Annotated in this window: 100 protein-coding genes, 4 tRNA genes and 1 pseudogene (1 of these 105 running past the window's edge); 44 read left to right on the plus strand and 61 right to left on the minus strand. The window is 40.2% G+C overall.

Annotated elements, in window-relative coordinates; translation table 11 throughout:
* Positions 1 to 389: 389 nt before the first annotated feature.
* The 4 genes from BP549_RS07900 (at position 390) to BP549_RS07915 (ending at position 2,589) form a co-directional block, all read left to right on the plus strand.
* Positions 390 to 545 carry a hypothetical protein gene (locus BP549_RS07900; protein ID WP_292371513.1) on the plus strand — a complete coding sequence of 52 codons (156 nt, stop codon included), beginning with the start codon at positions 390 to 392 and terminating at the stop codon, positions 543 to 545.
* Between the two features lie 192 nt (positions 546 to 737).
* Positions 738 to 1,115 (plus strand): YnfA family protein, encoded by a 378-nt coding sequence (locus tag BP549_RS07905; RefSeq protein WP_292379644.1) that lies wholly within the window; start codon positions 738 to 740, stop codon positions 1,113 to 1,115.
* Positions 1,112 to 1,441, plus strand: coding sequence for a YnfA family protein (locus BP549_RS07910; RefSeq protein WP_292371516.1), 330 nt, complete (start codon positions 1,112 to 1,114; stop codon positions 1,439 to 1,441). The genes BP549_RS07905 and BP549_RS07910 overlap by 4 nt, the downstream gene beginning before the upstream one ends.
* A gap of 212 nt (positions 1,442 to 1,653) precedes the next feature.
* Positions 1,654 to 2,589 carry a magnesium transporter CorA family protein gene (locus BP549_RS07915; protein ID WP_292371518.1) on the plus strand — a complete coding sequence of 312 codons (936 nt, stop codon included), beginning with the start codon at positions 1,654 to 1,656 and terminating at the stop codon, positions 2,587 to 2,589.
* Between the two features lie 194 nt (positions 2,590 to 2,783).
* On the opposite strand, the gene BP549_RS07920 is transcribed toward BP549_RS07915, so the two are convergent.
* Positions 2,784 to 3,980 (minus strand): ammonium transporter, encoded by a 1,197-nt coding sequence (locus BP549_RS07920; protein ID WP_292379646.1) that lies wholly within the window; start codon positions 3,978 to 3,980, stop codon positions 2,784 to 2,786.
* A gap of 10 nt (positions 3,981 to 3,990) precedes the next feature.
* Complete coding sequence (locus BP549_RS07925) at positions 3,991 to 4,335, minus strand: P-II family nitrogen regulator (RefSeq protein WP_292371522.1); 345 nt, start codon at positions 4,333 to 4,335, stop codon at positions 3,991 to 3,993.
* Positions 4,336 to 4,606: 271 nt separating this feature from the next.
* Between BP549_RS07925 and BP549_RS07930 the strand changes: the two genes are divergently transcribed.
* Entirely contained in the window at positions 4,607 to 5,488 is an 882-nt protein-coding gene (locus BP549_RS07930; RefSeq protein ID WP_292379649.1) for a class I SAM-dependent methyltransferase, read from the plus strand.
* A gap of 104 nt (positions 5,489 to 5,592) precedes the next feature.
* On the opposite strand, the gene BP549_RS07935 is transcribed toward BP549_RS07930, so the two are convergent.
* Positions 5,593 to 5,715 carry a hypothetical protein gene (locus tag BP549_RS07935; RefSeq protein WP_292379651.1) on the minus strand — a complete coding sequence of 41 codons (123 nt, stop codon included), beginning with the start codon at positions 5,713 to 5,715 and terminating at the stop codon, positions 5,593 to 5,595.
* Between the two features lie 240 nt (positions 5,716 to 5,955).
* Here BP549_RS07935 and BP549_RS07940 point away from each other — a divergent pair, with 240 nt between their 5' ends.
* Both BP549_RS07940 and BP549_RS07945 read left to right on the plus strand, forming a co-directional pair.
* Positions 5,956 to 8,349, plus strand: coding sequence for a cache domain-containing protein (locus BP549_RS07940; protein WP_292379653.1), 2,394 nt, complete (start codon positions 5,956 to 5,958; stop codon positions 8,347 to 8,349).
* 175 nt (positions 8,350 to 8,524) lie between these two features.
* Positions 8,525 to 9,715 carry a geranylgeranyl reductase family protein gene (locus tag BP549_RS07945; protein WP_292379655.1) on the plus strand — a complete coding sequence of 397 codons (1,191 nt, stop codon included), beginning with the start codon at positions 8,525 to 8,527 and terminating at the stop codon, positions 9,713 to 9,715.
* A gap of 117 nt (positions 9,716 to 9,832) precedes the next feature.
* On the opposite strand, the gene BP549_RS07950 is transcribed toward BP549_RS07945, so the two are convergent.
* The 7 genes from BP549_RS07950 to BP549_RS07980 all read right to left on the minus strand — a co-directional run bounded on the left by BP549_RS07950 (position 9,833) and on the right by BP549_RS07980 (position 14,921).
* On the minus strand, positions 9,833 to 10,180 hold the full coding sequence (locus BP549_RS07950) for a tetratricopeptide repeat protein (protein WP_292379658.1): 348 nt from the start codon (positions 10,178 to 10,180) through the stop codon (positions 9,833 to 9,835).
* Positions 10,181 to 10,407: 227 nt separating this feature from the next.
* The gene (locus tag BP549_RS07955; RefSeq protein ID WP_292379660.1) at positions 10,408 to 11,313 is read right to left on the minus strand and encodes a hypothetical protein; all 906 of its coding nucleotides are present in this window, start codon (positions 11,311 to 11,313) and stop codon (positions 10,408 to 10,410) included.
* 267 nt (positions 11,314 to 11,580) lie between these two features.
* Positions 11,581 to 13,014 carry a pyruvate kinase gene (pyk, locus tag BP549_RS07960; protein WP_292380766.1) on the minus strand — a complete coding sequence of 478 codons (1,434 nt, stop codon included), beginning with the start codon at positions 13,012 to 13,014 and terminating at the stop codon, positions 11,581 to 11,583.
* Positions 13,015 to 13,089: 75 nt separating this feature from the next.
* Positions 13,090 to 14,013 (minus strand): aldolase, encoded by a 924-nt coding sequence (locus BP549_RS07965; protein WP_292379662.1) that lies wholly within the window; start codon positions 14,011 to 14,013, stop codon positions 13,090 to 13,092.
* A gap of 504 nt (positions 14,014 to 14,517) precedes the next feature.
* A tRNA-Asn gene (locus BP549_RS07970) sits at positions 14,518 to 14,590 on the minus strand.
* Between the two features lie 73 nt (positions 14,591 to 14,663).
* Positions 14,664 to 14,738 (minus strand) — tRNA-Ile (locus tag BP549_RS07975).
* Between the two features lie 110 nt (positions 14,739 to 14,848).
* A tRNA-Asn gene (locus tag BP549_RS07980) sits at positions 14,849 to 14,921 on the minus strand.
* Positions 14,922 to 15,963: 1,042 nt separating this feature from the next.
* Between BP549_RS07980 and BP549_RS07985 the strand changes: the two genes are divergently transcribed.
* Positions 15,964 to 16,107, plus strand: coding sequence for a hypothetical protein (locus BP549_RS07985; RefSeq protein ID WP_292379666.1), 144 nt, complete (start codon positions 15,964 to 15,966; stop codon positions 16,105 to 16,107).
* 469 nt (positions 16,108 to 16,576) lie between these two features.
* Here BP549_RS07985 and cobT read toward each other — a convergent pair whose 3' ends face one another.
* A complete protein-coding gene (cobT, locus tag BP549_RS07990) occupies positions 16,577 to 17,626 on the minus strand; it encodes a nicotinate mononucleotide-dependent phosphoribosyltransferase CobT (RefSeq protein ID WP_292371537.1) in 1,050 nt (349 codons plus the stop codon).
* A 709-nt stretch (positions 17,627 to 18,335) separates the two neighbouring features.
* Here cobT and BP549_RS07995 point away from each other — a divergent pair.
* The gene (locus BP549_RS07995) at positions 18,336 to 19,460 is read left to right on the plus strand and encodes an acyltransferase family protein (RefSeq protein WP_292379669.1); all 1,125 of its coding nucleotides are present in this window, start codon (positions 18,336 to 18,338) and stop codon (positions 19,458 to 19,460) included.
* 616 nt (positions 19,461 to 20,076) lie between these two features.
* Here the strand turns inward: BP549_RS07995 and proS are convergent.
* The 10 genes from proS to ftsZ form a co-directional block, all read right to left on the minus strand.
* Positions 20,077 to 21,519: a proline--tRNA ligase gene (gene proS / locus BP549_RS08000; RefSeq protein WP_292379672.1), complete on the minus strand. Its 1,443-nt coding sequence runs from the start codon at positions 21,517 to 21,519 to the stop codon at positions 20,077 to 20,079.
* A 492-nt stretch (positions 21,520 to 22,011) separates the two neighbouring features.
* A complete protein-coding gene (locus BP549_RS08005; RefSeq protein ID WP_292371540.1) occupies positions 22,012 to 22,656 on the minus strand; it encodes a ZPR1 zinc finger domain-containing protein in 645 nt (214 codons plus the stop codon).
* Positions 22,653 to 23,033, minus strand: a complete 381-nt coding sequence (locus BP549_RS08010; RefSeq protein WP_292371542.1) for a cell division protein SepF — start codon at positions 23,031 to 23,033, stop codon at positions 22,653 to 22,655. Before BP549_RS08010 ends, BP549_RS08005 begins: the two co-directional genes overlap by 4 nt.
* 172 nt (positions 23,034 to 23,205) lie before the next feature.
* Positions 23,206 to 23,691 carry an RNA-binding protein gene (locus BP549_RS08015; RefSeq protein ID WP_292371544.1) on the minus strand — a complete coding sequence of 162 codons (486 nt, stop codon included), beginning with the start codon at positions 23,689 to 23,691 and terminating at the stop codon, positions 23,206 to 23,208.
* Positions 23,692 to 23,846: 155 nt separating this feature from the next.
* Positions 23,847 to 25,001 carry an MFS transporter gene (locus BP549_RS08020; RefSeq protein WP_292371547.1) on the minus strand — a complete coding sequence of 385 codons (1,155 nt, stop codon included), beginning with the start codon at positions 24,999 to 25,001 and terminating at the stop codon, positions 23,847 to 23,849.
* Positions 25,002 to 25,281: 280 nt separating this feature from the next.
* Positions 25,282 to 26,400 (minus strand): MFS transporter, encoded by a 1,119-nt coding sequence (locus tag BP549_RS08025; protein ID WP_292371549.1) that lies wholly within the window; start codon positions 26,398 to 26,400, stop codon positions 25,282 to 25,284.
* Between the two features lie 1,007 nt (positions 26,401 to 27,407).
* Positions 27,408 to 29,849, minus strand: a complete 2,442-nt coding sequence (locus tag BP549_RS08030) for a sodium-translocating pyrophosphatase (RefSeq protein WP_292379673.1) — start codon at positions 29,847 to 29,849, stop codon at positions 27,408 to 27,410.
* A 1,364-nt stretch (positions 29,850 to 31,213) separates the two neighbouring features.
* Positions 31,214 to 31,672: a hypothetical protein gene (locus BP549_RS08035; protein ID WP_292371553.1), complete on the minus strand. Its 459-nt coding sequence runs from the start codon at positions 31,670 to 31,672 to the stop codon at positions 31,214 to 31,216.
* 36 nt (positions 31,673 to 31,708) lie between these two features.
* Positions 31,709 to 33,190: a dihydropteroate synthase-like protein gene (locus BP549_RS08040; RefSeq protein WP_292379674.1), complete on the minus strand. Its 1,482-nt coding sequence runs from the start codon at positions 33,188 to 33,190 to the stop codon at positions 31,709 to 31,711.
* Positions 33,191 to 33,310: 120 nt separating this feature from the next.
* Positions 33,311 to 34,489 carry a cell division protein FtsZ gene (gene ftsZ / locus BP549_RS08045; protein WP_292379675.1) on the minus strand — a complete coding sequence of 393 codons (1,179 nt, stop codon included), beginning with the start codon at positions 34,487 to 34,489 and terminating at the stop codon, positions 33,311 to 33,313.
* Positions 34,490 to 35,484: 995 nt separating this feature from the next.
* Here ftsZ and BP549_RS08050 point away from each other — a divergent pair.
* On the plus strand, positions 35,485 to 36,147 hold the full coding sequence (locus tag BP549_RS08050) for an HAD family hydrolase (protein ID WP_292371559.1): 663 nt from the start codon (positions 35,485 to 35,487) through the stop codon (positions 36,145 to 36,147).
* Positions 36,148 to 36,194: 47 nt separating this feature from the next.
* Here BP549_RS08050 and BP549_RS08055 read toward each other — a convergent pair whose 3' ends face one another.
* The 12 genes from BP549_RS08055 to cdhA all read right to left on the minus strand — a co-directional run bounded on the left by BP549_RS08055 (position 36,195) and on the right by cdhA (position 51,264).
* The gene (locus tag BP549_RS08055) at positions 36,195 to 38,108 is read right to left on the minus strand and encodes a beta-CASP ribonuclease aCPSF1 (protein ID WP_292371561.1); all 1,914 of its coding nucleotides are present in this window, start codon (positions 38,106 to 38,108) and stop codon (positions 36,195 to 36,197) included.
* A 111-nt stretch (positions 38,109 to 38,219) separates the two neighbouring features.
* Complete coding sequence (gene psmB, locus BP549_RS08060) at positions 38,220 to 38,855, minus strand: archaeal proteasome endopeptidase complex subunit beta (RefSeq protein WP_292371562.1); 636 nt, start codon at positions 38,853 to 38,855, stop codon at positions 38,220 to 38,222.
* A gap of 266 nt (positions 38,856 to 39,121) precedes the next feature.
* The gene (locus BP549_RS08065; protein WP_292371563.1) at positions 39,122 to 39,634 is read right to left on the minus strand and encodes an HDIG domain-containing metalloprotein; all 513 of its coding nucleotides are present in this window, start codon (positions 39,632 to 39,634) and stop codon (positions 39,122 to 39,124) included.
* A gap of 10 nt (positions 39,635 to 39,644) precedes the next feature.
* On the minus strand, positions 39,645 to 40,139 hold the full coding sequence (locus tag BP549_RS08070; RefSeq protein ID WP_292371565.1) for a transcription factor: 495 nt from the start codon (positions 40,137 to 40,139) through the stop codon (positions 39,645 to 39,647).
* 118 nt (positions 40,140 to 40,257) lie between these two features.
* Positions 40,258 to 41,475, minus strand: coding sequence for an ATP-grasp domain-containing protein (locus BP549_RS08075; protein ID WP_292379677.1), 1,218 nt, complete (start codon positions 41,473 to 41,475; stop codon positions 40,258 to 40,260).
* Complete coding sequence (locus BP549_RS08080) at positions 41,472 to 42,536, minus strand: 60S ribosomal export protein NMD3 (RefSeq protein WP_292379679.1); 1,065 nt, start codon at positions 42,534 to 42,536, stop codon at positions 41,472 to 41,474. The genes BP549_RS08075 and BP549_RS08080 overlap by 4 nt, the downstream gene beginning before the upstream one ends.
* A 527-nt stretch (positions 42,537 to 43,063) precedes the next feature.
* Entirely contained in the window at positions 43,064 to 44,476 is a 1,413-nt protein-coding gene (gene acsC / locus BP549_RS08085) for an acetyl-CoA decarbonylase/synthase complex subunit gamma (protein WP_292371570.1), read from the minus strand.
* A gap of 3 nt (positions 44,477 to 44,479) precedes the next feature.
* Positions 44,480 to 45,811 carry a CO dehydrogenase/acetyl-CoA synthase subunit delta gene (gene cdhD / locus BP549_RS08090; RefSeq protein ID WP_292371572.1) on the minus strand — a complete coding sequence of 444 codons (1,332 nt, stop codon included), beginning with the start codon at positions 45,809 to 45,811 and terminating at the stop codon, positions 44,480 to 44,482.
* Positions 45,812 to 46,051: 240 nt separating this feature from the next.
* Complete coding sequence (locus BP549_RS08095) at positions 46,052 to 46,813, minus strand: AAA family ATPase (protein WP_292371574.1); 762 nt, start codon at positions 46,811 to 46,813, stop codon at positions 46,052 to 46,054.
* 63 nt (positions 46,814 to 46,876) lie between these two features.
* On the minus strand, positions 46,877 to 48,298 hold the full coding sequence (cdhC, locus tag BP549_RS08100) for a CO dehydrogenase/CO-methylating acetyl-CoA synthase complex subunit beta (RefSeq protein WP_292371576.1): 1,422 nt from the start codon (positions 48,296 to 48,298) through the stop codon (positions 46,877 to 46,879).
* 24 nt (positions 48,299 to 48,322) lie between these two features.
* Positions 48,323 to 48,835 carry a CO dehydrogenase/acetyl-CoA synthase complex subunit epsilon gene (gene cdhB, locus BP549_RS08105; RefSeq protein WP_292379682.1) on the minus strand — a complete coding sequence of 171 codons (513 nt, stop codon included), beginning with the start codon at positions 48,833 to 48,835 and terminating at the stop codon, positions 48,323 to 48,325.
* A 2-nt stretch (positions 48,836 to 48,837) separates the two neighbouring features.
* Positions 48,838 to 51,264 carry a CO dehydrogenase/acetyl-CoA synthase complex subunit alpha gene (cdhA, locus tag BP549_RS08110; protein WP_292371580.1) on the minus strand — a complete coding sequence of 809 codons (2,427 nt, stop codon included), beginning with the start codon at positions 51,262 to 51,264 and terminating at the stop codon, positions 48,838 to 48,840.
* A 1,453-nt stretch (positions 51,265 to 52,717) separates the two neighbouring features.
* Here cdhA and BP549_RS08115 point away from each other — a divergent pair.
* The 3 genes from BP549_RS08115 (at position 52,718) to BP549_RS08125 (ending at position 54,735) form a co-directional block, all read left to right on the plus strand.
* On the plus strand, positions 52,718 to 53,341 hold the full coding sequence (locus tag BP549_RS08115; protein ID WP_292379684.1) for a rhomboid family intramembrane serine protease: 624 nt from the start codon (positions 52,718 to 52,720) through the stop codon (positions 53,339 to 53,341).
* Complete coding sequence (locus tag BP549_RS08120) at positions 53,335 to 53,757, plus strand: hypothetical protein (RefSeq protein ID WP_292379686.1); 423 nt, start codon at positions 53,335 to 53,337, stop codon at positions 53,755 to 53,757. The genes BP549_RS08115 and BP549_RS08120 overlap by 7 nt, the downstream gene beginning before the upstream one ends.
* A gap of 393 nt (positions 53,758 to 54,150) precedes the next feature.
* Positions 54,151 to 54,735: a TIGR00288 family NYN domain-containing protein gene (locus BP549_RS08125; RefSeq protein ID WP_292379688.1), complete on the plus strand. Its 585-nt coding sequence runs from the start codon at positions 54,151 to 54,153 to the stop codon at positions 54,733 to 54,735.
* Between the two features lie 378 nt (positions 54,736 to 55,113).
* Here the strand turns inward: BP549_RS08125 and BP549_RS08130 are convergent, their stop codons facing one another.
* From BP549_RS08130 to BP549_RS08155, 6 genes are all read right to left on the minus strand, one after another.
* A complete protein-coding gene (locus BP549_RS08130) occupies positions 55,114 to 56,091 on the minus strand; it encodes a methanogenesis marker 12 protein (RefSeq protein WP_292379690.1) in 978 nt (325 codons plus the stop codon).
* A 23-nt stretch (positions 56,092 to 56,114) separates the two neighbouring features.
* Positions 56,115 to 56,468 carry a DUF2103 domain-containing protein gene (locus tag BP549_RS08135; protein ID WP_292380769.1) on the minus strand — a complete coding sequence of 118 codons (354 nt, stop codon included), beginning with the start codon at positions 56,466 to 56,468 and terminating at the stop codon, positions 56,115 to 56,117.
* Positions 56,469 to 56,729: 261 nt separating this feature from the next.
* Entirely contained in the window at positions 56,730 to 57,167 is a 438-nt protein-coding gene (locus BP549_RS08140; RefSeq protein ID WP_292379692.1) for an ACT domain-containing protein, read from the minus strand.
* Between the two features lie 390 nt (positions 57,168 to 57,557).
* Positions 57,558 to 58,862, minus strand: coding sequence for a phenylacetate--CoA ligase family protein (locus BP549_RS08145; RefSeq protein ID WP_292379694.1), 1,305 nt, complete (start codon positions 58,860 to 58,862; stop codon positions 57,558 to 57,560).
* Between the two features lie 523 nt (positions 58,863 to 59,385).
* A complete protein-coding gene (locus BP549_RS08150; RefSeq protein WP_292371590.1) occupies positions 59,386 to 60,393 on the minus strand; it encodes a DHH family phosphoesterase in 1,008 nt (335 codons plus the stop codon).
* Between the two features lie 137 nt (positions 60,394 to 60,530).
* The gene (locus tag BP549_RS08155; protein ID WP_292371720.1) at positions 60,531 to 60,884 is read right to left on the minus strand and encodes a prefoldin subunit beta; all 354 of its coding nucleotides are present in this window, start codon (positions 60,882 to 60,884) and stop codon (positions 60,531 to 60,533) included.
* 377 nt (positions 60,885 to 61,261) lie between these two features.
* Between BP549_RS08155 and BP549_RS08160 the strand changes: the two genes are divergently transcribed.
* The gene (locus tag BP549_RS08160) at positions 61,262 to 62,335 is read left to right on the plus strand and encodes a M42 family metallopeptidase (protein ID WP_292379697.1); all 1,074 of its coding nucleotides are present in this window, start codon (positions 61,262 to 61,264) and stop codon (positions 62,333 to 62,335) included.
* 229 nt (positions 62,336 to 62,564) lie between these two features.
* On the opposite strand, the gene BP549_RS08165 is transcribed toward BP549_RS08160, so the two are convergent.
* The 10 genes and pseudogenes from BP549_RS08165 to gvpA form a co-directional block, all read right to left on the minus strand.
* Positions 62,565 to 63,122, minus strand: coding sequence for a gas vesicle protein (locus BP549_RS08165; protein ID WP_292379700.1), 558 nt, complete (start codon positions 63,120 to 63,122; stop codon positions 62,565 to 62,567).
* Positions 63,112 to 63,912: a GvpL/GvpF family gas vesicle protein gene (locus tag BP549_RS08170; protein ID WP_292379701.1), complete on the minus strand. Its 801-nt coding sequence runs from the start codon at positions 63,910 to 63,912 to the stop codon at positions 63,112 to 63,114. Before BP549_RS08170 ends, BP549_RS08165 begins: the two co-directional genes overlap by 11 nt.
* Positions 63,869 to 64,225 carry a gas vesicle protein K gene (locus BP549_RS08175; protein WP_292379703.1) on the minus strand — a complete coding sequence of 119 codons (357 nt, stop codon included), beginning with the start codon at positions 64,223 to 64,225 and terminating at the stop codon, positions 63,869 to 63,871. Before BP549_RS08175 ends, BP549_RS08170 begins: the two co-directional genes overlap by 44 nt.
* 17 nt (positions 64,226 to 64,242) lie before the next feature.
* A complete protein-coding gene (locus BP549_RS08180; protein WP_292379705.1) occupies positions 64,243 to 64,905 on the minus strand; it encodes a hypothetical protein in 663 nt (220 codons plus the stop codon).
* Between the two features lie 261 nt (positions 64,906 to 65,166).
* Positions 65,167 to 65,343 (minus strand): annotated as a pseudogene (locus tag BP549_RS15790) (gas vesicle protein); the annotation flags it as partial.
* Positions 65,344 to 65,607: 264 nt separating this feature from the next.
* Positions 65,608 to 65,844 (minus strand): hypothetical protein, encoded by a 237-nt coding sequence (locus BP549_RS08190; protein WP_292379711.1) that lies wholly within the window; start codon positions 65,842 to 65,844, stop codon positions 65,608 to 65,610.
* 37 nt (positions 65,845 to 65,881) lie between these two features.
* Positions 65,882 to 66,163, minus strand: a complete 282-nt coding sequence (locus tag BP549_RS08195; protein WP_292371605.1) for a gas vesicle protein GvpG — start codon at positions 66,161 to 66,163, stop codon at positions 65,882 to 65,884.
* A complete protein-coding gene (locus BP549_RS08200; RefSeq protein WP_292379713.1) occupies positions 66,163 to 66,822 on the minus strand; it encodes a GvpL/GvpF family gas vesicle protein in 660 nt (219 codons plus the stop codon). Before BP549_RS08200 ends, BP549_RS08195 begins: the two co-directional genes overlap by 1 nt.
* Before the next feature lie 415 nt (positions 66,823 to 67,237).
* A complete protein-coding gene (gene gvpO / locus BP549_RS08205) occupies positions 67,238 to 67,522 on the minus strand; it encodes a gas vesicle protein GvpO (protein WP_292371609.1) in 285 nt (94 codons plus the stop codon).
* Between the two features lie 185 nt (positions 67,523 to 67,707).
* A complete protein-coding gene (gene gvpA, locus BP549_RS08210; protein WP_292371610.1) occupies positions 67,708 to 67,944 on the minus strand; it encodes a gas vesicle protein GvpA in 237 nt (78 codons plus the stop codon).
* Between the two features lie 663 nt (positions 67,945 to 68,607).
* Here gvpA and BP549_RS08215 point away from each other — a divergent pair.
* The 3 genes from BP549_RS08215 (at position 68,608) to BP549_RS08225 (ending at position 71,099) form a co-directional block, all read left to right on the plus strand.
* The gene (locus BP549_RS08215) at positions 68,608 to 69,000 is read left to right on the plus strand and encodes a PadR family transcriptional regulator (protein WP_292371612.1); all 393 of its coding nucleotides are present in this window, start codon (positions 68,608 to 68,610) and stop codon (positions 68,998 to 69,000) included.
* A gap of 678 nt (positions 69,001 to 69,678) precedes the next feature.
* Positions 69,679 to 70,233, plus strand: coding sequence for a hypothetical protein (locus BP549_RS08220; protein WP_292379715.1), 555 nt, complete (start codon positions 69,679 to 69,681; stop codon positions 70,231 to 70,233).
* 686 nt (positions 70,234 to 70,919) lie between these two features.
* On the plus strand, positions 70,920 to 71,099 hold the full coding sequence (locus BP549_RS08225) for a CsbD family protein (protein WP_292371616.1): 180 nt from the start codon (positions 70,920 to 70,922) through the stop codon (positions 71,097 to 71,099).
* A 397-nt stretch (positions 71,100 to 71,496) separates the two neighbouring features.
* Here the strand turns inward: BP549_RS08225 and BP549_RS08230 are convergent, their stop codons facing one another.
* Entirely contained in the window at positions 71,497 to 71,712 is a 216-nt protein-coding gene (locus BP549_RS08230; protein WP_292379716.1) for a hypothetical protein, read from the minus strand.
* A gap of 303 nt (positions 71,713 to 72,015) precedes the next feature.
* On the opposite strand from BP549_RS08230, the gene BP549_RS08235 reads away from it, so the two are divergent.
* The 6 genes from BP549_RS08235 to BP549_RS08260 all read left to right on the plus strand — a co-directional run bounded on the left by BP549_RS08235 (position 72,016) and on the right by BP549_RS08260 (position 78,237).
* Positions 72,016 to 73,488, plus strand: coding sequence for a (R)-citramalate synthase (locus tag BP549_RS08235; protein ID WP_422655880.1), 1,473 nt, complete (start codon positions 72,016 to 72,018; stop codon positions 73,486 to 73,488).
* Between the two features lie 290 nt (positions 73,489 to 73,778).
* Positions 73,779 to 75,545, plus strand: coding sequence for an acetolactate synthase large subunit (locus BP549_RS08240; RefSeq protein ID WP_292379718.1), 1,767 nt, complete (start codon positions 73,779 to 73,781; stop codon positions 75,543 to 75,545).
* Complete coding sequence (gene ilvN, locus BP549_RS08245; protein ID WP_292371622.1) at positions 75,545 to 76,030, plus strand: acetolactate synthase small subunit; 486 nt, start codon at positions 75,545 to 75,547, stop codon at positions 76,028 to 76,030. The genes BP549_RS08240 and ilvN overlap by 1 nt, the downstream gene beginning before the upstream one ends.
* Before the next feature lie 283 nt (positions 76,031 to 76,313).
* The gene (gene ilvC, locus BP549_RS08250; protein ID WP_292371625.1) at positions 76,314 to 77,321 is read left to right on the plus strand and encodes a ketol-acid reductoisomerase; all 1,008 of its coding nucleotides are present in this window, start codon (positions 76,314 to 76,316) and stop codon (positions 77,319 to 77,321) included.
* A 98-nt stretch (positions 77,322 to 77,419) separates the two neighbouring features.
* Positions 77,420 to 77,962, plus strand: a complete 543-nt coding sequence (locus BP549_RS08255) for a nitroreductase family protein (protein ID WP_292379719.1) — start codon at positions 77,420 to 77,422, stop codon at positions 77,960 to 77,962.
* 203 nt (positions 77,963 to 78,165) lie between these two features.
* A tRNA-Arg gene (locus tag BP549_RS08260) sits at positions 78,166 to 78,237 on the plus strand.
* A 715-nt stretch (positions 78,238 to 78,952) separates the two neighbouring features.
* Here the strand turns inward: BP549_RS08260 and BP549_RS08265 are convergent.
* The 4 genes from BP549_RS08265 to BP549_RS08280 all read right to left on the minus strand — a co-directional run bounded on the left by BP549_RS08265 (position 78,953) and on the right by BP549_RS08280 (position 84,722).
* Entirely contained in the window at positions 78,953 to 80,044 is a 1,092-nt protein-coding gene (locus tag BP549_RS08265; RefSeq protein WP_292379721.1) for a hypothetical protein, read from the minus strand.
* A 566-nt stretch (positions 80,045 to 80,610) separates the two neighbouring features.
* On the minus strand, positions 80,611 to 81,378 hold the full coding sequence (locus BP549_RS08270; protein ID WP_292379724.1) for a hypothetical protein: 768 nt from the start codon (positions 81,376 to 81,378) through the stop codon (positions 80,611 to 80,613).
* Positions 81,379 to 82,449: 1,071 nt separating this feature from the next.
* On the minus strand, positions 82,450 to 83,859 hold the full coding sequence (gene gltA, locus BP549_RS08275) for an NADPH-dependent glutamate synthase (protein ID WP_292379726.1): 1,410 nt from the start codon (positions 83,857 to 83,859) through the stop codon (positions 82,450 to 82,452).
* Positions 83,860 to 83,876: 17 nt separating this feature from the next.
* Positions 83,877 to 84,722: a sulfide/dihydroorotate dehydrogenase-like FAD/NAD-binding protein gene (locus BP549_RS08280; RefSeq protein ID WP_292379729.1), complete on the minus strand. Its 846-nt coding sequence runs from the start codon at positions 84,720 to 84,722 to the stop codon at positions 83,877 to 83,879.
* Between the two features lie 573 nt (positions 84,723 to 85,295).
* Here BP549_RS08280 and BP549_RS08285 point away from each other — a divergent pair.
* The 12 genes from BP549_RS08285 (at position 85,296) to BP549_RS08340 (ending at position 97,818) form a co-directional block, all read left to right on the plus strand.
* Positions 85,296 to 85,436: a hypothetical protein gene (locus BP549_RS08285; protein ID WP_292379730.1), complete on the plus strand. Its 141-nt coding sequence runs from the start codon at positions 85,296 to 85,298 to the stop codon at positions 85,434 to 85,436.
* Positions 85,437 to 85,512: 76 nt separating this feature from the next.
* Complete coding sequence (locus BP549_RS08290; RefSeq protein WP_292379732.1) at positions 85,513 to 85,650, plus strand: hypothetical protein; 138 nt, start codon at positions 85,513 to 85,515, stop codon at positions 85,648 to 85,650.
* Between the two features lie 761 nt (positions 85,651 to 86,411).
* A complete protein-coding gene (locus BP549_RS08295; protein WP_292379733.1) occupies positions 86,412 to 87,788 on the plus strand; it encodes a mannose-1-phosphate guanylyltransferase/mannose-6-phosphate isomerase in 1,377 nt (458 codons plus the stop codon).
* Between the two features lie 5 nt (positions 87,789 to 87,793).
* Positions 87,794 to 88,345, plus strand: a complete 552-nt coding sequence (gene rfbC, locus BP549_RS08300; protein WP_292379736.1) for a dTDP-4-dehydrorhamnose 3,5-epimerase — start codon at positions 87,794 to 87,796, stop codon at positions 88,343 to 88,345.
* A gap of 95 nt (positions 88,346 to 88,440) precedes the next feature.
* A complete protein-coding gene (gene rfbB, locus BP549_RS08305; RefSeq protein ID WP_292379739.1) occupies positions 88,441 to 89,397 on the plus strand; it encodes a dTDP-glucose 4,6-dehydratase in 957 nt (318 codons plus the stop codon).
* A complete protein-coding gene (gene rfbD / locus BP549_RS08310; protein ID WP_292379740.1) occupies positions 89,370 to 90,179 on the plus strand; it encodes a dTDP-4-dehydrorhamnose reductase in 810 nt (269 codons plus the stop codon). The genes rfbB and rfbD overlap by 28 nt, the downstream gene beginning before the upstream one ends.
* Positions 90,176 to 90,883 carry a sugar phosphate nucleotidyltransferase gene (locus BP549_RS08315; protein ID WP_292379743.1) on the plus strand — a complete coding sequence of 236 codons (708 nt, stop codon included), beginning with the start codon at positions 90,176 to 90,178 and terminating at the stop codon, positions 90,881 to 90,883. Before rfbD ends, BP549_RS08315 begins: the two co-directional genes overlap by 4 nt.
* 219 nt (positions 90,884 to 91,102) lie before the next feature.
* Positions 91,103 to 92,587 carry a flippase gene (locus BP549_RS08320; protein ID WP_292379744.1) on the plus strand — a complete coding sequence of 495 codons (1,485 nt, stop codon included), beginning with the start codon at positions 91,103 to 91,105 and terminating at the stop codon, positions 92,585 to 92,587.
* A gap of 72 nt (positions 92,588 to 92,659) precedes the next feature.
* On the plus strand, positions 92,660 to 93,667 hold the full coding sequence (locus BP549_RS08325; protein WP_292379746.1) for a glycosyltransferase family 2 protein: 1,008 nt from the start codon (positions 92,660 to 92,662) through the stop codon (positions 93,665 to 93,667).
* 602 nt (positions 93,668 to 94,269) lie between these two features.
* Positions 94,270 to 95,463 (plus strand): glycosyltransferase family 4 protein, encoded by a 1,194-nt coding sequence (locus tag BP549_RS08330; RefSeq protein WP_292380772.1) that lies wholly within the window; start codon positions 94,270 to 94,272, stop codon positions 95,461 to 95,463.
* Between the two features lie 406 nt (positions 95,464 to 95,869).
* Positions 95,870 to 96,793, plus strand: a complete 924-nt coding sequence (locus BP549_RS08335; RefSeq protein WP_292379749.1) for a glycosyltransferase family 2 protein — start codon at positions 95,870 to 95,872, stop codon at positions 96,791 to 96,793.
* Positions 96,790 to 97,818 carry a glycosyltransferase family 2 protein gene (locus BP549_RS08340; protein ID WP_292379752.1) on the plus strand — a complete coding sequence of 343 codons (1,029 nt, stop codon included), beginning with the start codon at positions 96,790 to 96,792 and terminating at the stop codon, positions 97,816 to 97,818. The genes BP549_RS08335 and BP549_RS08340 overlap by 4 nt, the downstream gene beginning before the upstream one ends.
* Before the next feature lie 2 nt (positions 97,819 to 97,820).
* On the opposite strand, the gene BP549_RS08345 is transcribed toward BP549_RS08340, so the two are convergent.
* On the minus strand, positions 97,821 to 98,876 hold the full coding sequence (locus BP549_RS08345) for a glycosyltransferase family 4 protein (RefSeq protein ID WP_292379754.1): 1,056 nt from the start codon (positions 98,874 to 98,876) through the stop codon (positions 97,821 to 97,823).
* 79 nt (positions 98,877 to 98,955) lie between these two features.
* A complete protein-coding gene (locus tag BP549_RS08350; protein ID WP_292379757.1) occupies positions 98,956 to 100,050 on the minus strand; it encodes a glycosyltransferase family 4 protein in 1,095 nt (364 codons plus the stop codon).
* Between the two features lie 78 nt (positions 100,051 to 100,128).
* On the opposite strand from BP549_RS08350, the gene BP549_RS08355 reads away from it, so the two are divergent.
* The 9 genes from BP549_RS08355 (at position 100,129) to BP549_RS08395 (ending at position 112,230) form a co-directional block, all read left to right on the plus strand.
* On the plus strand, positions 100,129 to 101,283 hold the full coding sequence (locus tag BP549_RS08355) for a glycosyltransferase family 4 protein (protein ID WP_292371669.1): 1,155 nt from the start codon (positions 100,129 to 100,131) through the stop codon (positions 101,281 to 101,283).
* Between the two features lie 57 nt (positions 101,284 to 101,340).
* Positions 101,341 to 103,866 (plus strand): oligosaccharyl transferase, archaeosortase A system-associated, encoded by a 2,526-nt coding sequence (locus tag BP549_RS08360; protein ID WP_292379759.1) that lies wholly within the window; start codon positions 101,341 to 101,343, stop codon positions 103,864 to 103,866.
* A 515-nt stretch (positions 103,867 to 104,381) separates the two neighbouring features.
* Positions 104,382 to 106,904, plus strand: coding sequence for an oligosaccharyl transferase, archaeosortase A system-associated (locus BP549_RS08365; protein ID WP_292371673.1), 2,523 nt, complete (start codon positions 104,382 to 104,384; stop codon positions 106,902 to 106,904).
* A 181-nt stretch (positions 106,905 to 107,085) separates the two neighbouring features.
* A complete protein-coding gene (gene hacB, locus BP549_RS08370) occupies positions 107,086 to 107,583 on the plus strand; it encodes a homoaconitase small subunit (protein WP_292379761.1) in 498 nt (165 codons plus the stop codon).
* Between the two features lie 24 nt (positions 107,584 to 107,607).
* Complete coding sequence (locus tag BP549_RS08375) at positions 107,608 to 108,492, plus strand: DUF7714 family protein (protein WP_292379764.1); 885 nt, start codon at positions 107,608 to 107,610, stop codon at positions 108,490 to 108,492.
* Between the two features lie 574 nt (positions 108,493 to 109,066).
* A complete protein-coding gene (locus tag BP549_RS08380) occupies positions 109,067 to 109,468 on the plus strand; it encodes a hypothetical protein (RefSeq protein WP_292379765.1) in 402 nt (133 codons plus the stop codon).
* 347 nt (positions 109,469 to 109,815) lie between these two features.
* On the plus strand, positions 109,816 to 110,376 hold the full coding sequence (locus BP549_RS08385; RefSeq protein WP_292379767.1) for a manganese efflux pump MntP family protein: 561 nt from the start codon (positions 109,816 to 109,818) through the stop codon (positions 110,374 to 110,376).
* A gap of 65 nt (positions 110,377 to 110,441) precedes the next feature.
* Positions 110,442 to 111,434 carry an isocitrate/isopropylmalate dehydrogenase family protein gene (locus tag BP549_RS08390; RefSeq protein ID WP_292379769.1) on the plus strand — a complete coding sequence of 331 codons (993 nt, stop codon included), beginning with the start codon at positions 110,442 to 110,444 and terminating at the stop codon, positions 111,432 to 111,434.
* 163 nt (positions 111,435 to 111,597) lie between these two features.
* Positions 111,598 to 112,230 carry a cyclase family protein gene (locus tag BP549_RS08395; RefSeq protein ID WP_292379771.1) on the plus strand — a complete coding sequence of 211 codons (633 nt, stop codon included), beginning with the start codon at positions 111,598 to 111,600 and terminating at the stop codon, positions 112,228 to 112,230.
* A 172-nt stretch (positions 112,231 to 112,402) separates the two neighbouring features.
* Here the strand turns inward: BP549_RS08395 and BP549_RS08400 are convergent, their stop codons facing one another.
* The 5 genes from BP549_RS08400 to BP549_RS08420 form a co-directional block, all read right to left on the minus strand.
* Complete coding sequence (locus BP549_RS08400) at positions 112,403 to 112,531, minus strand: hypothetical protein (RefSeq protein ID WP_292379774.1); 129 nt, start codon at positions 112,529 to 112,531, stop codon at positions 112,403 to 112,405.
* Positions 112,532 to 112,923: 392 nt separating this feature from the next.
* Positions 112,924 to 113,061, minus strand: a complete 138-nt coding sequence (locus BP549_RS08405; protein WP_292379776.1) for a hypothetical protein — start codon at positions 113,059 to 113,061, stop codon at positions 112,924 to 112,926.
* Positions 113,062 to 113,657: 596 nt separating this feature from the next.
* A complete protein-coding gene (locus tag BP549_RS08410; RefSeq protein WP_292371693.1) occupies positions 113,658 to 114,164 on the minus strand; it encodes a ferritin-like domain-containing protein in 507 nt (168 codons plus the stop codon).
* 44 nt (positions 114,165 to 114,208) lie between these two features.
* Positions 114,209 to 114,847: an archaeoflavoprotein AfpA gene (gene afpA, locus BP549_RS08415; RefSeq protein WP_292371695.1), complete on the minus strand. Its 639-nt coding sequence runs from the start codon at positions 114,845 to 114,847 to the stop codon at positions 114,209 to 114,211.
* 92 nt (positions 114,848 to 114,939) lie between these two features.
* Positions 114,940 to 115,343 carry the 3' portion of a flavodoxin family protein gene (locus BP549_RS08420; RefSeq protein ID WP_292379778.1) on the minus strand. Its footprint extends 280 nt past the window's final position, so 404 of the gene's 684 nt are visible here — the last part of the coding sequence; its start codon lies off the right edge, out of view — the gene reads right to left on this strand; its stop codon occupies positions 114,940 to 114,942.

Genomic DNA, 115,343 nt, shown 5'->3' on the forward strand with positions numbered 1-115,343 from the left:
CAATAACTCAAGTACACGACCAACAATTTAAGTAACCATATTAATACTTTTATATAAATTTTGTTATATAACCGAGAGAAATAGTCATACTGCATACATAGACAATTGTATTTATATATAGAAAAATAGCAAGACAATCTATTTCATTGATATCAGGTAAATGAGACAGACGTAGTATAATAATACCTGATAATACCTGAGTTAGATGGAATATCTTATTACAATGATGTTCAAAACCTTTTCCTGGTTTAAGAGTTAATGTGTACCTAAACCGATAAGAGATATTAGTGAATATACTAGCTAGTGAATATACTAACATGAAAAATTTCGATTGAAAGTTCAAATATGATAAAAGTTGGACTGTGGGAACATTAAATGAGGGTTTAAGTATGGTTAAGTGTTCGATTTGCGGAAAGGACGAAAATTCACTGCTTAGAGTTAAGCACAGAAAGCTTGGCATAATAAAGCTCTGCTTTGAATGCTGGGAAGTGGAAAACAGCAACAAGAATCTACTTCCTTCATGCGGATGTGACTGTTGTAAATGAGTTCATTCTCAGATGTTTGTAATTACTTTCTTCACTCAATTTCCTTGCTGTTCTGGATACCGAGTTCAGTATTACGATCTGCCGATAAGCTTTAAATCCTGCAATTCAGGAGTCTTACTGGCTTAGTTTACAAGACAAATGTCAATTATTCAAATCAGAACAGTTATATATTCTTTAGCAATTTTTGGAAACATGATAAAAATGGAATCAGGGAGTATATCCAGAAAAAGAAGCTTTGTTTATACTATTCTCCTGTTTATCCTTGCAGGCATTTTTGAGATAGGAGGAGGATACCTTCTGTGGTTGTGGTTGCGTGAAGGCAGAGGCCTTCTTTTCGCATTATCAGGATCAATTATCTTGTTTTTATATGGAGTCGTGCCCACTTTTCAGCCATCTTACTTTCACAGGATATATGCAACTTATGGTGGCATTTTTGTCGTTATGTCTATTTTATGGGGTTGGATCTTCGATAAAATCCCTCCTGATAGTTATGATCTCATAGGCGCCCTGATAATTCTTATTGGAGTGTCAATTATTTACTACTGGCCAAGAGAAGATGATAACATATGATTGATTCCATCGTCTCTCTTGGTCTATTTTTTCTGGCTGCACTTTTTGAAATAGGAGGAGGTTATCTTGTTTGGTTGTGGTTAAGGGAAAATAAAGGAGCATTATTTGGGCTCCTCGGAGGGCTGACATTAGCGATCTACGGAATAATTCCAACTTTTCAGCCTGCACATTTCGGCAGGGTTTATGCTGCCTACGGAGGAATCTTTATCGTTTCATCCCTGATCTGGGGGGCAATTATCGATAAGAAAAATCCCGACAAATATGAAATAATAGGGGCAGTGATTGCACTTGTAGGCGTACTTATAATGTTTTACATCCCTCGCTGACGAATTAGTATAAAGGAAAATTCAGGAAAAAGAAGAGGAAAGGAGAATAAAGAGGAAATTAAGACGAAAGAAAGTTTACTGAAGTAACAACACCTGCCAGAAATGTTTATTATGAAAATATATTTATAGATAAGCGATCTGCTTGAAGGTCTGTAATAATATTCTCATTTTGAGTGAGTGTAATCGCTACACTGCAACAGGGAGAGATATCCATGCTTCAAATATTCAAATCAACAGATTCCGGATTGGTAACCCTTGATCAGGTTGAAGACGGCGCATGGATTAATCTTATAAATCCAAAAGAGCAGGAAATAGTCTCCATCTCAAAAAATTTGAATATTCCAGTTGAACATCTTAAAGCTGCACTCGATGAAGAGGAGCGTTCCAGACTTGAAGTGGATGAAGGCTGTACTGTCGTATTAATAGATATACCCGTACCGAACACGAGCCTGCAGGATGGCGGAATTTATTTTACAATTCCCCTTGGGATTATAATTAACGACAAAAACATTGTTACAGTTTCTCTCCAGGAAAATTACGTAATTAATAGCTTTATCGAAAGGAGGATAAAATCTTTCTATACATTCAAAAAAACACGTTTTCTTTTACAGATCTTGTATAGAAACTCAAAGCTATATCTTCAATATCTCAGACGCATCGATAAAGCAAGTGATAAAATCGAGTCCAAATTGCATAAATCCCTGAAAAATGAAGAATTAATCCAGCTTCTTGAGCTGGAAAAAAGCCTTGTATATTTCTCTACATCTTTAAAAAGCAATGAAATAGTCCTTGAAAAAATCCTGAGATCCAATCCTGTAAAAATGTATCCTGAAGATACTGAGCTTCTTGAAGATGTCATAATAGAAAATAAGCAGGCAATCGAAATGGCAAATATTTACAGCAATATCCTGACAGGGACTATGGATGCATATGCATCGGTTATTTCCAATAACTTAAATATTGTCATGAAATTTCTTACTTCAGCTACAATCGTTCTGTCAGTCCCAACAATGGTTGCAAGCTTCTTTGGAATGAATGTTGACGTCCCTTTCGAGAATAATCCGCATGCATTTACAATTATTTTCATAATGACATTGGTTTCCTCGGTAGTTCTGGCTCTCACAATGGTAAAAAAACAGTTTTTCTGAATGTGGATTTTAAAATAAATCTTATCTGACTATCCAATTTTAAAAAGATGCGAAATCCAAGTCAGTAGACTCAATTATTAAAATTTGTCCCGAACCTGCTTCTTGATTGTTTGTGAGATTTTTTCCTCAATCTCCCATATCAAGGAAAAATTAGAAAAATGCAGGTAAAGCTTTGCCTGCATCACTTCCTGTACTCAAATATTATATGCAACTTCACCATGCTGCGTCTTGTCAAGTCCGATGTTTTCTTCACTTTCACTGACCTTAAGCCCTATAGTCCTGATGAGCACAAACCCTATCAGGAGGGTACAGAGAGCTGCATAAATAGCCGTAATGGCGACGCCTTCAAACTGGATAAGTAACTGGCTGGAATTTCCAAGAAGGAGTCCGGTGGCCGATCCCACGCTTGCAAATATACCTGTCAGAAGCGCACCTGTTATTCCTCCTACTCCATGTACTCCAAAGGCATCCAGCGAATCGTCATATCCGAACCTTCCTTTAAGTTCCACAGCTTTGTAACACACGAAGCTTGTGATCACACCTATAGGAATTGCTGCAATTGGAGTGACAAAGCCTGAGGCTGGAGTTATTGCAACAAGTCCTGCCAGAACCCCTGTTGCAAATCCCAGAGCAGTTGGATGCCCCAGATGGTACCATTCCAGTGCCATCCAGACAAATCCTGCGGCTGCTGGAGCTACTAGCGTTGTAATGAATGCAAGAGCTGCAATCTGATTTGCAGCAAGGGACGAACCCGCGTTGAACCCAAACCATCCAAACCAGAGCAGCCCGGCTCCAAGAAGCGTCAGAGTAACGTTATGAGGCTTTATTGAATCTACTCCATAGCCCCGCCTCTTGCCAAGGTAGGTTAAGATTGCAAGCGAGGAGATACCTGAAGTTATGTGAACAACCGTGCCTCCTGCGAAGTCCAGAGCTTTTCCTGTTAGGAATCCGCCACCCCAGACCCAATGGCAGACGGGTGCATATACAAGAAGTCCCCACAGTGCGATGAACGCGAGGTAAGATTTAAACTTAACCCGGCCTACAATTGCACCTGAAATTAAAGCAGGTGTGATTATTGCAAACATTCCCTGAAACGCAACAAATGCATAGGTAGGAATTGTGCCTGTTACCGAGTATACATCAATACCGTTTAGTAATGCATGTCCAAGGCCCCCCACAAACCAGTTGCCCTCGGAAAAGGCAAGCGAATAACCTATTAATATCCATTCCAGAGCCATGACGCCCATTGCAACGAATGAATGCATCATGCTGCTCAAAACGTTTTTACGCTGGACCAGCCCACCGTAGAATAGAGCCAGTCCGGGAACCATTAATAATACTAAAGCAGATGAAATCAGTACCCACACTGTATCTGCTGCTTCGATAGCCATGTTTATCCCCTCATAACGCGTCAGGTCCGGCTTCGTTTGTGCGAATCCGTATTACGTCCTCAAGTGGAAGCACAAAGACCTTACCGCTTCCGATGTAGCCATCATTGCCTTTCGCTCCAGTCTTTATTGCTTCAATAATTGGTTGAAGGAAATGATCTTCCACTGCAATTTCGATCTTAATTTTTTCAAGCAGGTTTGCCTCATGCTCTATCGCCCTGTAAAGCTCCAGATGCCCTTTTTGTGCACCGTAACCAGCGACAGATGAGACTGTTAATCTGTTTACCTCAAGTTTTTGAAGCTCTCGTTTGACCGCATCAAGTCTTTCCGGCCTTATGATTGCGATTATATATTTCATCTCAACCACCAATCGGTAACTTGTGTCCTACTTTATAGTATATAAAACCATCCGTGAAGATTTAAATTTTTTACACAGCTTGGAAAAAAGGTTCTAAATTAGAACTGGTTTTTTTCTATAGTTGTAGAGCCTAAAATGAGTTTTCCGCGTTTTCTGTAGTCAGAATAGATAGAGATATAGAAAAGAGAAATCCGAGTTATATAGTTCTGCTTTCCTGTTATCTAGCGATACTGTAAAAGGGCTTTTATTTAGCGAAAGCAGATTTAGGGATATGTTTGAAGAGATAGGAAGTATAAGAAACGAGGCTGATGAGATTTCCCTGCAAATTCTTGCCCTTTTTAGGGACAGTATCAGTGAGATTCACCTCAATGAGCCTGAATCCGTGTCAGAATATTTTAAGCCGGAATATTCTCACTACGTTGTGGTACACACTCCTTTGGATATCCGGTTCCCTGAAAAAAGGGAAGAATGGAATATGCGCTTTTGCAGGGGTGCCGGAGTTTCGATTGTGGAACCTGTTGTAGCTGAAGCCGGCAGGATTTACGTAAAAGGGCTCATGGCAGTTAACGGGTCAAAAATCTATGCTATCCTTCCGTTTACAGCAATAGATGCGGAAAAAACGAATAAGTCGGCATATCCTGAAGACCGCATGGCACGTGTGCGGGAGCGGATGCTTCCTGTTATGCTCCCCGACATAAAAGGAGAAATAATCCTCGATATTGGCAGCGGTTTTGGAAACCTCACAATAGAGCTTGCAAAAAATAACCCGGATTCACAGGTTTACGGCATTGATATTCACGATTCCCTTACAGGTCAGTCACAGATGAATGCCGATGTCCTTAGTGTGTCAAATGTGGAGTTCAGGACCGGAAGTGCCTATGCCCTGCCTTTTGAAGCCGGTTCGGTGGATGTAGCTACTTGCTTTTTAATGCTTCACCACCTTGAAGACATTAAATTTGCCCTATTCGAGATAAAAAGAGTGCTTAAAAACAGGGGCCTGTTGATAGCAGTTGAGCCGCTTGCACATCAGCACCCACACGGCCCCCAACTCTCTGAGGCTGAGTGGAAAGGAATTTTTGAAGATGTCGGCTTCGCTGTAGAGACTGATAGTCTGGGAGGGGCGGCGATCCTGAAAGCTCTAAAAAGAGAATGAAATTATGTCACATCTCGGCTGCCGCTCGATAAACCAGCTCGTGTAGCATTCCTATCAGAGCTCCGTGTTTATAGTACTCTATTTTCCGACTTCAAGCAGGAGCTTTAATTGCTTCTCCGATGGACCTCGACAAAGATCACAAAGTCATACTGGCCGAGTACATAGTAATTGGCAAACGATTCGCCGCCACCGCCTGGAAGATCTCCTTTTCCTTTCACCTCTGTCAACAAAATATTTCATCTACTCAATAGCTTTTTATGTCAGTTTTCCAAGGATAACATAAATTGACGTGCAGAAATGTATAATCGTTAAAGTATATAGTTTAATAGATATTTTTTGGAAAAAGCACGCATTTGCAGGATATTGAGCACTCTAATTTTCCAGTTTCTCCTCTCAAAAGGGTTATCTTTTGCAAATTGGTGAGAAGCATTGAGTATTCATTTATATATTGATTATAGACTATTTTCATGTCGCTATCTCTACGCTACACGTATCTTATCCTTATTACAGTGTTGCTTGGAGCGCTGCTTCCAACTGCCGGATGTCTTCCGGAAAGCGAAGCTGCATCCACAGACCAGAACGACACTACGATGTCAGCCAATCTGACATACTACACCGAACAGCTACCGCCCTATAATTATATAGAGAACGGTACACTGCAAGGGATTTCCGTTGAACTTCTTGAAGCAATCACCGAGAAGATGGGAAAAAAAGTGGCACGGGAAGAGATAAAACTCGTTCCCTGGACTGAGGGATACCAGGCTGCTCTCAGCGGAAATAATACCGTGCTTTTCACTACCGTAAGGAATCTCGAGCGTGAGCAATCCTTCAAATGGGCCGGGCCCATCTATACATATACCAATGTTCTCTTTGCCCGACCGGACCAGGAAATCACAATAAAGAGCCCTGAAGATCTGAGAGGATACAGGATCGGGGTAGTTGTTGATGATATCGCAGTCCAGCAACTGCTCGATGCTGGTGTCAATAAAAGCCAGCTCGTGCAGGAGACAAATGCATCTATTCTTGTTGAAAAACTAGATAACGGTGAGATTGACCTGTGGGCATACCCGGAAGAAGCAGGCAGGTACTTTTCCGAACAGATAACAGGGAACTACTACTCCTACAAGGTCGTGTATAAATTACAGACCCAGGATGTTTACTATGCCTTCAGTAAAGATGTCCCAGATTCAGTCGTTCAATCCTTCCAGCAGGCACTCGATACAGTCAAACAGGAGAAAGACGCTGCGGGAATCAGTACTTATGAGCGGATTCTCGGGAGATACATTCCATCGATAGGCCTTACTCAGCTCAATTACCTGACTGAAGAATGGGCTCCCTTCAATTACCAGGATAAGGGGAATGTCACCGGGATCTCTGTTGAGATACTTGAGGCGGTCTTCAAAAATACTGGCGTAAACCGCTCACAGGCAAATGTCCGCATTTTCCCTCTGGAAGAAGGCTTCCAAATCGCACAGAACAACACCAGTACGGTGCTTTTCTCCATCGTTCGAACACCCGAACGCGAGTCTCTCTACAAGTGGGCAGGACCTTTTACTAAAGCTAGTTTCGTTCTCTATGCCCCAATGAGCAGGAATATTACAATATCTTCTCCAGAGGATCTTAATAAGTACCGGATCGGCGTGGTAAAATCCTCCATCGAAAATAACCTCCTCACCAGCCAGGGCGTGAATGCGTCACAAATTGTCAATGGCAAAAATCCAGAGGATCTCCTCAGGATGCTGGAAGAGGGCCAGATCGATCTTTGGGCAACTGGTGATCTCGCCGGGCGGCATCAGATGCTACAGACTGCAACGGACCCCAATGCCTATGGGATCGTATATACTCTGAAAGAGGATGACTTGTACTATATCTTTAGTAAGGATGTCCCAGATACATTGGTCAACGCTTTCCAGCAGGCACTTGAGAATGTGCGAAACCAGAAAGATGCACAGGGGGTCAGCGATTATGAGCGGATCATCTACCGGAACCTCGGGGTTGGATGCACCCGGCAGACATTCACGGATGATGCGGTAGTGAAACTTGTAAATACAACCGCTGCAGCCGTTGAGAAGAACGCCTCGAATACTTTCCGGCGCATCAATGCGGGCGAAGCGCCGTATAGAGACGCTAAGGATCCTGCCCTTTACACTTTCGTGTACGATGAGAACCTGACCATCGTTGCTCATGCAGATAACATTCAGCTTGTCGGCATGAACTTTAAGGGCAAGACAGATGTTACTGGTAAACTGTTTCGTGATGAAATACTAGAAGGAGCATTGAAAAACGGGACTGGTTGGGTGGATTATGTTTATATGCATCCAGTGCAGACGAATCTGTACTATAAAACCACCTACTATCGGTTAACTAATGGAAGCGATGGTAAGTCCTACATTGTATGCAGTGGCAATTATAAGCGCTGCGATAACCAATCGGAAGTGACACCAGGCTCCAGCCCGATGCCAGTTAACAACTCCACTGTATCTCCTGAGAAGCTCGTAGCATTCGTCGAGAAAGCCTTCGAATATACGCACGTACACGGACGGGAAACTGCTCTTCAGGAATTCAACAACCAGACAGGCCAATTCGTTGATGGCGAACTTTATATCTTCGCATACGACATGAACGGCACCACGTTAGCTCTACCCTTCCAGCCCGAGCTTCTTGGGACAAGCCGATGGAATGCCACGGACGCTAACGGCACCGCATATATCCAGGATCTGATCGCCACCGCGAAATCCGGTGGAGGTTTCGTCAGGTATCTGTATGCAGATCCTGCCGATAATTTCACCGTCAAACAAAAACTTAGCTATGTGATGATGGTGGATCAGAACTGGATCATCGGATCAGGAACTTACACGTGATGCAAGAGGAGAACTCATCCAGACAAACAGTGGGAATCTTCTTGCACATAATACCCCGGGCACATATCTTGGCCTTTTGATTGTCCGGGGAATTTATTTTGCGAGCTTCGGGAAAGGATTAATAAATAGTTCCCTGTAAATTGCAAGCTGAAATAAATGACAGGAAGACTCTTTCATGATCCCCGAAGCCTCGTATGATGTAATTGTTGTGGGCGCAGGCCCTGCAGGCTCTACAGCCGCCCGGTATGCTGCAAAAGATGGCGCCTCGGTGCTTCTTCTTGACAAAAAAAGAGAGATCGGAAGCCCTATTCAGTGTGCCGGCTTTCTTCCAGATGCTTCGGAAATCCAGGCCCTACTCCCTGAAGCTAGGCTTCCGGACACACTGAAAAATTATCCAGATTCCTGCGTGCTGCAGAGGATTGATACTCAGCGTTTTATCACTCCAAACTGCAACATAAAGGAATTTGCTGTCAGGGGGACAGTCCTTGACCGGCGCAGATATGACCAGTTCCTTGCCGAGCAGGCTGCAAGAGCAGGCGCTGAACTGATGGTTAAAACCCGCGTGGTGAAATTTGAAGGCACAGTTGTTGAGACTTCGGGAGTTTTTGGAAAACATAGAATAAAAGCAAAAGCAATTATCGGAGCTGACGGCCCAAATTCTCTAGTTGCAAAATCAAAAGGGCTTGCCCTTAAGCCAGAATCAAGGGTAACTTCGGTTGCTCTAGAATACCAGGTAAGGAATGTGGATATTGATCCTTCTTCCCTGGAAATGTATTTCGGAAAGGATTTTGTGCCCGGCGGCTATGCATGGATTTTTCCCGAAGGCCGAGATCGGGCAAACGTAGGAATCGGAATCCGAAGCGGTATGGCTGAAAAAGGGATTTCTGCAAAAGAATACCTGCACCGCTTTATGCGAAATCATCCGCTTGCGGGACCAAAACTGAAAAACAGCATAATTATGAACGTGATTGCAGGCATTATCCCTGTAAATGGCGCTCCGGAAAAAACAGCAAATGAAAACACGCTGATTGTAGGAGACGCGGCTGGCCAGATATTTGCAACAAACGGAGGTGGAATCCCTCCTGCAATGATTGCCGCAAAAGTAGCAGGAGAAACTGCAGCCGAATTTGCAGCCGGAAAATGCAGGCTTGAAGAATACGACCGCCGCTGGCGAGCTCAGTTTGGATCTGCACTTGAAACATCGGTACAGGCAAGACAACTCATGGATGGAATTATGAAATCCGATACTCTCATGAATGCAGCTTTCAAACTTATTTCTCCTGAGCAGATGAAAGTCATGCAATGCGGAAAACTCCCAGGCCCAGTAAAACTTGGACTTCAAGCGCTGAACCGGAGAAGGAAGTAAAGGTATGAGGATATTATCCCCAAAACCTATCTGGCGTGATCGACGGCGTAATTGTTGCGTCGGTTGAGAAAAAAAATCGAGAACTCGGGGCTCTTCCTTTACACTTCTTATGCTTCCTTAATTTTTCTCTCCTCCCTTTTCTCCGGCTTTTGCTTCGGCTGCCCTAATCTTTCTTAATTCGGTTTCTGCATCCTCTTTGTTGTACTTTGCTTCCGGGTAGGCAGGCCGGATCTCAAGGGCTTTATCAAAAGAGGCAATAGCTTCTTCGTACCGTTTGAGAATTACGTATTCAAGCCCTCTGAGGTTCCAGACTCCTGCAAAATCAGGTTTCAGCTTCAGAACCTTATCGAAGTACTCTATTTTTTTTTCGGGATCGAGTTCACTGGTTGCAAGACCATACCATTCCTCTGCAGTTTTGCCTTCAATTTTCTTTTTGAATAAGCTGTCCAGAAATCCCAATAGCATCACTTCCCATTTATAAGATAGATTTAACAGGTAGAAATAGATGATTCTTCTTTAGCCAGAATAGCAAAAAGGAAATAAAATCAAAATCAGAAAAAAACAATATCATAATATGAGACAAAATTTTCATGCCAAATAGAAAATTAAATCAAGATCCAGAATTGAAAATGATATCGAAAATACGAAATGTTAAAAGCTTAAGGTCATTTAAAAAAGGTAAAATTGGAAGCTTACTGTGAAAGCCTCTGTGTTTCATTAAGTAAGTTTCCAAAGTCGGATGTAATTGTCATTTTGGTAATGTTTTCTGAGGTAGTTACGTTATAGGTTACTCCTCGTTCAGTGGAGTTTACCTGCAGAGCCTGAAGATTTTCAATGAATTCGGGTTCTGGATTGAGGTAAAGAGACGTCTGCTTGTAACTGCCATCATCTAGTTTTTTAAGCTCTGTGTAGAGCTTCTCGGCCGGGATATTAGTGGAATTCGTCTTTGTGACCACTTCCTGATAGAAGCTTCCTTTCGGATCCGCCTGGCTAAGGAGACTATCGTATTCGGTTGTAGCAGTTTCATTTCCTTCCAGTACGTCAATTATATCTTGCGCGCTCTGGCGAGAGCTAAGGATCACAGGGCTTCCTGCGACGTTCCAAATATCATGGGTATTGTTTGTCCTCGCAAGGAGACTGTAGTTATCGTACTGGACTGCTCCCCAAGGCATTAAGATTTTCTGTTCCGGAATCTGGTGGAGTTCGAACCCATTACCATCAGCGTAAACTGCCCCGTAGCGTCTGGTTACATCTGCTCCATATAGAGAGTACATCATTGATGTATTCCCAAAGACCTGTTCAAAGGGGGTTCCTGTTGTTCTCTGCAGGTCTACATATGTGGCACTTACTACCCCTTCAGGGGACATGTTTAATCCGTCGGCAATGGAGTTGAATTCATGGTGGACCTGCCTGCCAGGAACTTGAGAAAAAGCGATCGTAGTATTATCCTCTATAGTCTTAGAAGAGGAAGCATCATCACTATTATCTTTATTTGAGTCGCTTGAAAAGAAGACTGCACCGGCTGACAGAAGCATTGTTAATGCTAAAAAAACAGCCAGATACTTCTGGTTTTTTGTTGCTGGGTCCTTTTGTTTCATCAATGAAACCTCATAACATAAACTTAATTTTTACTGACAGTAGAGATCATGCACATGATGTCTAACTTGATATCTAAACACATTGGCTTAAACATTCCGACATTAGAAATCATGCACTTGATATCTAAACATATCGACTTAAACATACTGGTTTGAGATTTATTGAGATAAGAAGTTTTCCTAATATTCCACTCATAAAACTGGATGTTGGATCTCATACCGGTACTCGAATTTAAACTGGAATTCTTCATATGACCTACGCCTTCTTCACTCAAGGGTGAGAATTTTAAGCATATTTGTGCCTCCAGGTTTTCCTAAAGGAGGCCCTTGGGTGAAAATAACAATGTCTCCGCTTTTTACAAATCCCAGTTCTTTGGCTATTTCAGTAGTCTCTTTTTCCCAGCTTTCAATTTTCTCTTTTACAATAACGGGATAAACACCATAAGATAAAGAGAGGAAGCTGCAGGTTCTCGGAACGCGGCTGAAAGCAAGGATCCAGGTTTCGGGCTTGAAGCGTGAAATCCTGCGGGGAGTTGCTCCACTTCTCGTAGGGGTCAGTACGGCTGCGACAGGCAATTTTTGCAGGGCTTCGTGCACCTGGAGGGTTATTACCTCATCTACTGACATTTCCCTTGCAGTTATGCCCTTAATAATAGTATCAAGACCCCATTTTGTCTTGGAACGCCATTCTTCTGTGGTTTTTGCAATTTTTGCCATCATCTCAACGGCTTCCACAGGATAATTACCAACAGCTGTTTCTTCAGAAAGCATGACAGCGTCTGTGCCATCAAGAATTGCATTGGCAACATCGGTCGCCTCTGCGCGAGTAGGCCTTATGTTATCGGTCATTGAAGCCAGCATGTGAGTGGCTGTAATTACTGGAATTCCAAGAAGTTTTGCACTTTGGATAAGTTCTTTCTGAACTGAGGGAACTTCCTGAATAGGAATTTCGACCCCGAGATCTCCTCTGGCGACCATGAGGGCATCGGTTTCTTTTAGTATCTCCTGAATATTTTCTACAGCTTGTCTGCGCTCGATTTTAGCAACGATACATACAGACTTTCCTCTAGCTGCAGCAAAATTCCGGACCTTAAGAATGTCGTTTGCAGTTTCTATAAAGGAAATACTAAAAGTGTCAATCCCTTCATTAAGGGCAAACTCAAGGATCTTAAAGTCTTTTTCCGTTACAGAGTCAAGGAACACCTTTGCCCCTGGCAGGTTCAACCCTTTTTGAGAGTAAAGCTGACCCCCAATAAGAACCTCGCAAAGCACGTCTTTTCCGTAGATTTCCAAACAGCGAAGCTGGATAAACCCATCGCTTAAGTAAATAATGCTCCCTGGAACCACGCTTTCCGGAAGCTGTTTATAGCTTACGGAAATACGGCTCTCATCTCCGAGAGCCTCATCAACCGTAAGGGTCACAAAGTTTCCTTTGTGAAGCATGATAGGTTCTTTTTCCAATTTACCTATACGGATCTTCGGGCCTGGCAGATCGGCAAGAATCGCAACGGTTCTGTCAAGCTCCGCTGCAACCTTGCGGACTCTCCGGATTACTTCTCTATGGCTTTCAAAGCTTCCGTGGGAAAAGTTGATCCTTGCCACGTTCATGCCAGCAAGCACAAGTTCCCGGATCACTTCCTCGGAAGAGGAAGCCGGGCCTATTGTGCAGACTATTTTTGTCTTATGGTCCGGAATTTTCATATTTTCACGCATTTAATGCCCAGCCTCTTGTCAGTGATTAGCCTTTGTAAATCTTATCGTTTTCTGCAGTCTTTGTTATTTACCCTTATAGATCTTAAGGGCCTCTTCAACGCTTGCGTCTTCAACCGTTATTGCATAGACCGCATTGCACATGCGGACAGCCTCATCAAGAGTTCTCTGGTGAATATTTCTTCCGGTTGCATTTCCCTGTGCTCCAGAAACGTGAATCTGATCATAGAGCTTTTTCAGGAAGGCTTCGGCTTCATCACTTGAACCGCCTGCGCAAACCACTCTGGTACGCCCTGCGGCTCTGATAGCTTCCTTGAAGATCTCTGCAGACTTTGCCCCTTCTTTTTTCGGATAATTGACCTTTACAAAGTCCGTACCAAGACAGGCTCCCACTCCTGTTGCTCCTGCAATAAGGTGCGGGTCTTTTTCATCTTTTACTGCAGTTCCGCGAGGATAGATCCAGAGTACGGATAACATGCCATGCTGGTGAGCATCGTAAACTACTTGAGCGGCCTGCACAAGCATTTCAGCTTCAAACTCGCTGCCGAGGTAGATTGTATACCCTACACCAAGAATATTAAGCTCGCTATTTTCCTTAAATTCAACGACCTGATCAACATCATACCAGAGGTTGCTAAAAGGATCAGCCTGAGCAGTCTCAACAAGATTGGTTTTGGAGTTTACCTTTACAAGATATGGCACATCCTTGTAGTCCATACCATAGCGAGCGATAAGCCCAAGCTGGGTTGCAAAAACTCCTATTTTTGCCTGGGATGCTATCTTGAAAAGGTGTTCGGGATCAGCATCGTCCTCAGGCACTCCTTCTCCGTAAAAGTCATCGTTAAGATGCTCTACCTTCTGGTCGCCTGCAAAAAGCATCAGCCTTCCGGTTCCCCGTGTCATTTCCATATAATTATTTACGTATGTTTCACGCATTGCTTTTGGGACATCTAAAGGTACGATTACATCTTCTTTGTTAATTGAAATCATATGTATAAACCTCAGTTTTATTCTATGGTTATTAGTTGGATGGTAGTAATACTGTGAAACTGTATTTATCTATTATCTATAATCTGTAACCCTTCTACTATCTTATCCCCCACAAGGCATCAATAGTTTTTTACATGGTATTGTCAAGTCTATTCAGGAATCGAATTTGTTGATATTCTCCTGAAATTTCTGACTCCCCATGTATGATTTTAAAAATATATTCGATTAAAAACTGTATGTTCCTAAAATTTAAAAATTTAATCAATAGGCAGGTTCAGATAAAACAAATTCAAAGCTGGCTTCAGATAAAACAAATTCAAAGCTGGCTTCAGATAAAACAAATTCAAAACTGGCTTCAGATGAAATAAACCAAAAGGAACAGGCAAGAATGCAAAGTAATCTCATTTCAGTAAAATAAACCTTGAAAGTCCCTTTCAATGAAAAAAAATAAAAATAACCAGAAAATAATGTAATCGATAAAAAATAAAAATTAGAAGAATTTTACGCCGCTTGCAGGGCTCGAACCTACGACATTCTGGTTAACAGCCAGACACTCTACCAACTGAGTTAAAGCGGCTTTCTGATAGGAGAGTTATTATATATTACACTAGAGCTTCCTTATACAAGAGATTCTTTGGATATAAAGTTTATGGGCCTGACCGGATTTGAACCGGTGACCACTCGGTTATGAGCCGAGCGCTCTAACCTGACTGAGCTACAGGCCCTTATGGACTTAATAGCGTGATTAGTAACTTTTAGTATGGCTATAATAATAAAGTTTTTGCATATGTATTTTCCATTCAGGAAATATTAATATAAAAATGCAAAAATTTTACGCCGCTTGCAGGGCTCGAACCTACGACATTCTGGTTAACAGCCAGACACTCTACCAACTGAGTTAAAGCGGCTTATGTTATCGGATGTGCCCGTTTTGCCCACCCTGTCGCGAACATTCCTAAAGCGATGATCTTATTTATATATTTCGCTTGGAGCCGTTTTAATAGCCATAACTGAGTTGAAAAATCTGACAACGTGAATGCCTGTTAATCCAGAATATTATCAGTCTGGCCATTATATATTGTTTCCAAACCCGTTTATTTTTATTTTTCACTCACTTATCGCTTATTAACAAATATCATTATTTAATTTCTGTTCAATGTATAGTTTATTCAACAACTTATTCAATTATAATTGTTCAATCTCTGTTAGATTAATAGACATATAGGTGACTTGAATTATGGTTAAATCGGTATCGGTAAAACTAATGGAATTTAATTAACACTTTTAAATTGAACTACTATTAAACTGAACTGCTGTTAAACTGAACTGACATCAATAAATTGATGTTTATTTAACTAATGGAATTAAATTAAAATGCCTTATTAAATAGCGGTCTAACTCCTACTAATAAGACCTACCAATAATCCCTGCTGTCATTTTCGAATTTATTTTCCCCTCACTTTATAGCACTCCATGGAGAGCCTCCGACCTAGCCACACGGCATCCTTTTTCCTCTTGATTGTATAAAAAGCAGTTCATATTGAGCCAAAACTTATATCTTATCAGGAATAATATATTTGATTAGCTTGTTGTAGCAATTTGCAGCGAGGTCGGACGGGTCTGATTTTAAGCAATTAACTCATATCGCTTAAAAAGACTTTATCTGCGGTCCTGTCCGGGGGAATTAATGTATTGTCATTTAAAGGTCAAAAACAGATTTTAGTTGTAACTTCAAGGTTCAGGGTCAGTAGTTTTCCGTACTGATTGATATTCTTTCAGATACTTTGTGTACTGTCAGAGTATCTTTTCGGGCTTTTGACCACCTGATCTTGCAGTTTTAAAAAAATGGAAAATCCAAGGGGGTTTGTTTACGAAAAGGCTAAAAATATGTCCAAAATGCCATGCTAGACTGAAAGTGAGCTCAGATGGGAAAATGGAGTACTGTAGCATTTGCAAGTACTGGACAAAAGTGGGTACTGCAAGGCTCGATTCGATTATGATTTATGGATGAGGACCCTGCATGAGAAACGCAAATGTTTCTATGTTTTGCAGCGTATGCCAGACGGCGTTGAAACGTCAAGTCCTAGGTTCTAATGTCTTCTACTACTGCCGGAACTGTGGAAGTGTGAGCTCGGAATCATATTTATCAGAGGGGATAAACGTTCTCCACTCCCAAAAACCACCGACATATATAGGTATGAGATCTTCGCCTTCAAACCTTATGAAGACACCTAAACCGCTATAATTAAAACTTGGACTGAAAAAAGGAGTTTGATTTTTAAAAAGCTGGAAAAATTAGCTTATAAAGAGCCTTAATGGCTCCAAACTCTCTTTTTAAAGTTGATATAAAATTTAACGATTTAATTATTACGTTTTTATATGTTACAGATCATATTATTCTGAATAATCATCGGTCTTTCATAATTCCTTGACTGAAAATTTCGTAAACCTTTTCAATATTTCGTGCTAGAATAAAATAATTTAAAAAATAAAGAAAAGGATTGAATTAAGAAAGTTATTTAAAAGGGTTAATTCCTTAAAAATCAGTCAGAAGGCGGCTATTTTAATGCCCTGCTTTGAGTAGTTTGCAAACATTTTCTACTTCTGTCCTGAAATCGTCCTGGGAGATTCCGTAGAGACCTGCAAGATACATTGCTCCGCCAGCGCCTGCACCCTCTTTGATCGTACCTGTCTCATATCTTTGAAGCCCTTTGAGTTCGGACTTTCCAAATCCAGGATCCGCAACGTAAACCACGGGCACCCCGAGGATTCTGGTAAGTTCGGAAAAGTTTGCGGATTTATCCTCCACGACGTACCGAGTAGTAGCAATTGCCAGCTTTTCCGTATTGAAACCCAGATGTTTGATCAGGGCATACACTGCTACCATCTGAGTCCCCCCCGCAAGCACGACACTGACATCAGTGCCCTGGAAACCTGCGACAAGCCCTACAACAGCAGGCATCATCGGATCTCCCATGCAGGCAATAGCTTTCACGGGATCATCTTTCAGGCAGCCAAACGTCAAGCCTGATGCTTTCAAGCCTTCTTCAATAACCTGTTTTTTTAGTTCAAGAGGATTCTCATCAGCACTGCTGCTGACATTTCCATTATATCCCAATGCCATTAAAACTCCCATTGCGGTTGTTGTGCCTCCCGGGATGCTTTCTCCGATGACTACATGATCTACCTGGTTTCTGAGCCTCTTGGCCAAGAACTTTGCTCGTTCGTAGATTCCCTGTACATCATTGACTGCAATTGGTTTCCGAATATCCTCTCCGGGCTTTGCCTTGAGGTCAATGCACGGAACTTCCGGAGTTACAATAAGACCGGAATTAATGAAATGATAAGGAACATCTGTAAGTTTCAATGCAGAACGGGTCATAATTGCAGGAGTAGGGGTATCATAAGGAGGAGTCATGGGAAGAACGGGTACGCTTATAATATTTCCTGTTTCCATAAGTTCCGCATCTCCTGCAGGCGTATAGTCCGTAAGTTCAGCCGTTTTTCCTGCAGCTGAAAGCTTGGGAATATGCGCGGTTTTGGTATTGGAAAGGACGCATAAAAACATTGGTCTTCTGGGTTTTCTGATTACTTCCGGTTCGATCCAAGACATTATTGTATCTCCTTCATGCAAGCGTTACTTGACCAAATAGTTACTGGGTTTTCTATCAAACCATTTCTCAAAAGGCTTGCGTTGCATCTCTTGACCATGCAGCTACTCGAGGTTTTCGCTCAAGTCTTTTTCTCAAAAAGCTTGACCGCAAGCTTTTGCAAAAAAATTTAAATTCATTCCGAGATCTAATGAGAATTATTCAACTTACTATTTAATATTTATCCATAAACAAATATATTTTAATATTACTCAAATTAAATTTACTTTATTTATCTTTATTTTCGGACTCAGATACAGGATATTGATTGAGCTTCTATTAAAGATCAGTTGAGTAAATCCTTATATTTAACTCAATTTCTGATTCTTCCACTGTAATATATTAAGACTTTGTTATTATATTACTGCCTGAAGCATTCAATTTTGTGAGATTAGTAAGGTATTTTCCCTCTAGAGTATATTGTTTACGAGGCTCTCAGTATTGAAGCATTTATATAAAGATTATGAATTTATGGAACCTTGTACTAATCCGCCGAGAGGACTTGTTTAATAAATCAAAAAAGTTATATTGTATCACATGCTATATAATATATATTCAATTGAATGAATTAGTTAAGTTTACAAATATACTCATGTACTCTTAGTAAGTTCTGATTTTTTTGAGAATATGTCGGGCGAGTACAGATAAAAGCGATTGGAGAACTAATAAAAGATGGGCACCGTGAAGATAGAAAGAAACAATACATTGGACTTTTTAAGGCTTATGTCCGCAGTGTTTGTTATACTCCATCATTCCTATCCGTTGACTGGAAACAATAGCCTGCTTTCGGCATTGGGCGCTGTTGCCGTGAGCACATTCTTTGTCATAAGCGGCTATCTTATCTCTCAAAGCTGGTTCTCAGATCCCACACCATCGAGATTCCTATGGAAGCGTGCACTTCGCATTGTACCCGGGCTCGTTGCAGTGGTAATATTTACTATAATTATCATAGGACCTGTTAATACTAGTTATCCAGTACGCGAATATTTTGTTAATATTAACACTTGGAAGTATTTGGAAACCATATTTATATTTATACAACCTCCATCCCTCCCCGGAGTATTTACATCAAATCCATATCCCATAGATGTCAATAGTTCGCTTTGGACTATACCCTTAGAGTTCAGGATGTACATCTTATTGTGCATTATAGGAGCTATCGGGCTGCTAAAAGATAAAAAAGTGCTTCTGAGCATCGTTGTATTATCTTGTTTAATGTATTTTAATAATGTTTTGTCAAATATATGGACATTAAATGTATTCATCCGCGCCCTTGAAAGTATAGGAATAAGTGGATATTTATACCCGCTTATAAGTAATGGGATACCTTCGGGTTATCCTGCTTATAATATATTATTCTTCATTGGCACGCTATTTTATTTATATAAAGGCCGGATAAAATTCAATTGTTGGATAGCACTTGGCGCTTTCATCGGACTTTTGGTCGCAAACGTTTCAGATAATTCATATTTTTTAATAGCTCTATTAATATGCTTGCCATATCTTGTATTATATATTGGACAACTACCTGTAAGACAATTATGCAATGTAGGAGATAAGTATGGCGATTATAGCTATGGTCTTTATATCTACGCTTTCCCAGTACAACAGACAATAGCTCACTTCATGCCAAAAATAAGCCCGATACAGATGTTCGCATTATCGTTACCAGCCACGTTCATATTAGCCTTTATTTCATGGTGGTTCATAGAAAAGAAGGCATTGTCCCTTAAAAAAATAGACCCTACAAAATATTTGATTATACACTCACAGAGATTAGAAATAGGACAAGAGTAATTTACTTAGAAGCGGTCTTAATATTCAAATCATTTTTACAATTGGGTAATGGGCAATGTTGACTGTAATTAAAAATTATCAAAATTAAATGTCGACCTGCCGAATCTAAGATAGAACCAAGTTTAATTTTAAGACACTCTCTTAAAGATAGATCATTCCTCGTTAGCGGGTTGATATTTCATTTATGATGCACTTTATTCATCAGCCTGTTTTCTAAGCTTACTTGCATAAAGAAAAACAAAACTTACACAACGCATAAAACAAAGATACAGAAAGCAATTAATTTGTATTCGGTTAAGGAATCTGTTAACCTAAAAGTGGCTACTCAAATCAACAGAACACATCGATTTCCCAATTTTAGGTTTACGTAAATCACTACAAAAATAACACATTATTTGCATTTCATTTCTTAACCGAATACAAAAGAAGCAACTATGTGAGATTTCTAGAGAAATATCAACTTATTATAAAGGACCACCAATATTTTTGTCCTCAGAGTCGCTCAGGTTATAAGATAACCTGCGAAGAATAAAAAAGAAAAGTGAAAGCCGGAAAAGGTTCGGAATAATCGGCTTTCGGGTCTGCGACGAAAATATTTTTTATATTTATGGTTTTATTAATATGTTCTTGCCACGTACACACGGGTTTCGGTTTCTTCCCCGCATATAGGGCATTTTTCTTTTCGATCTTTTTTCTGCTCCAGAGGAATTCCAAGAATTCCTGCACCTATTACATCTTCCATAGCAAGTCCGCATTCTCTCTTTCTGCACCAAGGTATTGTTGCAACGCCATCCTGGATTTTTTCCTTTACTTCTTCAAGTTCAGTACAGTCAAATATGCGGTTTTCAAGTTCGGCTTTCGCTTTTTGGTACAGATTTTCGTGGATTGCCTCAAATCTCGATCTCACGCCGGCTTCGATTTCAGTGAGTAGAATCTGTTCTTTTTCTCCGGTATCTCTCCTGACAGCTACAGCAACATTATTCTGAAGGTCTCTGGGCCCGATTTCGAGCCTAAGGGGTACACCTTTCATTTCCCATTTGTAGTACTTTGCTCCGGGACGAAGGTCACTTGCATCGATTTCGACTCTGACTCCAGTTTTCGTCAGACGTTCCTTGACATCTTTGCAGGCTGCAAGAACCTCTTCGGCTCCTTTCTTGAAGATAATCGGGATAATGACAACCTGTACAGGCGCGATTTCTGGGGGTAAAACCAGCCCTTTGTCATCTCCATGAATAGAAATTGTAGCTGCAATAGACCTCTCTGAAATTCCGTAACAAGTCTGGTGGGCATAACGCTGTTCTCCGTCAGCAGCTTCATACTTAATATCAAAAGTTTTTGCAAAATTATCCCCCAGATGGTGGACAGTCCCTATCTGAAGGGTCTTTCCGTCAGGCATGACAGCATCAAGAGCATCGGTATAGTCTGCACCCGGGAATTTATCCCAATCAGGTCTCCTTGAGCGAAGCACAGGGACTCCAAGTCTGCGGTAGATCTCGGTATAGAGTCTGACAGCTTCCTTAACCTGAGCTTCTGCATCTTCCCAGGTAGCATGGACTGTATGAGCTTCTTTAAAGGAGGTAATCTCTCGAAGCCTTATAAGAGGACGGGTATGTTTTGTCTCGTAGCGGAAAGTATTGACTATTTGATAAATTTTGACAGGTAAATCCGCATGGGACCTGACCCACATTTTGTACATCGGATAAATGGCAGTTTCACTTGTTGGGCGGAGGGCCAGAGGGATGTCAAGAGGATCTCTTCCACCGTGGGTTACCCAGTACACTTCGTCTTCAAAGCCTTTTATATGCTCGGCTTCTTTCATGAACTCGTTTTCCGGGATAAGAAGAGGGAAGAGAGCTTCCTGGTGCCCGCTGTTGTCAAGAATTTCTCTGATAATATTATAGGTGTTTCTCCGGATTGCAAAACCGAAAGGATACCAGACGTATAATCCTTTTACAGGATAGCGGACGTCCATTATTTCGGCCATCCACAGGAGTTCATTATACCATTCGCTGAATTCATCTTTTGGAGGGAGTGCTGCTTCTTTTTCGCTTTCTGCCATACCTTCACCGTACTATTATAATCTGATAATCTAAAACAAATCTTAAACTCTTAAATAGATTGAACTCTTAGATAGATTGAATAATTCTTAGATAATTCTAAATTCTCAGAATTATATTTAATTGGCGTTTATTTGATCTAATTCTAAGAGAGATAAGAGTAGATTCAATTCTCATGCCTTCAGTGCCAATTAGAATTTTCTGAGAGAAATATACAGTTCTTTTGGATACAGTTCTCGGGAAATTTAAAGGCTTGCCCAAGAAATACAATAATCCTGAGCATACTTTTTCTCCGGAAATTCTATAGAAGGTTTTCCGAGCGGTCACATTTGAGGGGTGACATTTTGAGAGATTTGGCTCTTAAGAATGCGGCACCCTGACGTGAAATTGCCTTCATATTCCGCAATATGCCTGCCTTTATGGAATAAAAGTTAATAACTATATTGGAAGTAGCCCCTGGAATTTGTCAGGCTTCGAAAAACCGGAAAAAAGAATTAATCTCCTCCGAGGGGCTGAACATTGTCTGAGACATCGTGTACGAGCTCGGATTTGTCAACATCGAAAACAATCATGCCGGTATTTAGCTTCTTTGCTTCTTCTTCGGAGAGTTTGGTAGCTTTTACCTTCTTTGAAATGATCGCGCTGTTCCCTAGCGGATCTTCGATTATGACTGTGATTCTTCTCTTTCCCTGGATCACTTCTTCAATCATACCCAGAAGTTCCTCACTACGGGAGGATTTCTCTTCATCTCCCTGTACCCACCTGCTCGCGGTCAGAAGGACTTCGCGGACCCGCTGCATTACACCTTCTATATTCGTTATATATGACTCCGAAACCGATCCAGGTTCGATGGTAACTCCCATTTCCGGAATGCGTATTGTTCCTGAGGTTGAACGGATGACTCTTGCATCCAGGTCTTCAAGAGTTTCAACTGGCATCTCATAGCGCATGGGCTCTTTACTCGAGAGAATCATGGTATCTGCAAAACGGAAACTGCACTGGCATCTTGCACTGACGTATAGGATTTCCCCAAAATAGGGAATATTATCTCTCTGCCAGTTCATCACAAGATCTGTATGGCACAGAGGGCAGCAGATTTTTGTTTCAAACCTTTCCTGTTTATAAAAATCCGGATTCAATATTTTCCACCAGTAAGTTTGGATCTGTCGATTTTAATGCCTGTAGGGGTTACAATTACGGTATTTCCTTTGACTCCTGCAATATCCCCATGTACATCGATAATAACGTCTTTGAGCTCTTTTAAAACCCTATCTCTCAGAAGGTCATCTCCCCTGATGTTTGAAATATCTACCATCAGGATGTTTCCATTATAGATTTCCTGCTTGAGCTGGGATACCTGGTTAATACTCGAGATTTCCGCAATCTTTACATAAGTTTCTGCAGGCTCGTCCTCGAGAACTTCCTCATATTTGCTGAGATCGATTTCAGTGTAATCTTCGGGACTGGTTGGACTTTTTACATTGCTGCCAAGGAGCTTGTCTATGAGTTTTGCCATTTATGCGCACCTATTGTATTTTTTAAAATTCGAATCGCATTGTCCTATATTGAAATCTATATTAATTAATTTTGCTATTATAAAGCTGATTCTGGTTTTATTTCTGTTTCAGGAAATTCTCATTCCCTGACCCAGGTTTCATTTAATGAAAATATATTTATTTAGGGGACTTTCAGAGCTCCATGTTCCAGAGTTTGTCTCCTACATGAGTTATAGACTTTATGGCTTTACCCGAAGTAGCTTCGACCATTTCCAATCCTTCCATAAGGGCTTTTCCTATTGCGAGAGGCTTTTGATGAGTCTCTTCTACTATGATTACGAAGTCTCCTTTTTTGATATCTGGATCTGCAGCCACAACTCCAGGGGCCATTATATCCGCACCGTTTGAAACAAAACGGATAGCTCCTTTATCCACAGTTACAACCCGTTTTTGAAGTCCCATCTCAAGAGCTCCACGAACGGTAGGAAAAAGATGTCCTTCGATTTCGAAAAGCAAAGGCTTGCCATCCACCAGAATAAGGGAATATTCTTCAAGGGTAATTTTTTCCAGGGTTTTGTTTTCCAGCCCTGACATTTCTTCGCCAAAAGTGGATACAAGGTCTTTCAACATTTTGTTCTTGACATTCTTTCTCAGTTGAACTCTTGACTTGACTTTCAATTAATCACCGGATTTCAAATGTTAGATATTATTTATAGCATAGTGTTTTTGTGCCTATTAAAACTTATGTGGAGAGCCGAGGTTTCCTGAAATAGATTTTGCCATCTTCGATTTTATACTCAGAGTGTCTGCTCAGGAAATTTTTCAGGGTACTTTTACTCAAGTTTTATAAAGAATACTGAAAGAAGTGCAACGGCACTTCCGATAAATACGACCTCATAACCTAAGGGTCCCAAGAAGAAGCTTCCAAGCACAGGACCAAACCCGAGCCCTGCATAGATTCCGGTGTTAAAAAGCCCCATTACGAAGCCACTGGAGTTGATTCTGGAAACAGCTATAATTAACCCCACTACCGCGGTTCCTCCTCCTGCCCCTATCAGAAAAAAAGCCAGTAAAGGCAGCTTTACCGAAAGAAAGATACCTGCTGCTGCAAGAACTATTCCTGTCCTTATTATATTATTAGAATTGATATCTGCCTTGCCTGCAATCAGGGAACTCATCATTGCAGCCAGATAAGATACTGAAATTGCCAGCCCAAGTTCGGGTTTTGTCAGAAAGCCAGCACTGTAATCGGCATAGTTCGCATTTAACAGGCCTGTTGTCCCATAAAGAAGTACTGAAATTCCCCATATTTTCCCAAAATTGGTATTAAATAGAGTTCTTCTGGCTTTTTTTAGGTAATTTTTTAATTCAGGGAGTAAAAGGGTATCTTGATGATTTTTTACATGGGTTTCATTTTTTTCATGGATTAACTCTTTCCCGTTTATTTTCGGAGAAAGTAGTTCTCCGGTTCTCGAGAGGAGGAGAATGCAGGAAAAACCTGCAAGGAAAGTGAAGCTGGATATTGCGGTTTTAATTCCAAACCCGGAAAGCAACCCTGAGAAGAAAACACCTGCAGCTAGCCCACCGTTTAGCAGGAAGTTAAATTCGCCAAGGCTTTGCTGGCTATCCTTCCATTCTGCAAGTATTGAAAAAGCTGCAGGAAAAAAAGCCCCACAACCGACTCCTTCTAAGAACCTGAAAATTCCAAGAATCCACGGGGTGTCCGAAAATGTAATAACAAGACCCGATAAGGCAGTAAGAAGCATTCCAAATCTTATCACCTTAAGGCTCCCGATCCTGTCTGCTAGAATTCCAAGTGGCACAAGAGCAAGAAAAGCTCCCATAAAATATCCTGAAAAAATAAGGCTTGAAATCACAGAACCTCCGCTCTCTCCTCCAGCAAGTTCTGGAAGAACAGGGATTACTGCGTTTGAGAGACCCTGGAGCGCAAAAACTGAAGAATAGAGTGTTAGTTTTTTGAGGTTCATAGACAATTCGAGTTTATGTATTGAGCCCTATACTGATTTTCTACTCAGTGCTTATATTTCCGGTTTCTAAAATTATTATTACTTTTAAAAAAACACTTTATCTCGGAGAACTACTCTATTTTAGAGAACTGCTTCTATTTCTAAAAACGACTATTATTTCTAAAAATTTTCCTAAATATCAGAAAATTCCTTTGAATAAATATTTTACGCAATATTCTCTGCAATATATCAAAAGAAGCTTATTGATATAAAACCGAGATAAATATCCATTAAGGAATCTTTACTTTTTCAAAATAAGAGTAACTGCGAGAATACAGCCGTTTGCTATAAACAACTTTTCAATGCTCACAAAGTCTGTAAAAAAACCTGCAACAATTGGGGAAAGCGAAAGCCCAGCATAGATAGTCGTGTTAAAAAGCCCCATTACAAGACCTCTGTCAGCGTTTATTCTGGCAACCGCAAGGGCAAAGCCTACAGTTGCAATTCCGGACCCTCCACCAAGGCTTGAGAATCCCAGCAAGGGATATTTTATTGCAGAGAGAGCTCCAAGGGCAGAAAACCCTAATCCAATTCGAATTAAAGTTTTTTCATTTAATTTGAAATACCCTCCAAGAAGAGAGGTAATCATTGCACAAATATAAAGGCTGGAAATCAAGATCCCAAGGTGAGTTTTTGTTATAGTGCCCAAGCTGTAGTCAGGATAGTAGGCCAAAAGCACTCCGATGGCTCCGTTAAGCAAGAAAGAACTGAGCCAGAGTCCAAAACTGCCACAGTTCAGGAGATCCTTAATTTCCCTATAAGGCTTTCTGAAAAAATCGGGACTTTTTAATGCACTTGTTTTCCCTAAGATTTCAGGACAAGCCAGTTCTTTGTACCTGAAAAGCAGGGAAGTGGTCAAAAGGAAGGTAAGAATCGTGAAAATCAGAATTGCTCCTTTCAAATAGGTTTCTGCCAGCACCCCTGAGAGAAAGGCTCCTGCTGCCAAGCCGGCATTAAAAAGAAAAGTAAGCTCTCCTAGATAGCGCCCTGGATTGCTGAGTTTTGATAATATAGCAAAAGAAGACGGAAAAAAGGCTCCACAGGCCGAACCTTCTATAAACCTTGCAATTAAAAGAATCCAGAGGTTCTCGGAAAGTAGAATTATCAACCCTGAACTGAACGTCAGAATGATACCTAGTGCTATGAACTTAAAATTACCGAACCTATCCGCGAGAATTCCAAAAGGGAGCATTGTTCCCAGAGCTCCAAGGAAGTAGGCGGAAAATAACAGGCTTAAGGCGAACCCTCCAGGGGAATTATTACTCAGGCTCGCAAGCTCCGGAAGGATAGGGACAACAGCATTAGAGAGTCCCATTATAGTAAAAGCTGCTCCGTAAATCAAAAGCCTGTGGAGGTTCATAGCACTAAAAAACCCTTAACTAAGTATATAGTTTCTTGTTAATTTCCGGCATGTATTTCTTGTCCGTAAAAGTTTCTAAAATCCGTCTCCCGGAGGCTGGGAGGCCAGGGATCGATTCTTAAAACCCTCTTCATCTCTTCGCAGGACTTTTATCCATTGCATAGTCGCTTTAAGAAGATTAAATCCAGTTACTAAGCTCTGGTCACTAGTGTAATATAACACTTTTATTATAATAAGTTGGATAGAATGCATAGTTATTTATATAATTAGTTTGAATAGGGGTAATGTGAGTAATGTGAGCGGGAAACTTTTTTCACATACCATACCCCCCACTCCCCATATGACCCCCCACTCCCCAACCCGCTCACACTACTTCTACTTATCAATCTAACAAAGGTCAATGGAGCTTTTTTTAATATGTTGAATTAATGGAACTTTTCCTTATATGTTGAGCTTTTAGCTCCTGCTTCTTTAGAATTTTAGTTATTTCCTTATATCTTTAGAATTTCAATTCTGTATAGTAATTTCAATTTTATTTGATTATATTTATTCATTTATTTATTTATTTAGTTAGTTAGTTAGTTAGTTAGTTAGTTAGTTATTTATTTATTTATTTATTTATTTATTTATTTATTTATTTATTTATTTATTTACTTATATTTATTTACTTAGACCCTCAGTCTTCCCAGTTCTTTTTTGCCTCACCGTTCTGAAGAAAAAAAGGTCAAGGGAACTTATCATTGGGAACTTATCATTGTATAGAAATCAGTTTTTATGTTTCAGAAAAAAGAAATTCGAACTATGTTCAATGAAATTTCATTTCAAGAGAAATTGTGAATACCATAGGCTTACCAATAAAAGTACTCTAGGGAAGTGGACGTATTCATAATGAAAAAAGTTTGAGAACAAGATTTACTATTTCGTGAAATAAATATTCGAAGCCTCACAACTATAGGCTGGGAGGCTTGATCCAATATTTTTACCTAGTTAGGCTAATAATTCCTTTATTAATCCTGTGTCGGGATTCTCATTCCATAGAATGAACGCCAGACAAAGATCAAGCCAATCAAAAGGAATATGGCACCTGCATAGGGAGCTATATTTCGGAATGACTCGGAAATAGCGATTTCCATGGCTAGTAGACCAAACAGGGTGGTGAACTTGATAATTGGGTTCAGAGCAACTGAGGAAGTATCTTTAAATGGATCGCCTACCGTATCGCCCACCACAGTGGCTTCATGTAAACTAGTGCCTTTTTCCTGCAGATCTACTTCCACTACTTTTTTGGCATTATCCCAGCATCCTCCGGCATTTGCCATGAACACGGCCTGGAACAATCCAAATACTGCAATGGAAATCAGATAAGCGATGAAAAGCGCCACAGAGTCTTTCGAGGCTATTGGAGCAGAGAGGCAAGAAAACGCCAGAGTAAAAGAGAATATGGCGATAAAAATATTGAACATACCCTGCTGTGCATACTGAGTACAGATTTTTACCACTTCTTTAGACTTTTCAGTAGCTGCTTTCTGACTCGCGTTTTCATCAAGCTGTATATTCTTCTTGATATATTCAACTGCTCGATAGGCTCCAGTACTTACGGCCTGGGTTGATGCCCCAGTAAACCAGTAAATTACACAGCCGCCTGCTAATAATCCAAAGATAGTATAGGGATTGAGCAGAGTCAGGATTTCTTCAGGCTGTACTCCAAGAACATCTTTAATAACAAGAATCAAGGAGAAAATCATCGTTGTAGCGCCAACAACAGCTGTACCTATTAAGACCGGTTTGGCTGTAGCCTTAAAGGTATTTCCTGCTCCATCGTTGGCTTCCAGATAATGTTTGGCTTTATCGAAATCCGGTTTGAAGTTGAATTCTTTCTGAATATGTTCCTTTATTTTGGGAATGGTTTCTATAAGTGACAGTTCGTAAATGGATTGAGCGTTATCCGTTACAGGTCCATAACTGTCAACTGCTATGGTAACAGGACCCATGCCCAGCATCCCAAAGGCCACCAGGCCGAACGCGAATATAGAGGGATAGATCATTATCTCACTCAGGCCAAATCCGCTGGCATAGTAGGCAATGAACATCAACAAGATGAAGACCATACCGATCCAGAAGGAGCTGAAGTTACCTGCAACCAGTCCTGAAAGAATATTAAGAGACGGACCGCCTTCTCTGGAAGCTTTGACAACTTCGGCTACGTGCTTGGAATTCGGGCTGGTAAAGATTTTGGTAAATTCGGGAATTAAAGCCGCTCCCAGAGTACCACAGCTTATGATTATCGAGAGTACCAGCCAGAGATTCTGCAACTCGGCAGGAACTCCGGAACTCGGTCCCAGCGTGTAATAGCTTACGGCAAAGGTTCCAACTATGGAGAAAATCGAGGTAATCCATACCAGACTAGTCAGAGGCTGTTCAAAATCAAAATCATCTTTGCCGCTGAATCTTGCCTGGCTGAGTGCCCTGTTGATGTAGAAAGAGGCTACGGAGGTAATGATCATGAGTATACGCATGACAAAGATCCAGGTAAGCAGGATGCCGGTCAGGTTAGGCTGTACAGCTAGAACTATGAAGGTGACAAGTGCGACTCCTGTTACACCATAGGTTTCGAATCCGTCTGCGGTTGGTCCTACGCTGTCACCTGCATTATCTCCAGTGCAGTCGGCAATAACACCGGGATTACGCGGGTCATCCTCTTTTATTCCAAAAACGATTTTCATCAGGTCGGAGCCGATATCGGCGATCTTGGTGAATATCCCGCCTGCAATACGTAAGGCGCTGGCTCCCAGAGATTCTCCGACTGCAAAGCCTATAAAGCTTGCTCCAGCCAATTCTCTTGGAACAAACAGCAGTATAATTAACATCATTATTAGCTCAACGCAGACAAGAACCACTCCTATACTCATTCCTGCATCGAGAGCAATATTTAACAGTTTCAGGGGTTTTTTTTCTAGGGAAACGAATGCGGTTCTGCTGTTAGCCAGGGTATTCATACGAATTCCGTACCAGGCAACAGAGTAAGAACCCAGTATCCCTAATACGGTCCAGCCCAGGATGAGCAATACTCCGCTCAGAGACATTTTTTGAAGGAAGCCAAAGTAAAAGGCTATACAGAAGCCGATAAAAACAAATAATATGCACAGCAGTTTACCCTGCTGGATAAGATATGTTTTACAGGTCTCGTAAATTGTGTCGGCCACGTCAAGCATGGACTTGTGAGCCCTGATTCCTTTCACCTTCATAAACTGGTAAAGGCCGAACAGCATACCTAATACACAGACTACGATACCCCAGAGCAGCAAATTGTTTTGCCCCTGGCTTAAATTCGGAATTTTAAGATTCGCCTCACTGGCAGCTGCTATTGCCGGTGTTAGCGACATTATGGCCAGGCTCAAAATACTTCCTAGTGTTGCCTTGACCACCTTATTTTTGGTTATAATCTCCATTTAGCCGATCACTTCTCTCATCACATTTTTGACAGATAAATTGATTAAAGGTTAATTTTTAGCGGAATTGTAAGTGATTACTTTTATGATTTTGTTCAGTTTGCTGGGAGTTAAGGTCTTTTAAGTAGCATCGAACCTATATAATTGCCCTTCCCTAGAAACCTCAAAATCCAAGTATATTTCTATCCTTGCAGATAACCTAAACTAGACTTAAAGGCTTTTTTCAATCTTTATATTAGAGTTAGGAATGCGTATGTCTGCATTACACTGATGCACCTCATACAAGTTTTTTCAAAAATAAGTCTTAAATTTTTTATTCTTATCTGCATTACTACTGATGGCCTCATAACGAGATTACCCAAACGGAAAGGGTAGTACAAGGCCATTCGTGACATACTCCTTGTCACAAAGAGTAACAATTCTTACGTACATCACGTGAATTAAGTATTGATAGGTGTTATTAGTGATAGGTGTTCATGATCAGCAAAGTCAGTTCAAAAACTAACTTTTAAACGTTCATGAGTCCTGAATATATCATTGATTTGGCTCACAATTCTCGTGCAATATATTTTAATGTAAATAAAATTTGGAACTGTTAAAGCCTCATTTTTGACGAAAGCGTAATCAGTTGCTTTTATATAAACTTTTTTACTCTTTGTCTAATGATAATTTTTGAATTATTTTTACAATAATTTTTCTCTTTCTCCTATAATAAAGGAATTAGCAGTTCGACTGAAAAATCAGATACTTCAAACATAAACTGTCAGATTTAAGTTTAAATCACAGTATTTGAAGTATTTGGTTTTGTACCTCATGTGCGTAAGTCCTATTGTATATTCTCCAATCCGAAGAACCCAAACATGACATGAATTTATAGCATGTTGCTTAGGTAATGTAAAGAAGTGGAACTGCGGCAGTATAATATGCTGAGAGATAAGCCTGACGCATTCTACATTTTTAACGGACTAGTTCTACTTTTTTTCAGTTAAGTTCCTAGATATATAAAGATATCGACCAATTTCCGATAAAAAAAAGCAATTCTATTTGTAAATTATATTTTTTAAATATTTATATACCTAATAAATAAGGTAATAAGTTTCCGTGTTCCTAGGCAGAATTGAAAACTAGACAGCATAAAAAAATAAGACTCAGAAAGTGCAATTATGCGAATATTCGGGATAAGCATCAGCCAATTATTATCAGCCAATTATTATGGATCACCAAAGAATTAAACAGATAAAGATTACTTTCTATGCTTTTCCAAAAAAACAGGTAACAGGCTATAGCTTAACTGCCTCAACAGAATATATCAATTCCCGATAGTAACCGCCAAAACAGATAACTGGCAAGAAGGTCAGGAGAGATCAGTTAACTCCCCTTACCTGTAGTAACTGGAACTCGATTTCATCCGGGACTGTGGCCAGAAATATGAACGTATTGTACCCCAGTTTCTGAACTTCTTTAATCGCACTTGCCTGAGCTTCATCCAAATCTCTAGAGTCTTTCACAATGCAAAAAGACTTCCGGTTTCCAGTGTTTACAAGGAAATTAAAAACACTTCCATGGGTATTCAGGAATGAAACGAGATTCTTAAGTTCTTCCCAAGTGCTGCACATATGAATGTACTTGGATCCCATATTTTCCACATACCAGTCCTTGCTTACGTAAGAGTAGGAAGCATACTGTTCATTCAGCTCATCAAAAGCTTTGAGGATTTTGTTAATGTCCTTCCTCAAGTTTATCCATTTCCAGCTCTGTGTTGTAAAATAACGGGCTGCCACTATCTCAAAAATTGCCTGTTTATCTTCATCTTCTAGTCTCATTCTTTCACATCTCTATTTTGTCTATGTTCTTTATGCTCAGAATGCATCGTCCTGGGCATAGCTTCTGTTAAACTGCAGGGCAAGTTCGGCTTTTTCCAGTTCTCTCCCCAGATATGCAGCATGATCCAGACGGGAGACCAATTCCAGTTCAAGTAGCGTATCCATAACTTCTCTAGCATTTTTTCCCACAATTGAAGCTTTCTCATGCTCGGCTACAATCAGTCCGCCGTTTCCACTTATTCTGTCAGGTACTATACGGATGCGGATAGGACCCGCAGGGTCTACACGCCAGATTTTTGAAGTTCTGGCTTGAATCACATTTTCCGGGAGCGGAAAATCAGGTCGCCTACGTTTTTCTTTAATGCAGAGAAGATCAAGCCCCAGATCTTTTGGTGAGCTTTCTCTTATACCACAAAGCATCATCATTTCAGAAGCCCTTTTCAGTTCCGCAATCGAACCCTGTGCCTTGTCACTGAACTCGGGGGTAAAAAGAATGCTTGCTCCAACCTCTGCTCCTATTCCACAGAGTGTGGCATTAACTCCTATAGTATCCACATCCATAAGCTCAGTTACATTGCCAACTCCGAAGAACACGGGAATCTCAGGGTATATCCTGTGAAACTCATGAAAACGTACAATGGATTCGGTTATATTGTGACCCACAGGATCAAGCACAGGGTCAGCTATAATCTTTTCAATACCAAGCCTGCGGGCAGCTTCGACGTTTCTGAGAAGACTTTCCAGACTTCTGTCCTCATCCGGAATTATAACGGCTGCTATTCCTGCTCTGGCAACAATCGGGCCTGCAGTCTCAAGATTAGTGCTATTGAGACTCAGAACAAGGTCTGCACCTGCTTCTACTCCTTCTCGTATCAGTTCAGGGTCAAGGGTATCTATGCTTACAGGGGTCTCGGTAATATTTTTTGCAAGGGATACGGCTCTTTTAGCCTGCTCTGGCAGGGTATTAAGAGTAGCACCAAGGTCGATAATATCTGTTCCCCGGGCGATAAAAGCTTCGACTTTTGTCTGGAGCGTCGGAGCATCCATTTCCAGGGCCCCTACAATTTCTCCCATAACCTTCATGCGAGCCTTTCCTCCGATTTTTACACCTCGTAGTGTGAGAGGGGAGGAGGCTTCTTCCTCGGTTTTTCTTATTAAGTCAAGGGCCATCTCTTTTCGAACATCAGCAAGAAGTTCACATGCCGGGACTTTTTCGGAAAACTCGATTTTTCCGGCAAACGGAAGCACAAAGCCAAGATCATAAGCGTGCTTTGGTCCAAGTCGGATTTTACACCCTAGTTCTTCAGAAGCTTTTGAAAAATTTCCTGCTACAAGCCCTGGAAGCAAAATGAGTTCATAAACTTTCGGAAGTTCAGCTTCCTGAAATGTTTTGATTAGTTTTTTAGGAGTGATAAAGGCGGCAATATCAATATCAGCTACGAGGATGTCGGCTTTATTCCCGACTGCCTTCCTGACAGTATTTTCTGCAAGCCGCCCTGTTGCAATCAAAATCTTCATGTTTTTTAGATAGAAGCGCTAATAAAAAAGAGTATCTGTTTGAAACGCATCAGTAAAAAGTATAAGGGATGAAAAAACCCGAATTTTTCAGCTTTGAGAATTCGGGCTTTTACATGAGATTTAATTAATAAAATCAATGATTGAGTCGTCATGTTTCTTTCTAAGGGGCCCTGCAGTATTCCTTAATCGGTCTGCCGTCATTCTTCCGAACCTTCTTTCCTGCACGGAGTCCGCTTCGGATCTGGGCTCCAGAATTCCGGATGCTGCCTGAGGGCCAAGGATCTGGGCAGACTGCACACCTGTCATGATGGCCATTACCCTGACCTTACCTTCATAGTCCTCTCGGACTCTTGCGCCCCAGATGACATTTGCATTTGGAGAGAGTTCATAGGTAAGCATGGAGGCGATTTCCTCGGCTTCCTTGAGGCTGAGATCAGGCCCACCGGTTACATGGACAAGACTTCCGGTTGCACCCTTATAGTCAACGTCAAGCAGGGGATGGTTTAAGGCAGTCCGCACTACCTCGGTGCTCTTGTCCTGGCTTTTTGACTCACCTACAAGCATAACCGCAACTCCGCCGCAGCTCATGATAGTTCTGATATCGGCGTAGTCGAGGTTTATCAGAGAGGGCACTGTGATAGTCTCTGTAATTCCCTTTACGGTCTCAGCAATTAGCTGGTCCATTACAGAAAAAGCCTGATCTATAGGAAGGTTTGGCACGTAATTAAGCAGTCTGTTATTATCCAGGACAATTACGGTATCGGCTGCCCTTCGCAGGTCTTCAAGTCCTTCTTCGGCTTTAAAGATTCGAGCCCTCTCAACTCTGAAGGGGCTGGAGACCATTCCTACAACAATTGCTCCCTGCTCTTTTGCCACTTCAGCAACTACAGGAGCAACGCCAGTTCCGGTACCTCCGCCTAACCCTGCAGTGACGAAAACAAGGTCAACATCCTTTAACACTTCTTCAAGCGTGCCCCTTGCAAGTTCTGCAGCTTTCTTTCCGGTCTCGGGGTAGCCGCCCGCTCCTAGTCCCCTCGTGAGAGTTTTTCCCACGAGTATCTTCTTGTCAGCTCTTACATTATCAAGGTGCTGCTTATCGGTATTGATACAGACCGTTTCCGCACCTTCAATTCCCATGTTATAGAGACGGTTTACAGTGTTGTTCCCGGCACCCCCACATCCAACAATCATGATTCGTGGTTGCCCGAATTCTTCAAAGTCGTCATCAGAGGAGGAATTCTTCCGATATTCCTTCTCTTTTTCGCTGAATTTCATTGCTTCCTGTACTATTGATTGCAATTCTATCCCCTCGATTGGATCTGTGTCTAATTGCTACATTTGACTCCCCACCCTTTACATCGGGGGCCACATATCTTTTAATATTTTGAGTGGAGTTATGAGATAATCGATAAGAACTTATCAAAGATTTTCATCCGACATCTTTAATAAGTTGGCACTCTGCCGAACTTAAATATTTCGGACTTATTTAAACAATATTCTTAAATTGTTTATCAAGTTTAAATATGTCACCCATAAATCTCATATATTCACTCTTTTACTTCCTTTAACATTTACTTCTCAAAGATGAAGGGTGAGGGACTACCAAAATGTTTATATACACCAATTTAATTTTTTGTTAAAAGTTTCATTTTTCTCAGCAAAGCTCTCCTGATTATTCGAGTTAGGGCAATTTTTCGATCTCATTTTCTGTATTCTTTTGACGCCACACTTGATTTCAGGAGCTAACATGCAGTCCTGTCATTTGTTTTCTATGAAACTGTTAATTAGAGTTTTACAATTTAATGAGACTGATTATATTATTACTTTTAACTAGAATTACCCTCTTAAAATCTGTTTCGGTATTATTCAGGAATTTCGAGGCTCTTGCTAGATTTTTTGAGTTAATATTTTCTAGATTAATATAAATATTTCCATATTTGAAATATACAGTCAATAGGATCCAGTTTATCTCCTAAATATTATTTGTATAGAAAGCTTTGAATTAATTTCTTTAGTATATTTGTATTGGGAAGTATGGTTAGGAAAGTGCATTAAAAATTGATAGAGTGATAAAAACATAAAAAGAGTACTAAATCAATGAGAAATATGTTAAATTCATAAAAATATGTAAATTTACGAAAAATGCATTTTAAAGATAAAACCCTATCTGGAATTTTCCGGGAAAACTTTAAGGCTTCAAAGCCACTTTACCTTTAATTCTTAGGGATCTCAGATACCTTATTCCTCTGGAATCTTAATTCCAATCACAAGTTTTTAATTTTGGAGTCAGAATCGTGTTAAAGGCATTAATTTTCGATATGGATGGCGTTCTCGTGGATTCCATGCCCTTCCATGCGGCAGCCTGGAAAAAGGCTTTCCTTGACATAGGAATGGAAATTCAGGACCGAGATATTTATGCAATTGAAGGTTCAAATCCTAGGAACGGCCTTCCTTTGCTTATCCGGAAAGCCAGAAAAGAACCAGAAGCATATGATTTTGAAACTATTACCTCAATCTACAGGCAAGAATTCAAACGGATTTTTGAGCTGAAAGCTTTCGATGGAATGAAAGAGTGCCTTGAAGTCCTTAAAACTCGTTTTCTGCTCTCAGTAGTCTCTGGCTCTGACCATCTTATTGTTCATGAGATTATTGACAAGCTTTTTCCCGAAGTATTCGATATTGTGGTTACAGGAGACGATATTAAGAACCCAAAACCTTATCCGGATCCTTTTCTTAAAGCTGTTGAGCTCCTTAATGTCCAAAGGGAAGAATGTATAGTAATAGAAAATGCAATTCTGGGCGTAGAAGCTGCAAAAAAAGCCGAAATTTATTGCATCGGTATTCCCACATATCTGGATCCTTCACAGCTTGACAGAGCAGACCTTGTAGTAGGAGATCACAGACAGCTAATGCAACATCTTCTAAGTCTTGAGCCTGCTAATGGGTTCAGGTTATGAAAAAATTTATTATATTTTCAAAAAAAGAATATAGACCCCTGAAGGGGTCACAGTAACCTTACGGTTTCAAGGTTTGTAAGAGCCCTTGTCTCAATCTTCAGTTTCTTGTAAATCGAACTTGCCAGGTCAACACAGGCTTTTTCATCCCCATGCTCGGTAAATACCCTTTCGGGACGGGGCTGCATCCTCTTGACGTAATCCATAAGCTGTCTCCTATCGGAGTGACCTGAGAAACCATCAACTACCTGGACTTCCATGTTCAGCTTCAGGATTTCGGTGCTTCCGCCCTTACCTGTCATGGGGATTTCTTTCCATCCTTTCTGGATTCTGCGTCCGATTGTTCCGTCGGCCTGATACCCTACAAATACCAGAGAATTGCGCTGGTCTTCGGCAAAGGCTTTGAAATAGTCCATAACCGGCCCTCCGTTCATCATTCCCGAGGTCGCGAGAATGACACAGGGATGAGGATTCTGAATTATCTTCTGGCGCATGTCATGTGAATCAACAGGCTTGAAACATTCGGATAAGAAGGGATTCTGACCTTTCTGGAAGATCAATTTCCTAAGGTCGTTGTTCAGGTATTCAGGATGTGTAGCATGAATCGCCGTCGCTTCCCAGATCATTCCGTCCAGATAGACCGGAACTTCAGGAATCAGCCCTTTTCTTATGGACTCTTCAAGCACTATCATAACTTCCTGGCTTCGACCGACTGCAAAAGCCGGGATGACACAGATTCCTCCCCTTTCAACCGTATTCTTAACTACCATCTGTAGATGCCTTTCGGCATCTTTAAGTGAGGGCTGGAAAGCATTAGAATTCCCATAAGTAGCTTCACTGACGACAGTCTCAACTCTCGGAAACTTATTGACAGCAGGATCAAAAAGCCGCGTTTTCTCATATTTGTAGTCTCCTGTAAAGACTACGTTATGGAGCCCGTCTCCAATATGGAAATGAGAAATAGCCGATCCCAGAATATGACCTGCATTATGGAAAGTCAGTTTGATATCAGGAGCAATATCCGTTACTTCCTCATAGTCCAGAGGAATCGTGTGTTTGAGGGTTTTTGCTATCATGCCTGACTCGTAGGGAATCTTCTTCCCTTCTTTTGCGGCCACGTCGATGTAGTCGAGCTGAAGCAGCACCATGAGATCCCTTGTAGGTGGCGTGCAGTAAACAGGCCCTTCATACCCATATTTGAAAAGCAAAGGAACAAGCCCCTGATGATCCAGGTGGGCGTGAGTAACTATCACGGCATCTATCTGGTTTAAGGGAAAAACTTCAGGAACATAAAGATAAGGAGTCATGTTTTCGTCCGAACCCACATTGACTCCACAATCAATAAGGATTCTGGACTCTGGAGTCGATAGCAGGAAACAACTCCGCCCTACTTCTTTACACCCCCCAAGCGATGTAACCCTTACCCACTGATCTTTTGATGTACATTCTTTGTGAATTTTCCTCCCCACGGATTTAAGGATTTCTTTTCTTTCCTTGAGGTTGTTTCTCATGAACTCCCTAATATTTTTAACTGTGCGGGATTTGATAGGAGGAGTCCGCACAACCTTCGGAATCCAGCCAATCTGCTTTGTGATCTCACGGAGAGTAGCTCCATGCTTACCTATCACAAGCCCAGGCTTTTCAGCTTCAATAATTACTTCTCCAGAATCGGGATCAAAATAATAGCTCGAGATTCCGGATTCATTTGGAACAACTTCTTCGATTATAGAAATAGAGTCTTCAGGAGTTGCGAGCACCCTGGGATCAGGGCGCATGGCAATCCGCGTCCTAAGTTCTTTTGCCAGGTTGCGAATAATGTTCCCGTCGTCTGCGAATTTGCGAGGCTCTTCAGTATATAGCACAAGCTGAGGCCCTTCAAATTCCACATCGGTAATTGTAACTCCCGCGGGTAGGTTTTTCTCAATTTTTTGTTTGAGGTCTAATAGCACGTCTTCAATAGGCATCAAAAATCTTCCTTTTTGTCAAAAAATGAAAAAATATATAGATATTGGAAAAAACAATGGGTTGAAAAAGATGTTAGTTTAATGTCAAAATAAAAAAACCAACAATTTAAGTTATTTAGCTAATAAAGCTCTTCTGGATTTTACTTCTTCAGGATCCAGCCTCTTGAATGCCTCCTTGGTAATTACCACTACATCGATATTCTCTCCAGATGCTGAGTCCCTTTTGGTTGCATTGTGGATCGCGCGGATGGCAAGGTCAAGCCCTTCTTTTACAGTCATCTCTTCTCTGTACTGGTCCTCAAGCACACCATATGCCATAGGAGAACCGGAACCTGTAGCCGAGATCCTTGTTTCTTCGATGCTGCCTCCAAGGGCATCCAGTGAGTAAATAGCAGGCCCATTTTTGTCAACCCCTCCTATAAGGAGCTGAACCATCATGGGATAGTAGCGGTTGGCATTTAAGAAGTTTGACATTAAAGTTGCAATACCTTTTATTGTCATGGATTCGTTCCTGCGCATTTTGTAGAGTTGTGACTCTACATTTACGAGCCGCACAAGCTGCTGGGCATCCCCTACCGAACCGGCAGTGGTCATTGCAACAAGGTCGTCAATCTGGTAAACCTTCTTTGCAGTTTTACTTGCGATGAAATTCCCCATTGTGGCTCTCTGTTCGCTTGCGAGCACGATACCATCGGTACAAACTACTCCTACGGTAGTTGTGCCCTTTAGATATTTGTCATTATCCATAAACATACCCTCATAATAAGTTAAAAATGAGAAAATGTCGCTAAAAAAAATGTTTTAGTGAGGTAAGTATTTTTAACTTAAATAGCAGGATTTAGCACTTCATTATCTCATTATTAATATCGCTATATATAAGTTTTCCTTCTCTTTTTTATTGAACGCGTCTAAATTTAAATTCGAAGGAAGATTTGGTAAAATAATTTTCTCTCTTTTTGTATACAGGAGATTCAGGTCTCCTGATATCCCTGATATCATGAAAAATCCAAAATTTAAAGAAAAAGTCCCTCGACCTCTTCAGCAAGTTTATTTACTCTCTGAATCACATTTTCTGGCACTTCTTGCTTATGCATGAGCGCAATTCTCTCAGCTACAGTGATTCTGCTCGTTCCCTTAACAAGGTTATCGGCGTGAGCAACTATTTTTTCCTCAAGGCTTCGCGGAAAATAATCATCCTCCGGTAGCCCTAACATCTTTGCCTCTTCTTTTGAGATCCCTGCTCCGATATGTCTTTTTATTATTTCGGAAATTTCTGACTCAATTCCCCTGGTTCTAGCTAGCCTGTACCCTTCTACCGCATGATCGATTTTATGAGTTTTACATCTTCCAAAATCATGAAGAAGAGCCCCGACTTCTACCAGCTCCGGGTTTACGTTATGTCCTACTGCTTCTGCTTTATTTGCAATCTCAACTGCTAGCGATGCGACTTCCTTACAGTGCTCTATTACATTTGGAGCACATCCAGTTTCCTCAAGTAGCTTTATTGCTTCGGCTCGGGTAATCAAGGTAGATCACTTACACTGGACTGAGAGCATCTACACGTTTTTTCAGGACATCAATAAAATTAGAATTATCATAGAAGACCAGGTCTTCTCCGCATATCGGGCAAAGAAACTCGGTTTCCGTAGCTTCGTCAAAAAGAAGGCGAACGCATCCCTGAGGGCACATATAGAAAACATTGTTTTCTTCAAATTCAAGGCGAGTTTTCAGGTTGCGGAGCAATTTTCTTTTTTCCTTCATAAGCTGGTGTTCTATGTCAGAGAAATCCAGGCGCCAGAGGTATGTTAACCACCCACTGTTTGAGTCCCTCTCCCTGCGGCAGATTGCAAATTTATTTTCGTTTAATATGAAGAGCGTCCTCCTTACGGTGTTCAACAGAACCCCGGTCTTTTCTGCAATTTCTTCATCCGTAACCTCGCCTTCAGGCATACTTTCTATCATTTGCAGCCCTTCTTCCCCTACAAGGCTCATGAGATATCCTCTAATTACCTTGTCATTCATATCAACCAATATATTCACCTCGAAAATACCAGTATGAATTGGACATACCAGTATTAAAATTTACATTCCCATTTTCCGGAAACATTTTTAGCCAGAAAAAGTTGAACTTTTCTAACCCTTTGATTTTTTACATATTTTCGGCAAATCTCAGGTATTTTTCATTTTTCTGGTTTTCAATAAAAGTCATTATCCTATTTGTCCCTCTTTTAAGTGACAGAACTGCCTCTTCCCTGGTAGAGGTGTATGCGAACAGGGAGGTAAGAGGCCCATCAGGTTCTGCAACAGTTCCCTGGGAAGGAATATCAGTGCCTTTTTCCCTCACAATGAGGTCCATGAGCTTTCTGTCTATAAAAAGTTCTCGATCCGAGTAGATAATTCCTCGTGCAGCAAAACATTTAGCTTTGGGTTTTTCAGGAAGTTCTCCTTTAAAGCAGCCAGCATGGGCCTCAAAAAGGTTAATATTCATCGCCTTCTCGACAGTATCGAGACTTCCCTGGAACCTTGGGTTTATTTCAAGTACTACAGGCCCTTTCTTCGAAGCCATGAAATCCACTCCGTTTGAGCCCAGGAGCTTGAAGTCAAGCACCAGTTCTTCAGCAAGGGATTCCATCTCCTCGGCTTGATCGGTTCTGAAAGGAGTTATATTTCCGCAATAAGCAAAGGGCAGCCGTGATAGCCAGGGAATCCCTATTAGCTGTTCATTTACAGCCACTGATAACGATTCGTTTTTTGTAGATAGCAAGGAGACACTTGAGGGGATTCCTTCCAGAAACTCCTGAATAACAACTGTCTTTTCTGTAAGTTCCGGATTCAGCCCGTGTAGTTCCTCAAGGATAGCTAAAAGCTCCTGTTTGTTCCGGGCAGTCCGGTTGAAAATTCCTCCCCCGCCTGAAGCTGGCTTAACCATAACCGGATATTCTATTGCATCCAGCTCTTCCGGAGAATAGCAACATGGGTGAGGAATTCCAAGGGCTTCAAGCCTTTTTGAGAGATAAAGTTTGTCTGAAGCCTTCTGCATGGCATCCGGACTGCTTGCAAGTACGGGACAAGAAAACTCGTTATGGTCAAGTGTTTCCAGTCCTGAGCCAAGAACAAGGGCATCAAAATCAAGCCCAAACTCAGCCATCTGAGCCTTTATCCGGGAAGCTTCGAGCTGGTGAAGCTCCTGTATGGTTCTGCACTCCAGAAATGTCGATGAATATGCGCATTCCTGCAGGTCAAGGTCACAGAAAGCATCTATAGAGCAGACCGTATAGCCAGCCCGGCTTGCAGAGCAGACAATATTCCGGGTATTAAATCCGATTACAAGGATATTCTGCATGTTTCCTCTTTCTTGACCTTTCATTTCGCCTGCGGAATCTCAGAATGTGCCAGTGCAAAGATTCCATAGTGGGTCTTTAGGACAGGAATTTCGCTTCCTGCCTCTGCATTGAACGACATAGGCTTCTTTATGGCAACGGTCTCATATGTTTCAGGGTCGAGTACCAGAATTGCGTTGTCTTCGATTGAAACCAGCACTGTTAAAACAGCATCCCCCATATTACCTATTTTCTCTGCACTTTTCAATTCTTCGGGGGTTGAGATAAATCTGGAGCCATCCTCAAGGGAAGTTCCGTTAACCTTTTTTCCGGAACTCTTAATCTGGATAATCTTTCCTCTGAACCTGATCACATCCCCTGGCTTGAATTCGGGAAGACGCACAGAGAAGGTAATCCTGTAAAGATTCTTTCCATCTTTCATTCCCACCAGAGTAGGAGATTCGGAAAAACTGCCTCCAAGTTCAGAGGTAATTAGCCGACAGAGTTGCCTGCTGGCATTCATGGAACCCATGTAAAGGTCTACCCCTTCCTTTTGCTCCACTACCTCGCTTATAAATGCAAGTCTATCGCCTTTTTTTCTCATGCTCTCCATGACTTCCCTGGCGATAACCATGCAGCGCCTGTTCTCTTCTTCGGTAGGAAACCTGCCTGATGCTCTGATCTGGATAATTGCTTCAAAGTAGCCTCCGGATTCCCTGCTGCACATATCGCAAGCTGTCCGCTGAATCCTGGCCTCAGTCTCAGCTTCAGCATGCACCGACTCTTCCCTGACCACTGCATCGACTTCGGCTCTTACCTTATATATATAGGGCGTAATCTCCTTGGGTTCTAGATAAACTTCCACATCTCCAGCTTCGTTGTGGATGAAAAGGGCATCTTCTACGGCCTTTAGCACCACATCTTCAAGATTACCAACATCTTCCCACCGGCCTCTATGAAAGTGTGATCCACAAGTTGAACATATCCTTACATGGAGTACATGGGGCAATTCAATCAGTTTGAAAGTCTCAAAAAAGCAGTCCTTGCAAACTGAATCAAAGAGCCTGTAACATTCTCTGCCGCATCTCGGGCATGTGATAAAATTCATCTGTAATCCTTACTTATAGTCTTCTTGGAATAGTAATAGTTTTTTGAATAAGTCTTCTTGATTAAGTCTTCTTGAATAATAATTTTATTGAGTAAGTTTTTTCGAACAAACTTCTTGAATAATAGTCTTCCTAGAAGAGTAATTTTTGAAATTCTCAGGAAGAAAAGTTCCTGTAATAAACTTAAGCAATTGACCTGTTAAGCCTACTCATGCTATTTAAAAGTATATTCACATATATTACACTATGAAATAAAGGAAAGTTAACACGGCAGGATACGACGATTTGGATAAGACGCCACAATAGCCAAATGGCTAGAAAGAATTAATAGGAAACCAAAAACTGAGAAGCTATACCTAATGGGATGAATAAATATATAAAATTTACCGAGATGAATCCAGCGCAGCTTCTTGAAGAAGCAAAACTAGAACAGAAAGAGGCGTGTGTATGAATGGTCAAAACGTACTTTAAAAATGAAAAAGTTCCGTGCCAAAAGACACGGATCTATGTTTTCAATTCGCATTCGGATTTATTGTTTTGGAGGCCAGTTCTTTTCCATAAAGCCAGGGAGCCTTCCGGAGTCCATTGGGCCCACAAGAACCTTTGTACCGAGTTTGTCCTCAAGGTCACCCTGGAGACGGGCAGCAAGACCCGGAGTAATTACGGTGTTGTGGGTAACATCTTTCTTGAGGTCAAAGCCTGACTTCTCAAAGGCGTCCTTTACTTTGTCAGCGGTCAGCTGACCACCGGCAACAGATGCTTCCACACCGATACCATCGGTGTTAACTGCAAGCAGCCAGCAGTTGATGCCGTTTGAGGCAAGATCGCTCTCTACTGTGTAGTAGGTAAGAGCAAAGTTTGTTGTGAAGAGAACTGGGGAGTTCTCGTCTGGAGTTCCTACCTTGTACATCTTCGAGTCCACAGCGACAGGAGACCTCGGGTCGGTGTAGATTGTCTCGGCCAGGTGTACTTCGGGCATGGTGGCATATGGATCCATGCTGTGGAGAAGCATAATGTCTCCGTACCTGATGGTAAAGACCGAGGCAAGAACTGTTTCCCAGTAGGAGGCACTGATAGGGTCCGAAATTCCAGACATCCAGGCAGTAAGCGGCATAGCCATGATTGGATATGCGATCTCGGTATCCCCCATAATACCTGCTCTCCTGATCTTCAGGAAGTTGGTAAAGGTGTCTTTCAGGCCTTTACCAGTTGGGTAGGTTCCTGGGTCGAGAACAATGTCCTTAATACCTGCTTCTGCAAAGGTTTTTGCGAGGCTCTTAAGTGCATCAAGGTCGTTGAAAGCTGAGACTACGACAGGCACCTTATATTCAAGGGCCAGTTCTCCTACTTCCTTCCAATTGTCTTTGTTTGCAGCATAAAGCAGAGGGTTCTTGTCCTTTGCAACCTCAAGTCCTGCCTTCAGAACTGCAGGGTTAAAGGAACAGAGAATCACTGGCAGTTCTGTGCTTTCAATAACTTTCTTGACAGCTGCTGCAAACTTTGCAGGGTCATTGGATGCAGCTCTTATTGCCACACCGTCAAGTAGCAAGTTGCGTCCAACGTAGAACTTTTTGTAGTCAGTAATTTTCTTAACTCTTTCAACAAGGGCAGCTTCTTCCATTGTATCAGTAACATCGAAGAACATCTTTGTCTTGTTGAAGAAGGTCAGCTTGTGACGGTAAAGCACATCGTCGCCACCAATCTTGGCTACTCTGTCGCCTACACCTATTGCAACTTCACGAATTTCCGGGGCAAGGAGCTTGTCAAGCTCTGCGAGTTTCTTTGCAAACTTCTTCTCCTTAATAAGGGGTGGGCAGTCTGTTGTCTTCCCGGATCTGTCGATCAGCTTGGAGGCAAATGCCATACAGGTAGGCTCACCACATTCTCCACAGTTGGTCTGAGGAAGGTATTTGTAAGCTTCTAATGGGCTGTTTATTTTCATGTTTTACACCCCCGATCCGATCCAGTTAGCAAGGTCAATAGGCTCTGCTTCAATTGTACCGAAAAGGGTCTGAGTTATGTGCTTCAGGACAGCAACCGAAGTTGGGTGCATCATCATGAAGAGGTCGTTCCCTGCAATGGCAAGAGAGAGACCTGTAACGATTTCCCAGATCGGTCCTCTGTATTCTCTGGGACCCCAATCCGAGTCTTCCTTAAGTGGGGAGCTAACCATCCAGGATTCACGGGCACCCCATGCATTGGTAGTACCTGAGGACATTGGGAAGGTCAGTTCCTCATCACCCATAAGGGCTGCAAGTCGGATACGTTCCATGTTGGTGTAAGCATAGTCAAGACCATACCCAAGAGCTGCAGTTGTCGGGTCCATAATGATCCTGTCTCTGGGTACATTGCACTGCTTCATAAGCTTCCTGTTTAATTCCTTCTGGGCGTTCATGTCCAGCTGAGTCCAGGATAGTACGTCATGGTCATATTTTAATGCGGCTTCTGCAATTGCAGCATAGTCTAGGTTCAGACTGGCAGATGCAAGAAGACAGCGCTCGCCTTCAGCAACTTCTGCGGCTTTTGCAAGAACCAGTGGATCTTTCTGTGGGTTACCAGAACCGCCGATTGCGATTGGCACATCAACAGCCTGTAGGACTTCTTCCACAGTCTTGGCTGCTTCCTTGGCCGGTGTATCTTTAACCAGTGGGTCGGTTGAAATCAGGTGGATTGTGATCATGTCGGCGTTGAACTTTTCAACGTTCTTCTTTGCCCATTCTCCGGGGCTGTCCATGACCTCATCATAGTTCTCCTTGACAGCTTTTGCAAGCCCGATTCTCATATCGAATACGTCAATGGTAACCTGGTTCCTGTTGGGCATTGGAGCATCAGGGAAGAATGGAAGGGCTTTTTCGCCACCAACTACCACTCTCTTGCCACGGCTTCCACCATCTGCAGAGGTGTTGCCTATTGGAACTTCCTGGATCTGGGTTGTCCATTCTTCTATATTTGAGAAGTCAAACTTGGAAGGAATGAGATCCTTGAATTTCGGGGCTGCCAGAGCAGGGGAAACTGCAGGAGCAGCTGCGGAGGCACCAGCTGCGGGGGCACCACCAAAGCCTACAGGAACACCAAATATGCCAGCGAGTCTTGCGAAGTGCTGTGCAAGTACTGCATTTTCTTGTCCAAGGATAGCAGCAAGCATGGGGTCAAAGCCGCCTCCAAGTCCACTGAGATCAAGCTCAATGTCCCCTTCTATGGTTACACCTTCAAGAGATAGTATTTCTACATCCTTGAACATGTCTGTCATTTCTGATAACTTAACTTTCTTTGCCATGTAAACCTCACCTTTTCCGTAAGTTTTCCGTTTTGATGAGTGACTGTATAAATAAAGATATAATACAGATTTTACTTCCAGATTCTTCCCTTATATGGAAAGAAGGATTGGGGCGAAGTAAATCCTATTCCATTATTTCACATGATTTTGAATACTGTTTCAAGCCATTAAAACGGCCACAGGAATCCATTTTTTCCGGCACGGTCTTCTACAATATTAGAGGTTCAAAAAAAACTGGGATTAGAACCCCAGTTTTTTTACAATACTTTCGATTTCTACTGCAGCAACCGAGTCATCCGGGATCTCGAAGAGAGGTACGCCTTTTATATCCATTTCCTCGATTTTCGGGTCGAGTGGGATCATACCTATCATGTTAAGTTTCAAATCCTCGGCCAGTTTGACAAGCTTTTCACTGTTAGTATCTGTAACCTTGTTTGCAATAACGTGAATTCTACCAACATTTGAGTCCAGTTCATCCACAAGTTCGTGAATTCTTTCAGCAGTCCTGAATCCCCTTCGAGAGGCGTCTGTTACAACAATAAGATCATCGATGTCCCGGATAATTTTCCGGCTGAAATGCTCAAGCCCTGCCTCTGCATCAATGATAACTACCTCGTAATTCGTGATCAGTTTATCCATAATGCCCCGGAGGAGGTTATTTACATAACAGTAACAGCCTGAGCCTTCGGGTCGGCCCATGACCAGGAGATCATAACCCGGCATTTCTTCAATGATCTCATAAACCTTGCTTTTAAGTACCGCCTCTTTATTCATATCGGGATTGTCAGGTCTTGGTTTGGTGATTTCAGCCTGTAAATATTCCTTTGCATCCCCGATTGTTTTTACATCCTCACAGCCAAGGGTCTCAGGCAGGTTAGTATCTGCATCTGCATCAACTGCCAGTAGAAACTTACCTTTTTTGGAAAGGGAGCGGATCAGAAGAGCCGCTACCGCTGTTTTACCAGTTCCACCTTTTCCCGTTATTGCAATTACTTTTGTCACAGAATACCCCATTGGATTGTTTTTCGTCTTAGGCGATTGCCTGTCGTCACTCAATCATTTTTATTACTTCTTCTCGCTGATGACCATTCTGTCAATGGAGATCTTTGCCTTCTTGAAGGTGATCTTTATTCCACCAGCTTTACCAGCAGACATCATTGGCATTGAAGCCATTGCAGGCATCTGGAAGCCAGCTGCAGGCATCATCATTGGAGCTGCTGCAACAGCTACTTCCTCTGCTTCTTCCTCTTCTTCCTCTTCTTCCTCTTCTTCCTCTTCCGCAGCTGCCCAGGTAGCAACAACCGGGTGGTTCTTCTCCTGCAGGAATGCTTTCAGGGACTCAATGTCAGTTGCATCATTCTCAGTTGCAATCTTGTCTTTGATGTCATCAGGAATAGTTTCGGCGATCTTTTCCTTGAGCATGGATGGGAGCCAGACAACTCTGTTCCAGCCACCATCAGCCTGGATGAACTTCGGGGAGTAGAAATAGTTGACACCAATACCGAGGAAACCTACGATCTGCTTTCCACCGCCTGTTTGACCAGCCATAGTGGAGAAGCCAAGCCCATTGGGAGCCATTCCCTGGTATTCTCTGTTAACCCAGCCGATACCATCAACTTCAGGAATATAGAATCCGACTACTTCGAAGCAGCCACAGGAGGTGTGTGGGGAATCGAAGAAGGAGTGGAGTTTAATCTTGTCGAACTCACCACTGGAAAGCTTCTTGGCAATGTCGTTGACACCAGAGTACTCACCGGTCTTGGCATCGAGAAGTTCACCCTTGTCAATCGAGAACTGTGGGCCTTCTGGATCTACTTTTGCTGCTGCACGGCCGTCGAACCAGTTAATTGCACCACATAAGGAAACTCTGTCAGGGGAAACTACACAGACGTTGGTCGGAGCAAAGGACTGGCAGAGAGTGCATCCATAGAAGACGTCGACATCCTCGTCGTGGAGGTCCTTTGTTCTGGCATCTCTTGCCTTGAAAATCTCCTTTGCTTCTACCATCTGTTTCTCGACTTCAGCCTGGTCAGTGTAGAAGGTCACCTGCATCTTCTCAATAAAGGGAAGCTCGGTCTTGAAGAGCATCATGACAGCTTTTCCGAAAGGCTCGAAGGAGTCCAGCTTTGCAGCTGTATCCTTGGAGACTCTCATCCAGACATCGTACCTCTGGTTCAGGTGCATAATGCCCTGGCAGTAGTTAATGAAGTCGTGAACACGCCTTTCGACGACAGACTCGAGGTCAGGCTCTACAAGTTCTCCGCCGATGTTGAAGATCATTGCCCAGGGGTAGGTCTTGCCCTCTTCCATTTCCTTGATGTCGGGACCAACAATTGTAACCTTATCGTCTACGATCTCATCCATGGGTTTTGCACGGACAAGTTCCAGACCCAGGGATTTCGGGCCACCGAGTTCAACGAACATTCCTTCCTTTCTTACTCTTTCTCCTTCAAACATTGGGGAAATCTCAAATGGGAATTCTGCCATTATATTTCGCCTCCTAAATAAAATTTATAAAAGGTCAATTACCTCGTCCAGTGCTGCAATGTGATCTGCCCTGCTAAGATTTCCAAAGGACATTGTTGCATTCTGGATGTAGCTCTTGTCTATCGAAATTGCTTTTACATCACTGAAGTTCTTAGTTGCTGACAGTACCTGGTTGATGTAGTACTTCTTGTGGCCCAGGAGTATGATTGTATCATAGTTTCCATTGCCATCAAGCCCTGGCCAGTTAGGATCTGTCAGATAGAAGCCAAGTGCGTGCAGGTTGATGTACTTGGCATTGACACCCTTGTCTACAAAACCAATCATTGAGCTGCCGGTTGCTGCAATAGGGATGTTCTTTGCTTTTGCGATCTTCACTGCACGGTCCAGAACCTCGGGGTCGAGAACTCCGGTTCCAACTACAAAAAGTGGCCTCTTAGCCTTTGAAATAAGCTTGGCAGCTATTTCTGTGCTTATGGCTTTTGAGGTCTTTACACCATAGGTGGTAAACAACTTTGTATTCTTGGTAGTGTCAACCATCTTCAGGCCTCCTTGCAAAGTCTCTTAAGGTTAGTCGGCTGTGAAGATACATCGAACTTAATTGACGGACCGGAAATAATCTTCTTCTTCTTCCAGTCTATTTCCCATCCGTGCTCGGATTCAAGCATCTTCAGGAGCATTTCACGCTTGGCGAGTGGGAGATCAGCTTCACTCCTGACAAACTTCCACCAGTCATCGGGTAGCACACCAAGATATTTTTCACTGATTTCCAGCCAGTGGGTCAATTTGATGGATCTGCCCATGTTATTGTCAGATACACGGATACAGTTCTTTGCCAGCATTACACAGGCTTCCTGCCAGGTTTCTGCAGTGGTAAGGAGGAACTCTGGAGATGGCGGAATAGCCAGTTCTGAACCATTTCTGCTGTCGTAAAGTTTCCACTTGCTGTCGTCATAGGTTTTTGCGATCAGGGCTCTCCTGTATTTACCGCTGTGAGGACCGACTATTGCAGGAATACCGTATATGTTACATCCAGTACCGATAGCTGCTGCCTTCTGGGAGTATGCACCCCATGCAAGTCCTACTGCACCAATACGGTTGAGTGAGTAGTCTGCAATCTCGGCGAGGTTACCTGAAAGGTTTCGACCTGCAAAGATTCCAGCGACCTTGTGGCATGTAGCTGAAATGTGAGCGTTCGAAACACAGGATCCGGTGTTGAAGATGTTACCTCTCTCGAATCTGCCTGGGAACCTCTCGTAGAGAGTCTTGCCGTCAGCATCCTTGTACATACCGATGTCCATTGCAGAACATCCAGAAACTGCAACGATGTAGTTCCTGTTAAGGAATTCTTCTGCGATGTTGTATACGTCCTTGGTGCCTGCAGGGAAGTTAGAACATCCGATAATTGCAATAACACCCGGGGTAGTACCCATAACCAGATTCAGACCTTCTGCCCTGATTTCTGGATCGCTTACCTGACCTCTTCCTGCTCTTACAAAGCCTTTCTCTTCGGCAATTGCCTTCTGGGCAGCCTTCTCGATCAGGCTCAGGACGGGGATTTCCTTGTTACAGACCTGCTCGCACCTGCGGCAGCCTACACAAAGGTCATGCAGCTCTTCCAGAGCAGAGTAGTCTTCTCCCTTAGCTGCTGCAATTGCTGCAGGGATTGCCAGCTCTTCTGGGCATGCCAGTGCGCATTCTCCACATTCTGCACACTTGGAAACGAGGGCTTTCATTTCGTCGTCTGTGGGGATGGCTGAGAGTCCTTCAGCTTCGCGGATTGGAGCCATGGCCTGAGCAACCTTAGGCACAAGTTCTCCCAGTTTCTCGTAGTCCAGCATTACACAGCCTGGGATCGTGCCACTTACCAGGTCTTTTACGATTGCATCTACGTCATCGTTGGTCCTGTCTGGCAAGCCATACATGATCTTTTCATTGGATGCGATGATCGGGATCTTAAGCTTCTTTCCTTCCTCAACGAGATCAGCTCTTACACACTGTTCGTCAAGAACGATTACATCAGGAATTCCGGAGCGTACAATCTTCAGTTCCTTTGAAATGGTACCGACAATCTTTGCATAGGGGGCTTTCCGGTCTTCTCTCTTGTACCTGGTCATGTCGAATGCGGTACAGCAGAGACCTCCGATTTCCATCTTGTCAGTCAGGCCATTGTCTTCCATGTAGTCCATGATGTAGGTGACACCAGCAACGTTGTGCCCGATGGCAATAATGACTGGCTTTGAAGCATCAATCGTCCCCATACCTACTTCAACAAGAGGAGCCTCTGGGTCGGATTTTGGGAAGCCGAGTGCAGTAACCTGTGCAATATCGGAAACTTCCATACCTACGTGGTCAAGATATCCGGCCATCATTGCCTTGTTATCATAGTCAATTGCTGCTGCTTCCTGTCCTGCATGTACGGTTGCAAGTAGCTGGCCTACCTCTTCTTCGACATATTCCATTATGGGTTTGAGTTCGCCAAGGGTCTTCGGCTGCCGACCTGTGACAAGCTGAATATTGGGGGCAATGACATTTGAAGCTCCCATGTTAATCGGCATATCTTCGCCAAAAAGATCAATAATGTGATCGAGCAAGTGGCGGCCATGGGCACTGTGACATGCACAGCCTGTGAGGCAGCGCAGGAAGAACTCTCTTGCAGCCTGACCTTTCATGTCAATACCGCAGGCGCCCCTCTTGTTTCCTTCCAGGTTACACGGTCCAAAGGTACAGTAGCAACACTGATCACACATGGGGGTGTAGACCGGCTCATAGCGGTCAAACAGTGTAAAACTCCAGTCCCTTAATGTAGCGATTGAGGGGAAGGGGGTCGGACCCATCGGGCCAAGTTCTTCTTTTACTTCTTTTGCTTCTTTGGCAACCTCCTTTGCTGCCCCTACAATATTGTTAATAGTGATCTGAACAGATTCCAGATCTTCTATAGAAAAACTCCCGGTAGTTAGTTTGCTCATTTGAGCGTTACCTCCTAAATTTGTTTAAAGTCGACTTTACCAAGACGATTGCAATTATCATACTCGGCATATTTATCATGATTATAAATTATATATTTTGCCGTCTGCTTTAAAGTACAATCGTTTAAATATGTGCTTTTCTGGTAAGACGCTTTTAGCTATTTCTTTTAACTATTAAGTAGTATACCAGCGTTTTTTCAAATAAAGCGTTTTTATAGGAAATATTTCCATGTAAAAGTCGTTTTTAGGGGCTTAATTACGCTTCAAAAATGTTTTTACGCCCTTTTGCTCAAAAAAACCGTTTTTGCCAACGATTGAGACCTTAATCTTAAGCAGAGGTCGCTACCGATGGATAATAAACACTAATTAAATGTCTTAACGTACCAAATCTATATAACATTTTCTAATTTGTAACACGCTATTTCGAGAAGGGTAAAATGGTAATATTCGAAATCAGTCGACTATAAAAATTTATTTAAATTTATTACGTGATAGACAAATTAGTGTCTATTAATGTCGTTTTTTCAGAAAAATAGAGAGTAGTACTTGTATTTTCGTATTCGGTGCTATTAATTGTTATTAATTTACTTTTTTTTCGCTTCTAAAACAAAAATTTTTATAAATATTTGTTACTGAATGTTATACTAATCAATAGACAAAACTTGTTTTTCATGAGAATATAATAATTATAAATATAAGTCAAATTTTATAAGATAGATACAAAAAATAAACAGAAAATTATTTATAGGCTTAGGATTGATAGGAGATTTTACACAGTAAACGCCGTAAACTATTTTTGTGTTTTTTAAGGAAAGACATAAATATTATTTACTCAATTGAATATTAATTAAGATATTTTCTAATTTAAATAATAAAAATATCAATTAAAATAGTATTGAAACACTCTTAAACATACAAATTCTTGGATATTAATAATATTCCAAAAGAATTGAGTTTGTATCCTTCCAGAGTTTAAAACTTCAGTTTATTTTATTTAAGATATCAAATAAAGAACCGGATTATTCAGTATATGCTTTTGGCAATAGAATCCTTATAACTGAGAGGTTCCTAAACAAAGCTATCCGGGAGCTTTAGACTTAATTTCAAAAAACTTAAATTATAAGTTCTTTGATTTAATATCGTAACCGGTTATTAGTAAAAAATCTGTTCAAAAACTACAAGATACGATATGTTTCACATATTTAGTCATCTATTTCAACCTTCAAGGATGGAAATATACTCAAGCTAGAGGAATTGAAATAATAAAAAAGACTTACACACATGAAGTAAAAAATCAAGTACTAGACATTGTGATTTAAACATATATTTTAAGCAGTAAAATGTCTGATGCTATTGATATTTTCAGTTCAGCTGTGTGAATCCTATATAAATCGGAGAGTAGTTAGAAATATGTTTGACCTTAACGCATCTTACATTCCTGGAGGTGGAACAGGTGGCAGGTAAAGATTCTATATTCACCAGCCCGTCGATGGCAATTATTTCCCTCTGCACACTTTCATTCTTCTTAGAAATGGTTCCAGGAATAGGTTACATCTATATAGACGCTTTTCAGTTTGACCCAAATTATCTTGTGACAAGGCCGTGGACGCTTGTTACATACATATTTCTGCACAATGGTTTATTGCATCTTTTATTCAATATGCTTGTCCTGTACTTTTTTGGAACTGCACTTGAAAAGCGGGTCGGGAACAGACAGCTTCTGGCAATTTTTTTCACCGCTGGGATTCTATCAGCAATAGGATATACCTTTTTAAGTCGGCCAGTTTTCAATATCTCTCCTGTTCCGATGGTTGGTGCAAGCGGAGCTATTTATGGGGTCTTTGCAGCCCTTACAATGCTTGAGCCGGACATTCGTGTCTACGTTTACTTTGTCCCAATGAAGCTGAAATATGCCCTCGTGCTTTTTGCTCTCCTTGATTTTCTTATGGTTAATTCATCGGACATGATAGCTCATACAGCTCACCTTAGCGGTCTCTTTGTCGGCCTCTATATGGGTCTCCGAATAAAGAAAATTCAGGAAAATGCTCTAAGATCAAGGTATATCGGCAGGTGGTAAGTCTGGAAGGGGATAACCTTCTAGAAGGCACATACTATTATCCAAGACCCGAGCCAGGAGAGAAAAACCCTATCCTGATTTTGAATTTCAGGAGACTATTTGCAGCCTGGTCTCCAGAGTTTAAAAAAACTCTGTACTTTGAAAAACCACCTGAAGATGAAAAACTGAAAAGAGTAAGAGAAATTATTCTTCTCCAGGTTTATGATTGGCTCGCGGGCAGGGAAGGGGTGATAGAACTTACTGACCAGGAGTTTGAACAGTTCATGAAAGTATATGAGGCTTTTTTGGAGAAACTTGGAGAAATCCAGTACATAAGGCGTAAAAAAGGACGAAAAATGGAAAATACCTTTGAGCTCAAGGAATCTCCATATATCATTCGAGAAGTAAAAAAAGGAAACTTTTCCGACAATTTATAACTATTAAATTATATAGTAGACCTTTATAGATCGAGACTTTATCCTTCCAGAGTTTCTTCCTACCTTTTTTCACAGAAAGAGTTCCAGTTTTTCAATCCAATCATTTACAGAAGGATAAATTTGTAAACCTTGGTTGTATTAATATGCAAATGTTTTACTACAGAAAAGCATATAAAGTATTTATCGGATTGTATGCAAAATTGCGGTATCAAGATATAAATCTTAGAAATTCGGAACTTTAAACCTCAAAAGCTTACGGCAGAAACATAAATTCGGTACGGCAGATTGGAGGCTGCTGAAAGTGTAGCTTCCGAGAGTTGGTGCTGTATTGCCTATGGCCAAAACCATAAAGTGAAGGTTCCGTGACCCGCAAGATCACAGAGGACATTAATAATGAAACCTGTAAAAAGCGGAATAGACTCTATCTCAAAATACCTCCGCTCGAAAAAAGAAGTTGGCAGGCGGAAAATAGGACTTTTAGTGGATGGTCCGAATATCCTCAGAAAAGAATTTGATGTAAATCTCGAGGAGATAAGGGATGTCCTGAAAGACTATGGAAATATCAAAATCGGGCGAGTTTTCCTTAACCAGTACGCCTCTGACAAGCTTGTGGAAGCTATTGAAAATCATGGGCTTGAACCTATAATCTGTTCAAGTGATGTTGATGTGCGCCTCGCGGTAGAGGGCATGGAGCTAGTATATAACCCTAATATTGACACTCTTGCGATCGTTACAAGAGATGCAGACTTCAAGCCGTTGTTGAACAAAGCAAATGAGCACGGAAAAGAGACTATTATTTTCGGAGTTGAACCCGGTTTTTCCACAGCCCTCAAGAATTCTGCGGACTATGTTATTCTTATGAAGAAAGACAAAATGAGCAGTTATGATGAGTCCGATGGAATGGGACCAAGTGAAGGAAATATCGATAGATCAGAATATCAGGATAGTATATGTGAAGAATCCATAGAAAAGACCTGATTTATGCCTGTCCTTTTATATAAAAGAGGGTAAAACCACTGAATCTTTAACTCAGAGGATATAAGCGTCAACTTTGATCTATTCATTATCGGATGACCATCTTTATCCATTTAAACTAATTCTACATTAAGCATAGATTAGCGAAAAACAAGCATCCTTTGCACAGATGTTAACCATCAGACATAACACTGGTCTTGAATAAACTCTTCGCATCCGGCTTATATTCATGTAAAAATAGGAGCGAGCGAAAAAAAGAGAAGTAGTAGGGCAAGAAATGCCCGAATTAAAGCTTGTTCGAGACTTAGATTATAGCCTGTGAAACAAGAAGTCACTAAGTCTTTAGCTGAGTGCTAGTTCACAATACTCCTTTCTCACTTTTTAAGGATAATTAACTTCTACGCCGAGGATTTCTTTTTCTCCGGCAAAAACATCCCGTGCGATCTCGGCACAGCCTATTGCAGCATGCCACTTTCCAAGATACTGGCATTCCTGCCCCAGGTGTGCACAGATTTTTTTCTGTGCATATTCGAATTCGCCTATGGATCCTGCAAGAAAAATATCTCCTATAGTCTCATAGTCCTTAAGAAGCAGCTGCATTGAAGCAATTTCCATGGCTGCAAATAGCGCAATAGTATCAAGGGCCAGGAGAGCAGGGCTTTCTTCTTTTTCGGCTGCACGGAGTAGTTCTTCCCTATCTTTATAAGGAGTCATTTTCAAAGCTCCTGCTTTTATAAAAGCCTGGTTTGCGGTGCAATATCTATTGTCCACATCCCTGATAGCTTGCAGGTCAAGAGGGCCGTGGTGAACGCCTGGGGCGAATATGCAAGCATCGATTGCCCCAATTACCTTCCCATCGGCAACAGCAAGAGTAACAGTATTTGAACTTATATCAGAAACCACGAAGTTCTTATAGCCAAGACACAGGATGTGGTAAGCAATTCCCAGCTTCTCAGGGCTTGTAAGATGAGAAAAGACTTTCATTCTGGAATCTACATTGCTCTCCATATGAAGACCGGGAATTGCTATTGCCGGAACTCCCGAATTCCAAATGGCATCAAAAACCCTTGTGCCTCCTCCGGTCTTTTTTCCTGCCCCTTCAATACTCTTGAGTCCTCTTTTTTCCAGGCTCCTTACATCCTTAATTGTGGAAAAACCATCTCCCATCGAGTACGTAAGTGCGATCAGGTCAATTGTCTCACGCCGAATTCCAAAATGTTCCTCAAGCGCAGTAAGAACTTCGTTTTCGGACATGGCCGCTGCCTCAGCCCTCTCAAGCTCAAAGGTCAGAGTATTTCCCCCTTCAATGAGAGCAAAGCGCATAGCAGTTGTGCCATGATCAATACCTATAAACCCCAATTACTAGTCTCTCCTTTAATGCCTCAGAGGGCAGTTTTTAAGATTTCATTCAGTTCATCCATAATTCTATCTCCCTCTTCAGCGGTCCCAACTGTTGTTACCAGTCTTATTTCCTGAAAACTCCTACCTTCAGAGAGCAATAGCCTCAAATTCCCTCTCGCATCCGCACGTAATATCTTTCCAGTCAGGCTTCCTCCTGCAACACCTTTTACAGAAATTACGGTTGGGATTACCTTTTTTACTTCAGGGTGCTGGCTTACAAGCTTTACAAGTTTTTTGCCAGTCCTTCCCCCGATAATTGTTGTATGGACTCCACCAAGCTTATTTTTTGAGGAACTTTGTGCGTTCTCTTGGAAGTTACTTTTATTTTCCTTCATTGTAGTCAAACCGGTGACCTGCTCCCCTGGCAACTTTTTTCACTTCGTATATATATCTTTTTATATTTATTATATATATATTTATCCGGTTAGAATTTCAAGGAAGTTTGCAGGATATAAACCTATTATGAAGGTTTTGCCCAGAAGCCGTAAAAAGAAGCCGCTCCAGAATCTTACGAAGACAAATATATCGGATTCTGGATAGTTTCGTTTTTCCTCTAAAAATGCTTTCTTTGCGGGAAAATCCGTTTTTCGTTAAAATCAGATCTTTTCCATTTCCTTCATGCTTATGAGCTTGATATTCTCTTCTTCAAGCGTTTTAATTGCCTTCTCAATATCATTTACCCTGACTATTAAAAGGGCTTTCTGATCCCTGGTGACAAAGGCATATGCATAATCAATATTGATCTTGGCTTTTCCAAATACTTCTGCAATACGGGACATACTGCCAGGGACATCATCCATTTCAATTCCCAGTACGTTGGTCTCGGAAACGGTGAACCCTGCATCGTGGAGTATACTGTGAGCATAATCGGACCTGTCCACAACCATGCGGATTATTCCGAAGTCCCCGGACTCGGCAATGGTAAAAGCTCTGATATTTATGCCGGCGCTTTTCAATTTATTTGCGACGTTTGCAAGTCTGCCAGGCTTATTTTCCGCAAAAAGGGAAATCTGCTTTATAATTTTATCTTCCATTCCAGCACCCATGTCCTTATATTGCTTTTCTATATCCTTATACTGCTTATTCTTATTCTCTCTTATTTCTTTTTATAATTTTCTTACCAGAGTATAATAAGTCTCTATGTATATTTTAAGCTTACACAGTTATTAAGCTTATAATTAGTTAGAGTTAGTTCATCAGTTAACTGCTCTGTTCGAGTGTAATTCACAGACATTGTTCTTTTATAAGCACAAAACATTTCTGTACTGGCCATTTTATTGTTGGCTATTTTGTTTTAAATCTGAGAACTTTACATCTAGCTATGTATTATATAATATAAGAGAAATTTTGGGAGATCACCCTAAAAAAGTAAAACCTGCAGAACAGTAATATTTTGCAGGTTTCATTTTCGGTATTTAAAAATTTCAAATATTTCGCTTGTCGATAACTTTCTTTGATTTCCCTTCTGAGCGAGGAAGAGAACCGTGTTCCACCAGTTCTACCTCAACTGCGAGATTCAGTACGCTTTTAAGTGCACTTGAAATCTTTCTTTTAAGTGCCATCATATCTGACATCTTATCACTAAAAGCAGACTCATGCATTTCGATCTGGACTTTCATGGAATCAAGGGGCCCTATTCTATCTACAATGATCATGAAATGGTTCCCAACTTCAGGAATCTTCATAAGGACCGATTCTACCTGGCCTGGGAATACATTGATGCCGCGCACGATAATCATATCATCTGAACGGCCACTGATGCGTGTAATCCGAGGGTGAGTTCTTCCGCACTCGCAGGGCTCTGAAAGCTTTCGGGTTATGTCCCTTACCCTGTAACGGATTAAAGGAAGCGCTTCTTTAGTGAGAGTTGTAATTACGAGTTCACCGCTCTCCCCGTCAGGAACAGGTTCTCCGGTCTCAGGATTTAGAATCTCAACCAGGAATTTATCTGCCCAGATATGAATTCCGGACTGCGCCGAGCATTCGGTAAAAAGAGGACCGCTCATTTCCGAAGTTCCGTAAATATCAAAAGCTTTAATCCCGGATTCGTCTTCGATACGTATCTTAAGCTCCTCGGACCAGGGCTCAGCTCCGAAGAATCCTCTCTTTAATTTAGTATCGTTCATGATACTGATGCCTTCTTTTTTTGCCGTTTCGATCATGTAAAGGAAATAAGAAGGCGTGCAGGCTATAGCAGTGACACCGAGATCTCTCATCAGTTCAAGCTGGCGTTCGGTATTTCCTGAACTTGTAGGGAGAACGGTCGCGCCCAGTTTTTCGCTTCCGTAATGCGCACCCAACCCACCTGTAAAAAGCCCGTACCCGTAACTTACCTGAAGAATATCATCTTTCCCCATTCCCACAGAGTTAAATGCTCTTGCGAGGGACTCAGCCCATTCATCGATGTCCTTTTGGGTATACCCTACTACGGTCGGTTTACCTGTTGTGCCCGAGGAGGCATGAAAGCGGACGAGTTTGGAGTTCGGGACGCAAAACATACCTGTTGGATAGGTATCTCTGAGATCCTGCTTAACTGTAAAAGGTAACTTCCTGATATCATCAAGAGTTTTAATATCCTCTGGCTTAACCCCGTGTTCATCAAACCTTTTTCTGTAAAAGGGGGAGCGCTCATACACATAATGAACAAGTTGTTTCAACTTTTCTTCCTGCAGCTTTTTTAAATCCTCTACAGGCATGGTTTCTATCTCAGGATCCCAGTATTCTGGCATATTTTCACACTCTGTATATCTTATGTTCTGGGCTCTTAATGTCAGGCCCTGTATTCTGTAGTTTGTCTTTTGAGTAACTCATATCATGCCCCTTTAAGGTCATGTTTCGGTCTCGGGTCTCTCTCCATTTATTTAAAAGATTGCCTTCTTACTCCGGAGTATATTATTTCCAACGGATATATATTTCCGGCAAATATAATATGAAAGTTAGCTGGAGTAATATGAAGGTTAAGCTAGATTCTCATATAAATATTAGCTGTTAGGCTAAAAAAAGATTTAATGAGTAAACCTGAGAGCTGGCTGCATATAGGACAAAGTCTTTTAAGTAAACCAATGTGGATTTTGAAGAACTTCTATAGGTTTAATCATAGCCGGTAAATTGTATAATTATCTTATTCAATTATTATCTTATTCAATTGCCGAATTCCAGTAATCATAAAGGAAAAAGAAATTTCAAGTATAGTACGAAGTACAGGATTTTTGAAATATATTCAGAAGAATGAAATCTTTCTATTTTATAACATCATTCATTTTCAAGCTTTTTGATTTCATCCTCAAAAGAGATTTCTTTTGACGTTTCTCCAAGAGAAGCTTCAAGAATTTTCTTTGTTTTCTCCCTGCATTTATCCAGCACTTCTTTCATGTCGCCAACTACATCGATTCCGGCAGCTCCGGAATGTCCACCGCCTGTACCGTGGTATTCGTTACTGATATCTTCCATTAGCTGGCCAAGATTAACTCCGGCACTTACAGCATCACGTTTTGCTCTTGCACTTATTCTGACGTTTTCACCTTTGGCCGTACCAACAAAAGCAATATCTGCACCAATATTAATAAGCATGGAAGATGCAGAGCCTCCAAAAGAACTTACATGGGAAGATGCTATCAACATATCCTGTACTCTATCAAGCTCGACACGGCTTGCGGCTTTCAGGATAGCTATGCGCATGGAGATATCCTGTGGGGTAGCAGCCATAAGATCCAGCACTTCCCCGTATTCAACTCCGCTGTCCTCTATAATTTTCGCTACTGTTCGAAATGTATCTGCCGATGCATGTTTGAAATGCCCGGTATCAGTTACGATTCCTGTGAGCATACCGATACCTACCCGTCGGTTAATAGGTGCACCCATTGCTTTTAAAATATTGTAAACGATTTCTACGGTAGAAGTACTGTTCCTGTGAAGGTAAAACTCGGCATTTTCTGTCAGAGCAGTAGTTATATGGTGATCAATTACGCAATACTTTGTAAGTTCCAGATCATTTAATTGCGCCTTAGTTGAGGTATCAACCACAACGACAAAACCGTAATCAGTCGGATTGGGTTTATCCACAACCTCAATCGAAAGTCTTTCTATAAGCACAGATGCTACACGGTTGCAGCCGTCCACAAGTCCAACAGTGCCTCCAATAGCCTCGGAAAGGGCAAAAGCACTGCTAATCGCATCCGGATCTGCATTCCGGTGGCACAAATATAAAATGTTTCGATAGTCGAGGAGCCGATTGAAAAACTCCGCTTCATCAACTTCCATTGTCCACTCTGCCTATCGTTCTTATAGGCATCGATCTCCCTGGATTCAAGAAACTCAGGATTTCGGCATGACTTTTATATGCATTTTGGCAAAGACATATTTTATTTTATATTCCTATGCGGGAATGAAAAATAAAATTATTGTGCTCTGGTGCCCAAAGCCTGCTGAATCTGCTCCTGAAGCTGTTTAAAGCGAGATGTGAGTCTTTCTTCCTGCCTGGAAATTGACTGAAGCCTGAGTGAGAGAGTTTCTTCCCTATCTTTCAGTTTTGTAATGGATTCTCCCTTGCTCGTTTTAATTACCAGCTCCCCTACATTGCGATAGACTACTACATCATCAGTGAGTCTTTCTAGCTCATCAAGAGCCATTTTGGACTCTTTTTGCATAGCTTCAACCTGTGATTTTTGCATAGCCAGAGCCTGTATCTGCTGCTGTATCTGCTGAAGCTGTGCTATCTGGTTCTGAACTTGAGGGGGTAATTCTGCAGTCATATTGATTTTCACCTGAGTCCTCAATAAACCTGAAGGGATTTTAATGTTTCTGTTCTTATAGCTTCCGAAAAATCTCCCCATGTCATCTTAAAAATTAATCTGGAACCCTCCTGCCAGAAACTTAAATAATAGTAATCTTAATAGATAACAGTACAATAATTAACTAGAAGTGAAAATGACTTAATTAACCCTGATAAGAATTTAAGAAATAGCCTGCAGGAATAATCATAAAAAGTCATTTATCAAAAAGAGATTGTAAAAAAGCATTTAATAATGTGAAATAATAAATGGATAATTATAATTAACCTTATTAAATTATAATTAATCTTAATGAGATAAATTTTAACTCTAAACTGATATGTAGGAGATACTCGAAAATGGAAAAAAGCGGAAACCTCAGAGAGATAAAATCTCTGCTTGAAAAATTCACCAATGCTCATGGAATCTCAGGCTTTGAAGATAATATCCGAGAACTCCTAGAAAAGGAGCTTGAACCCTATGTTGATACCATGCGCAGAGACTGCATGGGAAACCTTATAGCACTCAAAAAAGGAGAAGGTCCTTCCATAATGCTAGCTGCCCATATGGACGAAATTGGGCTTATGGTCAGGTATATTGATGACAATGGCTTCCTCAGGTTTGTCGGGATCGGAGGATGGTTTGACCAGACACTTCTTAATCAGAGAGTTGTACTTCATGGCAAAAAGGGTTCAATTCCCGGAGTTATCGGATCCAAGCCTCCTCATGTAATGAAGGAAGAAGATAGGAAAAAACCCGTGAAGCTCGACGATATGTTCATTGATATCGGAGCAAAAGACAGAGAAGATGCCGAGAACCTGGGAATTGAAATAGGTACGACAGCCTCTATAGACCGGGAGTTTGTGCCCCTGGCAAACGGAAAGGTAACTTCCAAGGCCTTTGACAACCGTGCAGGCATAGTTATCCTTATTGAGGTTATGAAACGGCTTTCAAAACATAAAATTGAAGCAAATATCTATGCCGTAGGTACTGTGCAGGAAGAGGTAGGACTGAAGGGAGCAAGAACCTGTGCTTTTGGAATTTGTCCAAATGTTGCGCTTGCCCTTGACACAACTATTCCTGGAGACCATCCGGGCATTAATAAAACTGATTCTGCCCTGGAACTCGGGAAAGGACCTGTAATCACCGTAGCCGATGCTTCCGGAAGAGGCCTTATAGCTCATCCGCAGATTCTTAAGTGGCTTAAAGAAACTGCCGCTCAAAATGATATTCCCTACCAGCTTGGCGTTGGATCAGGAGGCACAACCGATGCAACCTCAATACACCTCACAAGAGAAGGTATCCCTACAGGCACAGTCAGCATAGCCACCCGATATATTCATTCCCCTGTTGAAGTCCTAGACACAGCAGATATTGAATCGTGCGTTTCCCTCATTGTAAAAGCAATAGAGAATATTGGAAAATATTTATAAAGATAAGATGTCGCGTCAAGAACAAAAGCTCGCAAAAAACCAATAGAAAATTCAGAATGGTTCAATCCTTAAGGATTGACGTGAAACCAGTTTCTCTTCTGAATTTTTGCTTAGCGCTAGCAGAGTTGCGCCAATAAAGTTGTACCTCTGTAAGGCACTGTCAGAGAATAGGCAGTTTCGGCTATATAATACAACAGCCGTAATGACCTATTTTTTAATTTAGAGCTAATTAGCTTCCTCTGACAGGTTCAGGGATGAGCTTGCAAATCTGATCCTGTAGCCCAATAAGATCACTTGAATGAAGATACAGTTTTTCTTCATTTTCCAGGCTCAGGCAAAGTTCATCTCGTTCTTCATCATGATAGATTCCTTTGCAAATAGTAGTCATTTGAATTTTGGCAAGCGGGATTTCAAAAAGAATTTTGTTAAAAGCCTTATTCCATCCAAAAATCCTGTGGTTGGTTACATATATGAAACAGTATTTCCAAATCGGATGAAGTTCCTGAAAAAAAGAGCCGTAGAATTGTAATTCAATCTCTTCGTCTTCTTGAAGTAGAGGGCTTGTTTTCCGATGTTCGAGTTGCCAGGCTCTAGTTTTTTTATCAAGCTCTTCAAAAAGTCCATATTCAAGCATGGTCTCAATGGATGCAATTGCAGCTTCCAGTTTTACTCCAAGCAGGGGAATTCCTGCAAGTGAAATTATAACATCGGCATTAATAAGTACACCTTTTGTGACCATTCTGTTCAGCAGTTCCCCAAGACTGTCTTTTTCACGTTCAGGTTTCATCCTCAATATTCCCCTTGAGATCAACAAAATTGAAAGGTGCCCACGGCCCTGTAAATCTTACTGCAAATTCTTCTCTTTTGTTTATCTTCTCAAGGCTTTGCCCAAGTCTGTCAACGTTCTCCTGGGCAACAAGGCAAGAAAACGAAACCATAACTTTTTTACCTGCATATTTTTCAGGCACATAGGGGATTTTTTCCTCAATTATTGTTTGTATTGAATTTTCTTTTATTAATTTTCCAAATTCCCTCCCCATGCTTGCCAGATGATCGCTTACTGCTTGCTTCAAACCCAGTTCGAATTTCTTTTTGAAAATGTAGGCCTTTCCCTTTGGCATGATTTCTATTTTCTGATCTATCTCTTTAAGTTCAGGTATCGTCTCAATAATCTGTTTTTCCAGAATCTTAGGGTCGTAAAAGATCTGTATCGAATATTCTGCAGAATTTTTTAATCTCTCAAGCTCTCTTTTATATAATCCGTAGTTTTTTTGAAGCCATCTTTTTATGGCTTCGTCATCCCCTCTGGCAAGACATCCGAAAGAAAAAGGCAGTACTGTATTAAAATTTTCAGTAGCTCTGTCGATCACATAATTATGATTCAAAATCCATTGTTTAGCCTGCTCTTCACTCTTTGCAGGCTCGGGTTCGGGTTTCGAAGCATGTACAACAGCTGCAATATCTTGAAAAACAATCGTATACACAGGCCTATCACCGAGCCCAATATCCCCCAAACTTCTTTCTTCTTCCGTGTTAGCTATCAAGTAAAGATATCTCGCCTGGTCGGTTTCGGTCATGTTTCTCTACCTCTTTAGCCCATCTTGCAGGGTTCATTAACTTATCCACTACATCATCTACGACTTCATCCAGTCCGCAACGCACGGATTCGACAGTATCTTCGATATTGTTGTCCGCCTTTATGGTTTCAAGTGCCTCACTCAGATCTGCAAGTGCCTCTCCGAGTCTCTCGATCTCTTCGTCGCTAAGGCTCTCATTTTCGATTCTAAGAAGTGCCTGCTTTTCAAGTAACTCCGTTATTATTTCAACAAGAGCTACAACAAGGCCCAATAAGCCTTTTTTCAGATTTTTTTCATCAATCTCAATTGGCATGGCACTCTCTCCTTTGATTAATCTAAATCAGCGTTTTTTTTGCTTTTTATTTTTAGCTGCAGTACCTCGTTCTTAAAACTTTTTTCCATGATTGCTTCTGCTTCTGTAGGTAAAACTACGGTTTTACTGTACAATCCCGCAGAAATCTGCAGTTTGCTGCCTTCAAGTTCTATTTGGACATCTTCTTCATTGGCCCCCGGAATTTCAGCAATTACGGAAACATTCCCCTCTTCCTCGAAGACGTCAAAAACAGGCTCAATTTCTGAAGACTCAATCTTTACTTCTTTTATTTTTGTATTAGGCGTTCCTCTTTTCGAGACTTTTCCGGGTCTGGTGTCAAGAGGCCTTATTGACAGGCCATAGCTTACAGTAGGCTTTTTATCACTCCAGCCAGTTTCGAGCCTATGTTTAATTTCCGAATCAGTGTCTGCAATTCTCTGTCTAAACTCTGGAGAGGTCTTTTCAAGAGTTTTTACTATTTTTCCAAAGCCTGGGATAAGAGAACTTACAAGTTCTCCAACAATACTTTCTCCACCATATCCGACAGGTTCCTTTTTTTCACCAAGGCTTTTCTCAAGTTCCTTTATCCTTTCTTCCATAGCCTTGACTTTGGATTTCAACTCCTCTTTCTCTTTTACGGATCTGGCTTCAGATTCTTTTTCTGCGTTATCTTTTTCCATTTCACTCTCCCTTATTACAAGCCCATATAAACATTACAAATTCCTGTACAATATATTGTCAGATTTATCCGAATCATTTTGACTCAACGCAGGAACGCTTTTCTTCTTAAGCGGGCTTTCCCATCCACAAACAGGACATCCTTCATGTATCAGAAGTCTTTCTTCTCTTCGGTTTCCGCATTCTGGGCAGTTTGCGTATGTTTCAGATACTTTCTCCCAGGCTGGAGCATTTAAATTAGTTCCAGAAGGAAATTCAAGCCCGTATTTCGCCGCAGTCTCAAAGGATGCAATAGTAGCTGTAATTTTTACACCAAGAAGTTCTGTACCAGCAACGGATACAGAAATATCGGCATTCAGCACAAGCCCTTTATCGAGAATTCTGTCTACTACATCAGCAAGCCCTCCCGACTCCTTAACAACCGAATTTGAGTTTGTCATATTTCACCTCTTTACTAATTCGCATTCCACTCCTTGATCTTATAAGTCCAGAGATATGATATATCGACATTTTTTCAGTTGATCTTAGAACTTTTTCCTTTGTAATGCGGATTGGGAGTCTCTCTATGAGTCTTTTTGAAAGATGTAACAAATTATTCCCAAATCAAGTTTTTAGAGCTTTCTTTTTTCTCTAATTTTATTTTGCACATCTTGTAGAACTTAATTTTTTGAAACCTGGGTAAAGGACCTACATATTCTATATTATCAGTCTCTGAGTTTCTTTTTAGACCTTAATTTCTGAAATTCAGGTTTTTTGGGATTTTCTTCTTGTCTTGCAGGATCATTTATTTTGATATGATAAGAGTAATCTATTTTCGAGCCAACCGGTCCCTTGCAATTATTTCTTCCCGATTTCTCAGATATTTTTTTTGTTTCCATTTCTTCAAGTGTTTTGAAAAAATTCATTATATTTCCGCATGATTTTCTTGATTCCAGATCCATAGATTCTAAATTCTGAGTTTTTGTGCTTTTTCTTTTTTTAGGCAAAGATGTCACTTCTGACACTGAGGTTCATCTCCTCGAAACGCTCTGCGAATTTGAGTTGCTCCATGAGCTTTGATCTTGTTTCTTCAAATTCAGCTCTTGAGATTTCGCCAAATTCGTATAACATTTGGTTTTCTTTTAGCCCGTTTTTGACTTTTTCAGGATTGTAAAGTTCCTTAAATGCAAAATCTCTTATGATTTCTAGTGTGTAAATCAAGTCAAGCCCTGGAATTGTAATCCCAATTGACCGAAGAATGAGATCGTCAATGAGGAGCATTATCTAAAACCTCCTCTCTGTTGAGACATTATATGTATATCTACGAAATTGTAAGGTGACCAGGGACCACTATAACGAACCTTAAAAGAATCATATTTGGTTCTGAGCCTTTCAACTTCATCGGAAAAAACTTGAATCTTATCTTTTTCCACGAGAAACGAGCCATTCATTATAAGACGCTTGCTGAAAAGATTGAGATTTTTGGAGTCAAAAGCAATTTGCTTAAGACTTTTTGAAAACTCGGATTTGCACTGTTCTACCTTTTGTAAGTTCCCATCAAAATCCTGTGGCAAAATTATCTTTACTCCGAGTTCGACCTTATTATCCACAATTTTCATGGCTTTTTTCATGGCCTTATAACCAAAACGCATGGAGACATCAACCAGTTTTTTATTTTTAAAAACCATGCCATATGCTACAGGAATAACACTATACTTCTTCATTACCTCATTAACTACCGAAGTATGGATTTTTATATCCTCTTCGTTATCAATATCATATTTCTTAAAAGGCATATCACTTACAACAGGAGAGAATTCCTTATATTTGACAGTGTATACTTCTTTTCCCTGAAAGCCTATGTTTCCGAAACTTTCTTGCTCCTCTTGAGCCTTTATTATGCAGTATACATATCTACCATTCTCATTGTCTGTATTCACCTTTTATTCCCCCCAAGGTGAGATTTCAGAAACTCATATAGAATTGTGCTATCAGGTGTGTAAGCTACTATGAGGTGTTAATAAAGATATTATGGACACTTGTTTTCTTTAAATACAGCTTTGCAAATCTTTTGTTAATAAATCATTGATATTTCAGGAGAGCTACATCCTTTAGTCTCCAAAGTAGTAGATATAGTTCCGGGACTTAACAAGACTTTGAATCCTATGGATAATACTAAGCATTTCGCTTCTGCACATAGCCTTACTTAGTACAAGGCAAGCACGATAAGTCAAGGTATTTTTGACAAATCGTTCTATTTTGAAGTAGTTAATATTGAGGCCTTTAAAGCTGCTTACAGATAGTTTTTGTTAATTATTAAGAGACGATTTTGATGTATCGTTGAGTTCGCTCATACTAGTTAATATAACACTCATCTTGTGTTATCATGACTCCTCTACGTCGCAATCCCACTCTTCTGTATTCCGCAACATTAAGGTCCATATCAAGCTTCATTTGATACATCCCCAATATGTCCTGTGTATCAGGGACTGATCTTCTCTCCAGGACTTCTAACTGGACAATCCAGTTTTCTCCTTCCTTGGATATACCCACAACCCCCTCAGCTTTTTTCTTAATGAGATGTTCTATATGATGAAGCGCTTTATCCCCTACTTCTTCGATTGTATTCTTTTCCTCCATACAACCCCTTCCAAACAAGCATGAATTCTCAGCTAGTAATGTCAAAAAATACATAAAACTCAAACATAGTTTGAGTTTTATGCTAATTCTGAGACCAAACTCCTAAATAATATATTAGATAATCCTCTTTGGAACCTATATATGTGACACTACATCGAGGAAGAAAGAAAGTCAGATCTTGCTTCTTATGCACTAACCTTTTGTGCTTCCTCGATTGCTTCCGCAGCTTTTTCAATCCTTGTGATCTCTTCTGCATAGTGTAGGAACGTATCTACAGATGCTATAACCACTCTGGCTTCAATTGTAAGTATTTCAATCCCGACAAGTGAAACCCTAGCCCATAAGTCTATAACTACGCCTTTATCGAGTATCAGATCCAGTACTTCTACGAGACCGGAACTATCAGGACTATTATTTACCAAACTTCCACCCCCTCTTTCACTATTTGTTTAACTTCAGTTTAAGCTATACATATCGAAGTTTATAACCTGGAATTTTTTGCTCTGAGAGTATGCAGCTACGAAAATATTTTCCAAAAAAATAAACTTCCGACCTGTATAACTTAGTTTTTTCCTTATCTTTTAGGTTCGCAGAAGTTGAAGTAACTTAGGATATTCGTTTTTTTGTTACAAAATATGTTTTATAATATTATCCTAAAATTGTACTATACGATCAGATAAATGCAATCGCCCTGTTACCCGAAAGCAGACTATTGATATTGATTTTGAATTTTATTTATCTATTTAAGATATTGATTTCTGCAAAAATGGAAATATAATTAAAACAAATATTACTTCGTATAAAGATATATAATTTGAAAATTATATTATTCTCAAGAACTAACATAAAACAAAATATGAATAAAATACACAGTAATACACAGTAATAGAGCTACACAGTAATAGAGCTGGTAACTGCAAGGCTGTAACCAAAAGTTCTCAAATTATTTCCAAGCTTTGAGAAATATGCTAATCTTCCAGAGTACTCGATAATTTATTTAAATCACCTAAATTCCTAAAAAAAGATTGAATGCTGACCATTAAATAATAGTTTAATAGTTTACCAAATTCCGAGGGGACATATAGTTGCATTCAAGACAAGGATCTCTTGTTAGAGACTCAGATTTTGAAATCCAAAAAGAATCAGATATTGAAAATCTAGTCAAAAAACACCTTGAAGTAATAGTGCTTTCTATTTTAAAGACACAGCCAATGTGTGGGCAAGATATTGTAAAAGAGATTTTCAGGCAATATCAAGTATTTATTAATCAAAGCTCCGTTTATCAGGTATTATACACTCTTAAAGAAAAAAACATTCTCGAAGCAAGCACTACCAAAGGTGATATGAGATCAAAGGTATATATTCCAACGAACCAAGGAAGCGAGATGATTTATTCAATGCTAGATGAATTTGTTTCCTCAATGGAATACTTACTAATGACCTTAAAAGAAGATCTAAATTATAAGAGAAAGCGATAATGGAGCTTGTATAAACTAAGGCATAATAACTAAGGCATAATTTGTGGAGTAGATGATTTTAGAATAAAATGTATATACCGAGTTCTTCCGGGCCATATCGAATGTTATTGAAACTACATTTAATTTTTTGTAATAAATTAAATGATGTTAGATCAATTTCCACATTAAACTTCTTTTACTTCCTTTGTTTACTTCTATTCCTTTGTTTAAGCTTATTTCCTCATTGAGGTAGATAAAAAAGCTCTCCTACTTATTTTATCTAAAATCCGGTTTCAGAGAGCTCAAAAAAATTAGGACAACTACGCCTAAGAGTTTACTACTAAGCAAATCCGAAAACTAGGGTGGTAAAATTTCGAGTTAATATGTAAACCTTGAGGAAATCAGTAAAAGAATAATAGATGCCGTGAATATATCAAAGATCCTTGATATCTCTGGAGCTTTAATTCTTTGAATAACTAAACCCTCCTTCTCAAAAATCCTATTAAAGCAGAATTTTAGGAAGAATTAGTTTATATTATAATATTACTAATATAATGGCACTAAGATAATAAAATATCAAGTGGAATAATTACGGCTATCAATGCCAAAATGTGGAAAAATTTGGATATTCATTGAGAGGGGTAATAGCTGCGATCATTCTACAAGATTAAAAAGAAATTTTTGGGAAGGAGGTATATCATGAGCGCTCAGAGTCAAGAGGAAAGTAAAACTCAAAAAGCTGAAGGTAAGATTGAGGAGGCTGAGGGTCAGGCCACTCAGGGTGTTGGAAAGGCAACAGAAGGTCTTGGGAAGACTGTAGGTGGCCTTACAGGTGGTATCGGAAAAACTGTGGGAGGCGTCACAGAAGGTGTAGGGAAGACTGTAGAAGGGACCACAGAAGATCTAGGGCAGGCACTACAGGGAGCCATACAAGACCTCGGAACTGTAATAACGGAGCTTACAGAGAATCTCAAAGAAGTTGTAGAGGGGCTGACGGAGGCTACAGAGAAACTTATAGAAGAGGTCGAAAAACTTAGAGAGCAGGCTGGTGAGAAAACTAAAGAGTCTGTAGAGCAACTAAAGGGTGAAGGAGAGGAGACTGTAGAAAAGGCCAAAGAGACTGCCGGACAAAAAGGCGAAACAGGTGAAAAGGCTCTAAATGACCTTATAAAGAATATCAGGGAAAGTACAGATAAACTGGCAGAAGAAGTTCGGAAGACTGCCGAGAGGATGAGCCCTAAGAGTAAAAGCTAAGGTTTAAAGCTTGAGTTGTCAATTTATTAGTAATTTCAGAGAGAAACACAACCCTTAAGCATACTGGTCGATTAATAATGTTACCCTACAATCAATATTTTGAGAACGAGGTTGCTTATTCCCAACCTCGGGCTATATATTTTGACTATAAAACTGAGAATCAACTGTTTTAATCAAGAATTCATCCAGACGATACTGTCCTGATAACAATAAGGATTTCAAAAGCATCCTAAGGATTATGTGCTCCACTGATTGTCTGTAATTGAGACTAAGGGACACAGTTTTGAGTTTTGAGATTAATTTTATACGCGCTATTCAATACTTTTAAGGAAATTTTTCATTTTTAATAATAGAAAGTTGCAAAGCAGTCAGTGAAAGCTTTGGTATTAAAATTAAACAAATAGTATTTTAGATGTAGAAGAGATAATCAATGCATATCAATTTAACTTTACCATAAATCCTATAAGGCCAGATACTCTTTTTCAAAAATGTTATTATGCAAAGTTTATAAGAGGAAACTTATTATTATAATATATAGAATATTAAACTGGGGATCACGGCAAGTAGCGCCGAGAATTCTCAGGATTTTTCTGCTTGTATCTACTGAAAGATACCTGAGCTGAGACATTCAATAGATTAATAAAAAACATTGAATTGAATAAGAAATATTGAATTGGGGGAACAAAATGAAATCAAGTACAGACGATGAAGTTAAAGGTAAGTACCACAAAGCAAAAGGAGAGGTTAAAGAAACTGTAGGAGAAATAACAGGAGATCGTGATCTGGAAGCCGAAGGTAGTGCTGAAAAGACAGAAGGCAAGATACAAGAAAAGAAAGGTCAGGTCAAAAAAGTATTTGGAAAATAAATACTCGTGCGTTATGCGGCTGTATCTGATATGATATGCCGCTACATCCAGTCATAATGCCAAGAGTATCTTAGATTCAGCGTGTTGATTTAGAAACAGCTTTAAAATAAGACTTAGTAGAAGTCCTTTAAGAAGCTGAAGTTAGTGCTGAAAAGACACAAGGTAAGATACAAGAGAGTTGGAACTTTAAAGGTAGATAGTACAACTTTTTAGTACAAATTTTTACAAAATATCAGTAACTCGGGGGGTAATATGCAGCTATAAAATTAAAGCTGCTTATTTATCTTATACAGGCACAAAAAATCAAAACAAACAACTTGAAGTACAAAAATCAAACGAAATAACTTCTGTCCTAATATTTTATAATTTATTTTGCTGGCTGGGAACTGTATACTTTTCAAACTGTATACTTTTCAATATTTCTATTGGCACATTGTTTCCAGAAGAGAAGCGGTTTTACGGTTAAACCCTGCCTGATAACCGCCAAGTAATCTCTGAAGGGAATATAACAGAGGACCGATAAGTCATAGGTCTTAGGAACTTTTTTTAGATCTACAGTTATTTCGTATGGAGCATCATTGACTCTTACGTGCCCTATGATATCTCTTTTCAAGTCGCAAGCTTTTAAAAATCAAATATATTGTTAACTGGAAAGTAAAAATACTATGGTCTACTTATTGAAGCAAAGTTTCAGAGAGCCACGAGTAAACACGGAGGTCTTCCTGAAATACTTGGGTTACCAAGAAAAGATATATGTAATTTGTATAATAAATGGAGCTTTGCAAAATAGGACATAATATTATAAAATAATAAGTATATTAAGCAATAAGTATAAAAAACAGATATTATATCCTGTATTGCCAAAGGAAACATATCAGAATAAAATAATAACTGAGGGATTATATTATTCGAAAACATCCACTTTCTGGACACTACTTTGAGAGACGGTGAACAAACACCTGGCGTTGCCCTGACAAAGGACAAAAAGCTCTTAATTGCAAGAGCTCTTGATGAGATGGGAGTATCGGTAATTGAGGCAGGCTCTGCAATCACTTCCGAAGGTGAAAGGGAATCTATCAAAACTATTGCAAATGCAGGGCTTGATGCCGAAATCTGCAGCTACTGCAGGATTGTAAAGTCCGACGTTGACCATGCTCTGAAATGTGACGTTGATTCTATCCACCTAGTAGCACCTGTTTCGGATCTTCATATAAGGACAAAAATCAAAAAAGATCGAGATACAGTACGGCAGATCGCAGCCGAAGTAACAGAGTATGCCAAGGATCACGGTCTGATTGTAGAACTTAGCGGAGAAGATGCTTCACGTGCAGACCCTGAGTTCCTAAAGGCTATCTACGCCGACGGAATAGCTGCAGGCGCTGACAGGTTATGTTTCTGCGATACAGTAGGCCTTCTGGTACCTGAAAAGACAACAGAGATTTTCCGTGACCTGTCTTCTTCCCTAAAAGCCCCTATTAGTATTCACTGCCACAACGATTTCGGTCTTGCAACTGCAAACACGGTTGCTGCCCTTGCAGCAGGGGCAAAGCAGGCCCATGTAACTATAAATGGGTTAGGAGAAAGGGCTGGAAACGCATCCCTTGAAGAAGTAGTAATGAGCCTGGAATGGCTCTATAAATACGATACTGGCATCAAACATGAAATGATCTACCGGACTTCAAGGCTTGTAAGCCGGCTTACAGGCATTCCTGTATCACCCAATAAGGCCCTTGTAGGTGGAAATGCGTTCACTCATGAAGCAGGTATTCACGTTCATGGTCTTCTGGCCGATAAGGCAACCTACGAGCCTATGAGTCCCGAATACATCGGAAGGCAACGCCAGATCGTGCTTGGAAAACATGCAGGACGTAGCTCTATTACTCTTGCATTAAAGGAAATGGGGCTTGAGGCTGATGATGTCCAGACCGAGGAAATATTCAACCGGGTCAAGCAGATGGGTGACCAGGGAAAGCATGTAACTGATGCTGACCTACAGACTATTGCGGAAAATGTACTTGATATATATAAAGAGCCCTTGGTAAAACTGGAAGAGTTTACTATCGTATCCGGAAACCGGGTGACTCCAACGGCATCGATAAAACTCAATGTAAAAGACAAAGATATAGTACAGGCAGGAATCGGAAACGGGCCTGTAGATGCTGTAATCAATGCAATCCGTAGAGCTGTAAGTTCCTGTGCGGAAGATATTATCCTTGAAGAATATCATGTAGACTCGATCACCGGCGGAACCGATGCCCTTGTTGAAGTAAGGGTAAAACTTTCCAAGGATGGAAAGGTAGTCACCGCAAGCGGAGCAAGGACGGACATTATTATGGCTTCCGTAGAAGCTGTAATGAACGGCATGAACCGTCTTATCCGAGACGAATGATTCCAGAAAGAATAAATATAAAAATTTCTCAGGGGGCTTCTCTGCCCTCTCTCCTTTTTCCTGCTGGAAAGATTTTCGGATCACATACTGTTTATGTTTCTGGGGTCAGGAGAAAACCTTATCCATAAATAACATGATCGATTATGAAAATATTTGCAAAATTAACAACGAAAAATTGAGAGTGTGAGAGATAAAATATTTCTGATAAAGACACCCATACTGGAGATGTACTTATCTTCAGGTGAGTATCCAGTTAAATCCCATTTCAATAAATAAAAAGGAGTTAAATAATGACAACCGGGTCAACAGAAAAAGTTAATGGCGCAAGGGCTCTGATAAAGTGCCTGGAAGAAGAAGGGGTTGACACCATCTTCGGATATCCAGGAGGGCAGATCATTCCCTTCTATAACGAACTTTATGATTCGAATCTGCGCCATATACTTGTGCGCCACGAACAGGCAGCAGCTCATGCTGCGGACGGGTACGCCCGTGCTACTGGAAAGACCGGGGTCTGCGTTTCCACCTCAGGTCCCGGAGCAACCAACCTGGTAACAGGTATTGCTACCGCATACATGGACTCAGTACCTATTGTAGCCTTAACAGGGCAGGTTCCGACGTTCCTTATAGGTAACGATGCTTTCCAGGAAGCCGATATTAAGGGAATTACCCAGCCCATTACCAAGCACAACTACCTCGTACAGGATGTAAACGAACTCCCGAGAATTGTAAAAGAAGCCTTCCACATCGCCTCTACCGGAAGGCCTGGCCCGGTATTAATTGACCTTCCAAAGGATGTACAGAACGCGGAGATTGACTTTTACTATCCTGACAAAGTAGAGCTTAGAGGGTATAAGCCAACTTACAAAGGCAATATCCAGCAAATCAAACGAGCCGCTGAAGAAATCTCAAAGTCCTGCATGCCTATTATTTACGCAGGCGGCGGCGTGATAAGTTCTAATGCCAGCGCCGAGCTTGTAGAACTGGCCGAGACAATTAATGCTCCGGTTACGACTACCCTTCTGGGAATAGGTGCAATTCCGACAGAACATCCTCTATATGTCGGGATGCTTGGTATGCATGGGAGCAAATATGCAAATTATGCCATTCAGGAATCCGATCTTATTATTGCCGTAGGTGCAAGGTTCGATGATCGTGTGACCGGAAAACTCGAATCCTTTGCTCCCAACGCCAGGGTTATCCATATCGATGTCGACCCTGCAGAGATTTCCAAGAACGTAAAGGTTCAGATTCCAATTGTCGGGGACGCAAAACAGGTGCTCAAATCCCTGAATAGATATATCAAGCGCTGCAATTCAGGAGCATGGATTGAAAAGATAAAACAGTGGAAGAAGGAATATCCACTTACCTATAAACAGATGTCACCTGATGTTATAATGCCTCAGTTTGTCGTCGAGCAAATCTCTGAAGCCTGCAAGGATGCAATCATAGTTACTGAGGTTGGGCAGCACCAGATGTGGGCAGCTCAATTCTTCAAATATAAAAAACCCCGCACATTCATCACATCAGGCGGGCTTGGCACGATGGGCTACGGTTTCCCTGCAGCCATAGGAGCAAAAGTCGGCAGGCCGGATAAAACGGTTGTTAACATTGCAGGCGATGGCTCTTTCCAGATGAACTCTCAGGAACTTGCAACTGCAGTCCAGAATGATATTCCAGTTGTTTCCGTGATCCTGAATAACGGTTATCTAGGTATGGTCAGACAGTGGCAGGAATTGTTCTACGACAGAAGATATTCCCATACATTTATTAAGGGCAGTGTAGATTTCGTGAAACTTGCCGAAGCCTACGGAGCTCTTGGACTGCGTGCGGAAAGGCCGTCCGAAGTAAGGCCTGCAATCGAGGAGGCTGTCAATTCGGGTAGACCTGCTGTCGTTGAAGTGATTGTTGAATGTGAGGCAAATGTTTATCCTATGGTGCCGGCAGGTGCTGCAATCAACGAAATCCTTGATATGGAAGAGCATGCAGACACTCCCTGCGCTATGCCTGATCTGCGTAAGGCAACGGCTGATAGAGTTCTCGACCTGGAGGAGCAATAATGAAACATACGCTTGCAGTCCTTGTGGAAAATAAGTCTGGAGTTCTCTCAAGGGTGGCTTCGCTCTTTTCAAGGCGCGGATATAATATCGACAGCCTGGCTGTAGGAGTCACTGAAGATCCCAAAACCTCCAGAATGACTATAGTAGTCGATGGAGATGACCATGTGCTCGAACAGGTTACAAAGCAGCTTAACAAGCTAGTTGATGTAATCAAAGTTTCGGACATTGGAGGAGATGAAGCTGTAGAGAGAGAGCTCGCACTCATAAAAGTTACAGCTGATGTGAACGCAAGAACCGAGATCATCCAAATTGCAGATATTTTCAGGGCAAGGATAGTGGATGTAGCTCCCAAATCCATGACTATCGAAGTAACCGGGGATGAAGCCAAAATTCAGGCAATTGAAAAACTCCTCAGGCAGTTCGGAATTAAGGAAATGGTCCGAACGGGTAAGATTGCCCTGGTGCGAGGACCAAAGAAGGTTTAAATAATAAGGGACAGGTAAAGAAAAGTAGCTGCTTAATTATTTTTTACAGATTGGGGTAGCCGGAAGCGTTTTAAAACCCTCGAAGCTTCATTAAAAGTAGGCCTGAGTTTCAAGCATCTGCTGGAACTTCAAAAGCTGCCCCTATCCGAAGAAAGCAACTTTCTGAGAATCGATATAAAGCAACTTAATTCTCAGGGAAGTGAACGGATTTCATAATAATGTGCTTCCCGAAAAAGATAAGGGGCTTTGCTCAAAACTGAAGAATTCATCAGGAGAATCAAACATGGCAACTATAATTTATGATAACGAGACTACTTTTGATGCACTTAAGGACAAAACTATCGCAATAATGGGCTATGGAAGCCAGGGTCACGCTCACGCCCGCAACCTCCATGAGTCCGGGCTCAATGTTGTTGTTGGGCTTAGAAACGGCAGTTCAAGCTGGGCAAAAGCCGAAGGTGACGGCCTGAAAGTTATGACCGTAGCAGAAGCTGCAAAAGCTGCAGATGTTATCATGGTCCTTCTTCCGGACGAAAAACAGGCCTCGGTCTATTACTCTGAAATTGAGCCAAATCTGGAAGCCGGCAACGCACTTGCTTTCGCACATGGTTTTAATATTCACTATAGCCAGATTGTCCCCCCAAAGAATGTTGATGTTTTCATGGCTGCTCCCAAGGGCCCTGGTCACATTGTAAGAAGAACCTATACCGAAGGCATCGGAGTGCCAGCTTTGATTGCAGTCTACCAGGACGCAACCGGAAATGCCAGAGACATTGCTCTTTCTTATGCCAAAGGAATCGGTGCAACCAGGGCAGGTGTCTATGAAACCACCTTCCGTGAGGAAACCGAAACCGACCTTTTCGGAGAACAGGTTGACCTGTGCGGAGGAATCTCGTCCCTTATCAAGACCGCCTTTGAGGTGCTTGTTGAGGCAGGATACCAGCCTGAGATGGCCTATTTCGAGACCTGCCACGAAGTTAAACTCATTGTTGACCTTATCTATGAAGGCGGGCTTGAGAGAATGTGGCATTCGGTTTCTAACACCGCAGAATACGGAGGTATGACCGTTGGCCCCAGGATCATTAACGAGGAGTCCCGTGAAGCCATGTACGAAGCTCTAGCAAGAATCCAGAACGGCGAATTTGCCAAGGAATTCGTGCTCGAAGGCATGGTTAACCATCCTGTACTCAAAGCCATGGAACGCCAGGAAAAGGAACACCAGCTTGAGGTTGTCGGAAAGCAGATCCGTGCAAACATCCCCTGGCTCAACAAGAAGATCGATGACGACTGATCACGACTGATCTATTCTGTAATTTATTCTATAATTGACAGCCTGCATAGAGAAAGTTCATTAAGCTAGAAATAGAAAATCAATCCGGAGGAGAATTAATGCCAGTAACAGGGGAAACCAAAGTCATTGACACTATCCTTAACAGACGAAGCGTCCGGGAGTTTACGGACAAACCTGTTAGCAAGGAAGATATCAACATGATCCTGAACGCAGGGCACTGGGCTCCTTCCGGGTTGAACAACCAGCCCTGGCGTTTCATTGTTATCCGGGATCGGGAGACTATCCAGAAACTCTCGAAATGTACGCATTATTCCGGTATTGTGGCAGGGGCGCCTCTGCTTATTGCTACTTTTCTTGACAATGAAACCTCTTACAACAGGACAAAAGATGTCGAGGCAATAGGAGCTGCAATCCAGAATATGCTCCTTACTTGCTGCGAACTGGGCCTTGGCGGAGTATGGCTTGGAGAAATCCTGAATCAAAAAGAAGAGGTCAATTCCATTCTGGGATGCCCTCCAGATCTTGAGCTAATGGCCGCTCTCGCAATAGGAGAACCAGTTCCAAAGGAAAGGACCTCAACACGCAGGGCTCTTTCCGAAATAGTATATGATGAAAAGTACGGCCAGAAGTGGCAAGAGTAAAACTATCCTGGAAATTCCAGGCTAAGTTTTCTTTTAACCCGTTCCTATGTAATTTGAGGATATTCCAGTTAAAGGATATTCCAGTTAAAGGATATTCCAGTTTCGTTAAGGATTAAGTTTATAAGCTATTTAGCACTATAACCAGCCAGTTAGCTGATTACAGTTTTATCTGTCAGCAAATCGGTCATAGTTTTTTCACTAAAAGGTCTGTAGTGTAGAGGATATCACTGGAGCCTCCGGAGCTCCGAACCTGGGTTCGATTCCCAGCAGACCTGTTTTTAAAAATTGGTTCAAGATTCGGTTTATTTTTTTATACTATTTGTCAGACAGAAAGTATAAAATATGAAATAAAGAGAATGCCTGAAATAAAGAGAATATAAGTTTTGAGGGGGTAACTTAATGGCTAGAGGATTAAATCGTCGCTTTCTGCGTGCTGGAAGAAGGATATCTTTAGTTCAGTTAATTCTCATAGCGATAATACTGTACTTTTTGCTGAGGATTCTTTTGCCTCTTATTTGGACTCTCATTTTAATCATTGTATTAATCTTACTATTAAAGGTAGTGCTGGAAAATTTTTAATTAACTGTTGATGCATTTTAGATATTTCTGAACTTCTGGATGTTGAAACGTTTTATTTAGAAACAGAAGTAAATTAGTACACTAATTTGACAGATCCTGTTAATTGGTACAGTATTTTCTTACAAAAAACACATTGCATTGACACATTACATTGTGGTAAAATGAACTATGTCAAAATTAATAAACACAAGAGTATATTTGAATTGTATGAAGAAAACAGAAGCCTGAAGCCCATTTATACATTATAAAATGTATGCTTTTGTCAAATTAAGGTTAGTAACTATACACTGAATAGTTACGTTACTTTAACCATTAGTTTTTAAGTCTTTAGGTGCAAATCCTAGTCCATTAGAAAATTTTTATTTTAGTTGCACGACCTCGAATTCTATCAAAAAAAGAGAATCCAAATAATCAAAAATATTTGTTCTGGAGTTGCTTTTTCCTGAGCTTCCATCCTCCATACAAACAAGTCAAGCTTCCTAATAATCCAAAACCTGGAATAAAGTTATTTTTGCTTGGTTTACCCCCATTGTCAGATTCAGACTCATTAATGCTTGAATTGTTAGGTTCTTTTATGGTTTCTTCTTCAGGTACCAACATAAAAATAACCGGAAAATCAATTACATTTTGTTTACTTGCTTCTTCGTCAATGATCTGGTAGACCTCTTTAACTATAGTATTCTTTTCTTCTGAAGGCAAAGTTTCGTTAATTCCTATTTCTAGTCTTGTCCCCATCCCGTATGTTATTATCTGACCTCTTTCCATATATGGAGCGATTTTTTCATGGGACGCACCAGCAATCGTAGACAGTTTATTCGTCCACTCAATTATCTCATTTTGGTCTCTTAACAAAGGAATTTTCCCATAAGCTGCAATAGTTCTATGTGAGGGCATGGTCGGTTTTCGCTTCATTACTTCTTCAAGAGTATACACATCTGACTCAGAAAGATTCTCTGTACTTTCTCCAAACCAGTACCAGCGATTTATGTCTTCCAGTGAAATTTCCTCCCTATAAGTTCCATACCCAAATTCTACTGGAATATCCTGTATACCCATCTCTTTTGCAGAATCATCTACTAGAGAGTATATCTCATTCATTAACGATTCATCAACATTGCCATACTTGAACAAAATTACAAAGTACCCCTTGGCATTAACCCCACATGACATTAACTCGCCATGAGGATACATGTATTTGGAAACAACTGTATCTTTTATTTCACTGCCAAGCTTTTCAAGGGTAGAATTCCAGTTTTCTTTTTGATTATTAGTTTCTAGTACAGGAAGTTTGCCATATCTGGTAATTACAGTGCTTCCTTGTGAGTATAGGCCAAAAAAGTAAGTATAATAGTCAAAATCTGCATTACTTACTTCTGAATTTTCAGAATAATTACCTTCTTGTGATAGCCACACTGAATTTTCAGCAGACGCAGGAAGCACTAAGACAACAAAAAAAAACAGCAGTAACATTATTACTAAACCAGTTTCACATTTTTTAATCATACAACTGCTCCTTGCTTAATTAACCAGAGAACAAAACAAATCCTAACTATTTAAAACGAAAAATCCAGCCACTTCAAGCTTTTAAAGCTAAATGACAAATTCATGTGATTAAGACGGCCTGCTGTAACAGTTTATTATATGCGTGATTAAGATTATAATTAAATAAGGAATGAGAGATTCTACTAAAGATACAATAATTGTTGTTATAATAGTCAAAAAGTCAGGATTCATCAATTGGAAAGTATTAAATAAAAAAACAATAGCAAAGCAAGCGATAAACAACTTTATTTTTCTTGATTTTTTTATCATGATAATTCACACCTCTATTAATTCTAGTTTTGATAAAAACTGATAATTCATTACTACATCCATAGTTTCTGTTTTAATTTAATCATCCTTTATAATAAAAATTTCCAAATATTTTTTACTGTAGAGGATTTCATGATAATTTATAAGCTTTGTATCAATTTTTGAAAAAAAATATTGAGAATTCTTTGCTTAAAGTTCTCAATAACTATCTCACAATTCGATATTTTGTTTTTATAATATCTTCGCTAAATATATAATTAGACCACTTCATAGGTACAATGGACATTTCCAAATTGGTCGCATGTTGATTTAACTGTAATATATTTATCCTGAATAATTACACCGACACCATTATATTCAAATCCCCAATGGAAATTTCCTTTGCCATAAATTTCGGATTTAGGAGTATTAGCATAATTATACCCACCTTCTTTCCAGTTACTAACCTGCCAAATACTTGCAGTACCTCTTGTGTACCATGAATCTATATAATAAGCCTTTACAGTAGCGGGATATACATTATACCCATAATACCCTTTTGCGTAGATACTAAACAGTCTCAGACCATATATATCATAAAAACTTGCGGATGCTGTTTTTGTAGAAGTATACTGGAGAGGAACAGAGCTTATTACTTCAGTAGTGCTTTTAGTTACTGTTTTATCATTTGCTTCTTCCTCTGCGCCAGTGATGTAGAAATAACCTTCATTTGTAAACGTTATATTTGATCCATCTTCTAGTTTATACGTCCTTAGATTATTTTTGTTTGAGATAGTGTTTTTCGGTACAAGATTACTTTCTGAAATTTTATCTTTATTTGCTTTACAATAATTCGCAATCACATCGTCTGTATGCAAATTTTTGGAATTAGAGTTTAGCGCATCTATTAAACCTTGCTCCACTTGAGAAGGTTTATCACTTATTTTCAAATTTTCTTGTGCATTTACAGTTGATACAAACACCGTGAAAATAAGTAACATTGCCAAAAGAAAAGTTCCTATTCCTATATTTTTCTTCATTATCATTTGTCTAACTCCTGTTTTGTTTCGCAGGAGGCAGGATCAGTTAAGCTAAGACTTAAATATACGCAAAGCTAACATAATCATGCCTCATAGGGCGCATTTTATGGAGTTCGGATGGCACTGAAAAACTACATTTAAACTCCATAAACTCCTTGTTATTAGATCTTTATAAGTTTTATTTGTAAAGTATTAAAATATGCTATTTTCATACTTATTTGAGTATACAACTATTTTCTGATCTTTGATTGTTCGAAGATTTGCACAGAAAAAAATATATATGAGCAGATTGCCGCAAGTAAATTCCGAGCTTATCAATAAAAATTGAACATTTCTTTATTTAGGAGTCGGTTCCGTTGCAAAAACTTCAGAATAAGCATGTAAATCTGTAAGTAATGAATCAAAATCAAAATATTCAAGGAAAATGTATCAATATTACAGAATTATTCTTACAGAACTATTCCAAATAATTGATTAATGTATTTGACTTTAGTAAAATTAGAGTAAGAGCGCACACAGGAAATAAAGAAAAGACCCTGATTAAGAAGAACTGCAAGAATTGCAATCAACCTTTCTATGCTGATAATCCCAGGAAAGAAACTTGTAGTTCGAAATGTAGAAGCGCTTTTTCAAGACGAAATTAACAAGTTCAGTGAAACAAGCTTTGTATTTGATTTTTGAGAAAGCGCCAGACATAAGGAGATATTAAAGCAGCAAATACAAGAAGCAAAGCAAAAACAGTTATTAAATTATTGTCATTTAACCATTGGAAAAAACCTGTAACATGTTCGTTAAAACCGGGACATCGTTAAATAGGTTGTCATGTTCTTGGCGCTTTTGCTCTTTTAATTTTAATAGCCTGCTTAAAGTGTGCTTTTCTAAATTCGGCTATTCTACATGTTATAGGAATATATCATATATATGACCGATTACTCTAATTAAACGCAAAAAAAGTATGAGAAACGCATAGGCACTTTTTATATATGTTCTGTTAGCGTTTTTACTCACTCAAAAAGTATGTGAAAATACGATTTTATTGTTTTTTAAACCTAAAAAAGAAACCAGATTAATCTGGTTTCATTGTTCTTTCAAATACTCGTCAATTGCTTTTGCAGCTTTTTTGCCTGCGCCCATTGCGCTGATCACGGTTGCTGCGCCTGTAACCACGTCTCCACCTGCAAAGACTCCACACTTGGAGGTTGCACCGGTTTCTTCATCTGCAACGACAGTGCCCCTTTTATTCTGATCAAGGCCTTCCGAGCCTTTGAAGATCATGGGGTTAGGAGATGTGCCGATTGCGATAACCACAACGTCGGCAGGGATTGTGAATTCCGAACCTTCTACAGGGACAGGGCTTCTTCTGCCGGATTTGTCAGGTTCACCGAGTTCCATTTTAATGCATTCGACTGCAGTAGCATTGAACTTTTCGTCGCCGAGGATGCGGACAGGGTTTGTAAGAAGCCTGAAAGTTATGCCTTCTTCTTTAGCGTGCTCGATTTCTTCCCTTCTGGCTGGCATCTCGTCTTCCCCACGGCGGTAGACTATACTGACTTCTTCAGCACCAAGGCGAAGAGCTGAGCGAGCGGCATCCATTGCCACATTTCCGCCTCCGACCACGACAACATGCTTTCCCAGCCTGACTCTGGTATCATATTCAGGGTCATAGGCTTTCATGAGGTTTACACGGGTCAAGAACTCATTTGCGGAGTATACGCCGTTGAAGTTTTCGCCTGGGATTCCCATAAAGCTCGGTAGACCTGCGCCCGTGCCCAGGAAGACAGCATCGAATTCGTCACAGAGATCGTCCAAGGTCTTGATCCTGCCGATTATGTAATTGGGCTTGAACTCCACTCCGAGCTGCTTAATGTATTCGACTTCCTGCCGAACAGTTTCTTTTGGCAGCCTGAACTCAGGAATGCCGTAACTCAGCACTCCTCCGGCCTTGTGGAGGGATTCAAAAACAGTTACTTTGTGACCCAGCTTTGCAAGATCTGCTGCGGCAGTGAGACCCGCAGGCCCAGAACCTACAACGGCTACTTTCTTTCCTGAAGGCTCCGGAATTTCAGGAACCTTTACTCCCTGCTGGCGCTCATAATCAGCGCAGAAACGTTCGAGTCTTCCGATAGCAACTGGCTGTCCTTTCTTTCCGAGTACGCAGAGAGATTCGCACTGAGTCTCCTGGGGACATACACGGCCGCAGATGGCAGGAAGGGCGTTTGTGCCTTTAATTTTCTCTATTGCTCCTGCAAAGTCTTCCTCGCATACAAGCTTGATAAAGCCTGGAATATCTACGTTCACAGGGCAGCCTTCAACACATTTTGGTTCCTTGCAGGAGAGACAGCGGGAAGCTTCGACAAGAGCATCTTCTTTCGTGTAACCGAGAGCTACCTCATAAAAGTTCTTTCTGCGCTCTTCCGCAGGCTGTTCTGGCATCGGGGTCCTTTCTTTCTTTGCTTTTGCGGTTTTTTCTCCATTTAATTCTTGCATTTTTCATCCCCTCCTTATCAGTGTAGTCCGCACCTGCATTTCTCTTCGTATTTTTCCACAGCTTTTGCCTCTTCGCCGCGGTACATTGCAAGCCTGTTCATAAGTTCAACAAAATCGACTTTCCGTGCATCAAATTCAGGCCCGTCAACGCAGGTAAATCTGGTTTTTCCGTCAACTGTAACCCTGCAGCCGCCGCACATACCTGTCCCGTCTACCATAATAGAGTTGAGGCTGACCAGAATTTCAACATCATAAGGAGAAGCTACTCCTGCTCCTACTTTCATCATTATCGGAGGCCCAATGATCACGACTCTTGCAACCTCTTCACCACTGTCCAGAATCTGTTTCATTATGTCGGTCACAAACCCATGGTGCCCTTTTGAGCCGTCATCGGTTGCAATATACAGTTCGGAGCTGGCATCTTTCATTTCATCTTCGAGGATAAGAAGATCCTTGTTTCGGGCACCTATAATGGAAATTACCTTGTTGCCAGCTTCGCTATACGCCTTTGCCAGGGGATAAGCCGGGGCAACTCCTACCCCTCCTCCTACAAGGATAACAGTACCGAGTTTCCTTACATCGGCAGGGGTGCCAAGAGGCCCGACGAAGTCTTCCAGAAACTCACCTGCAGAAAACTTTGCAAGCTGTTTTGTAGTCTTGCCCATCTCCTGAAATATTATATTTACTGTGCCCTCGCCTTTGTCAAAATCAGCAATAGTAAGGGGGATCCTTTCCCCCTTTTCATCAATTCTGAGGATTATGAACTGTCCGGCTTTTGCAGCCTTTGCCACGTCAGGGGCGTCTATTACCATCCTGTGCACTGACGGAGCGATTTCTTCCTTTTTCAGTATTTTATATGCCATGAGATCACATTTTCCTGGGTAAAAGCGATTTTTTTAGAGTAAATGAATAGATAAATTTTGATATCGCGGATCTCCTCGCGGATTTTTTCTTAGACCCGAGCTTTTCCGCCTGGACGTTCTCCTTTACTGATTAATGGGATATATAATCTCCCAAATAATTTTAGTTATTTTGTCTGTCTGGATCATTTTTTATTGAATTGTAAGTGCCCTTTTTGCCAATACTTCCTTTTAAAAGAGTCTGAGTATTCTTCAACTTTTTGGCCATTGTTGCAATAATTTAATAAATCTAGTGGGTATAATAAATTAAGGGGTAATCCCTGAACAGATTATATCAGGAAATTGATTGGCGGAGAGGAGGGATAAAGTAAACTCAGTGCAAACTATATCCAGATAGACAACCGAATTTTATGGCCGTATTTGAACTTGAAAATTTAAAAGCTTTGCCTGAAAGAGAAATTTGTCCGCTGTGTTGCTATAAAAAGCTCAATGGCTGTGAAATCTGGATGATTTCGTTCTGACAGGCAGAAAAGGAAATACAAGCGAGAAATTTATACATATACGGGGGTTAATCAAATGCCTGAAGAAAAAAGAGAAGGTACAAAGGGAGAAAAGTTAGAGGAAAAGAAAGGGGAAGAAGTAGCCGACGTCGATCCTATTCATCCTACCGAAGCACGGGGTGGCAAGAAGAGATCGCTCCTTGACACCTGCAAATAATTTCACTTATTTTTACTTTTTTGCCGGGATAAATTAAAAAACGGAACGATCAAATGAGCTATAGAAGGGATTGCTTATGGTACAGAAAACTGAGACTAAGTCTCCGGGCCCGATGGGAAAAGAGGTCAAGACAATGAAGAAACCTCTCATAAGCTGTGATAAATACGATGAAGAAGAACGAAAGGCCCTTTATGGAGAAGAAAAAGAGTCTTGAACACTTTTTAAGTCAGGAAAGGAAGAACAAAGGAAAAATTCCAGATAAAGGTTCTTTATTGAACCTTTGCGCCCTTTTCCTTCCACTTTAAGCATTTATTTCTTTTAGCTCACTGTTCTCCTCTTTGTTTTCTTGATCCTTTACCCTGCTTTATCTACCAGATTCCATTGTCCTACTTTTTTCTAGGTTCCTTAATTTTAGTTCTCGTTTGCTGGAAAACAGCTATTGCACCTGTGATGGTACTTCTCCTACATATAAGGATCAGAGAACAGTTTCAAAGCGCCTGAAAGCGCCAACTGAAAGCCTGTACTTAACTGAAAATATCAATGTAACTAAAAGCACAATATAAATGAAAACATGGATAACTGAAACATAATGTAAAATAACTGAAACATAATGTAAACGAAAACGCAGGTGTAACTGGTATCTTCGAAAAGATATACCAGCAATCAGTAATAATCTCTTTTAAAAGAATACTATACCTGCCATGCAGGGGATGAGTAGATTCAATGTTTTCCTGTGCAAAGATTATTTAATGACTTTCATTATATATTGCTCTAATCCTGTGCTTTCAGCGTATCTGCACCCCTCTTTATCTAGAACTTAATCTGTTATAGGATGAATTTAGTTGACTATAGGATCCAAGTTATTATAGAACTAATAATCTGCTATGAATTTAATCAATATAGAATCTAATAAAATCTGTATACCTTCAATTTGATTATTAAGATGGCATCCATTTTAACCAATATCTAAAGGAGATGACAGGTATAAAATCAATAATTCTTGCAGGCGGCTCAGGAACACGACTCTGGCCTCTCAGCCGAGAAATGTATCCCAAGCAATTTTTAAAGTTTGGAAGTACGTCTCTTTTTCAGGAAACCGTCCTTCGGTGCCTTGAAGTATCTGATATTTCCGAAGTTTTTGTTGTAACGAATGAAGCTCAGAAATTTTTCGTAATCGGGCAGATTGAGGAAATAGGGTACTCAATCCCTCGAGAGAATGTATTAATTGAGCCCGAAGGCAAGAATACTCTCCCTGCAATCTTCTTCGGAATGAAAGAAATTGAAAAAAAATATGGGCACTCTGTAGTTGGAATCTTTTCTTCGGATCATGTCCTTGATAAAGGTGCAATGCAGACAATTGCTTCGGCTGAAGAGCTTGCTTCGGATTATCTGGTTACTTTCGGGGTTGTTCCTAATTTTCCTCATACAGGATATGGTTATATTAAAACCTCAGAAGCCTGCGGGCCAGGTTACAAGGTTTCGGAATTCAGAGAAAAGCCGGATTTGGAAACCGCAGAGAAATATATTCAGGAAGGCTGCCTCTGGAACAGCGGGATGTTCCTTTTCGACACAGCACTTTTCTTTGAAGAAGTTAAAAAACACGCACCGCCTGTTTTCACCTGCTTTGAAAACGGGAAGGATATCAATGAGGTTTATGCATCTGTGGACAGGGTTTCCATTGATTATGGAATAATGGAAAAATCCGATAAGGTCGCAGTTGTAAAACTTGAGCAGAAATGGAGCGACCTGGGAAACTTTGCGGCAATTTATGACGAGTTTGAAAAGGATCCTGTAGGAAACGTAATCCATGAATGTGATCCTTTGCTGCTCAACTCCGATGGAAATCTCGTATATTCGAGTTGTGGTAAGCTTGTTTCACTCATTGATATAAAGGACATGGTTATTGTCGATACCAGTGATGCTCTGTTAGTCTGCCCTAAATCCAGCAGTCAGAAGGTAAAGGAGATTGTCTCAGCTCTTAAAGACAGAAACGATGAAAGAGCATACATAGGACAAACCGTCTATAGGCCCTGGGGTTCGTATACCTTACTTGAAGTATCTCCAAAGCATAAGATCAAAAATATCACAGTACATCCCGCCCATAAATTGAGCCTCCAATTGCATTACCATCGCAGTGAGCACTGGGTGATTGTTAAAGGTATGGCCTGCGTGGAAGTAAGCGGACAGCAGTTCTTCCTGAGACCGGGAGAGAGTACTTTTATCAGTGCAGGAGAAAAACACAGATTGTCCAATCCCGGAAAAATCCCGCTTGAGATTATTGAAGTGCAGTTAGGGGAGCTTGTAGACGAAGCGGATATTGTCAGGTTTGACGATGTCTATGGGAGGAGCTGAGAAGTGTGAAAATAATAGATACTAAAATAAGCGATCTTTTTGTACTCGAGCCTAAAGTCTTTGAAGACGACCGGGGTTATTTTTTTGAAAGTTATAATAAATTAACGCTGGATAACCTTTTAGGAAAAGAATACTCTTTTGTTCAGGATAATGAGTCAAAATCTTCTTATGGGGTAATTCGTGGTCTACACTACCAGCTGGCTCCTTTCAGTCAGGCGAAACTTGTAAGAGTTTTGCAAGGGAAAGTATATGATGTTGCAGTAGATCTAAGGAAAAATTCTCCTACTTTTCTGGATTGGATTGGGGTTGAACTTTCTGCTGAAAACAAAAGGCAGTTTCTAATTCCTAAAGGCTTTGCCCATGGATTTTCCGTACTGAGCGAAACTGCCATCTTTCAATACAAATGTGATGAATACTACCATCCTGAGGCTGAAGCAGGAATTATCTATAACGATTCGTCGTTGAATATTGACTGGAAGATAAAAGCTGAGGATATAAAGAGTTCTCCGAAGGATCTGCTACTCCCAAAGTTAGAAGAAGCTAAAATGAATTTTTAAACTTGGGCAAATTTTAATCCATCAGTCTTAATTTATTGGTACGTATTTTTTATTAACGTACCAAATATTTATTACCGTACCAAGGGGTGACCTAAATGAGACTTCTGGTTACAGGGGGCTGCGGATTCATAGGCAGCAACTTTATTCGTTACATGCTCGAGAAGTATCCCAACTACCAAATTGTAAACCTTGACAAACTAACCTATGCTGGAAATCCAGCTAACCTCAAGGATATCGAAAATAACCCCAATTACTCTTTTGTGCAGGGGGATATCTGTGATTTCCGAGTTGTCAATGAAGTAATGAAAAAAGTCGATTATGTTTTGCATTTTGCAGCTGAAAGTCATGTTGACCGCTCAATTGAGGACGGTTCGGTTTTTGTCAGGACAAATGTGCTTGGAACAAATACTCTTCTACAAAGTGCGCTTGCAAATAATATCAAGAAATTTGTCCATATCTCAACTGATGAAGTATATGGCAGTATAAAAGAAGGTTCTTTTACTGAAAAGGACAATCTGAACCCTTCAAGCCCTTATTCTTCAAGCAAAGCAGGTTCCGATCTTCTTGCAATGTCCTACTATACAACTTACGATCTGCCAGTTTGCATAACTCGGTGCACAAACAACTTCGGGCCTTATCAGTACCCTGAAAAACTAATTCCATTTTTCATCAGCAGATTGATGGAAGGCAAAAAGGTTCCTGTCTATGGCACTGGCCTGAATATCCGGGACTGGATTTATGTTGAAGATCACTGCTCTGCAGTCGATTTTGTCCTTCACAATGGGAGCAGTGGAGAAATCTACAATATAGATGGTGGAAACGAGCTTACAAACCTTGAAATCACTCACCGTATTCTTAAAATGCTTGGTAAAGACGAAGCTTCAATCGAATACGTTGAAGATCGAAAGGGACACGATTTCCGTTATTCGCTCGATGGTAGCAAACTTGAGAAAATGGGCTGGAAACCAAAATATGATTTTGATACTGCCCTTGAGCAAACAGTCAGATGGTATGTGGAAAACAAATGGTGGTGGGAACCATTAAAAAGTTAATTATCGGTGCCGACGGGATGCTTGGATTCGATCTTTGCAAAGCGTTTCCAGACGCTGTGAAACTGACACATAAAGATATTGATATTACAGATCGAGAGCAAGTGCTTAAATCCATACGAAAAGTAAACCCGAATCTGGTAATAAATGCAGCAGCCTATACTGATGTTGACGGCTGTGAAGACCATCAGGAACTTGCACTTAAGGTTAATGGGTATGGACCGGGGTATATTGCTGAAGCCTGCAATGAGATAGGTGCAACCCTCGTACACTTCAGCACGGACTACGTATTCGATGGGTCAAAAAAAGAGTATATAGAATCCGACACTCCTGATCCTATTAATGTGTATGGTCGTTCAAAACTTCTTGGTGAACAGAAAATTGCAGAAAATCTGGAAGATTATAGAATTATCCGAATTTCCTGGCTTTTTGGTACGCATGGAAAAAACTTTGTAGAAACAATGCTGAGATTATCCGGTGAGATGGCTCAGGTCAAAGTTGTTAATGATCAATTTGGGAAACCCACCTATACCGTAGATCTCGCGAATAAGATCATGGAGATTGCTGAACTTGAAGCCGGGATATACCATGTGACAAATGAGGGTATATGTTCCTGGTATGAGTTTGCATCAGCCGCCATAAGTAATACTGTTCCCTGTACAAGTGAGGAATTTCCAAGAAAAGCCAGGCGTCCAAAGTATTCGGTTCTTGTAAATACTAAAACTAACCCTATGAGGCATTGGAAAGAAGCAATTAAGGATTATCTGAAGGAGAGAAATGCATGAAAGGCATAATACTCGCAGGCGGTACCGGCAGCAGGCTCTACCCCCTGACTAAAGTTACAAATAAGCACCTATTGCCTGTTTATGATAAGCCAATGATATTTTATCCAATACAAACTCTCATTAATGCAGGTATCAAAGAGATAATGATCGTATCCGGTCGAGGTCATGCCGGACATTTTCTTGAGCTTCTTGGATCAGGCGCAGATCTTGGGGTTAAATTTACTTATGAAATTCAGGAAGAAGCCGGAGGGATCGCACAGGCCTTAGGCCTTGCAGAGCGTTTTGCGGATGAAGACGATGTAGCAGTGATCCTTGGCGATAATATTTTCCAGGACAACATTAAAGAGGACGTCTCAAACTTTAGAGGTGGCGCCAGAATTTTCTTAAAGGAAGTACCGGATGCCCACAGGTTTGGAGTAGCTGAGCTTAATGGTGACAAGGTAATAGGAATCGAGGAAAAACCTCGGGAGCCCAAAAGCAATTTTGCAGTTACCGGTCTTTATATATATAGTAATCATGTATTCAAAATCGTTAAAACCCTCAAGCCCTCTGCGCGAGGAGAGCTTGAGATAACTGATGTCAACAATTATTTTGTTAATAATGGAACTATGGAATATCGTATCCTAGATGGTTTCTGGAGTGACGCAGGCACCTTTGAAAGTCTATTGAGGGCTAGTTTGTTAATTGCAGGTGAAAAAAAGTAAAAGGGATAAATAATAACCTGAGTCTTAGATTCTTTTAAAGGATAGTTATTAACTAAAAGAATTAAGTTATGAATTATTTAGCGGATAATTATTTTTATTTATTCTAACTTGCAGTATTAGAATTAGTATCTCTCGTGTGTTTAAAGTCCGAACTCAAGATAATTTATGTCCAGTGTGATTAATGGAACATAACTATAATACGCAATTGATCGTTAGACCATGTTTAACATAGCTACTATTTTCTCGAATATATTAAAGATAGACACTATTCAGCGCCAGAGCATAATAGCATTATTTTGGCAGATTGCTTTTACAGCCATAGGTTTCCTAAGCACGATGTATTTTGCACACACTGTAGGAGCAGCAATTCTCGGCTCATATTTCTTATTTTTAGCATACTATGGTATTACAAGCATGTTTATGGACGGGGGATTTGGTGGAGCTGCAATTAAACGTATCAGTGAAGGTGAAGAACCTGATGCGTATTTCAGCGCATATTTTATGCTGCGATTAGTGTTTACTATAACGGGAGTACTTATTTTGCTCTTACTTAAAGACTACTTTTCGGACCTTAATGGGTCAGGAATGTTTGTCTGGCTGCTTGTGGCATTATTAGTCTCAATGGTTGTAGGTCCTATCTCCACTGGGGTTTCTGGCCAGGGTAAAATGGGGATACGAAATACCTGTGAAGGCATAAGCAATATCTTACGAGTTATATTACAGGTTCTAGCAATATACTTTGGGTACGAAACTGGAGGGCTTGCTGGCGGCATGGTAGCTGGAATGATTGGGGCAGCTATCATCGAATTCCGGTTTTTTGATCTGCATTTTGCGCCTTTCAAATGGGATCATATAAAAAGTCTATCTGTATTTTCTTTCTGGCTATTTTTAACAACTAGTGGAGCGCTCGTATTTTCACAAGCGGATACTGTACTTATTGGATATTTTATGGATACTGAAGATGTAGGTATCTACAGGATAGCACTCCAGTTTACGTCTGTTGCCACATTTAGTTCATACGCTATAAGAAGTACACTTTGGCCCAGAATAAGCCAGTGGGGTAAGGCCAATGAGATTTATCTTATAGAAGAGTCTCTAGCTCGTGCAATAAGCTACTCTTTACTACTGGCAATTCCAGTATTTGTGGGCGGGGTATTGCTTGGAGACCATTTACTAAATTCTTTCTATGGTCCAGAGTTTGTACAGGGCTATTATACATTTGTAATACTTCTTGCCGTACAGATAGTAAATGTATTTCAATATTTTTTTACAATGTACTTGGATGGACTGAATTATCCTAAAGAATCGTTTAAAGTTACGGCAATTGGAGTTGGAGCAAATATTCTCCTGAATATAATATTAATTCCTTTTATGGGTATAAATGGCGCAGCTATCGCAACTCTGGCAACAATGACACTAAATGCCTTACTTGCTTGGCAAGTTTTATCAAAATATATGGTAATCCGATTGGAACTCAGTTGTTTGCTAAATATTGTAGCAGCTTCGGTCATAATGGGATTACTTATTGAGTTGTATTGTTTATTCATGCCTCTATCCAATATATGGTTTACAGTAACCCCAGTTATTTTTGGAGCGTTGATATATGGCTTCTTAGTGTTAAAACTAGATAGAAAAGTGTGCGATGAGATGAGACATATTGTGGAAAGGGTAGGTATAGGCTTTATCTGGCCAGACTGGCTGTGAACTGACGTTGGACCAAAATACTGTTAACACAATCAGTAATTCTAGTACGTATGAATAAAAAAGGGATCTTTTATGAATATTGACGCTCCTAAAGTATCGGTTGTCATGCCTGTATATAAAGGTGACAAACATCTTTCAGATTCAATAAATAGTATCCTTAATCAAACATTTTCCAATTTAGAATTTATAATTATTTGTGATGATCCAACTGATGAAACGCGTAACATTCTTGACAAATATCAACAAAATGACTCTAGAGTAAAGATTTATTATCAGGGACGGCAAGGATTGGTTAATTCACTCAATAAAGGCATCTCCGTTGCAGAAGGAGAATATATTGCCAGAATGGATGCAGACGACATCAGTTTACCAGATAGATTGGAAAAACAAGTTGAATTTATGAACAGAAGCCCTGAAATTGGAATATGTGGTAGCTGGGTTAAAACTATTGGAGATCTCTCAGGGCTTGTCTGGATATTTCCGTGTGATCACGAAACTATACAATCGAGAATGCTTTTTGAAACCGTAATTGCTCACCCGAGTATAATCGCAAGAAGGGATCTGTTTTTAAATAATGGGTTTGCTTATAAGCAAGAAGAACTGTATGCTGAGGATTATGGGTTATGGGTTCGTGCTGCAAAAGAAACAAGACTAGCAAATATACCTAAAATTCTGCTACATTACAGAATACATGAGTCAACTTCAGACAGAAATAAGCAGAAATATGTAGCTAATAATATCAGGCTCGCCCAAATTAAAGAATTGGGTATTAACCCAACAGAAGAGGAGTTTGAAATTCATGAGGCACTTAGTTATTATGTCATCCGTCATAATAGAAAATTTATACTTGAGGTAATCTTTTGGCTTGAAAAATTGAGAACCTCTAATTTTGAAATGAAAATATATCCTGAACCTGCTTTCTCGACTGTCCTGGGACAACAATTATACTTTGTCTGCAAAAATTCAACATATTTAGGCTTTGACTCATGGAATTTGTTTAATGAATCTAAACTGAGTAAATCAGTAGGCTTATCAATTGCTCAAAAAACTAAATTTTTGCTAAAGTGTATAATTAAATAACTTTAAAAATATGAAAACTTTTGTTTTATTTAAAATTGTTAAATTATTTACGTTTGGATTTAATTGCCAGGCTGTTAGAAATGCTATTTACATTTGTAGTCTACAGTATGAAAGGTAAAAATTAAGCGGACTCTATCCTCTTAAATCAAAGACTTAAACAAATTGTTTAAATCTGCAACAAAACAGTATTGGAATCAATTTACTAATAAGTAATCAATCTCAGAATCAATTCATTATCAATGAGTAACCTGTCCCGGTATCAATTTATTACCAATGAGTAATAATTTCAGAAATGGATTTTTATGACTAAAGACCCAATTAGTCGTCAGGAATAGAATCTTGGGGCGTATTTTTAAGATTATTTCTTGAACAGATATAGTTATAGTTTAGATTAAATTTTTGAGATCAATTTTGACTTCTTAGCTACCATGGTGTATAATGTTTAAAATATATGAAGCATTTTAAAATATACGTTTCCTTATCATAAGTAAAAATAATTATATTCGTGGATATTGGACTAAATACTTAAGTACAGATTTAAAATAAGTACAGATTTAAAAACCATATTAAATCTATTTTGTAATGGTGGACTATATTTGAAGATGGATATCCTATATATGCGCATTAATAATTTCTTAGAAAAAATGTTTCAACCCCTAGAAGTACCTATAATACTTACTGGCAGACTTGTAGGCTTCTTATTTATTCCATTTTTCAGATCGCAGTTTTTTTTCTTATTCCCGACTTATCATATAGGGGGAGCTGAAAAGGTTCATCTTAAAATTGTTCATTGTCTAAGAAAGTGCAATCCTGTAGTATTTTTCACTAACAGATCAATAAATTCAGCACTGAAAAACCAATTTATTCAAAGTGCTAAAATATTTGACTTAGGTCATTTTAACTATTTTGACAATCGTGTATACATTAATTTTTGGGTTGGTGTGTTATGCACAATTATAAATAACAATAAAACTTGTGTGGTATTTGGATGCAATAATGTGCTTTTTTACAAGTTAATTCCATATTTGAAGCCTCAAATTTGCTGTATTGATCTCATACATGCTTTTGGGGGTGGAATAGAAGATGTTAGCCTTCCTTACGTAAATAGATTAAACAAAAGAGTTGTAATTAATAAACGTACGATGAATGACTTAAAGAATCAGTACCGCTTAAACGGTATAACTGAAAAAATGAATGAAAGAGTATTTTTAATCGAAAATTGCGTAAAAATTCCGGAACTAGTTAGAAGGAAAAATAATAAATCTACTTTAAAAGTTCTTTATGTAGGTCGCGGCTCTGAAGAAAAGCGAGTTAATTTAATAGGAAAAGTTTCTCATCTTTGTTATCTAAGTAATTTGCCAGTTGAATTCACTTTAGTCGGCGACGTCAAGGATTCAGTGGACGAACAGTACAGAAGGTATTGTAATTTCCTAGGCGAGCTGGCGGATGAAAAGCAAATCTCTGAAATATATAGTAATTCAGACATATTGCTACTTGTCTCGAGTAGAGAAGGTTTTCCTTTGGTTATAATGGAAGCAATGGCTCATGGTATTGTAACTATAAGCACTGATGTAGGAGGCATTTCAGAGCATATTTGTAATGAACACAATGGTTTTCTTATAAAGAATGAAAGCGATGATCTTATAGTTAAAAATGTATTCGAAGTTTTAAGTAAACTTACTTTAGATAAAATTTTGATGGATAAAATCTCTCACGAAGCTTACGAATATGCAAAAACAAATTTTAACTGTAATAAATTTTGTTCTGAATATAAAAACCTAGTTTGGGGTAAGTAATCGTTTTAACCTTTGGAAACGTGACTTAAAAGTGAGTGCTTGATTCGGCAAAATGGATAAATGAATAAATTCATACAAAAAAACTAGAAGAATGAATATACTACGACTATTGTTAAAGCTTAAATTATATAAATAATAAATAAATAAATAAATAAATAAGTTAAATAATTTGCTTATAAAATATCAGCTTCAGTCGTATTAGAGCTTTAGTCATATTAGATATTCCTATAATAAAGCCGTGAGCCTAGTTCCATTTCTATGCACATGAAAATCTCCTGCTAAATATGTGTGTAAACTTGGATAGTTAAACATAAACTCTAACATTAATAGTTAAAATCACCTGATTTGGCAGCTAGTGGAATCAAACTTATATGTTTAAATTTTTGGAACTGGGGAAGGAAATAATATGTGTAATCAAAATCCAAAAGTAAGTGTAGTTATCCCAACATATAACAGAGCTCATTTATTACCCAAAGCTATTCAGAGTGTTTTGAATCAAACTTACCAGGATTTGGAAATTGTTCTTGTTGATGATGGCTCGACAGATAATACTGAAGAAGTCATAAAGGATTTTAAAGATGAGAGGATACGGTATATAAGACATAATCAAAACAAGGGGGCTTCAGCAGCAAGAAACACTGGAATTAGAGAATCAAGAGGAAAATACATTGCATTTCAGGATAGTGATGATGAATGGTTTTTAGATAAACTTAAGCAACAAATAGAAGCTTTTGCTGATACTTCTCCAGAAGTTGGAATTGTTTATTCTGGATTTTACAGAATCGAAGCTGATAAAAAAATATATCTGCCAAATGATCATCTACCTCAAAAAGAAGGAAACATACATAATGAACTTCTTGAAGGAAATTTTGTTGGAACACCAACTGTCCTTGTAAAAAAAGAATGTTTCGAAAATAAAAAATATTTCGATGAAAATCTTCCTGCCTTAGAAGACTGGGAGTTATGGATCGAGCTCTCTAAATATTATCTATTTAAATACATTAATAAGCCTCTTTTATGCTCATATTCTACGCCCAACAGTATAAATTTAAATGAAAATAATATGCTTAAGGCTCATGAAATTATTTTACTCACACATTTAGATGATTTTAGTAAAAACAAAAAAAATTTATCTGAACACTATTACGATATTGGTACTGGATTATGCTCTATTGGCGATTTCAATAATGGAAGAAATTATCTAATAAAATCTATGAAAGCGTACTATTTTAATCTTAAAACAATTACAGTTCTTTTTATATTATTATTTGGTCAAAGTATCTATTTTAAGTTTAGAGATTTACATCGAAAAATAGGGCATAGATCATGAATCCAAAAGTTGCCATTATAATTCTTAATTGGAATGGTTGGGAGGACACTATAGAATGTTTGGAATCTGTTTTTCAGATCACATATCCCTTATACGAAGTTATTATAGTAGATAATGGCTCAAAAGATGATTCTATACAAAAAATAAAAAACTATGCAGAAGGGAAAATTAAAATTAAGTCTAGATTCTTCCATTATTTACCCGAAAATAAACCGATTTATGTTAGAGAATATTCTAAAGATGAGCTAGATACCTCAATTTCAATAAAAGAAAACATTAAAAATCCGGTTTCAAGAAAAAACCTGATTCTTATAAAAAACGATGACAATTATGGCTTTGCTGAAGGAAACAATATTGGCATTAAATTCGCTTTAAATAACCTTAATTCGGATTATATTCTATTACTTAATAACGATACAGTTGTTGATCCTTATTTTTTAAATGAACTAATAAATGTGGCAGAAAGTGACTTGCAGATAGGAGTATTGGGACCAACGATATACGAATATAAAAATCCTCAGGAAATTCAATCTGCTGGTGTAAAAATTCATTGGAATAAAGGTGAAGTAATTAACCTGACACAGCAGGAAAGTAAATATTTGGACGAGCCCGAAAATATTGACTGTGTAATGGGTTGTGCACTACTTGCAAAAAGCGAACTGTTCAATAAGATTGGGTATCTGAATAAAGATTATTTTGCGTACCTTGAAGAGACTGAGTGGTGTGTACGTGCTCATAAAGCACTGTATAGAATAGTCTACGTGCCAAAAGGAAAAATATGGCATAAGGGTGGCGCTACAAGCAATAAAATAACCGGTTTTACTTTATTCCATTATACGAGGAATAAGTTCTGGTTTATGAAAAAGCATTCATCAAAACAACAATATTTTTCGTTCTTAACTTACTTTTTTGGATTTCGTGCCTGGATGGTCATTGGTGGCATCTTATACCGTCAAAAAAGTAAGGAAATTTTGCCATCTTTTATTTCTTTCTTGAAAGGAATAAGGGACGGGGTTCTGACTTAAGGTTACAATTCTTTATATACCTTTAATGTTTTTTTTGCTGAACTATCCCAACTAAACATTTTTGATCTTTTCAGTCCTTTTCTGACCAACTCTTCTTTGAGATCATCATTCTGTAGTACTTCGTACATTTTTTCAGCAAAATCCTCAACATTATAAGGATCTGCCTGAATTGCAGCATCTCCGACAACTTCCGGTAGTGAGGAGGTATTTGATGTTATTACCGGGGTTCCACATGCCATTGCTTCCAGAGGAGGTATCCCAAAGCCTTCATATAAAGAAGGGAATACGAACAAATCCACAGCGTTGTAGATATCTGCTAGTTCGGTTTCTGATACATATCCCGTAAAGATAATATTATTCTGTAAGTTCAGAGCCTCTATCTGTTTAAGGAGCTTTTTCCTTACGAACAGGTAATTTGGGGTCCCTACTTTCAACAGTTTTACATTAGGAATTTTTGCTTTTAATCTGCTGAATGAATTTAGTAAAAATTGAAGATTTTTTCTAGGTTCTTCAGCTCCAACATATAGGATTACTTTCTCAGCTTCTCCTATCCTGTATTTATTTAAAGCTGTTTTATTTCTAATTTGATAGTATAGACTGTGGTCTACCGCAGGGGGTATGACTTCTATTTTTTCTTCTGGATATCCTATGTATTTACTAATATCCTGTTTAGAGAATTCGGAGACCGTAATTATTTTTTCTGCTTTTCTCAATCCTCTTGCATTAAGTTTCCAGAGAGGGTTTAGAGTCTTGTAATATGCTATAGGTATGATATCATGGCAGGTAACAATGGTTTTTTTCATATCAATTAATTCAAGAAGAAATGCCATATCTTGCCGAGTTATGTGCTTAACATTATTCTCAATTATTTTCTTCTTTACAATGAACGGATATGCAGAATATTCAAAAATCTTGTTAATTCCGGGAATTTTAGATATATTAGGATATTCTATCCGATTTAATTTAACATTATCTAGCCTGTTATGGATTTCACTTTGATATTTTGACATCCCGAATATTTCAACTGTTTTCAGGCCATTTATATAATCAATTTTCATAGTTCAGTTCCCCAAAAACCCGGAATTCTTTATAAAGTTTCTTGATTTAAAAGAACAATCTGTTATTACCTTGAATAATTTAGTCTTTATTCTGCAGGTACTCTCTTTCAATTCTGGCTGAAACTTCATTCCAATCCATTATATTTTTGTCTATCCTGAAGTTTCCATTTTTTTCCTCTCTCATGATCTCCTTCAGTGCTCTGGCTACTTTCTCCTTTGAAACGGGGTTTTCAATCCCAATACAATTCTTTCCGTCCACAAATTCCTCAAGTGCACTGCCTTTTGCCACAATACACGGAACTCCCGCAGCAAGAGCCTCAGCAACCGTTATTCCATATGCTTCGTGAGAGGAAAGCATCAAAAAGATATCCGCACCTGCATAGCATTCAAGCAGTTCTTTCCTGGAAAGATCTTTTAACCATTCAACCCTTGCTTCCACCCCTAAACTTTTTGCCATACTACGAAGTTCAGATTCGTACGGACCCTTTCCGACGATCCTCAACCGGAAATCCTGAAGTTCAGGTAAACTCTGGATAATATACTGTATCCCTTTATATTCTTCCAGGCGACCCACATAGAGAAGAAGCTTTTCTCTTCTGGCTTTCTTTTTTGACTCTTTTCCCGGCTGCTTTAGATTTTCGAATTCTTTAAGATTTATGCCATTAGGAATTTTTATGGTTTTTTCGGCAACCTTAAAATCCGATTCTACAAGTTTCTTTTCATACTCTGATACACATATCACCGAGTCAGCTCTGGAGAAGATCATCTTCCCAAGAAGCCTATAAGGTTTGTGCAGTAAGTCCCGAAACGCAGTATGGCCGTGTCGGTGATAATGCGGCGTAAATACCAGTTTTCCACCATGCCTTTCCAAGGATGCGAAGAATGCAGGAAACGCATGATAACTGTGTGCATGAATTACATCATAATCGTGCTCTTTAAGATAGGTGTAGATTTGGGGAGCTAAATAATACGCATTTCCAGGAGCAAAAGATCTGAACCTGAGAACTTTTACTCCGTTTACAATCTCTCGCTTACTCAATTTTCCCGTGGGATCAGTTGTTATGACCTCAACATCATGTCCTGCTTTAACCAGCCTTTCACTAATTTCTCTGACATGAGTTTCCACTCCCCCTATATCAGGGTAGTAACGGGGACAGATCTGGGCTATTTTCAAGGCTGAACCTCTTTTAACTGGAACCTATACGCAGTAATGCATTAGCTTAATATAAAGATAATGTGATAGTTTAGACAAATGACATCCAACAAACGCATTTGCATAGTCGGACCTTCGAAACGTTTTTTAAGCGGTATCAGTTATTACACTATCCGTCTGGCAAATGCCATGTCTATGGAAAAAGACGTTTCAGTTGTCTGCTTCCGACAGCTGCTTCCAACTTTTCTGTTTCCTGGGAAATCCCATGTTGGAAAAAATATTTCCGATCTGAATTTTTCACCCGACATTCCTGTTTTTGACGGCATGGACTATAACAACCCTCTGACCTGGATTCAAGCGTACAGTTTTCTTAAAGCACAAAAACCGGACATCATAGTTTTGCAGTGGTGGACTTCTTCGGTTGCACATATGCAACTTCTGCTGAAGCTCTTTGCCGGTTTGCTGAATAAACCGAAAATCATAATAGAATTTCACGAAGTGGTGGATCCGTTTGAAGAATCAATACTTCCGATCCGTTTATACTCGAAAATAACAGGAAAACTGCTTCGTAAAAACCTTGATGCATATATTACTCATTCAGAATCCGATAAAGAGCTTGTTGCAAAAAGATATTCTATTGCCCCTGAAAAAATCCATGTGATCCCGCACGGGCTTTACGACCAGTACGGAGAATTGCTTGATATAAAAGAAGCAAGAAAAAACCTCTCAATAAAGGACGATTTTGTTATTCTTTCTTTCGGTTTAATTCGAAAATATAAGGGAACTTCCTATCTAATTAGAGCCTTTGAACAGCTACCTACCGAGATTATCGAAAAAAGCCGGTTGTTAATTGTCGGGGAAATCTGGGAAGATCGAAAGGAATTGCTTGGCCAGATAAAGGCTTCTCCCTTTTATAAACACATTACGCTAGTAGACGAATACGTTCCTGATGACAAAGTAAATGTATATTTCAGTGCTGCAGATGTGGTAGTTCTGCCTTACTTGAGGGCTTCTCAGAGCGGAATTGCCCATATCGCCATGTCCTTTGGAAAACCTGTTATTGTTTCTGAAGTAGGCGGCTTGAAAGAATCGATGGCTAAATATGAAGGAACTTTTTTTGTTCCGCCAGGAGATGTCGATTCTATCAGAAAAGCTATTCTCAACCGGTTTGGAGAAAGAAAGCATTACGAAGTTCCGGACCAGAAATGGGATAGAATTATAAACTGTTACATTGAATTAATACAAACTATGTAATTTTCTTTTTAGTAATTTCATTTAAATTTATAAAGTTCGTTTTATAAAGGGGTTACTATGAGTCCTCAGGATCGTCCTGTATCGTCATTTAAAAAGAAAATGAAATCCAGCTGGCCTTATACTCTGACGGTTGCGATAATTGGTTTTGTGTCTTTATGGGTTAGAATTCTTCCTTCAGATAAAGTACTTTTACCTGGCGGGATTGTGAAGTTCACGACCAATGATGCGTGGTACCATATGCGTACCTTATTTGTCCTGCTTGAAAACTACCCCAACAGGATGTTTTTCAATCCCATGACCAACTATCCTAACGGGAGTTACATACACTTCGGCCCATTGTTTGATCAAATGATGGCAATTACCTCCCTGATTCTGGGAATGGGAAATCCAAGCCCTCAACTGGTTAATACTATAGGAGCATATTTCCCTGCAATTTTAGGAGCTCTTACAGTCATTCCAGTTTACTACATGGGAAAATACCTTGGAGGGCATAAAACAGGAATTCTGGCTGCGATCCTGATAGCATTTGCTCCAGGGCAGTTTCTATCCCGTTCAATGATTGGCTTTACAGACCATCATGTTGCCGAGTCACTATTCAGTACTTTTTTCATGATGTTTTTCATGCTGGCCTTAATTTCAGCAAAGGAAAATAAGCTGCGTTTTGCAGATGTGTTCAATAAAAACTTTAAAGTCATAAAAGAGCCATTTATATATTCTGTTCTGGCTGGTGTCATGTATTCAGCCTACCAGCTTTCCTGGCCAGGAGGCTCGCTTTTCTTATTTATCATTCTTGTTTATGCAATATTTCAGTACATATTTGACAATTTTCAGAATGAGTCCAGCGACTACCTTGGGTTTACAGGCATAGTCACATTTTTAGTGAGTACAATACTTATCCTTCCATTTGTCCACCCGGATATGGGCTTTTCACTTTATTATTATTCATGGTTCCATGTTATCACATCCCTTGGAGCAATGGCAGGCTTTGCGGCTTTGAGTCTTATTCAAAGAGAATTCAAAAGAAAGAAAATGAAGACTTATTATTACCCACTGATAATTCTTGGAGCTGGTATTCTCGGGCTTATATTTATCAAAGTTTTATCTCCATCCCTTTATTCCCTGATTATAAACGCACCAAACACTGTTTTTGGAAGACTGCAAGGAGGACCTTCCACAATCGATGAAGCTACTTCTATATTCTACGACGTTGGTGTCTTTACCCTATCTAAAGTTTTTTCAAACTTCACTGCTACGGGATTTCTAGCGTCTCTGCTCGGGATACTTATTCTGGCTGCAAACCTGTTCAGAAAACCAAAGCCTCAGGAAGTGCTGCTTTTTATCTGGAGTCTTTTAATTCTCCTTGCAATTTACGGCCAGAACCGTTTTGCATATTACTATTCAATAAACGTTTCAGTCCTGAGTGCTTATCTGGGAGGCCTGTTACTTGAAAAAGTAAAATGGAGTGAACTTGACCAGAAGTTCAAAAGCAATCTAAAATCGCCCACGGATATCCCGAAAGCATTGAAATTCGTCAAAATAGAGCAGGTTTTTGCAGTCCTACTTATAGTGGTATTTCTGATTTATCCAGTATATGGATCTGCAATGCCGTATACAAAAATGGTATACGGCCAACCCATCCAACCCTGGGAAGAAGCTTGTGTTTGGCTTAGCTCAAACACCCCGGATCCCGGAATGGATTATAATGCTGTTTATGAAGCCCCGAAAAATGGAGAAATATTCCAGTATCCTGATACTGCTTATGGGGTTATGTCCTGGTGGGATCACGGGCATTACATAGAGACAATAGGACATAGGATGCCAAATGCGAATCCGTTCCAGGCAGGAGTGGGAGGTCGCAGCGTAAGCATTGATGAAGAAAACCGGCCAGGTGCTGCAACCTTTCTCACAGCCCCATCCGAAGAAGAAGCAAGTGGTGTACTTGAAGCCATAGACCCTAGACCTGACAAGGCAGGCGCACGTTACATAATATCTGATGCCCTGATGGCCACATCAATGTTCAGGTCAATAGCTACTTGGACTCTTGACAAGGAAGGGTATTATCAATCTCACTGGACAGTAGATGGATACTGGAATGCGCCTTCAACCCGATACTTCAATTCCATGGAGGCAAGGCTGCACATTTTTGACGGAAGCGGTTTGAAACAGTACCGCATGATTCACGAGACAGGAGCCTACCAGACCGGGGAAATCTTGTATAAAAGAGCCTATAATTTCTTCTACGGGGGTAAGCTCCCTGAGGTATATACCGGTTATGTCAAGATCTTTGAATACGTTAAAGGTGCAAAAATAACAGGAACAGCTTCCTCCAATGAAACTGTTAAAATAAGCACTACTATCCTCACAGGTCAAGGACGAACCTTTGAATACACACAGTCAACAACTGCGGATTCTCAGGGCAGGTACGAATTTACAGTGCCTTATTCGACTGAGGGCCCAATTAAAGGCGAGACACAATTCGATACTGCACCCTCAGGACCATATGTGCTGAGTTATGGCGATACGACAAAAGAAGTGAGAGTAAATGAAGAAGCAGTGTTAAAAGGAGAAGAAATAAAGGTCTGAAAAGTTTTGGAATTCTGATTAAGTTAAATTCACACCTTTATTCTTTCCATTTATGTTTTTATTTTTTAAATATCCTTGGAAGATTTATTTTTTGAGATTTTTGAAAGAGCCTGCCACGTTTTAAAAATATTTGTTTTTAATATATTCGCCAGTTACATATACTTATTTATATATACCATTAATAAAGTTATTTTATATTTCTAAGGGTTTCTTAAAAAGGAAGCAAAAATATTTCACATCCGTTAAAAAGCCTACTAGTTATTACTGTTTCCAAAGTAGATAGATTGAGAAAGCCTGTCTCCTGGAAGGAGAAGCAAAATTTCGATGGGAATTCCTTGAAGACTGTCCTGTCGGTCATTATGAAAGCTGTATGAAGTTTCTGAACAGGAATGAGATAAGATTATAAATAATCATACTGAATTGCCTACATCAGACAATAATAGTATCTACATGATTTTCTTCTTCCATAAATTATATATTTAATCGCAAAAATTTACCTCTTAAAGGGGATTATTATGAGTTCTCAGGATCATCCTGTATCATCATTCAAAAAGAAAATGAAATCCAGCTTGCCTTATACTCTGGCGGTTGCGATAATCGGTTTTGTATCTCTATGGGTTAGAACACTTCCTTCAAACACAGTATTCTTACCCAATGGGTTTGTAAAGTTCGCTACAAACGACGCCTGGTACCACATGCGTACTTTAAACGTCCTGCTTGAAAATTACCCCCACAGGATGTTTTTCAATCCCATGACCAATTATCCTAACGGGAGTTACATACACTTTGGCCCATTGTTCGATCAAATGATGGCAATTACCTCCCTGATTCTGGGAATGGGAAATCCAAGCCCTCAACTGGTTAATACTATAGGAGCATATTTCCCTGCAATTTTAGGAGCTCTTACAGTCATTCCAGTTTACTACATAGGAAAATACCTTGGAGGGCATAAAACAGGAATTCTGGCTGCGATCCTGATAGCATTTGCTCCAGGGCAGTTTTTAGCCAGATCAGTGATTGGCTGGACAGACCATCATGTTGCTGAATCGTTATTCAGTACTTTCTTCATGATGTTTTTCATGCTGGCTTTAATTTCGGCAAAGAAGAAAAAGCTGAGTTTTGAAGATGTGCTTAATAAGAAATTCACTGTCTTCAAAGAACCTCTTGTATACTCGGTTTTGGCTGGAGTAATGTATTCAGCTTACCAGCTGTCATGGCCAGGAGGATCACTTTTCTTATTAATAGCTCTTGTGTACGCAGTATTCCAGTATATATTAGACACCTTCCAGAACGAGTCCAGCGATTATCTGGGGTTTACAGGCATAGTCACCTGTTTAGTAAGTACTATACTTATCCTTCCCTTTGTCCACCCGGATATGGGATTTTCTCTGTATTATTATTCCTGGTTCCATGTAGTCACCGCTATTGGAGCAATGGCAGGCTTTGTGGCTTTAAGTTTAATTGAAAGAGAATTCAAAAGAAAACAAATAAAAACCTATTATTACCCTCTAATAATCTTTGGAGCTGGAATTCTAGGACTTATAATTGCTAAAATTGTATCTCCATCCCTTTATTCCTTGATTATACATGCACCAAGCACGGTTTTTGGGACTCAACGGGGAGGGCCTTCCACAATTGGCGAAGTTACTTCCATATTCTACCAGGGTGGCGTCTTTACCCTGACAAGAGCTTTTGGAAATTTCACAATGACAGGGTTTCTTGCTTCTCTGCTAGGGATGATTATCCTTGCTGTAAATATATTCAGAAGACAAAAACCCCAGGAATTACTAGTTCTTGTATGGAGTTTCTTTATTCTCCTTGCAATTTACGGCCAGAACAGATTTGCATACTACTATTCAGTAAACGTTTCAATCCTGAGTGCATATCTCGGAGGACTTTTACTTGAAAAAGCAAAATGGAATGAACTTGACCAGAAGTTCAAAAGTAATGTAAAATCGCCTGCAGATATCCCGAAGGCTTTTAAATTCATCAAAGTAGAGCAGGTTCTTGCAGTCCTGGTTATAGTCGTATTTCTCATTTATCCAGCGTATGGATCTGCAATGCTATATACAACTGGCTCAAATGATCCTAATGAATGGTGGATGGAAGGCACAGAGTGGCTTCACTCAAACACCCCTGATCCCGGAATGAACTACAATGCCATTTATGAAGCCCCGAAAAACGGAGAGATGTTCCAGTATCCTGATACGGCATATGGGGTTATGTCCTGGTGGGACTATGGACACTACATAGAGACAATAGGGCACAGGATGCCAAATGCGAACCCGTTCCAGGCAGGAGTAGGAGGTCGCAGCGTAAGCATTGATGAAGAAAACCGGCCAGGTGCTGCAACCTTCTTCACAGCCTCATCCGAAAAAGAAGCAACTGCCGTACTCAAAGCTATAGATCCAAGGCCTGACAAGATGGGTGCACGTTACATAATGTCTGATGCTAGAATGGCTACAGAGATATTCGGGGCAATGCCTGCCTGGACTCTTGATACTGAAGGGTACTATCAGGCTTACAGGGTAGGTAACCAATATCAGACCATACCTTCAACCCGATATTTTGATTCCATGGAAGCAAAACTCCATATTTTTGATGCAAACGGCTTGAAGCAGTACAGGATGGTTCACGAAACAGGAGCCAGCCAAACTGACGAAGTCGGATATAAACAGGTCTACAATTACTTCTATGGAGGCAAGCTCCCTGAAGTGGATACGGGTTATGTCAAGATCTTCGAGTACGTCAAAGGTGCAAGAATAACAGGAACGGCTTCCCCAAATGAGACTGTTAAAATAAGCACGACAATTCTTACGAATCAGGGAAGAACCTTTGAGTACTCGCAGTCAACGACTGCAGATTCTCAGGGAAGGTACGAATTTACATTGCCTTATTCGACTGAGGGACCAATTAAAGGCGAGACACAGTTCGATACTGCACCCTCAGGCCCCTATGTGCTGAGTTATGGCGATACGACAAAAGAAGTGAGAGTAAATGAAGAAGCAGTGTTAAAAGGAGAAGAAATAAAGGTATAAAACAGTACGGAGTGTGCTATTACCACTCTCCTGCACCTCTATTTCTAATTCTTTTTTGCCTTTATTTTATCGATTCTACATTTTCAACGTTGTTTTTAAGCCGGATCTGGAGAAATTTTTACTTCATTTTCCCGCTATCTAGAAATACTATTAAAAAAACCTATTTCGCAGGTGAAGTGCAATGGAAAAACCTATCATAGGTAGAGTCTGGAAATTCGGAGACGATGTCGATACAGATGTAATCATTCCCGGAAAATACCTGCGGACAAAGGATATGCAGGTTTTTGCAGCTCATGCAATGGAAGGCATTGACCCCGAGTTTGCAAAAAAGGTAAAACCAGGAGATATTATTGTAGCAGGTAGCAATTTTGGCTGTGGCTCCTCAAGAGAACAGGCTCCCCTCGCTTTAAAACATGCAGGTGTAGCCTGCGTTGTCGCAAAATCTTTTGCAAGGATCTTTTTTAGAAATGCGATCAATGTGGGGTTGCCTCTTATAGAAGCTGATATCGAGTGCCAAGAAGGCGACGAGGTCAGGGTTGACCTGCTAAAAGGCGAGGTTACAGTTTCAGGGAAAGGCACGCTCCGAGGAAATAAACTGCCGGATTTCCTGCTCCAGATACTTGCTGACGGTGGGCTTGTAGCTCACAGGAAAAAAATTCAGAGCGAGCAAAGTAAATAATTTGATCCAAAGAAACCGATACCTATGATATTTCCTAATGAATATAAGAATGTGGGCGTAACAAAATCCTTCTGCCCGAACACTGAGGAGCCGATCTATTTCCTGACTGACTACCTGATTACAGAAAGGGAAAATCCTCAGACAGGCAGCTGCGAATATGCAGTATATCACGTGAAGAAAAGCGGAGAGGAACTGCTCAGGAAAGTTGAATCTCTAGAAATGATAGCCTCAGGAGAAGAGGTTGTAAAATATGACAGGGAACTGAATATAAAAGATCGCACACTCCTGATCGAGACTTCAGAAAAACTCTGTACCGGCAAAGTGAACACAGTAATTTTTACGGGTATGGACAAGCACGTTACTTTTGTTCATGATCCTGATCTTTCAAGCATTCTTGATCTAGAAATACTTGACGTTGCTCCTCCTTATCCTTCCTGGCTTTCCCTCGTTGTTAGAAGGCTTGAAGCTAGTGGAGTTTTCGGGGATCTACAAATCAAGTTTACTGAAAAGATAATTGACCTCAGGCGTTTCGAAGGAAAAAATACTGTTTTCCCATGCAGTGCGTCGGGACTGGAAGGCAAATGCCTGGATTCAGATGTACTCACAGAAAATGGACACTTATTGGTAGGATGCGAGATTTCAAAGACTCTTTTTGAAATGCGTTTTCCTGAACTTGAGTATTCCTTTGTAAATATCTGTCCTTTCAAGTCCGAAATAGTTGTGCCCTCGAAATCGTTTATTACTCGCTGCTGCAGGTCTGAGAATTCTGGACTTGTAAAAATTTCGGGTTTTGAAGGAGCTGTAGTCCACTGGGGAGCATCGGAGTACCAGGTTGCTGAAGCTATCCGAAAACTCGTAAGCAAGCTTAGGCAGAGTTCAGAGGAACTAAACAGCCAAACGAAGGTATAAGAGTATTAATAAAAATCCAATTACAAAACTATTAAATTTACTTAAGGGAAATTTGCACAGGTAAACTGATAATTTAAAATTGTCCTGTGCAAAATGTCCTGCTTATATAGTACCTTTTGAGCAGTGATGCTGCCTGTTTCTATCTTCCTATTTCCATCAACTGTTGATGATAAACATCTAGGATAGAGTCACTCATAGAGGTCAGGTAATAATGGTAAGCTTTTAAGTTTTTTGCCGCAAAACGTTCGCTTCAATGCGAACAGAGAATATTCACTGAATATTTGTCAGGAACCATCTTCTGTGAGAGAATCTGAGTAACTTTGAGTATTAGATCTCTATGACTAAATTGTAAAAAATTTTTCTATATATACATACTTTTTTGTATTAAAAGTTGATTTTTTCTAAAATTAGAAAATCTTATTATCTCGTAAAGACATAGTCTTAAATGATTGACCTGCAAGCGACACTCGTGAATTAAGGGGATTGAGGGGAACGTCAAAGATTTAAGTGACTTCATGAAATCGGAGGCAGGTAGCGGAGTACAAAATAAAATTAAGTCTGGGGGGTTAATGTTATGCTTTTGCTCATGCTTGCATGGCTTGTTGGATTCTTTGCGGGGGTTATCTTGCTGAAGTTCGTGTTTATAATGGTTGCAGTGCGGGCTTCGCTTGCTTATAATACAGTTATCGGACGTAATATTCAGGAGAAATATCAACAGGTGAACCTGGTACCTGATTGGGTTAAAACTTTCGCAGATGACAATATATACCAGCGCTATTCGCTTGATCCACTGCGTGTTGTAGAATATCCGGCATTTTACAGAAAAGGCTTTAAGTTTTTTAATGGAAGTCAGTATAAATACGCTATTTCTTATGATGGCACCGGTAAGTACACTGTATATAGGAAAGAGATAGCAGGGATATCGGGTAATAAAACAAAAATAATGGTTGAAGAAAAATCTGAAATTAAGGTATGAGCAGAATCAAGATATAAGCAGAGTGAAATTATCCACGCCACGATTAAATTTAAACACTGTCCGTTCTAGTCTTTTTATGCAGACTTTATGCAGACTTTTTGAACTTAGTCTGCCTGCAGTTTGGCGAGGTCTGGCTGCTCCTGATCTCCCCCATATTATTTTTTGTCAGTAACCATAACGAAGACATAGTTTTAAATCTGATTGCAGATTTATTGGATCATCAAAAGAGGAATAACCATGGTATATAGACATTTTGAGGGTTTCTATTTTCATATGTCCTCATGTGCTAAAGATTTCTAATTATCCCGAAAAATTTCATTATAAAACGAAATTGGAGTAATCACTTAATGTCCTTCCTGACTAATTTCCTTTTAGGAATCGGGCTTTCAATGGATGCATTTGCAGTTTCCATGTCCAGCAGTACCACAATAAGGCCTTTCAGGCTCAAGGATGCCCTAAAACTAGCTTCCTTTTTTGGAGGATTTCAAGCTTTAATGCCTGTGCTGGGCTGGCTTGGGGGGAGCGCAGTAAGCGGCTTTGTATCAAACTATGCTCCCTGGATTGCTTTTGGGCTTCTGGCCTTTATCGGAGGCAAAATGGTTTATGAGGCTCTTTACGGAGACCCTGATGGAAAGGTAAATTCCCTCAATTATTCGGTGCTTCTGGTGCTCGCAATCGCTACAAGTATAGACGCCCTTGCCGTGGGAATTAGCTTTGCCTTTCTCAACACGCCTATAATTGAACCTGCGATTATAATAGGCTGTGTGACCTTTTTCATGTCGTTCTGCGGAGCAATCCTGGGGTACAGAATAGGCCACTTCTTTGAGCACGAAGTCGAGATTATCGGAGGGCTGATCCTTATAGGGATAGGCGGGAAAATTCTCGCCGAACACCTGCTCTGGATCTGAGAGGCCCCTAAAAAACCTCAAAAGTTACGCCAGATTCATATACCTAAACTATAGATGCAGTTAATATGAAACTGGCTGTAATCGAAGGTGATGGGATAGGCAGGGAGGTAATCCCTGCAGCTGTCAAAGTTCTTGATGCTTTTGGGCTTGAGTTTGAGAAAGTGCCCCTGGAGCTTGGCTATACACGGTGGGAAAGGACAGGGACTTCAATATCAAATGATGATTTGGAAATCATAAAAGAGTGTGATGCAGTTCTTTTTGGGGCAATCACCACAGTGCCTGACCCTAATTACAAAAGCGTGCTCCTGACTATCCGAAAGGAACTTGATCTGTATGCCAATATCAGGCCTGTTAAACCCCTTCCCGGCATAACCGGAATCACCGGGAAAAATAATTTCGATTTTATTATTGTCAGGGAAAACACCGAAGGGTTGTATTCTGGGATTGAGGAAATAGGACCCGACCTCTCCTGGACGAAGAGAGTCGTCACCCGGAAAGGCTCCGAGAGGATTGCAGAATATGCCTGTAAGCTCGCAAAGAAAAGGAAAAATAAGCTGACCATTGTCCATAAATCCAATGTCCTGAAATCAGACAAGCTTTTCCTCGATGTTTGCAGTCAAACCGCTAGCACTAACGGTGTAGAATATGGGGATATGTTAGTTGATTCGATGGCTTATAACCTTATGATGCACCCTGAAAGGTATGATATCGTAGTTACGACGAACCTCTTTGGAGACATTTTGAGTGATATGTGTGCAGCGCTTGTAGGAAGTCTCGGTCTTGTCCCGAGTGCAAATATAGGAAATAAATATGCCTTCTTCGAGCCTGTACATGGTAGCGCGCCCGATATTGCCGGAAAGGGCATTGCAAATCCGCTTGCTGCAATCCTCTGTGTAAAGATGCTGCTGGAATGGATGGGAGAAACTCGAGCTCAAATTATCGATGAGGCAATAGCCCACGTAATTCAAAAGAGAATTATCACTCCTGACTTGGGAGGAACGGCCAGCACAATGGAAGTCGGAAACGCGGTTGCAGAATATGTGAGAAATAGTATATAAAAGAACTAATGCAGTTCAATCTAGTAAAGAAGCTCAACCGAAAAAATTTGATCGGCTTCCTGCCAGAGGAGAGTTTTTAACGTTTTAATCCCCTTTCTATAATAAGCGCAGTTACATTTTTATCAAAAATGACTGCACTTAAACTCTAATTTATCGCTAATGAATGGGGGGTTTCATTCTGCGCCAATTTTTTGATGTCTCATTACCTATTACAGAAGAAATGGTTGTATCTCCGGGAAAGCCGGAGCCTTCTATTCAGAGGTATGCCTCTGTCCCGAAGGATAAGGTAAACGAGTCTATTCTGACTTTGGGAAGTCATACAGGCACTCATGTAGAATCCAGATTGCACCTTCGGGATGGAAAAGAAGGAGTTGCTGACCTGCCTCTTGATCACTTTTATGGAAAGTGCAGGGTTTTTGATCTCACGCTGGTAGAAAGTGAAATTCACAGGCAGGACCTTGAAGAGTTTGAAATAGGGCCTGAAGGGATAGTACTTCTCAAGACTAGGAACTCGGCACTTGGTTACGTGAAGTTCCTTGAGAATTACGTGCACCTTAAAATGGATGCAGCTGAATACCTCGTCAATGCCGGAATTAAAACCCTGGGATTTGACTACTTGAGCGTTAAAAAACCTGAAGGGGACGATGAGGTCCGTGAACTACTTATAAATAATACAACTTTGTTTCTAGGACTCAATCTTACCGGTATCCACGAAGGAGAATATACATTCATAGGTCTGCCTCTTCGTATAGATACGGATGGAGCACCGGCAAGAGTGATACTTGTTAGAGAATAATATACTTCAGAATAAAGGCCAAGAAAGGCAGTAAATAATAATTAGAGCGGATATCAAAAAGAGTTAGAAGGGCAACTTTCCGGTTTCAAGAAGTCCTTCCGGTTTATTTTTGCCTTTCAGTTCCTATTTTTAATTTTTAGCTTTTAAGTTGTTTTTCGTACTTACCTAAAAATTATTCCTTTCTTCCAAACTTTCTTTTCCCTACCTGATTTCTCTGGAATGTTTGCTTATATTCTCTAAAAAGTTCAAAATGCTCATAGTAATGGGCTCTTTCGATAATATCTTCAAAAAACTTGTCCATGTTGATTCCCCCAAATCCATATGATATTTATCTCTCATAGTTATAAATATTTGTCACTGAAGAAGCAAATATTTCAAAAAATAGTTTTAAATATCAACCTTGAAGTTTACCTAATGGAGTTGGAATAGAACTTACAGGCTGAAATGGAACCGGTTGAAAAGTGAGTTTCTCTCCGCCTTTAATTTCTGTGGATCTCTGTAATTATTTTTCAACATAACTAATTTTTTTGATTTTTCATAAAACCTTTGTTCTTGAGATTTACATCTCAGTTACCTGTTCTTGAAACTTACTTCTCAACGCTCCAGTTCTTTATAGATTTTGCAACTTTTTAATTCGCAGCTTTTTCTAATGTTAATCGATCTACTTTCAGATGTCAGTCAACAAATCCTATTTTATAGACTCATTGCTGGAGTCTTTAATTTAAGTGCAGGCACATCTCCAAAGTACTCTGAGTAATTTATGTTTCTGTAACTTTCAAACTGCTCATAATACTGGGCACGCTCAATCAATCCTTTGAATATTTCCTCCATTGTATTCACCTCTATTCCCAAAAACTACTTCAGTACTTATTAATCTCAGCCTAGCAGGGTGAAAGTATTTTTTGCAGGAAATCCAGTAAAAATTCCAGTCTATATGACTATCAAGGCTGAAAACCTTTACCGAGATTTTCAAAAAAATAGAGAATATTAAAAAGAAGAAAATATTAAAAGGAGAGCTTGGATAAAATAGTTATTAATGCTTTTTGTGGCGGCTGCAAGCTACTCTCCTAGCTTTCTGTATATCATCAGTTCTTTTCATATGGTCTGTGTTTTTTACCTGCAGTCCGTATTCCAGGAAGTAGCCGTTTGTTGGAAAGAGCGTATTATTAAAAGTGGATGAACCTGCTACATAAAGCATCTCTTTTATGATATGACTTCCTAAGGCTTTCCCGAAGATTCAGCAGTTCTATCTCCATGCAGACAGCCCAGACAGGCTTCAGCAATCTCTTTTACATTTATTTCTGTGCTCCCTACATGGTATCATTGTCACAAGCACTTTTTCCTCTACCCCTCAAAGGTCACGATCTATAAGCCTCAAAGCTCTTCGGCAGATTATGCTTCCATATTACCCGTAATTCTTCTAGATTTTAGGTCTGCATCCGGAACCTGGTAATATCCTCCAGGAAGCCATCAATTAACTCATAATGGCCCCTTTCATAGCCAGCCAGCATTTCGAAGAAATTTCTCAGGCTATCGTCTTCAACCCTTTTTGCGACCTCAGAATAGAAATCCTCGCTTTTTCTCTCGTGTCTCAGGGCTGCAACAAGGATGCCAGCATCCCCAAGTGTGATCTCTCCACCTTTTATGCGACCTATATCAAACTCAGGGGTGAAGGACTGACCACTTGGAATTTCCGTACTTATTACGGGTAAATGTTTCTTATTCCGGTATTCTTCAAGGTAGCTAAGATGCTTTACTTCTTCATTTGCCAAGTACTCATAGAGTTCCTTAAATTTCGGCCGGTCCATTAAAGCGGCTTTACTCAGGTAGAAGTCCCTCGCTTCTTTCTCTCTCTCGATTGCTAAAGCTACGGCTTCTTCAATTCCTTTAAGATTTTCTACTTCCTCTATTACATTTTGATATGCACTTTTCACAACTTTACCCCCTCTGATTTCTTATATCTTCAAATACACCATCTTTAGAGTTTCCCGATTTCTTCTTTAATTTTCTTTTTCTTTCGTTCTTTCACCTTAAGGATTATATCTTCAGAAGGTCGCTCAAGCCCGAATATATCATAAATCTCGTAGGGACTTGCAAGCACAGTGATATTTTCCATCTGTGCAAGTTTTTCTGAGTTTGTAACATCTACTTCGCGCATACTAAGTTCAAAAGCTCTACCGCTAGGTGCAGAGGTTTTTACGCTCCCTCTTTTCTGGTCTACAGGCAGGATAAAAATAGGTGTTTCTCCTTTTGCAGTCTGAGAGACTGCGTTTGTAACAAGGGTATCTGCAATCCCGTATACGATTTTTGCTACGGTATTGGCAGTTGCCGGGGCTATCAATAGGAAATCGTAGTATCCCATCTGTAGCGGGCCTGCAATAAATGGAGAGTTAGGGCCTGCATCCACCTTGAAATTAGGAAAATCTTTCTGGATTTTATCCCAGAGGTGATACCACTTCATTACAGTCTCGCCCTCTTTGGAGAGAAAAACCATTGCTTCAACATTTGTTCGGCTCTTAATGTCTACCAGAATGCTATAGGTCTCAATCATCTGGTCTCCAGAACCTGTTATTCCCCATGCTATTCGCTTTATATTCTTATTTAATGGTTCTACCAAAATTATTCCCCCTTAAAAGTTCTGTCAAATCATGGATTTATTTCTCTTCTGATTAAACTGAGTCCTGAAAATTCGTCCTTCCAAAGTTTATGTTATTTGCCTTCCTCTTTTGGCGTTTCAGAGGGTTGTAGTTCGGATTTTATTTCTGGAGTAGCTTTTTTTATAATTTGAGTTGTTTGGACAAGCTTCTTTAGTGTCCTTCTAAGACTTCTCATGCCTTCGGAATCTTCTGAAACTCCTTCTGTCCCTTTGTCTTTCGACCAGAATGTCCCTCCCAGGTTGGCTCCGAAAGAGCCTCCTCCCACAGGTATCATTTCGTTGATTACATAAAAGTTGAGGATAGCCTGAATTGCCAGTTCCTGTCCTCCAATCCTGTCTCCTCCATCCGCAATGCCCATTCCGACTTTATTCAAAAAAACCTTTGGGTCTTTGGCAACTACGGCTCTGCATCTGTCCATTATTGTTTTGGTTTGAGCACTCAATGTTCCCTGATAAA

Source organism: Methanosarcina sp. UBA289, assembly GCA_002496565.1.
GTDB lineage: Archaea > Halobacteriota > Methanosarcinia > Methanosarcinales > Methanosarcinaceae > Methanosarcina.

Bases quoted from the DNA above. Each gene is read 5' to 3' on its own strand.
- BP549_RS08155 (WP_292371720.1), bottom strand. From the start codon at position 60,884: ATGACTGCAGAATTACCCCCTCAAGTTCAGAACCAGATAGCACAGCTT.
- BP549_RS08405 (WP_292379776.1), bottom strand. From the start codon at position 113,061: ATGGAGGAAATATTCAAAGGATTGATTGAGCGTGCCCAGTATTATGAG.
- BP549_RS07930 (WP_292379649.1), top strand. From the start codon at position 4,607: ATGTTTGAAGAGATAGGAAGTATAAGAAACGAGGCTGATGAGATTTCC.
- BP549_RS07965 (WP_292379662.1), bottom strand. From the start codon at position 14,013: ATGATTTCAATTAACAAAGAAGATGTAATCGTACCTTTAGATGTCCCA.
- BP549_RS08270 (WP_292379724.1), bottom strand. From the start codon at position 81,378: ATGATAATGAAGAAAAATATAGGAATAGGAACTTTTCTTTTGGCAATG.
- BP549_RS08125 (WP_292379688.1), top strand. From the start codon at position 54,151: ATGAAACCTGTAAAAAGCGGAATAGACTCTATCTCAAAATACCTCCGC.
- BP549_RS08195 (WP_292371605.1), bottom strand. From the start codon at position 66,163: ATGCTCCTCATTGACGATCTCATTCTTCGGTCAATTGGGATTACAATT.
- pyk (WP_292380766.1), bottom strand. From the start codon at position 13,014: ATGAAAATTCCGGACCATAAGACAAAAATAGTCTGCACAATAGGCCCG.
- BP549_RS08265 (WP_292379721.1), bottom strand. From the start codon at position 80,044: ATGATTAAAAAATGTGAAACTGGTTTAGTAATAATGTTACTGCTGTTT.
- BP549_RS08400 (WP_292379774.1), bottom strand. From the start codon at position 112,531: ATGGACAAGTTTTTTGAAGATATTATCGAAAGAGCCCATTACTATGAG.
- BP549_RS08380 (WP_292379765.1), top strand. From the start codon at position 109,067: ATGCTTTTGCTCATGCTTGCATGGCTTGTTGGATTCTTTGCGGGGGTT.
- BP549_RS07920 (WP_292379646.1), bottom strand. From the start codon at position 3,980: ATGGCTATCGAAGCAGCAGATACAGTGTGGGTACTGATTTCATCTGCT.
- psmB (WP_292371562.1), bottom strand. From the start codon at position 38,855: ATGGATAATGACAAATATCTAAAGGGCACAACTACCGTAGGAGTAGTT.
- BP549_RS07915 (WP_292371518.1), top strand. From the start codon at position 1,654: ATGCTTCAAATATTCAAATCAACAGATTCCGGATTGGTAACCCTTGAT.
- BP549_RS08020 (WP_292371547.1), bottom strand. From the start codon at position 25,001: ATGAACCTCAAAAAACTAACACTCTATTCTTCAGTTTTTGCGCTCCAG.
- BP549_RS07905 (WP_292379644.1), top strand. From the start codon at position 738: ATGATAAAAATGGAATCAGGGAGTATATCCAGAAAAAGAAGCTTTGTT.
- BP549_RS08285 (WP_292379730.1), top strand. From the start codon at position 85,296: ATGCCTGAAGAAAAAAGAGAAGGTACAAAGGGAGAAAAGTTAGAGGAA.
- cdhD (WP_292371572.1), bottom strand. From the start codon at position 45,811: ATGGCAAAGAAAGTTAAGTTATCAGAAATGACAGACATGTTCAAGGAT.
- proS (WP_292379672.1), bottom strand. From the start codon at position 21,519: ATGGCAGAAAGCGAAAAAGAAGCAGCACTCCCTCCAAAAGATGAATTC.
- BP549_RS08335 (WP_292379749.1), top strand. From the start codon at position 95,870: ATGTGTAATCAAAATCCAAAAGTAAGTGTAGTTATCCCAACATATAAC.
- acsC (WP_292371570.1), bottom strand. From the start codon at position 44,476: ATGAAAATAAACAGCCCATTAGAAGCTTACAAATACCTTCCTCAGACC.
- BP549_RS08080 (WP_292379679.1), bottom strand. From the start codon at position 42,536: ATGAATTTTATCACATGCCCGAGATGCGGCAGAGAATGTTACAGGCTC.
- BP549_RS08355 (WP_292371669.1), top strand. From the start codon at position 100,129: ATGACATCCAACAAACGCATTTGCATAGTCGGACCTTCGAAACGTTTT.
- BP549_RS08075 (WP_292379677.1), bottom strand. From the start codon at position 41,475: ATGAAAGGTCAAGAAAGAGGAAACATGCAGAATATCCTTGTAATCGGA.
- gltA (WP_292379726.1), bottom strand. From the start codon at position 83,859: ATGCAAGAATTAAATGGAGAAAAAACCGCAAAAGCAAAGAAAGAAAGG.
- BP549_RS08040 (WP_292379674.1), bottom strand. From the start codon at position 33,190: ATGAAGATTTTGATTGCAACAGGGCGGCTTGCAGAAAATACTGTCAGG.
- hacB (WP_292379761.1), top strand. From the start codon at position 107,086: ATGGAAAAACCTATCATAGGTAGAGTCTGGAAATTCGGAGACGATGTC.
- BP549_RS08145 (WP_292379694.1), bottom strand. From the start codon at position 58,862: ATGCCAGAATACTGGGATCCTGAGATAGAAACCATGCCTGTAGAGGAT.
- BP549_RS07925 (WP_292371522.1), bottom strand. From the start codon at position 4,335: ATGAAATATATAATCGCAATCATAAGGCCGGAAAGACTTGATGCGGTC.
- BP549_RS08385 (WP_292379767.1), top strand. From the start codon at position 109,816: ATGTCCTTCCTGACTAATTTCCTTTTAGGAATCGGGCTTTCAATGGAT.
- cdhA (WP_292371580.1), bottom strand. From the start codon at position 51,264: ATGAGCAAACTAACTACCGGGAGTTTTTCTATAGAAGATCTGGAATCT.
- BP549_RS08325 (WP_292379746.1), top strand. From the start codon at position 92,660: ATGAATATTGACGCTCCTAAAGTATCGGTTGTCATGCCTGTATATAAA.
- BP549_RS08255 (WP_292379719.1), top strand. From the start codon at position 77,420: ATGCCAGTAACAGGGGAAACCAAAGTCATTGACACTATCCTTAACAGA.
- BP549_RS08135 (WP_292380769.1), bottom strand. From the start codon at position 56,468: ATGAAGGAAAATAAAAGTAACTTCCAAGAGAACGCACAAAGTTCCTCA.
- rfbD (WP_292379740.1), top strand. From the start codon at position 89,370: ATGGTGGTGGGAACCATTAAAAAGTTAATTATCGGTGCCGACGGGATG.
- cobT (WP_292371537.1), bottom strand. From the start codon at position 17,626: ATGTCTTGGATCGAACCGGAAGTAATCAGAAAACCCAGAAGACCAATG.
- BP549_RS08170 (WP_292379701.1), bottom strand. From the start codon at position 63,912: ATGACCGAAACCGACCAGGCGAGATATCTTTACTTGATAGCTAACACG.
- BP549_RS08025 (WP_292371549.1), bottom strand. From the start codon at position 26,400: ATGAACCTCCACAGGCTTTTGATTTACGGAGCAGCTTTTACTATAATG.
- BP549_RS08035 (WP_292371553.1), bottom strand. From the start codon at position 31,672: ATGAGACTAGAAGATGAAGATAAACAGGCAATTTTTGAGATAGTGGCA.
- BP549_RS08365 (WP_292371673.1), top strand. From the start codon at position 104,382: ATGAGTTCTCAGGATCATCCTGTATCATCATTCAAAAAGAAAATGAAA.
- BP549_RS08140 (WP_292379692.1), bottom strand. From the start codon at position 57,167: ATGGAAGATAAAATTATAAAGCAGATTTCCCTTTTTGCGGAAAATAAG.
- ilvC (WP_292371625.1), top strand. From the start codon at position 76,314: ATGGCAACTATAATTTATGATAACGAGACTACTTTTGATGCACTTAAG.
- gvpO (WP_292371609.1), bottom strand. From the start codon at position 67,522: ATGGAGGAAAAGAATACAATCGAAGAAGTAGGGGATAAAGCGCTTCAT.
- BP549_RS08240 (WP_292379718.1), top strand. From the start codon at position 73,779: ATGACAACCGGGTCAACAGAAAAAGTTAATGGCGCAAGGGCTCTGATA.
- BP549_RS08175 (WP_292379703.1), bottom strand. From the start codon at position 64,225: ATGCCAATTGAGATTGATGAAAAAAATCTGAAAAAAGGCTTATTGGGC.
- BP549_RS08180 (WP_292379705.1), bottom strand. From the start codon at position 64,905: ATGGAAAAAGATAACGCAGAAAAAGAATCTGAAGCCAGATCCGTAAAA.
- BP549_RS08030 (WP_292379673.1), bottom strand. From the start codon at position 29,849: ATGGAGATTATAACCAAAAATAAGGTGGTCAAGGCAACACTAGGAAGT.
- BP549_RS08375 (WP_292379764.1), top strand. From the start codon at position 107,608: ATGATATTTCCTAATGAATATAAGAATGTGGGCGTAACAAAATCCTTC.
- BP549_RS08330 (WP_292380772.1), top strand. From the start codon at position 94,270: ATGGATATCCTATATATGCGCATTAATAATTTCTTAGAAAAAATGTTT.
- BP549_RS08055 (WP_292371561.1), bottom strand. From the start codon at position 38,108: ATGCCTATTGAAGACGTGCTATTAGACCTCAAACAAAAAATTGAGAAA.
- BP549_RS08320 (WP_292379744.1), top strand. From the start codon at position 91,103: ATGTTTAACATAGCTACTATTTTCTCGAATATATTAAAGATAGACACT.
- BP549_RS08340 (WP_292379752.1), top strand. From the start codon at position 96,790: ATGAATCCAAAAGTTGCCATTATAATTCTTAATTGGAATGGTTGGGAG.
- BP549_RS08345 (WP_292379754.1), bottom strand. From the start codon at position 98,876: ATGAAAATTGATTATATAAATGGCCTGAAAACAGTTGAAATATTCGGG.
- BP549_RS08165 (WP_292379700.1), bottom strand. From the start codon at position 63,122: ATGAAACCTGAACGTGAAAAAGACAGTCTTGGGGAACTGCTGAACAGA.
- BP549_RS07955 (WP_292379660.1), bottom strand. From the start codon at position 11,313: ATGAAACAAAAGGACCCAGCAACAAAAAACCAGAAGTATCTGGCTGTT.
- BP549_RS08295 (WP_292379733.1), top strand. From the start codon at position 86,412: ATGACAGGTATAAAATCAATAATTCTTGCAGGCGGCTCAGGAACACGA.
- BP549_RS08290 (WP_292379732.1), top strand. From the start codon at position 85,513: ATGGTACAGAAAACTGAGACTAAGTCTCCGGGCCCGATGGGAAAAGAG.
- BP549_RS07940 (WP_292379653.1), top strand. From the start codon at position 5,956: ATGTCGCTATCTCTACGCTACACGTATCTTATCCTTATTACAGTGTTG.
- BP549_RS07910 (WP_292371516.1), top strand. From the start codon at position 1,112: ATGATTGATTCCATCGTCTCTCTTGGTCTATTTTTTCTGGCTGCACTT.
- BP549_RS08360 (WP_292379759.1), top strand. From the start codon at position 101,341: ATGAGTCCTCAGGATCGTCCTGTATCGTCATTTAAAAAGAAAATGAAA.
- BP549_RS08395 (WP_292379771.1), top strand. From the start codon at position 111,598: ATGGGGGGTTTCATTCTGCGCCAATTTTTTGATGTCTCATTACCTATT.
- BP549_RS08225 (WP_292371616.1), top strand. From the start codon at position 70,920: ATGAAATCAAGTACAGACGATGAAGTTAAAGGTAAGTACCACAAAGCA.
- BP549_RS08160 (WP_292379697.1), top strand. From the start codon at position 61,262: ATGGAAAAAAGCGGAAACCTCAGAGAGATAAAATCTCTGCTTGAAAAA.
- BP549_RS08390 (WP_292379769.1), top strand. From the start codon at position 110,442: ATGAAACTGGCTGTAATCGAAGGTGATGGGATAGGCAGGGAGGTAATC.
- cdhB (WP_292379682.1), bottom strand. From the start codon at position 48,835: ATGGTTGACACTACCAAGAATACAAAGTTGTTTACCACCTATGGTGTA.
- BP549_RS07945 (WP_292379655.1), top strand. From the start codon at position 8,525: ATGATCCCCGAAGCCTCGTATGATGTAATTGTTGTGGGCGCAGGCCCT.
- BP549_RS08280 (WP_292379729.1), bottom strand. From the start codon at position 84,722: ATGGCATATAAAATACTGAAAAAGGAAGAAATCGCTCCGTCAGTGCAC.
- BP549_RS08190 (WP_292379711.1), bottom strand. From the start codon at position 65,844: ATGGATCTGGAATCAAGAAAATCATGCGGAAATATAATGAATTTTTTC.
- BP549_RS07995 (WP_292379669.1), top strand. From the start codon at position 18,336: ATGGGCACCGTGAAGATAGAAAGAAACAATACATTGGACTTTTTAAGG.
- BP549_RS07900 (WP_292371513.1), top strand. From the start codon at position 390: ATGGTTAAGTGTTCGATTTGCGGAAAGGACGAAAATTCACTGCTTAGA.
- BP549_RS08010 (WP_292371542.1), bottom strand. From the start codon at position 23,033: ATGGCAAAACTCATAGACAAGCTCCTTGGCAGCAATGTAAAAAGTCCA.
- BP549_RS08150 (WP_292371590.1), bottom strand. From the start codon at position 60,393: ATGGAAGTTGATGAAGCGGAGTTTTTCAATCGGCTCCTCGACTATCGA.
- rfbB (WP_292379739.1), top strand. From the start codon at position 88,441: ATGAGACTTCTGGTTACAGGGGGCTGCGGATTCATAGGCAGCAACTTT.
- ilvN (WP_292371622.1), top strand. From the start codon at position 75,545: ATGAAACATACGCTTGCAGTCCTTGTGGAAAATAAGTCTGGAGTTCTC.
- BP549_RS08315 (WP_292379743.1), top strand. From the start codon at position 90,176: ATGAAAGGCATAATACTCGCAGGCGGTACCGGCAGCAGGCTCTACCCC.
- BP549_RS07950 (WP_292379658.1), bottom strand. From the start codon at position 10,180: ATGCTATTGGGATTTCTGGACAGCTTATTCAAAAAGAAAATTGAAGGC.
- BP549_RS08220 (WP_292379715.1), top strand. From the start codon at position 69,679: ATGAGCGCTCAGAGTCAAGAGGAAAGTAAAACTCAAAAAGCTGAAGGT.
- cdhC (WP_292371576.1), bottom strand. From the start codon at position 48,298: ATGGCAGAATTCCCATTTGAGATTTCCCCAATGTTTGAAGGAGAAAGA.